Annotated in this window: 110 protein-coding genes and 3 pseudogenes (2 of these 113 only partly in view); 47 read left to right on the top strand and 66 right to left on the bottom strand. The window is 64.8% G+C overall.

Going from position 1 to position 112945, the window contains the following annotated elements; genetic code table 11:
- A protein-coding gene (locus CIT39_RS15235) for an amidohydrolase family protein (protein WP_094974518.1) crosses the window boundary here: on the bottom strand, window positions 1-203 show its 5' portion. 1078 nt of this gene lie to the left of the window's left edge; only the first 203 of its 1281 coding nucleotides appear in the window; its start codon is at window positions 201-203; its stop codon lies beyond the left edge, outside the window.
- Between the two features lie 1222 nt (window positions 204-1425).
- Between CIT39_RS15235 and CIT39_RS15230 the strand changes: the two genes are divergently transcribed.
- The 3 genes from CIT39_RS15230 to CIT39_RS15220 all read left to right on the top strand — a co-directional run bounded on the left by CIT39_RS15230 (window position 1426) and on the right by CIT39_RS15220 (window position 4633).
- The gene (locus CIT39_RS15230; protein WP_094974519.1) at window positions 1426-2766 is read left to right on the top strand and encodes a caspase family protein; all 1341 of its coding nucleotides are present in this window, start codon (window positions 1426-1428) and stop codon (window positions 2764-2766) included.
- Window positions 2767-2793: 27 nt separating this feature from the next.
- Window positions 2794-3291, top strand: a complete 498-nt coding sequence (locus tag CIT39_RS15225; protein WP_094974520.1) for a hypothetical protein — start codon at window positions 2794-2796, stop codon at window positions 3289-3291.
- Window positions 3292-3421: 130 nt separating this feature from the next.
- Complete coding sequence (locus CIT39_RS15220; RefSeq protein WP_094974521.1) at window positions 3422-4633, top strand: hypothetical protein; 1212 nt, start codon at window positions 3422-3424, stop codon at window positions 4631-4633.
- Here the strand turns inward: CIT39_RS15220 and gmk are convergent.
- From gmk to CIT39_RS15175, 9 genes are all read right to left on the bottom strand, one after another.
- Window positions 4566-5225 carry a guanylate kinase gene (gene gmk / locus CIT39_RS15215; RefSeq protein ID WP_094974522.1) on the bottom strand — a complete coding sequence of 220 codons (660 nt, stop codon included), beginning with the start codon at window positions 5223-5225 and terminating at the stop codon, window positions 4566-4568. The two genes, CIT39_RS15220 and gmk, sit on opposite strands and share 68 nt — an antisense overlap.
- Before the next feature lie 3 nt (window positions 5226-5228).
- The gene (locus CIT39_RS15210; protein WP_094974523.1) at window positions 5229-6116 is read right to left on the bottom strand and encodes a YicC/YloC family endoribonuclease; all 888 of its coding nucleotides are present in this window, start codon (window positions 6114-6116) and stop codon (window positions 5229-5231) included.
- Window positions 6117-6230: 114 nt separating this feature from the next.
- On the bottom strand, window positions 6231-7499 hold the full coding sequence (gene mltG / locus CIT39_RS15205; protein WP_094974524.1) for an endolytic transglycosylase MltG: 1269 nt from the start codon (window positions 7497-7499) through the stop codon (window positions 6231-6233).
- 125 nt (window positions 7500-7624) lie between these two features.
- Window positions 7625-8890 (bottom strand): beta-ketoacyl-ACP synthase II, encoded by a 1266-nt coding sequence (fabF, locus tag CIT39_RS15200; protein ID WP_094974525.1) that lies wholly within the window; start codon window positions 8888-8890, stop codon window positions 7625-7627.
- A gap of 108 nt (window positions 8891-8998) precedes the next feature.
- Window positions 8999-9238, bottom strand: coding sequence for an acyl carrier protein (locus CIT39_RS15195; protein ID WP_008130699.1), 240 nt, complete (start codon window positions 9236-9238; stop codon window positions 8999-9001).
- Between the two features lie 313 nt (window positions 9239-9551).
- Complete coding sequence (gene fabG / locus CIT39_RS15190; protein WP_094974526.1) at window positions 9552-10289, bottom strand: 3-oxoacyl-[acyl-carrier-protein] reductase; 738 nt, start codon at window positions 10287-10289, stop codon at window positions 9552-9554.
- 11 nt (window positions 10290-10300) lie between these two features.
- Window positions 10301-11260, bottom strand: a complete 960-nt coding sequence (gene fabD, locus CIT39_RS15185) for an ACP S-malonyltransferase (protein WP_094974527.1) — start codon at window positions 11258-11260, stop codon at window positions 10301-10303.
- 187 nt (window positions 11261-11447) lie between these two features.
- Entirely contained in the window at window positions 11448-12473 is a 1026-nt protein-coding gene (locus CIT39_RS15180; protein ID WP_094974528.1) for a fatty acid desaturase family protein, read from the bottom strand.
- A 3-nt stretch (window positions 12474-12476) separates the two neighbouring features.
- On the bottom strand, window positions 12477-13178 hold the full coding sequence (locus CIT39_RS15175; protein ID WP_094974529.1) for a TetR/AcrR family transcriptional regulator C-terminal domain-containing protein: 702 nt from the start codon (window positions 13176-13178) through the stop codon (window positions 12477-12479).
- A 335-nt stretch (window positions 13179-13513) separates the two neighbouring features.
- Between CIT39_RS15175 and rpsF the strand changes: the two genes are divergently transcribed.
- The 4 genes from rpsF (at window position 13514) to rplI (ending at window position 16044) form a co-directional block, all read left to right on the top strand.
- A complete protein-coding gene (gene rpsF, locus CIT39_RS15170) occupies window positions 13514-14023 on the top strand; it encodes a 30S ribosomal protein S6 (RefSeq protein ID WP_094974745.1) in 510 nt (169 codons plus the stop codon).
- Between the two features lie 5 nt (window positions 14024-14028).
- Window positions 14029-14268: a 30S ribosomal protein S18 gene (gene rpsR / locus CIT39_RS15165; protein ID WP_007592020.1), complete on the top strand. Its 240-nt coding sequence runs from the start codon at window positions 14029-14031 to the stop codon at window positions 14266-14268.
- 128 nt (window positions 14269-14396) lie between these two features.
- The gene (locus CIT39_RS15160; RefSeq protein WP_094974530.1) at window positions 14397-15398 is read left to right on the top strand and encodes a YybS family protein; all 1002 of its coding nucleotides are present in this window, start codon (window positions 14397-14399) and stop codon (window positions 15396-15398) included.
- A 46-nt stretch (window positions 15399-15444) separates the two neighbouring features.
- Window positions 15445-16044: a 50S ribosomal protein L9 gene (rplI, locus tag CIT39_RS15155; protein ID WP_094974531.1), complete on the top strand. Its 600-nt coding sequence runs from the start codon at window positions 15445-15447 to the stop codon at window positions 16042-16044.
- A gap of 36 nt (window positions 16045-16080) precedes the next feature.
- Here rplI and CIT39_RS15150 read toward each other — a convergent pair whose 3' ends face one another.
- The 3 genes from CIT39_RS15150 to CIT39_RS15140 all read right to left on the bottom strand — a co-directional run bounded on the left by CIT39_RS15150 (window position 16081) and on the right by CIT39_RS15140 (window position 18220).
- Window positions 16081-16545, bottom strand: coding sequence for a PaaI family thioesterase (locus CIT39_RS15150; RefSeq protein ID WP_094974532.1), 465 nt, complete (start codon window positions 16543-16545; stop codon window positions 16081-16083).
- An 11-nt stretch (window positions 16546-16556) separates the two neighbouring features.
- The gene (locus tag CIT39_RS15145) at window positions 16557-17153 is read right to left on the bottom strand and encodes a TetR/AcrR family transcriptional regulator (RefSeq protein ID WP_094974746.1); all 597 of its coding nucleotides are present in this window, start codon (window positions 17151-17153) and stop codon (window positions 16557-16559) included.
- 107 nt (window positions 17154-17260) lie between these two features.
- Window positions 17261-18220 carry a hypothetical protein gene (locus tag CIT39_RS15140; RefSeq protein WP_162308511.1) on the bottom strand — a complete coding sequence of 320 codons (960 nt, stop codon included), beginning with the start codon at window positions 18218-18220 and terminating at the stop codon, window positions 17261-17263.
- Window positions 18221-18499: 279 nt separating this feature from the next.
- On the opposite strand from CIT39_RS15140, the gene CIT39_RS15135 reads away from it, so the two are divergent.
- The 3 genes from CIT39_RS15135 to alr all read left to right on the top strand — a co-directional run bounded on the left by CIT39_RS15135 (window position 18500) and on the right by alr (window position 23371).
- A complete protein-coding gene (locus CIT39_RS15135; RefSeq protein WP_162308510.1) occupies window positions 18500-19750 on the top strand; it encodes a cyclopropane fatty acid synthase in 1251 nt (416 codons plus the stop codon).
- A gap of 788 nt (window positions 19751-20538) precedes the next feature.
- Window positions 20539-22047, top strand: coding sequence for a replicative DNA helicase (locus tag CIT39_RS15130; RefSeq protein ID WP_094974535.1), 1509 nt, complete (start codon window positions 20539-20541; stop codon window positions 22045-22047).
- Between the two features lie 46 nt (window positions 22048-22093).
- Window positions 22094-23371 (top strand): alanine racemase, encoded by a 1278-nt coding sequence (alr, locus tag CIT39_RS15125; RefSeq protein ID WP_162308895.1) that lies wholly within the window; start codon window positions 22094-22096, stop codon window positions 23369-23371.
- A gap of 11 nt (window positions 23372-23382) precedes the next feature.
- Here the strand turns inward: alr and CIT39_RS15120 are convergent, their stop codons facing one another.
- Window positions 23383-23604, bottom strand: a complete 222-nt coding sequence (locus CIT39_RS15120) for a cysteine rich repeat-containing protein (RefSeq protein ID WP_094896666.1) — start codon at window positions 23602-23604, stop codon at window positions 23383-23385.
- A gap of 39 nt (window positions 23605-23643) precedes the next feature.
- On the opposite strand from CIT39_RS15120, the gene CIT39_RS15115 reads away from it, so the two are divergent.
- On the top strand, window positions 23644-24414 hold the full coding sequence (locus tag CIT39_RS15115) for an exodeoxyribonuclease III (RefSeq protein WP_094974537.1): 771 nt from the start codon (window positions 23644-23646) through the stop codon (window positions 24412-24414).
- Window positions 24415-24624: 210 nt separating this feature from the next.
- Here the strand turns inward: CIT39_RS15115 and CIT39_RS15110 are convergent, their stop codons facing one another.
- Window positions 24625-25401 carry a potassium channel family protein gene (locus CIT39_RS15110; protein WP_094974538.1) on the bottom strand — a complete coding sequence of 259 codons (777 nt, stop codon included), beginning with the start codon at window positions 25399-25401 and terminating at the stop codon, window positions 24625-24627.
- 79 nt (window positions 25402-25480) lie between these two features.
- The gene (treZ, locus tag CIT39_RS15105; protein ID WP_094974748.1) at window positions 25481-27289 is read right to left on the bottom strand and encodes a malto-oligosyltrehalose trehalohydrolase; all 1809 of its coding nucleotides are present in this window, start codon (window positions 27287-27289) and stop codon (window positions 25481-25483) included.
- A 400-nt stretch (window positions 27290-27689) separates the two neighbouring features.
- Between treZ and glgA the strand changes: the two genes are divergently transcribed.
- From glgA to CIT39_RS15085, 4 genes are all read left to right on the top strand, one after another.
- On the top strand, window positions 27690-29099 hold the full coding sequence (gene glgA / locus CIT39_RS15100; RefSeq protein WP_094974539.1) for a glycogen synthase GlgA: 1410 nt from the start codon (window positions 27690-27692) through the stop codon (window positions 29097-29099).
- A 188-nt stretch (window positions 29100-29287) separates the two neighbouring features.
- Complete coding sequence (locus CIT39_RS15095; protein ID WP_094974540.1) at window positions 29288-29569, top strand: DUF3606 domain-containing protein; 282 nt, start codon at window positions 29288-29290, stop codon at window positions 29567-29569.
- 38 nt (window positions 29570-29607) lie between these two features.
- Window positions 29608-31845, top strand: a complete 2238-nt coding sequence (glgX, locus tag CIT39_RS15090; protein ID WP_094974541.1) for a glycogen debranching protein GlgX — start codon at window positions 29608-29610, stop codon at window positions 31843-31845.
- Window positions 31846-31940: 95 nt separating this feature from the next.
- Complete coding sequence (locus tag CIT39_RS15085; RefSeq protein ID WP_094974542.1) at window positions 31941-32666, top strand: sulfite exporter TauE/SafE family protein; 726 nt, start codon at window positions 31941-31943, stop codon at window positions 32664-32666.
- Window positions 32667-32676: 10 nt separating this feature from the next.
- On the opposite strand, the gene CIT39_RS15080 is transcribed toward CIT39_RS15085, so the two are convergent.
- Window positions 32677-34725, bottom strand: a complete 2049-nt coding sequence (locus tag CIT39_RS15080; RefSeq protein WP_162308509.1) for a putative bifunctional diguanylate cyclase/phosphodiesterase — start codon at window positions 34723-34725, stop codon at window positions 32677-32679.
- 17 nt (window positions 34726-34742) lie between these two features.
- The gene (locus CIT39_RS15075; RefSeq protein WP_244607583.1) at window positions 34743-35900 is read right to left on the bottom strand and encodes an ABC transporter substrate-binding protein; all 1158 of its coding nucleotides are present in this window, start codon (window positions 35898-35900) and stop codon (window positions 34743-34745) included.
- A 202-nt stretch (window positions 35901-36102) separates the two neighbouring features.
- On the opposite strand from CIT39_RS15075, the gene radA reads away from it, so the two are divergent.
- From radA to CIT39_RS15045, 6 genes are all read left to right on the top strand, one after another.
- A complete protein-coding gene (gene radA / locus CIT39_RS15070; protein WP_094974545.1) occupies window positions 36103-37548 on the top strand; it encodes a DNA repair protein RadA in 1446 nt (481 codons plus the stop codon).
- Between the two features lie 168 nt (window positions 37549-37716).
- Window positions 37717-38346 (top strand): CvpA family protein, encoded by a 630-nt coding sequence (locus CIT39_RS15065; RefSeq protein WP_094896648.1) that lies wholly within the window; start codon window positions 37717-37719, stop codon window positions 38344-38346.
- Window positions 38347-38375: 29 nt separating this feature from the next.
- On the top strand, window positions 38376-39899 hold the full coding sequence (gene purF, locus CIT39_RS15060; RefSeq protein ID WP_094974546.1) for an amidophosphoribosyltransferase: 1524 nt from the start codon (window positions 38376-38378) through the stop codon (window positions 39897-39899).
- 158 nt (window positions 39900-40057) lie between these two features.
- The gene (locus CIT39_RS15055; protein WP_094974547.1) at window positions 40058-40798 is read left to right on the top strand and encodes an SDR family NAD(P)-dependent oxidoreductase; all 741 of its coding nucleotides are present in this window, start codon (window positions 40058-40060) and stop codon (window positions 40796-40798) included.
- 91 nt (window positions 40799-40889) lie between these two features.
- On the top strand, window positions 40890-42032 hold the full coding sequence (locus CIT39_RS15050; protein WP_094974548.1) for an NHL repeat-containing protein: 1143 nt from the start codon (window positions 40890-40892) through the stop codon (window positions 42030-42032).
- 167 nt (window positions 42033-42199) lie between these two features.
- On the top strand, window positions 42200-43426 hold the full coding sequence (locus CIT39_RS15045) for an ABC transporter substrate-binding protein (protein ID WP_094974549.1): 1227 nt from the start codon (window positions 42200-42202) through the stop codon (window positions 43424-43426).
- A gap of 221 nt (window positions 43427-43647) precedes the next feature.
- On the opposite strand, the gene CIT39_RS15040 is transcribed toward CIT39_RS15045, so the two are convergent.
- From CIT39_RS15040 to CIT39_RS15005, 8 genes are all read right to left on the bottom strand, one after another.
- Window positions 43648-44904: a TCR/Tet family MFS transporter gene (locus CIT39_RS15040; RefSeq protein ID WP_094974550.1), complete on the bottom strand. Its 1257-nt coding sequence runs from the start codon at window positions 44902-44904 to the stop codon at window positions 43648-43650.
- Window positions 44901-46283, bottom strand: a complete 1383-nt coding sequence (der, locus tag CIT39_RS15035; RefSeq protein WP_094974551.1) for a ribosome biogenesis GTPase Der — start codon at window positions 46281-46283, stop codon at window positions 44901-44903. Before der ends, CIT39_RS15040 begins: the two co-directional genes overlap by 4 nt.
- Before the next feature lie 48 nt (window positions 46284-46331).
- Entirely contained in the window at window positions 46332-46883 is a 552-nt protein-coding gene (locus tag CIT39_RS15030) for a hypothetical protein (protein ID WP_094974552.1), read from the bottom strand.
- Between the two features lie 59 nt (window positions 46884-46942).
- Window positions 46943-47596, bottom strand: a complete 654-nt coding sequence (locus CIT39_RS15025; RefSeq protein WP_094974553.1) for a tetratricopeptide repeat protein — start codon at window positions 47594-47596, stop codon at window positions 46943-46945.
- Window positions 47597-47763: 167 nt separating this feature from the next.
- Window positions 47764-49356 carry a class I adenylate-forming enzyme family protein gene (locus tag CIT39_RS15020; RefSeq protein ID WP_094974554.1) on the bottom strand — a complete coding sequence of 531 codons (1593 nt, stop codon included), beginning with the start codon at window positions 49354-49356 and terminating at the stop codon, window positions 47764-47766.
- A gap of 72 nt (window positions 49357-49428) precedes the next feature.
- On the bottom strand, window positions 49429-50013 hold the full coding sequence (locus tag CIT39_RS15015; protein WP_094974555.1) for an NnrU family protein: 585 nt from the start codon (window positions 50011-50013) through the stop codon (window positions 49429-49431).
- Between the two features lie 154 nt (window positions 50014-50167).
- Window positions 50168-50746, bottom strand: coding sequence for a hypothetical protein (locus CIT39_RS15010; RefSeq protein WP_094974749.1), 579 nt, complete (start codon window positions 50744-50746; stop codon window positions 50168-50170).
- Between the two features lie 100 nt (window positions 50747-50846).
- Window positions 50847-52469 carry a peptide chain release factor 3 gene (locus CIT39_RS15005; protein ID WP_094974556.1) on the bottom strand — a complete coding sequence of 541 codons (1623 nt, stop codon included), beginning with the start codon at window positions 52467-52469 and terminating at the stop codon, window positions 50847-50849.
- 175 nt (window positions 52470-52644) lie between these two features.
- Between CIT39_RS15005 and sugE the strand changes: the two genes are divergently transcribed.
- Complete coding sequence (gene sugE / locus CIT39_RS15000; RefSeq protein WP_094974557.1) at window positions 52645-52959, top strand: quaternary ammonium compound efflux SMR transporter SugE; 315 nt, start codon at window positions 52645-52647, stop codon at window positions 52957-52959.
- Here sugE and CIT39_RS14995 read toward each other — a convergent pair.
- The 7 genes from CIT39_RS14995 to CIT39_RS14965 form a co-directional block, all read right to left on the bottom strand.
- Window positions 52952-53959, bottom strand: a complete 1008-nt coding sequence (locus tag CIT39_RS14995) for an inorganic phosphate transporter (protein WP_094974558.1) — start codon at window positions 53957-53959, stop codon at window positions 52952-52954. The genes sugE and CIT39_RS14995 overlap by 8 nt on opposite strands.
- A 12-nt stretch (window positions 53960-53971) precedes the next feature.
- On the bottom strand, window positions 53972-54616 hold the full coding sequence (locus CIT39_RS14990) for a DUF47 domain-containing protein (protein ID WP_028136881.1): 645 nt from the start codon (window positions 54614-54616) through the stop codon (window positions 53972-53974).
- Between the two features lie 155 nt (window positions 54617-54771).
- The gene (locus CIT39_RS14985; RefSeq protein WP_094974559.1) at window positions 54772-55740 is read right to left on the bottom strand and encodes a branched-chain amino acid ABC transporter permease; all 969 of its coding nucleotides are present in this window, start codon (window positions 55738-55740) and stop codon (window positions 54772-54774) included.
- A 1-nt stretch (window position 55741) separates the two neighbouring features.
- Complete coding sequence (locus CIT39_RS14980; RefSeq protein WP_094974560.1) at window positions 55742-56605, bottom strand: branched-chain amino acid ABC transporter permease; 864 nt, start codon at window positions 56603-56605, stop codon at window positions 55742-55744.
- A 73-nt stretch (window positions 56606-56678) separates the two neighbouring features.
- Window positions 56679-57902, bottom strand: a complete 1224-nt coding sequence (locus CIT39_RS14975) for an ABC transporter substrate-binding protein (protein WP_094974561.1) — start codon at window positions 57900-57902, stop codon at window positions 56679-56681.
- A gap of 35 nt (window positions 57903-57937) precedes the next feature.
- Entirely contained in the window at window positions 57938-58684 is a 747-nt protein-coding gene (locus CIT39_RS14970; RefSeq protein ID WP_094974562.1) for an ABC transporter ATP-binding protein, read from the bottom strand.
- Window positions 58677-59432, bottom strand: coding sequence for an ABC transporter ATP-binding protein (locus CIT39_RS14965; protein ID WP_094974563.1), 756 nt, complete (start codon window positions 59430-59432; stop codon window positions 58677-58679). Before CIT39_RS14965 ends, CIT39_RS14970 begins: the two co-directional genes overlap by 8 nt.
- Window positions 59433-59752: 320 nt before the next feature.
- Here CIT39_RS14965 and CIT39_RS14960 point away from each other — a divergent pair, with 320 nt between their 5' ends.
- Window positions 59753-60433, top strand: a complete 681-nt coding sequence (locus CIT39_RS14960; RefSeq protein ID WP_162308508.1) for a PAS domain-containing protein — start codon at window positions 59753-59755, stop codon at window positions 60431-60433.
- Window positions 60434-60435: 2 nt separating this feature from the next.
- Here the strand turns inward: CIT39_RS14960 and CIT39_RS14955 are convergent, their stop codons facing one another.
- Entirely contained in the window at window positions 60436-60795 is a 360-nt protein-coding gene (locus CIT39_RS14955; RefSeq protein WP_094974565.1) for an ArsC family reductase, read from the bottom strand.
- A 103-nt stretch (window positions 60796-60898) separates the two neighbouring features.
- On the opposite strand from CIT39_RS14955, the gene CIT39_RS14950 reads away from it, so the two are divergent.
- From CIT39_RS14950 to CIT39_RS14940, 3 genes are all read left to right on the top strand, one after another.
- Window positions 60899-61270, top strand: coding sequence for a tRNA-binding protein (locus CIT39_RS14950; protein WP_094974750.1), 372 nt, complete (start codon window positions 60899-60901; stop codon window positions 61268-61270).
- 218 nt (window positions 61271-61488) lie between these two features.
- Window positions 61489-62121 carry a TetR/AcrR family transcriptional regulator gene (locus tag CIT39_RS14945; RefSeq protein ID WP_094974566.1) on the top strand — a complete coding sequence of 211 codons (633 nt, stop codon included), beginning with the start codon at window positions 61489-61491 and terminating at the stop codon, window positions 62119-62121.
- A gap of 3 nt (window positions 62122-62124) precedes the next feature.
- The gene (locus tag CIT39_RS14940; RefSeq protein ID WP_094974567.1) at window positions 62125-62907 is read left to right on the top strand and encodes a sulfite exporter TauE/SafE family protein; all 783 of its coding nucleotides are present in this window, start codon (window positions 62125-62127) and stop codon (window positions 62905-62907) included.
- A gap of 6 nt (window positions 62908-62913) precedes the next feature.
- Here CIT39_RS14940 and CIT39_RS14935 read toward each other — a convergent pair whose 3' ends face one another.
- The 7 genes from CIT39_RS14935 to CIT39_RS14905 form a co-directional block, all read right to left on the bottom strand.
- Complete coding sequence (locus CIT39_RS14935) at window positions 62914-63618, bottom strand: glutathione S-transferase family protein (protein ID WP_094974568.1); 705 nt, start codon at window positions 63616-63618, stop codon at window positions 62914-62916.
- 92 nt (window positions 63619-63710) lie between these two features.
- A complete protein-coding gene (locus tag CIT39_RS14930) occupies window positions 63711-63854 on the bottom strand; it encodes a hypothetical protein (RefSeq protein ID WP_162848643.1) in 144 nt (47 codons plus the stop codon).
- Window positions 63855-63965: 111 nt separating this feature from the next.
- Window positions 63966-64631 (bottom strand): DUF429 domain-containing protein, encoded by a 666-nt coding sequence (locus tag CIT39_RS14925; protein ID WP_094974569.1) that lies wholly within the window; start codon window positions 64629-64631, stop codon window positions 63966-63968.
- 21 nt (window positions 64632-64652) lie between these two features.
- Window positions 64653-65837 (bottom strand): serine hydrolase domain-containing protein, encoded by a 1185-nt coding sequence (locus CIT39_RS14920; protein ID WP_094974570.1) that lies wholly within the window; start codon window positions 65835-65837, stop codon window positions 64653-64655.
- A gap of 61 nt (window positions 65838-65898) precedes the next feature.
- The gene (locus CIT39_RS14915; RefSeq protein ID WP_094974571.1) at window positions 65899-66630 is read right to left on the bottom strand and encodes a GNAT family N-acetyltransferase; all 732 of its coding nucleotides are present in this window, start codon (window positions 66628-66630) and stop codon (window positions 65899-65901) included.
- Complete coding sequence (locus tag CIT39_RS14910) at window positions 66596-66943, bottom strand: Lin0512 family protein (RefSeq protein WP_094974572.1); 348 nt, start codon at window positions 66941-66943, stop codon at window positions 66596-66598. Before CIT39_RS14910 ends, CIT39_RS14915 begins: the two co-directional genes overlap by 35 nt.
- Before the next feature lie 205 nt (window positions 66944-67148).
- Window positions 67149-68813 carry an acetolactate synthase large subunit gene (locus CIT39_RS14905; protein ID WP_094974573.1) on the bottom strand — a complete coding sequence of 555 codons (1665 nt, stop codon included), beginning with the start codon at window positions 68811-68813 and terminating at the stop codon, window positions 67149-67151.
- A gap of 1114 nt (window positions 68814-69927) precedes the next feature.
- On the opposite strand from CIT39_RS14905, the gene CIT39_RS14900 reads away from it, so the two are divergent.
- From CIT39_RS14900 to CIT39_RS14890, 3 genes are all read left to right on the top strand, one after another.
- Window positions 69928-70083, top strand: a complete 156-nt coding sequence (locus CIT39_RS14900) for a hypothetical protein (RefSeq protein ID WP_094974574.1) — start codon at window positions 69928-69930, stop codon at window positions 70081-70083.
- 63 nt (window positions 70084-70146) lie between these two features.
- Window positions 70147-71019 carry a bifunctional helix-turn-helix transcriptional regulator/GNAT family N-acetyltransferase gene (locus CIT39_RS14895; RefSeq protein WP_094974575.1) on the top strand — a complete coding sequence of 291 codons (873 nt, stop codon included), beginning with the start codon at window positions 70147-70149 and terminating at the stop codon, window positions 71017-71019.
- Between the two features lie 57 nt (window positions 71020-71076).
- Complete coding sequence (locus CIT39_RS14890) at window positions 71077-71463, top strand: ester cyclase (protein ID WP_094974576.1); 387 nt, start codon at window positions 71077-71079, stop codon at window positions 71461-71463.
- Window positions 71464-71483: 20 nt separating this feature from the next.
- Here CIT39_RS14890 and CIT39_RS14885 read toward each other — a convergent pair whose 3' ends face one another.
- The 5 genes and pseudogenes from CIT39_RS14885 to CIT39_RS14865 form a co-directional block, all read right to left on the bottom strand.
- A complete protein-coding gene (locus CIT39_RS14885) occupies window positions 71484-72704 on the bottom strand; it encodes an MFS transporter (protein ID WP_094974577.1) in 1221 nt (406 codons plus the stop codon).
- Window positions 72705-72977: 273 nt separating this feature from the next.
- Window positions 72978-73540 (bottom strand): annotated as a pseudogene (locus CIT39_RS14880) (DUF308 domain-containing protein).
- A gap of 100 nt (window positions 73541-73640) precedes the next feature.
- A complete protein-coding gene (locus CIT39_RS14875) occupies window positions 73641-74225 on the bottom strand; it encodes a TetR/AcrR family transcriptional regulator (protein WP_094974579.1) in 585 nt (194 codons plus the stop codon).
- 130 nt (window positions 74226-74355) lie between these two features.
- Complete coding sequence (locus CIT39_RS14870; RefSeq protein WP_094974580.1) at window positions 74356-75339, bottom strand: NAD(P)H-quinone oxidoreductase; 984 nt, start codon at window positions 75337-75339, stop codon at window positions 74356-74358.
- The gene (locus CIT39_RS14865; protein WP_094974581.1) at window positions 75336-75887 is read right to left on the bottom strand and encodes a hypothetical protein; all 552 of its coding nucleotides are present in this window, start codon (window positions 75885-75887) and stop codon (window positions 75336-75338) included. The genes CIT39_RS14870 and CIT39_RS14865 overlap by 4 nt, the downstream gene beginning before the upstream one ends.
- Before the next feature lie 123 nt (window positions 75888-76010).
- Here CIT39_RS14865 and CIT39_RS14860 point away from each other — a divergent pair, with 123 nt between their 5' ends.
- From CIT39_RS14860 to CIT39_RS14845, 4 genes are all read left to right on the top strand, one after another.
- The gene (locus CIT39_RS14860; RefSeq protein WP_094974582.1) at window positions 76011-76943 is read left to right on the top strand and encodes a LysR family transcriptional regulator; all 933 of its coding nucleotides are present in this window, start codon (window positions 76011-76013) and stop codon (window positions 76941-76943) included.
- Window positions 76944-76947: 4 nt separating this feature from the next.
- Window positions 76948-77448: a peptide deformylase gene (locus CIT39_RS14855; protein WP_094974583.1), complete on the top strand. Its 501-nt coding sequence runs from the start codon at window positions 76948-76950 to the stop codon at window positions 77446-77448.
- Between the two features lie 277 nt (window positions 77449-77725).
- The gene (locus tag CIT39_RS14850) at window positions 77726-78772 is read left to right on the top strand and encodes a permease (protein ID WP_094974584.1); all 1047 of its coding nucleotides are present in this window, start codon (window positions 77726-77728) and stop codon (window positions 78770-78772) included.
- Between the two features lie 12 nt (window positions 78773-78784).
- Window positions 78785-79021, top strand: coding sequence for a thioredoxin family protein (locus CIT39_RS14845; RefSeq protein WP_094974585.1), 237 nt, complete (start codon window positions 78785-78787; stop codon window positions 79019-79021).
- A gap of 60 nt (window positions 79022-79081) precedes the next feature.
- On the opposite strand, the gene CIT39_RS14840 is transcribed toward CIT39_RS14845, so the two are convergent.
- Window positions 79082-79444 (bottom strand): ArsR/SmtB family transcription factor, encoded by a 363-nt coding sequence (locus tag CIT39_RS14840; protein ID WP_094974586.1) that lies wholly within the window; start codon window positions 79442-79444, stop codon window positions 79082-79084.
- Window positions 79444-80106 (bottom strand): SRPBCC family protein, encoded by a 663-nt coding sequence (locus CIT39_RS14835; RefSeq protein WP_094974587.1) that lies wholly within the window; start codon window positions 80104-80106, stop codon window positions 79444-79446. The genes CIT39_RS14840 and CIT39_RS14835 overlap by 1 nt, the downstream gene beginning before the upstream one ends.
- Window positions 80107-80289: 183 nt before the next feature.
- Here CIT39_RS14835 and CIT39_RS14830 point away from each other — a divergent pair, with 183 nt between their 5' ends.
- Window positions 80290-80649, top strand: a complete 360-nt coding sequence (locus CIT39_RS14830; protein WP_094974588.1) for a cupin domain-containing protein — start codon at window positions 80290-80292, stop codon at window positions 80647-80649.
- Window positions 80650-80685: 36 nt separating this feature from the next.
- On the opposite strand, the gene CIT39_RS14825 is transcribed toward CIT39_RS14830, so the two are convergent.
- Window positions 80686-81930, bottom strand: coding sequence for a serine hydrolase domain-containing protein (locus CIT39_RS14825; protein ID WP_094974589.1), 1245 nt, complete (start codon window positions 81928-81930; stop codon window positions 80686-80688).
- Between the two features lie 170 nt (window positions 81931-82100).
- Between CIT39_RS14825 and CIT39_RS14820 the strand changes: the two genes are divergently transcribed.
- Window positions 82101-82400 (top strand): hypothetical protein, encoded by a 300-nt coding sequence (locus tag CIT39_RS14820; RefSeq protein ID WP_094974590.1) that lies wholly within the window; start codon window positions 82101-82103, stop codon window positions 82398-82400.
- Window positions 82397-82823: pseudogene (locus tag CIT39_RS14815) on the top strand (PIN domain-containing protein). Before CIT39_RS14820 ends, CIT39_RS14815 begins: the two are co-directional and overlap by 4 nt.
- A 117-nt stretch (window positions 82824-82940) precedes the next feature.
- Here CIT39_RS14815 and CIT39_RS14810 read toward each other — a convergent pair.
- Together CIT39_RS14810 and guaA are read right to left on the bottom strand one after the other, a co-directional pair.
- A complete protein-coding gene (locus CIT39_RS14810; protein WP_094974592.1) occupies window positions 82941-84398 on the bottom strand; it encodes a caspase family protein in 1458 nt (485 codons plus the stop codon).
- A gap of 73 nt (window positions 84399-84471) precedes the next feature.
- On the bottom strand, window positions 84472-86070 hold the full coding sequence (guaA, locus tag CIT39_RS14805; protein WP_094974751.1) for a glutamine-hydrolyzing GMP synthase: 1599 nt from the start codon (window positions 86068-86070) through the stop codon (window positions 84472-84474).
- A gap of 147 nt (window positions 86071-86217) precedes the next feature.
- On the opposite strand from guaA, the gene CIT39_RS14800 reads away from it, so the two are divergent.
- On the top strand, window positions 86218-86589 hold the full coding sequence (locus CIT39_RS14800) for a nuclear transport factor 2 family protein (protein ID WP_094974593.1): 372 nt from the start codon (window positions 86218-86220) through the stop codon (window positions 86587-86589).
- A 19-nt stretch (window positions 86590-86608) separates the two neighbouring features.
- Here the strand turns inward: CIT39_RS14800 and CIT39_RS14795 are convergent, their stop codons facing one another.
- A complete protein-coding gene (locus CIT39_RS14795; protein ID WP_094974594.1) occupies window positions 86609-87061 on the bottom strand; it encodes a winged helix-turn-helix transcriptional regulator in 453 nt (150 codons plus the stop codon).
- Window positions 87062-87158: 97 nt separating this feature from the next.
- On the opposite strand from CIT39_RS14795, the gene CIT39_RS14790 reads away from it, so the two are divergent.
- From CIT39_RS14790 to CIT39_RS14780, 3 genes are all read left to right on the top strand, one after another.
- Entirely contained in the window at window positions 87159-88427 is a 1269-nt protein-coding gene (locus CIT39_RS14790) for an MFS transporter (protein WP_094974595.1), read from the top strand.
- A 60-nt stretch (window positions 88428-88487) separates the two neighbouring features.
- Complete coding sequence (locus CIT39_RS14785) at window positions 88488-88820, top strand: DHCW motif cupin fold protein (RefSeq protein WP_094974596.1); 333 nt, start codon at window positions 88488-88490, stop codon at window positions 88818-88820.
- A 265-nt stretch (window positions 88821-89085) separates the two neighbouring features.
- On the top strand, window positions 89086-89295 hold the full coding sequence (locus CIT39_RS14780) for a cold-shock protein (protein WP_008141931.1): 210 nt from the start codon (window positions 89086-89088) through the stop codon (window positions 89293-89295).
- Window positions 89296-89494: 199 nt separating this feature from the next.
- On the opposite strand, the gene CIT39_RS14775 is transcribed toward CIT39_RS14780, so the two are convergent.
- Together CIT39_RS14775 and CIT39_RS14770 are read right to left on the bottom strand one after the other, a co-directional pair.
- Window positions 89495-90796, bottom strand: a complete 1302-nt coding sequence (locus CIT39_RS14775; protein WP_094974597.1) for an RsmB/NOP family class I SAM-dependent RNA methyltransferase — start codon at window positions 90794-90796, stop codon at window positions 89495-89497.
- 34 nt (window positions 90797-90830) lie between these two features.
- A complete protein-coding gene (locus tag CIT39_RS14770; protein WP_094974753.1) occupies window positions 90831-91253 on the bottom strand; it encodes an MAPEG family protein in 423 nt (140 codons plus the stop codon).
- A gap of 133 nt (window positions 91254-91386) precedes the next feature.
- Here CIT39_RS14770 and CIT39_RS14765 point away from each other — a divergent pair.
- Window positions 91387-91536, top strand: a pseudogene (locus CIT39_RS14765) (acriflavin resistance protein); the annotation flags it as partial.
- Window positions 91537-91605: 69 nt separating this feature from the next.
- Window positions 91606-92448, top strand: a complete 843-nt coding sequence (locus CIT39_RS14760) for a metallophosphoesterase family protein (protein ID WP_094974752.1) — start codon at window positions 91606-91608, stop codon at window positions 92446-92448.
- A 15-nt stretch (window positions 92449-92463) separates the two neighbouring features.
- Here CIT39_RS14760 and CIT39_RS14755 read toward each other — a convergent pair whose 3' ends face one another.
- The 3 genes from CIT39_RS14755 to guaB form a co-directional block, all read right to left on the bottom strand.
- Entirely contained in the window at window positions 92464-92763 is a 300-nt protein-coding gene (locus CIT39_RS14755; protein WP_094974598.1) for a hypothetical protein, read from the bottom strand.
- 170 nt (window positions 92764-92933) lie between these two features.
- Window positions 92934-93956 carry an NADP-dependent oxidoreductase gene (locus tag CIT39_RS14750; protein ID WP_094974599.1) on the bottom strand — a complete coding sequence of 341 codons (1023 nt, stop codon included), beginning with the start codon at window positions 93954-93956 and terminating at the stop codon, window positions 92934-92936.
- Window positions 93957-94256: 300 nt separating this feature from the next.
- Window positions 94257-95747, bottom strand: a complete 1491-nt coding sequence (gene guaB, locus CIT39_RS14745; RefSeq protein ID WP_094974600.1) for an IMP dehydrogenase — start codon at window positions 95745-95747, stop codon at window positions 94257-94259.
- Between the two features lie 429 nt (window positions 95748-96176).
- Between guaB and CIT39_RS14740 the strand changes: the two genes are divergently transcribed.
- Complete coding sequence (locus CIT39_RS14740; RefSeq protein WP_094974601.1) at window positions 96177-97667, top strand: MFS transporter; 1491 nt, start codon at window positions 96177-96179, stop codon at window positions 97665-97667.
- Window positions 97668-97793: 126 nt separating this feature from the next.
- Here CIT39_RS14740 and CIT39_RS14735 read toward each other — a convergent pair whose 3' ends face one another.
- Complete coding sequence (locus CIT39_RS14735; RefSeq protein WP_094974602.1) at window positions 97794-98480, bottom strand: RlmE family RNA methyltransferase; 687 nt, start codon at window positions 98478-98480, stop codon at window positions 97794-97796.
- A 1-nt stretch (window position 98481) separates the two neighbouring features.
- Window positions 98482-99555 carry a Ppx/GppA phosphatase family protein gene (locus tag CIT39_RS14730; protein ID WP_094974603.1) on the bottom strand — a complete coding sequence of 358 codons (1074 nt, stop codon included), beginning with the start codon at window positions 99553-99555 and terminating at the stop codon, window positions 98482-98484.
- 209 nt (window positions 99556-99764) lie between these two features.
- Here CIT39_RS14730 and CIT39_RS14725 point away from each other — a divergent pair, with 209 nt between their 5' ends.
- A complete protein-coding gene (locus CIT39_RS14725; protein ID WP_094974754.1) occupies window positions 99765-102137 on the top strand; it encodes a xanthine dehydrogenase family protein molybdopterin-binding subunit in 2373 nt (790 codons plus the stop codon).
- Window positions 102138-102276: 139 nt separating this feature from the next.
- Here CIT39_RS14725 and CIT39_RS14720 read toward each other — a convergent pair whose 3' ends face one another.
- The gene (locus tag CIT39_RS14720) at window positions 102277-103077 is read right to left on the bottom strand and encodes a hotdog family protein (protein WP_094974604.1); all 801 of its coding nucleotides are present in this window, start codon (window positions 103075-103077) and stop codon (window positions 102277-102279) included.
- Between the two features lie 106 nt (window positions 103078-103183).
- Between CIT39_RS14720 and CIT39_RS14715 the strand changes: the two genes are divergently transcribed.
- Genes CIT39_RS14715 through CIT39_RS14705 form a run of 3 tightly spaced genes read left to right on the top strand, consistent with a single transcriptional unit; the run spans window position 103184 to window position 106572 of the window.
- Entirely contained in the window at window positions 103184-103675 is a 492-nt protein-coding gene (locus CIT39_RS14715) for a YaiI/YqxD family protein (RefSeq protein ID WP_094974605.1), read from the top strand.
- A 2-nt stretch (window positions 103676-103677) separates the two neighbouring features.
- Window positions 103678-105489 (top strand): ABC-F family ATP-binding cassette domain-containing protein, encoded by a 1812-nt coding sequence (locus CIT39_RS14710; RefSeq protein ID WP_094974606.1) that lies wholly within the window; start codon window positions 103678-103680, stop codon window positions 105487-105489.
- A gap of 3 nt (window positions 105490-105492) precedes the next feature.
- The gene (locus CIT39_RS14705; RefSeq protein ID WP_094974607.1) at window positions 105493-106572 is read left to right on the top strand and encodes a D-TA family PLP-dependent enzyme; all 1080 of its coding nucleotides are present in this window, start codon (window positions 105493-105495) and stop codon (window positions 106570-106572) included.
- Window positions 106573-106667: 95 nt separating this feature from the next.
- On the opposite strand, the gene CIT39_RS14700 is transcribed toward CIT39_RS14705, so the two are convergent.
- The 6 genes from CIT39_RS14700 to CIT39_RS14675 form a co-directional block, all read right to left on the bottom strand.
- The gene (locus CIT39_RS14700; protein WP_244607581.1) at window positions 106668-107846 is read right to left on the bottom strand and encodes a BaiN/RdsA family NAD(P)/FAD-dependent oxidoreductase; all 1179 of its coding nucleotides are present in this window, start codon (window positions 107844-107846) and stop codon (window positions 106668-106670) included.
- A gap of 38 nt (window positions 107847-107884) precedes the next feature.
- Entirely contained in the window at window positions 107885-108802 is a 918-nt protein-coding gene (locus CIT39_RS14695; RefSeq protein WP_094974608.1) for an SDR family NAD(P)-dependent oxidoreductase, read from the bottom strand.
- A gap of 116 nt (window positions 108803-108918) precedes the next feature.
- Entirely contained in the window at window positions 108919-109395 is a 477-nt protein-coding gene (locus CIT39_RS14690) for a MaoC family dehydratase (RefSeq protein WP_094974609.1), read from the bottom strand.
- Window positions 109396-111111 (bottom strand): AMP-binding protein, encoded by a 1716-nt coding sequence (locus tag CIT39_RS14685; RefSeq protein WP_094974610.1) that lies wholly within the window; start codon window positions 111109-111111, stop codon window positions 109396-109398. It lies immediately after the preceding gene.
- Window positions 111112-111185: 74 nt separating this feature from the next.
- A complete protein-coding gene (gene mmsB, locus CIT39_RS14680; RefSeq protein ID WP_094974611.1) occupies window positions 111186-112073 on the bottom strand; it encodes a 3-hydroxyisobutyrate dehydrogenase in 888 nt (295 codons plus the stop codon).
- 27 nt (window positions 112074-112100) lie between these two features.
- Window positions 112101-112945 carry the 3' portion of an enoyl-CoA hydratase/isomerase family protein gene (locus CIT39_RS14675; protein WP_094974612.1) on the bottom strand. The gene runs 223 nt beyond the window's last position, so only the last 845 of its 1068 coding nucleotides appear in the window; its start codon lies beyond the right edge, outside the window; its stop codon occupies window positions 112101-112103.

The following is a 112945-nucleotide window of genomic DNA, read 5'->3' as shown; positions in this document are numbered from 1 at the left end:
TGCACCGTTTCGATCACGCCCCAGCGGATGCCGATATCGCGTCTGGCGCGCAGCGACTGGCTGGGGTCGAGCACCTCGCCGCCCCGGATGACCAGATCGTACTTGTCGTTCGGCCCCATTGCGGCTCGCGCGGGCGCGGCGAGTCCGACAACTGCGGCTGACGTCGAAAGTGCCAGAAAATCGCGGCGTGACAACACGGACATGATAGTCCCCCCTTGCGCTTTTGTTCTTGGCTAGGCCCGCTTCGACGAGCGGATGCGCTTCCGGCGCCAACGTCCGAGATCGGAATGAACGGGATTGGAATTGCAGCATCTTCGCGCGGATGATCCAATCCTATGACCGTACGCGGGCCCTGAGGAGCCGCGAAATTTTCTGAAATAGCGTGAACCTTGCTCGACGAGCGCCGACTAAGCGAGCACGTCCCCAGAGGTCCGTTTGGGTCATTCGCGCGATGGGGCGCGTTTCCGCTATGCAGCATCGCAAACAGAACTGACGGCGGCTTCGGAGAGGCGTCGGGCAAAACACCCGTCAAGCCCTCGCGTCAAAAATATTCCACTTTCCCGAATTTCGGATTTGTGGCACAGAGGCGCCATCCCGGCCCTACCAAAGGGGCGCTTCGCGATCGTCACGAGATGCGGGCCGGGGTGCGGTGGACGCGGCAGCGCCGGCGCGGATGCGTGATGACAGGGCGGGCAACCGTGAGTCCTCAGGCGACGCGATACGACACGGCGCAGTCATAGCGGTCTTGTCGAGACCTGAGGGCGAGCACACGCAAGCCTTCGGGGATTTCGACGGGGCCGTCCGCGGACGGAGAAGTCGTGTGGTCCTGACGCCCGGGTTCTGGCGTCAAGGCTTGCGGTGATGCGGCGGCCCGACCGGGCACGTGCATCAGCCATCCGCAAGGCGACGGGGGCAATAGTGCATCGCTCCCCGGGGAGAGCACGAAGGACACCGTTAAAACCAGCCGCGCAGGGAAGGCCGGGCGACCGGCAACACCTGTGGTCCACCCCGTGTGCATTTCTGTTGCGCACGGATTGCGGGTGCCGCCGGCGCCCGGCCTTCCCTGCGCCCTTTGGTCTTTCAAAGAGCGCGAAACGACCTGCAGAGCTCGGGCGAAACGCGCCGCGGGAATGCGAGCGCGCGTCTGCAAGTTGAATTGAAAGTTGGACAGCACCGACTGTGCACCTTGCTCCGTCATTGCGAGCGCAGCGAAGCAATCCAGACTGCCTCCGCGGAAAGTCTGGATTGCTTCGTCGCAAGAGCTCTTCGCAATGATGACTTGGAGAGCGAGCGTCACGCCCCGCTCTCGTGCCCCGGACGCAACGCAACGCATGCGTGTTGCGGCTTGTCCGGGACACGAGCCTGGCCCACTTTTCGGCGGCTCGGCGGGCTGATACACTCATGCCATTATTTTGGGGAATTTGGATGCGCGCGAGGATTTTCGATCGCGTTTTGGGGCTGGCGGCGCTGGCCTTGCTGGTCGTCACCGCACACCCGGCATCGGCCGAGAAGCGCATCGCGCTGGTGGTCGGCAACTCCGCTTACAAGAACATCACGCCGCTGGACAATCCCTCCAAGGATGCGAGCCTGATGGCGGAGACGCTGGGCCTGCTCGGCTTCACGCTGGTGGGCGGACGCGCCCAGCTCGATCTCGACAAGGGCGCGATGGACATCGCGGTGCAGAACTTCGGCCGCCAGGTCCAGGGCGCCGACGTCGCGCTGTTCTACTACGCCGGCCACGGCGTGCAGGTCGCCGGCTCCAACTATCTCGTGCCCGTCGGCGCCAATCCGACGCGCGAGGCCGACGTCGATTTCCAGATGACCGACGTCAACCTCGTGCTGCGCCAGATGCAGGGCTCGGGCACGCGGCTCAATCTCGTGATCCTGGACGCCTGCCGCAACAATCCGTTCGGCTCGCGCGGCTTGCGCGCCTCGGACGGCGGCCTTGCGCAGATGCGCGCGCCCGAGGGCACGCTGATCTCCTACGCGACGCAGCCCGGCAATGTCGCACAGGACGGCAGCGATGGTCACAGCCCCTATACGAAGGCGCTGGCGACGACGGTCCGGACCGCGGGCCTCGACGTGTTCCAGACCTTCAACCAGGTCGGCCTCGCCGTGAAGCGCGCCACCGCGGGCGCGCAGCAGCCCTGGGTGTCGTCCTCGCCGATCGACGGCACCTTCTATTTCGTCGCTCCGACCGAAACTGCCCCGCCGAAAATCGCGGCGATGCAGCCCGATCCCCTGCCGGCGGAGCGCCTGCGCGCGGATCCCGACCGCGTGCCCTTGCGCGATGCCGCCCTGCTCAGTGAGCTCAGCGAGCGGCTCTACGAGCTCAATTTCGACCCTGATACGCCCGACGGCCTGACGCGCGCCGTCACCAAGCTCCAGCAGCGGATCTCGATGACGCCGACGGGTGAAGCCACCGAAGGCCTGCTGCTGCGCATGCGCAAGATGGAGGATCTCAAGCCCTGGGGCTCGATCGTCTACGGGCCGGACAACAGCAAATGGGGCATCTCGTGGAACCACGCCTCGCGGCGCGCGGCGGTCGCCGATGCGCGCGGCAATTGTGCCGGCGCTAAATGCCCGATCGAGCTGTCCTTCTACGGGCGAAGCTGCGGCGCGTTTGCGATCTCCGACAAATCCTGGTCGCTGGTCCAGCGCGAGGGCGTACAGCGCGCCAGGGATGCCGCGCTTGACGAATGCGGCAAGGCTGGCAAAGCTTGCCGCATTATCGGATCCGTCTGCGCCGACGGCTCTGGCCGCTGATACCGTTTTGAATTTGGATATTTGCTCATGCCTGTTGTCGTCATCCGCACGATTGCCCTCGCCGTCCTCCTCACCGCCGCCATCGCCTCATCACCCGTCTTTGCGCAGTCCGGCAGCGCCGGCGGCTCGATCGGCAATGACGAAAAGTCGATGTCCGGCTCGCGCCAGGATCGCTCGGCCGAGCCGGCCGCGCCTGCGCGCCGGAGTAAGCCGGCGGCTGAGGAGCCACGCGCGTCGTCGCGGCGAAGCGGCGGAAGTGGCGGTGGCGGCGGCTTTGACGGCGCCTGGGTGGTTACCAGCGTCGGCTGCGGCGGCACCACGTCCGGCGCGGTCGTGGTCTCGTCGGGCAAGGTGATCGGCCAAGGTGTCACTGGCACCGTCAGCCCAAGCGGTTCGGTCAGCACGGTCGGTCAAGGCGACGGCGTGACCTTCACCGGCTCCGGACGCCTCGGTACCCGCAGCGGTTCCGGAACCTGGCGCCGCTCCGATGGTTGCGGTGGAACCTGGAGCTCGGCGAAGCAATAAGCCGGAAAGACGTCCGATTTGGCTGTGGAACGGGCGCCCCGCGGGCCCAATTCAGGCCACATCCTCTCCGGATTTGCGGCTCATTGCCACCCAAGTCTTTGATGACAAAGGGCTGGTTAAGAGTTGCGTCATGCGTAACCGGGAGACCAGGATGGGCAACCGCACCGCAAAATTCGTATCCGCGCTGATCGGCGGCATCATTGCCGGCGTACCACTGGCTGCGGTGTCGCAGACCGCGCCGAACGCACCCGCCACGGCTAGTGCAGACGCCGACTGCCTTGCCTCGCCGAAGGGCGCCGCGCCGCAGGGGCAACACTGGTACTATCGTCTCGAGCGCACGACGAAGCGGCAATGCTGGTATCTGCGCGCCGAAGGCGGCAAGGTCACCCAGGCCGCGCAAGCGACGACCGACGCACCAACAACGGATCCAGCGCCGTCGCAGCAGCAGACGGTGCAAGACGCGCGAGCCGAATATCTGACGCCACGGAGTGGTGTCACCTCCAGGACGTCGAATGCCGTCGCGCAGGCCACAGCCTCGACGCCGGCGCAACAGACGCCGGACCAAGCCACCGACAGCAGCCCGCAGCAACCTGCCGTCGCCACGCCCTGGCCCGATGTCTCGACCGCCGTCGCGCCGCCGACGCCGCAGCCTGCTCCCATCACAGCCGCCGCGCCGCCGAGCGCCAAGCCGGCAAAGCCTCCCGCGCCGATGGCCCTGGCCGCGGCAGACAGCACCGCCGACAGACCGGTCGGCTCGTTGCAGATGCTGCTGCTCGTGATCGGCGGCGCGCTGGCGCTCGCCGGCCTGCTCGCCAGCGTCATCTACCGTCTCGCCCGCAGGCGCGTGCGCGTCCAGGTCGCCGAGCGCCGCGGGCGTTGGGACGATTGGGGCATGCAGGACCAGGACGAAAGCCGCGCGCCCTGGCTCGGTGCGACGCCGGACGCGCGACCGCGCCCGGTCGACTTCGATGAAGCGCGGCCGCAGCAGACCGCGCAGCTCGCGGCCTTCACCAGGGAGATCAGCAGGATCGCGGCGCAATCCGCCGCCGTTCGCAGCGAGGCCGCCGAACTCGACGAGGCCGACATCTTCGACGGCGCCTTCGAGATCGAAGCCGCGCCTCGGCTAGCGGCCCGGAAGACCGGCGCCGAAAAGCCGGTCGCTCGCGACGAAGACCATCGCGATGAAAATGTGCAGATCGAGGATGCCGTCGACGTCGACGTGATCACCGCGATGCTGGAACGCTTGGCCACGCAAGGCCCGCGGCTGCCGCAGCCTAGCCCTGAAGCTGCCCTTGCAAACCTCGCACGAAACCAACGAGGCCAGTCCGCCGCTCGCGCTTGAGGCGCTCGGCCTTCAGGATCGACTGCACCTCGGCGAAGGCCTCGTCAACGTTGTGGTTGATGACGATGTAGTCGTACTCGGCCCAGTGGCTCATCTCGTGACTGGCGCGGCTCATGCGCTTGCGGATGACCTCGTCGGAATCTTGCGCGCGTGAATGCAGGCGCTTCTCCAGATCGGCCGCCGAGGGCGGCAGGATGAAGACGCTGACGACGTCGGCGCGCGCCTTTTCGCGCAGCTGCTGCGTGCCCTGCCAGTCGATGTCGAACAGCACGTCCTGCCCGGCGGACAGCGCGGCTTCGACGGGGCCACGGGGCGTGCCGTAGCTGTTGTCGAACACGGTGGCCCATTCCAGCAGTTCGTCGCCCTTCACCATCGCCTCGAAGCGCGGCTTGTCGACAAACAGATAGTCCTTGCCGTCGACCTCGCCCGGCCGCTTCGGCCGCGTGGTCGCCGAGACCGACATTTTCAGGCCGGACATCCGGTCCATCAGAAGACGCGACAGCGTCGTCTTGCCCGCGCCCGAGGGCGAGGACAGGACGAACATCAAGCCGCGCCGCTCGACACCGTCAGTTCCGTGACCGCCGCTCGTCATCGATCACTCCAGATTCTGGACCTGCTCGCGGAACTGCTCGACCACGTTCTTCATGGCGAGCCCCGTGTTGGTCAGCTCGATGTCGTTCGACTTCGAGCAGCAGGTGTTGACCTCGCGGTGGAACTCCTGGGCCAGGAAGTCGAGCTTGCGGCCGATCGGGCCGCCCTTGCCGATCAGCTCGCGCGCCTGCGCGATGTGGGACGCGATGCGGTCGAGCTCCTCGCGGATGTCGGCCCTGGTGGCGATCAGGATCGCCTCCTGCATCAGGCGGTCGGAATCGAAACGGTCTGAGGTGTCGAGCAGGCTCGCGATCTGCTCGGCAAGCCTCGCCTTGATCGCCTCCGGCTTGCGACCGGGCGAGCCTTCCGCCTTCTTCGCCAGTTGCTCGACCTCGTCGACCCGCTGGGTCAGGATCTGCCCGAGCGAGGTGCCCTCGCGCTTGCGCATCTCGACGAGTTCGGCGAGCGCCTTGTCGAAGGCCTCGGCTGCGGCGACACGCGCGGCCGTGTCCTCCTCCTCGTCGCCCTCGGGCTCGGCGACCTCGATCACGCCCTTGATGGCAAGCAGGCCGTCGACGCTCGGCGCCACCGCGTCGACCTTGCCGGCGATGACGGCGGCGGCCTTCAGGACGGCATTAAGCACGTCCTCATTGACGCGAACGGTGGCAGCGGCGTTGGCGCGCTTGACGGTGAGATTGGCGTAGACGGTGCCGCGCGACAAGAGCTCGCCAGCGCGCTTCTTGGCGTGGGCCTCGAGCTCGTCGAACCCCTGCGGCAACCGCACCCTGAGGTCAAAGCCCTTGGCGTTGACCGATTTCAATTCCCATTCGAACGTGTACGGCCCGCTTGCGCCGTGGCTTCGGGCAAAGCCGGTCATGGACGACAGCGCCATCAGGTCAAATTCTCCAGAAACACGGGATTCGCGAGGCATCAAGCCACGCGAAACTTAAGACTATTTTGCAGGAAAGTGGAATCCGCAAAGTCCGCGGGCAGGTCTGCAGCGCGCCTAGCGCTGGACCACCGGTGGGGAGGGTTGCACCGCGCCCTGCCGCGCTGGCGCCGCGGGGCGCGCCGCCGGCGGCTTCTTCTGCTGATTGGGGCGCGCCGGCGTCGTCGCCGTAGGCGTATCGGCAGTTCCGGGGGCGGCGGTGGCGGGCGGCGGCGCATCCTCGGCCGGCTCCACCGTGTCGTTCTGGATCTGCTTCTCCATCGCGCGGAGCTTGGCGACGTTCTTCTGGTGCGCGTCATAAGTCTCGGTGAAGGCGTGCCCGCCGGTACCGTCGGCGACGAAGAAGAGGTCGCGGGTGCGCGCCGGATTGGCGGCGGCCTCCAGCGAGGCGCGGCCGGGATTGGCGATCGGACCCGGCGGCAGGCCCTCGATCACATAGGTGTTGTAGGGCGACGGCTGCGTGATCTCGCTGCGCTTGATCGGCCGGCCCAGCGTGCCCTTGCCGCCGACGAGGCCGTAGATGATGGTCGGATCGGACTGCAGCTTGATCCGCTGCTTCAGCCGGTTGGTGAACACCGCGGCGACACGGCTGCGCTCGTCCGGCTTGCCGGTTTCCTTCTCGACGATCGAGGCGAGCGTCACCAGCTGCTCCGGCGTCTTGACCGGAATGTCCTGATTGCGACGTTCCCAGATCTCGCCGAGCACGCGCTTGTGCGCCTGCTGCATGCGCTGGATCACCTGCTCGCGCGGGGTGCCGCGCGGGAATTTGTAGGTCTCGGGCAACAGCGTGCCCTCGCGCGGCAGCTCGCGCACACTGCCGGTGAAGATGTCGTTGTCGGACAGGCGGGCCACGATCTGCTCGGAGGTGAGCCCTTCCGGAATCGTAACGGCATGTTGCACCACCTTGCCCTCGACGATGGTGGCGATGACGTCGCGGAGCGAGGCGTTCTTCTGGAACGAATATTCACCCGGCTTGAGGTCCGAGCTCGCCTTCAACGCGGCGACGCTGGCGATGAACACCCAGGGATTGACGTCGGTGACGCCTTCCCGGTTCAGCGTCTCGGCGATGTCGCGCTTGCCCGCGCGCTGCGGGATGTTGACGATCTTGTCGTCCTTCAACGGCCCCGGCGCTTCCAGCACCTGTCGGCCGTAATAATAGATGCCGCCGGCGCCGAGCATGGCGACCAGCAGAAGGGTGATGATGGCGTTGCCGACGACCACGAAAGGATTGCGCGCACGCTCCGACCGCTTCGGCGGCGGCGGGAGCTGCTCGGGCTCGAGCGCTGCCCGCGGACTCCGGGGCGAAATGGGCGGCCTTTCACTCATCAAAACAACCTGAATCCTGCCGGTTCAATCGCGGCCCGACAATCGCTTGCCCTGCCAAATGCACGCGCCCACTTCCATGACTATCGCCGAATACGGCAAAACGGTGGATTCGTCTCAAACTCAAACTAACTGACCAAACGCCGGAGGATCACCGACGCATTGGTACCGCCAAAACCAAACGAGTTCGACAAGGCGACGTTGACCTCTCGCTTCCTCGCCGTGTGCGGCACGAGATCGATCGCGGTCTCCACCGACGGATTGTCGAGGTTGATGGTCGGCGGCACAACATTATCGCGAATCGCGAGAATGGCGAAGATCGCTTCGATCGCACCGGCCGCGCCGAGCAGATGTCCCGTCGACGATTTGGTCGAGGACATCGCAACCTTGGAGGCGGCATTGCCGAGCAGACGCTCGACGGCACCGAGTTCGATCTCGTCGCCGAGCGGCGTCGAGGTGCCGTGCGCGTTGATGTAGTCGAGATCGGAGGCGGTCAGGCCGGCGCGCTTGAGCGCGGCCGACATGCTGCGGAAGCCGCCATCGCCATCGGGCGCCGGCGACGTGATGTGATAGGCATCACCCGACAGGCCATAGCCGATCACCTCGGCATAGATCCTGGCGCCGCGGCGCTGGGCGTGCTCGAGCTCTTCCAGCACCAGGACGCCGGCGCCCTCGCCCATCACGAAACCGTCGCGGTCCTTGTCGTAGGGTCGCGAGGCCTTCTCGGGTGTGTCGTTGAATCCGGTCGAGAGCGCACGCGCGGCGTTGAAGCCGGCAATGCCGATGCGGCTGATCGGCGATTCGGCGCCGCCTGCGACCATCACGTCGGCATCGCCCAGCGCGATCAGGCGCGCGGCATCGCCGACGGCATGTGCACCGGTCGAGCAGGCCGTGACCACCGAATGGTTCGGTCCCTTCAGCCCGTGCTTGATCGAGACGTAGCCGGAGGCGAGATTGATCAGGCGGCCCGGAATGAAGAACGGCGACACCCGGCGCGGCCCGCGTTCCTTCAGGAGGATCGCGGTCTCGGCGATACCGCTGAGGCCACCGATGCCGGACCCGATCATGGTTCCGGTCGCGCATTTGTCCTCTTCGGACTCGGGATGCCAATTGGCATCCTCGAGCGCCTGGCCCGCAGCCGCCATGCCGAAGATGATGAAGTCGTCGACCTTGCGCTGGTCCTTCGGCTCCATCCAGATATCGGGATTGAAGCTGTCGTTGGTGCCGTCGCCGCGCACGACGGTGCAGGCGTATTTGGTCTGCAGATCGGAGACGTCGAAGCTCTCGATCCTGCGCGCACCGCTTTCGCCGTTGAGGATGCGTTTCCAGGTCGGCTCGACGCCACAGCCTAGTGGCGAGACCATGCCAAGACCCGTGACGACAACCCGCCTCATATCCGAAAACTCCGCATTGAAAGATTCACGGCCAATAACAAGAAACCGGCTGACCGCTGGAAAGCGGCCCGTCCGGTTTCAATGTTGTCCCCGCGAAAAAGAAGAGCCTTAGCTCTTCGCGTTCTTTTCGAGAAATTTCGTGGCGTCGCCGACGGTGAGAATCGTTTCCGCGGCATCGTCCGGAATCTCGCAACCGAATTCTTCTTCGAACGCCATCACCAGCTCGACGGTGTCCAGACTGTCGGCGCCGAGGTCGTCGATGAAGCTCGCTGCGTCGACAACCTTCTCGGGTTCAACACCAAGGTGTTCGACCACGATCTTCTTAACCCGTTCGCCAATGTCACTCATTGCATAACCTCGTGTTGTTCCCTGTAGACCCGACCCCCCGGGACGATACGAGCCGTCGTGGTCGCGTTACTTGCCTTCGCTTACGAACTTTGATTTGGCCCCATGCTAACCGATACAGGACCCGGCGAACGTCGGCCAAGGCTCCGCATCGCCAATATACAGGGTTTCAAAAACCTGCAATGGCGTTCTTTGCCCATCCGTTGAAGGTCCGGTTAGCATACTTCAATTACCTTGACTACAAGCCTCATTTCGCTCCGGAAACGGCTGTTTGCCGCATTCGGCGCCGCCCCTGTGGGCAGTGCCGAACGAGACGTCAGATCATAGCCATACCGCCGTTGACGTGGATGGTCTGCCCGGTGACGTAGGCTGCTTCGTTTGAACTCAGGTAGACGGCGGCCGCGGCGATGTCCTCGGGCGTCCCCAGGCGGGCGGCCGGAACCCTCGTCAGAATCGTTTCGCGCTGCTTGTCGTTGAGCGCATCGGTCATCGGCGTCTTGATGAAGCCCGGCGCGATGCAGTTGGCGGTGACGCCGCGCTTGGCGTATTCGGCCCCCAACGTCTTGATCATGCCGATCAGGCCCGCCTTCGACGCAGTATAGTTGCCTTGCCCGGGATTGCCGGTAACGCCGACCACCGAGGTGATGGCGATGATGCGGCCGAAGCGCTTGCGCATCATCAGCTTGGTGGCGGCGCGCGCCAGGCGGAAAGTCGAGGTCAGATTGATGTTGATGACCTCCTCCCAATCCTCGTCACGAAGCTGCACGAAGAGATTGTCGCGGGTGATGCCGGCATTGGCGATGAGGATGTCGACCTGTCCCATTGCCGCTTCCGCAGCAGGCACCAGCGCCTCGACCTCGTCGGCCTTGGAGAGATTGCAAGGCAGTACAAAGGTACGCTCGCCGAGCTTGCCGGCAAGCTCATCCAGCACTTCCTTGCGCGTTCCTGAGATCGCGACGGTCGCGCCCTGCGCATGCAGCGCCTGCGCGATCGCGCCACCGATGCCGCCGGTCGCGCCGGTGACGAGCGCTTTTTTGCCAGTCAGATCGAACATCGAGAACTCCTCTAGCTCTGCTTCGCGGCGGCCAATGCATCCTTGGCGGCAGCAATATCGTTCGGTCCGCCCACGGCAACGCCGACGGCGCCGTCGGCAATACGCTTGACGAGTCCCGTCAGCACCTTGCCGGCGCCGATCTCGAAGAAACGGGTGACGCCCTGCCCTGCCATATAGGCAACCGACTCGCGCCAGCGCACGGTGCCGGTAACCTGTTCGACCAGCCGGCGGCGGATCTCGTCGGGATCGGTGATGGCGCTCGCCAGCACGTTCGACACCAGCGGCGCAGCCGGCGCCTTGATCGTGACCTTCGAGAGCGCTTCCGCCATGGCGTCGGCGGCGGGTTGCATCAGCTTACAGTGGAACGGGGCGGAGACCGGCAGCAACATCGCGCGCTTGGCGCCCTTGGTCTTGGCGATCTCGACGGCGCGATCGACCGCAGCCTTGTCGCCGGAGACAACCACCTGCCCGCCGCCATTGTCGTTGGCGGCCTGGCAGACCTGCCCCTGCGCCGCCTCGCCGGCGACCGCCATGGCGGCCTCGTAGTCGAGCCCGAGCAGAGCGGCCATCGCGCCGGCGCCGACCGGGACGGCCTTTTGCATTGCGAGACCGCGAGTGCGAAGCAGACGGGCGGTATCCGAAACCGTCAGGCTGCCGGCCGCTGCCAGCGCCGAATATTCACCGAGCGAGTGGCCGGCTACGAAGGCGGCATCCCGCCCCACGGAAAAATCTGCTTCAGCTTCCAACACACGCAGGGTGGCGATCGAAACCGCCATCAGCGCCGGCTGGGCATTCTGGGTGAGCTGAAGGGCTTCGGCCGGACCATCCCAGATGATCGCCGTCAGCTTCTCTCCGAGCGCGGCATCGACCTCGTCGAACACGGCACGCGCGACCGGAAAAGCGTCGGCCAGGGCCTTGCCCATGCCGACCGCCTGGGAACCCTGCCCAGGAAATGTGAATGCAGCCGTCATCGGCGCTCCCTGCTTGTCGGGCACGATCCCTTTCGAGGACCGGCAGCCGATTACACGCGGCCTTTACGCACGGCCCTGGGCCATGGTTCCGGATCATGCTCCAAAGGGGGCCGTAGACACTGTCAGGGGCCGGACTGTCAAGCCGCGATGGAAATCCTGGCTGGCATTCAACTGGGGATACGTCCCGTCAAAATCCACCGGCGGTCTGGTTGGCATCGACCTCCGCTCCAGCCTGCGCACGGCGCGCGCTGCTCGCCAATTGCCCCGGCCGATCCTCCCTGTCAGGCCTTGCCGTCGCCAGCCGCAGCACCGCTGCGTAGTTCGGCTGCACCTCCATGCGGCCGGCGTGCCGGCTCTCGCTCAGCAGGCGATGGACCTTCGGCAGATTGTAGCAGGGCACGTAGAACAGCAGATGATGCTCGAGGTGATAGTTCACATAGTATGGAGCGATGAACAGGCGCTCGAAAACATTGGCATGCGTCGTGCGGGTGTTGCGCAAGGGATCGCTGCTGTCGGGGACGACGGCATGCTCTGCAATGTTACGGATGCGGGTGATGACCATCATCCAGGTCAGAAGCGGCACCAGCCACAGCAGCGGATAGGCCCACCACACGCCGGCCGCCGCGAGTGCTGCGAACATCACAGCGTTGAGCAGGCATTGCGGGCCGAGCTTCTCCCAAAAATGCGCCGCGCGCTGGCGCCACGGCCAGTCCTTCGGACCGAGCGCGTTGAGCAGCTGTGCCTTGCGCTGCTGGTAGCCGGTCTGTCCGGTGATGTCGCGAATGAACTTGCGGCGATAGCTCAGCTTCGTAATTGGAAACGGCGCCGACAGCACGAGATCCGGATCATCTTCCTGCTGGGTGCGCGCATGGTGCTGAAGGTGGTAACGCCGGTAGCTGCGCGTCTCCGCAAACAGCGGATAGGCGCAGAACCACTGGCTCAGGGCCAGATTGGTTTTCTCATCGGCGGACAGACAGCCATGCGCGCCATCATGCATCAGGATCGCAAGGCCCAGCTGGCGCGAACCGATGATCGCGACGGCGAGGACATAAGTGACCGGATTGGGCCACCACGCGACCAGGGCGATGGCACCGATGATGAGTGCCCAGGCGTGCGCGATCAGTGCGACGCCTTTCCAGGTCACACGCTGGCGCACGTCGGCAAGCTGGTCGTCGGTCAGGAAATCGCGGGCACGCATGCGAAGCGCGGTCATGGCCTAGCCTTCCTCGTTCGAATTGCTTGCTGCGTCATCGACGAGACGCAGACGTGTCGCGTCGCCGGTGGATTTCGCCTGCTCGCCGAGCACGCGCAGCATCTCGGCGCAGAGCGCCTCGGACGAACGCCCCATCGCATAGCCTTCGAGCATGATTCCGATCGCAACGGCCCAGAACCGCCGCGAGCTTTCGTCGGGCGCGCGCAGCGAGCGCCAGCCGTGCCGCGCCACCTGGCTCGCATAGGCGCGCGCGCCTTCGCCGTGCAGGCGTTCGATCGTGCGCTCGACCAGCGGCGCGAGATCCTGGCGGCGCCGCGTCAATGTCAGCGCTTCGGCGAAGAACGCCACGGAATCGCTCGCCGTCACGGTCTGCGCCAGCGCATGCGTGTAGTCCCGCGGCGTGCGCGCCTTCAGCGCCGCCTGCTCCGTCGCACGCGCCAGATACAGCAGTTCGCGGCAGGCGCATTCGACGAACAGCGCCTCCTTGGTGTGGAAATAGTAGGTGATCTGGCTCGGGAATGCGTCCGCGGTCGCCGCGATGTCGGCGATCGCCGTACCCGACAGTCCCCGCTCCCGGAACAGCGGGCTTGCCGCATCCAGCAGCAGCGAGCGCATCTTGCGGCCGGCCGACCGTGTGGCCCGCGCGGCGTGCTTGGGATCGCCCGCCGAAGCCTCGAACGGAGCCTGGACCGATTCACCCGTCATCAGAACCTCCCGATCCTATTATTTGTATGCCATACAAACAAATAGATCAAGCCGGTATGGGGGTGGGTCTGGCCGCCTCGCCGGTATCGTCTGGCCCAAAACGAGGCGTTCAAACCTTGCCAAGCCGGCCAAAATCCGTATAAGGCGCGCATCCGCAGACCCCGGCCGGGAGCTGAACGGACGGTCTCAGCAAATCATTCGTGATTTTGGTGTGGCAGGGCCAGTCGGCCCGTCGTCCCGTGTTTCCGCCTTCTGAGCTTAATCCCAGAGTCCTTTCCGAAGGCCTCTTAAGGGTTTGACGCCGGGCGATGCGCCAACATGAGGAAAGGACCACCATGGCTCTTTATGAGCATGTCTTTCTCGCGCGTCAGGACGCGAGCACGCAGCAGGTCGAAGAACTGACTGCGCAGATGACCGGTATCGTCGAGGGTCTCGGCGGCAAGGTCACCAAGACCGAGAATTGGGGCGTACGCTCCCTCACCTACCGCATGAACAAGAACCGCAAGGCGCACTTCGTGCTGCTCAATATCGACGCGCCGTCCGCGGCGATCGCCGAGATCGAGCGCCAGGAGCGCATCAGCGAAGACGTGATCCGCTATCTCAGCGTCCGCGTCGAGGAGCTCGAGGAAGGCCCCTCCGCGATGATGCGCAAGGCCGACCGTGACCGCGAGCGTGACGACCGTGGCGGCGGCTTCCGTGGCGACCGCGAAGGCGGTGGCTTCCGTGGCGACCGCGAGGGTGGTTTCCGTGGCGGCGATCGTGAGGGTGGCGGCTTCCGCGGTGACCGCGGCCCGCGCCGTCCGCGCGAAGAAGCTGAAACCACGACAACGACGGAAGGGGAGTAAGAACAATGGCTGAAGCTGGTGCACGCCGCCCGTTTTTCCGTCGTCGCAAGAGCTGCCCGTTCACGGGCGCCAATGCTCCCAAGATCGACTACAAGGACTCCAAGCTCTTGATGCGTTACGTCTCCGAACGCGGCAAGATCGTGCCGAGCCGCATCACCGCGGTGTCAGCGAAGAAGCAGCGTGAACTCGCCCGCGCCATCAAGCGCGCGCGGTTCCTGGGCCTGCTGCCCTACGTCATTCGCTAAGACGAATTCAGCCGGCGGCGACATCACCGCCGGCTGCACTCTTTAAGTTTCATAAGGCTCCCGGGTCGTCCGGTTGCCGATGGTTGGGGCGAGACGCCTCTAACCGCTCGAAGGGAGCGGGACAGCTGATGATGGCCTTTGTGCTCATAGCCCTGATCGCCGGCGCTGCGTCGGCCCTGATGTTCGCCTCGATCATTTCGGGCGCGCTGATCTCGCTCGTCCTGTTCTATCTCGCACCGCTGCCGTTGATGGTCGCCTCGATCGGCTGGGGACCGCTTTGCGCGAGCCTCGGCGGCATCGCCGCTGCGATCGGCCTCGGTGCCCTGTTCGGCCTGCCCTATTGCATCGCCTTCGCCGTCACCGTCGCGCTGCCGGCGTGGTGGCTCGGCCATCTCGTCCTGCTCAGCCGTCCCGTGGGAAACGTCGCCATGGGAGAGGTTGCCGTGGGACAGCCCGCGCCCAAAGCCGCCGCGCCCGCCGAGCCTGAACTCGAATGGTATCCGGTCGGCCGCATCCTGCTGTGGCTCGCGGGCTTCGCCACGCTGACCACGATCGCCGCCCTGCTCACGCTCGGGACCGACGCCGAGGCCATCATCGGCACGCTGCGGCGCGGCCTGATGCGCATGCTCCGGGCTACCGACCCGCAAAGCTCCGGCGAGGCCGGTCAGTTCGTCGACGCGCTGGTGCGGATCGCACCGGCCGGGGCCACCATCATCGCGATGATGACGCTGACCCTCAACCTCTGGCTCAGCGCCAAGATCACGGCGACCTCGGGCCGGCTACGGCGCCCTTGGCCGGACATGAAGACGGCGGAGCTGCCGCCGATGACGCTGGTGGCGCTGTGCATCGCGCTCGCCTTCTGCTTCACCGGCGGGCTGCTCGGGATTGCCGCACAGATCACCGCGACCGCGCTGATGATGGGCTATGCGCTGACCGGCTTTGCCGTGCTGCATACGCTCACGCTGGCGCTGAAGAGCCGCACGTTCTGGCTCGGCTCGACCTACGCCGTCGTGGTCGTGTTCGGATGGCCGGTGATCGCGATGGTGATCCTCGGCATGGCGGACGCAATGTTCGGCTTCCGCGAGCGCTTCCTGCGCAGCCGGCAGCCGCCGCCACTGCCAACCGCTTAAGTTCAAGTTCGAAAATCCACACTCAACACTTCAAAGGAGAACGAATATGGAAGTCATTTTGCTGGAACGCGTGAGCAAGCTCGGCCAGATGGGCGAAGTCGTGAAGGTTCGCGACGGCTATGCCCGAAATTTCCTGCTCAAGCGTGGCAAGGCGCTGCGCGCCACCGCCGACAACAAGGCCAAGTACGACGGCATGAAGGCCGACCTCGAAGCTCGCAACCTGCAGAGCAAGGGCGAGGCGTCCAAGGTCGCCGAGAAGATCGCGGGCAAGAACATCATCGTGATCCGTCAGGCCTCGGAATCCGGCCAGCTGTTCGGCTCGGTCAACGTGCGTGACATCGTCGTGGCGTTCGAAGCCGACGGCATCTCGCTGGCCCGCCCGCAGGTTCAGCTCGATGCGCCGATCAAGGTCATCGGCAAGCGCTCGATCACCGTTGCCATCCACCCCGAGGTTGAGGTCGAGATCTCTGTCACGGTTGCGCGCAGCCAGGACGAGGCCGAGCGCATCAACCGCGGCGAGGACATCTCGACCCGCAACGAGGACCGCGACGCAGCCGCCGAGGCGATCGCCGCCGCCGGCGAGTTCTTCGATCCGGAAGCCGAGCAGGACGAAGCCGAGCCGGCGCCCGCTGCAGAAGAGAAGTAAGTCTCGCATTCCTATGCGAAGCGAAACCCGGTCGCCTCAGGCGGCCGGGTTTTTCGTTTTTGCGGCGACGTCCTCGCTCAACATCGCGATCGAGGCCAGCGCCGTTGCCGTGTGCTTCTCGACACCGTCGCTGACGCAGAATACGTCGGCCGCAACCACCGAGACCTGGCGGCCAGGCTTGATCACCCGGGCACGGCAGATCAGCTTCTCGCCGACCGCGGGTGACAACAGATTGAGCTTGTACTCCGCCGTCAGCGCCGGCTGGCCGCGCGAGGTGGCGGCTGCGATCGTCGTGGCGTTGTCGACCAGGAAGGCGGTGACGCCGCCATGGAAGAAGCCGTGCTGCTGCAGCAGCTCCGGCCGGCGATCCACGGCAATCGTGCAGGTGCCGCGCGACAATTCCGAAAGCTCGGCACCAACCAGGTTCATGAAGCCCTGCCGGCCGACATTGGCGTGGATGCGTTCGGCGACGGCTGCGAATTCGGGATCTGTGGCACGCATGAGGCCTCTCCTTATGTCCTGTTGATGCGTTCGGGCGGTCGGAGCGCACGGCCGGCGCAGGCGATCAGCGTGTCGGCCTCGACGCGCGGATCGGCGCGGTCGCGTCCCGACAGGAAAGCGCGGCAGAAGATCTGCGCGGGACCGATGAGCTGGCTCACGAACATCACCGGCGTCATCGGCAAGAGCTCGCCGTTTGCAACCAGCGGCGCGCGCCAGCGCTCGATACCGTCGGCGAGCCGCGCATTCTGCGCGCGCTGGGCGTCGCGAACTTCCTCGCCCCACTCGCTCCGCGAAATCTCGAACAAATAGCGCGCCTCGCGCCGGCTGGTCACCACCCAGTCGAGATGGGCCCGGATCAGCCGATCGATGCCCTGCTCCGCATCGGGCACGGGATCGAGCGCGGCCAGCACCGCGGCGTGATAGTGCCGCAGGACCTCCAGGAACAGCGCACCGGCAAGCTCCTTCTTCGAGCCGAAGGCGTGGAAGAAGCTGCCATTGGAGGCGCGCGCCCGGGTGCGGATCGCGGCCACCGTCGCAGCTTCGAAGCCGACGCGGTCAAACACGATCAGCCCGGCTGCCAACAGATCGTCCCGTACGCTCGCCGTCATCATGCCTCCTGGAGCGTTACTCTAGAGTAATGCTCCAGCGGTGGTCAAGACGATGCGGAGGCCGCGATGAACGCGGCCTCCGCATATCGATCAGAAAACCAGCTGGCTTAGCGCGAGATCGGCGGCGCCGGCGGACCGGAGGACTCGGCCGGCGCGACAGGCGGGGCTGCAGCAGTCGCGGGCGGAGCCGGCGGCTGCGGCTTGACCGCCGGTTCGGAGCTGGCCGCAGGCGCGGCCGGCTTGGGAGCAGCCTCTTCCGCCGGTTTGGGTGCCGCCGGTTCGGCAGGCTTCGCGGCGGCCGGTGCAGCCGGCGTCACCGCCGGGACCGGATCGGGCCGCAGCGCCGGAGCTTCGCTGCCGCGGGGCTCGACCTTGGCGCTCTCGGGCTTGGTCTCGACGGGCTTCTCCGACGCCTTGTTGCTATCGGGCTTGGCCTCGTCGGGCTTCGGCTCGGGCTTGGACTCCGGCTTGGGCTCGCTCTTCTTCTCTTCAGTGGCCGGCGCGGCAGCATCGACCTTTGGGGCTTCCTCAGTGGCGGGCTTGGCGCGCCGCTTGCCCTTGCGTCCCTCGGGCGCGGCCTGGCCCTCGGGCTTCGTGCCCTCCTCGGCCGGACGTGCGGCACGCTTCTGGCGCGCACCTTCCGCTGTGGGAGCAGCCTCGCCGTCCGGCTTGGCGGCGTCCTGGGCGCGCGGGCGGCGGCCCTGATGCTCGGGATTGGAGCTGGCATCCTTTTCCCTGGCGCCGTCCTTCCTGTCCTTGCTGTCCTTGCCGTCCTTGGCCTGATAGCGCGTATCGGCGGCACCGTTGGAGACGAGATAGGAGGCGAGCACGCCCGCCATGTCCGAGCTCGTGGTGTAGTGCTGGCGCAGGAAGCCCGGCAGCGAGCCCGGCGCAACGGACTTCAGAAGTCCACGCGGGCTCTTGTGACAGGCATTGCAGGTCTGCGAGAAAATCTGGGACGGGGTTTTGCCGGCCTCGAGATTGGTCGCCTGCGCGAAAACGGAATCGGCCGCGCCGAAGCCGATCAGAAGCAATACCGTCGCGAGGCTGAGCGCTCGGCTCGACATTCCCATCATCTCCATTGAATTCCGAGAGGTGCAGCCGGCATCGGGCGCGGCGGGGTCACCTTTTATCCGATTGGGCCACGAATGGAAGCAGGCACCACGCGCAAGAATGTGATTAAGCGGTTTGCGAATATCGGCTGTGAACTCAGCGCATTAGCGTAACCGATCCGCCCTCCCCAGATTTGGATGCAAACGCATAGGAACTGCCGCGTCACCCGGCGTCGGAAATGACAATGCCGGATCAGTCGCATCGTTTCGGGTTCGCCCGAGAGGAAGGTGTCGATGGACCGCTTGTTGCGTCGATTTCTCTCTCAATTCATCCGCCGCGGGTCGATGACGGTGACCGGCTCCAGTGGATCGAAATTCACCGTCGGCGACGGCTCTGGCGAGCCGATCGCGGTACGCTTCGTCACCGCGGAGGCGGAGCGGAGGATCCTCCTCAATCCTGAGCTCGGGCTCGGCGAGGCCTATATGGACGGCGAGTTCGTCGTCGAGCACGGCACCATAGCTGATGCCCTCGCGATCCTGCTCGATCAACCCGACCTGTTGCCGCAATGGGCAAAACCCTGGTGGCACCTGCGTTACCTGACGCGGCATCTGAAGCAATTCAATCCGCGATCGCGCGCCCGCCACAACGTCGCGCATCATTATGATCTCGATGCCCGGCTCTATTCGCTCTTCCTGGATGCCGACAAGCAATATAGCTGCGCCTATTTCGAGACGCAGGACGCGACGCTCGACGACGCGCAGCTCGCCAAGAAGCGGCACATCGCCGCCAAGCTGCTCGTCAAGCCCGGCCAGCGCGTGCTCGACATCGGCTCCGGCTGGGGCGGGCTCGGCCTCTATCTCGCGGAGATCGCGGGCGCCGACGTCACCGGCGTGACGCTGTCGAGCGAGCAGCTGCAGATCGCCAATGCGCGCGCGGCCGAAAAGCGCCTGGCGGCTTCCGCCAGATTCCTGCTCCAGGACTACCGCGACGTCGAAGGCCCGTTCGACCGCATCGTCTCGGTCGGCATGCTCGAGCATGTCGGCGCCCGCTTCTACGACACCTATTTCCAACGCTGCGCCGAGCTGCTCCGCGAGGACGGCGTCATGCTGCTGCATTCGATCGGCCGCTCGCAGGGCCCGGACTCGACCAACCCCTGGATCGCCAAATACATTTTCCCCGGCGGCTACATACCGGCCCTGTCGGAGGTGCTGCCGGAGATCGAGCGCGCCGGCCTGCTGGTCTGCGATATCGAGATCCTGCGCCTGCATTACGCGGAAACGCTGAAGGCCTGGCGGGAACGTTTCATGGCGCGGCGCGAGGAAGCCGTTCAGCTCTACGACAAGCGCTTCGCCCTAATGTGGGAATTCTATCTGGCGGCCTGCGAGATGACGTTCCGCAAGCAGGCCATGATGAACTTCCAGATCCAGCTCACCCGGCGCCAGGGCGTGGTGCCGATGACGCGCGACTACATGCCGCGTGAAGAAGCCCGGCTGCGGGCGCGCGAAGGCGCGGCCAGGCCGAGGCTCAAATTGGCTGGTGAATAGAGTCTAGTGACGCAGGGTCGACATCTGGCAGGAGCGGAAAAGGGCTGTTAACGCCAGTTGCGCCCGCAGCTCGACGAGGACCTCGGGGTCGACAGGCTGGCGACGGATTTCGGGCCGTTCCGCGTGCTCCATGGCCGCAATCAGCCCCGAGAGCCAAAGCCGGCTGCCGGCCTCGCTCCGCCAAATCTGGTGCCGCCGTTCTGGCCGCATCTGCTGCCTCGTTCGCTGTTGGCGGATCGCGGGAGATAATTCCCTTCTCCGCTGCCTGTTCCGGTCATACCCCCGAAAGAATCCGGGGAGATGTGATCCAATTCACATAAGTCTGGTCGGGCCTGGCTTAGACCGTCGCCATGAGCAAAGAGACCCAAACCTCATTCGACGTGCAGGACGACCTCCGCACCGATTACGCCCTGATCGCCACCGGCGTGGGGGCGGCTCTGGTTGCGCTGGTCTACCTCCTGCTGGTCTGAAGGCGAGCCCAAAGCCGGCAGCGTGCGTCATTTCGCGCGCTTCTGGATTCGTCTGCGCGCCGATCCATAAGGTTCATTAAGGCTCAGGCCATAAGGCTCATGGTTTCAGGATTTTTCCATGGCGTGGGCGCGGCCGCTTCCTGGAGGGGGGCGAGTTCCGCAAAAATCCGTCAAGCACGGTGCGTGCTGCGAGTGTTAATCATCCACCATTTTAACTGAGCGGTTGATAGCGGTCAGCTTTCGCTTCCGCTTTCGCGTGCGGTGGCGCTTTATCCCGGCCCCGCATCCGCCCAACAAAATTGCTAAGCACGTCCGACCATGGCCCTGACTGATTCGAACGTCCTTAAACTCGCGCCCGAGCCCGGCACTCCCGCCTATCGGAGCGCTCCGCATAATATCGAGGCGGAACAGAGCCTTCTGGGCGCGATCCTGGTCAACAATGATGCGTTCTACCGTGTCTCCGACTTCCTCGAGCCGAAGCATTATTTCGAGCCGCTGCACCAGACCATCTACGAGACCGCCGCCAGCCTGATCCGGATGGGCAAGATCGCCACGCCCGTGACGCTGAAGACGTTCCTGCCAGCCGATACCGACGTCGGCGGCATGACCATCGGGCAATATCTTGCGCGTCTCGCGGCCGAAGCGACCACCATCATCAACGCCCAGGACTATGGCCGCACCATCTACGACCTGGCGCTGCGCCGCGACCTGATCGGCATCGGCGAGGACATGGTCAATGTCGCCTACGACGCCCCGGTCGATTTCGCGCCGCGCGCGCAGATCGAGGATGCCGAGCGCCGCCTCTACGAACTCGCCGAATCCGGCCGCTATGACGGCGGCTTCCAGAAATTCTCCCAGGCACTGGCGGTGGCGGTCGATCTCGCCGCAAAGGCGTTCCAGCGCGACGGCAAGCTGTCGGGCATTTCGACGGGCATGCGCGACCTCGACACCAAGATGGGCGGCCTGCAGCACTCCGATCTCATCATCGTCGCGGGCCGTCCCGGCATGGGCAAAACGTCGCTGGCGACCAACATCGCCTACAATGTCGCGCGAGCCTATGTTCCGGAACTCCAGGCCGACGGCACCATGAAGGCCGCCAATGGCGGCGTGATCGGCTTCTTCTCCTGCGAAATGTCGGCCGACCAGCTCGCCACGCGCATCGTGGCCGAGCGCACCGGCGTTCCCTCCTCCCACATCCGCCGCGGCGGCATCTCGGAAGCCGATTTCGAAAAGATCCGGGAGGTCTCGATCGAGCTGCAATCGCTGCCGTTCTATGTCGACGCGACCGGCGGCCTCTCGATCGCGCAGCTGATGGCGCGCGCGCGCCGGCTGAAGCGACAGAAAGGCCTCGACCTGCTGGTGATCGACTACATCCAGCTGCTGTCGGGCTCGGGCAAGCGGAACGATAATCGCGTGCAGGAAATCACGGAGATCACGACCAGCCTGAAGGCGCTGGCGAAGGAACTCAACGTTCCCGTGATCGCGCTGTCGCAGCTGTCACGACAGGTCGAATCCCGCGACGACAAGCGGCCGCAGCTCTCCGACCTCCGTGAATCCGGCTCGATCGAGCAGGACGCCGACGTCGTGCTGTTCGTGTATCGCGAGGAATATTACCTCGCCATGAAGGAGCCGCGCCCGGGCACGCCTGAGCACGAGAAGTGGCAGCTCGACATGAGTCTTGCGCACGGTAAGGCCGAGGTCATCATCGGCAAGCAGCGTCACGGCCCGACCGGCACCGTCGACCTGGCCTTCGAAGCCTCGATCACACGGTTCGGCGACCTCGCCCCTGACAGTCAGCTCCCGGTTCGCAGCGGCAACGACTATTGAGTTCCTTGAACAGGACCTGCCTCTTGCGTAAAACGACGCCATGACAATGGCGTCCGACCCGAAAACCATCTCGCAATCCGGCCTTCTTTCCGCGGAGGCCAGTCAGGCTGCCGCCCTCGCTGCCTATGGCGGCGTGCTGACCGTCGATCTCGACGCCATCATCGCCAACTGGCGCAAGCTCGAGAAGACCGCGGTGCCGGCCGAATGCTCGGCGGTGATCAAGGCCGACGCCTATGGCTGCGGCGCCGCCGAGGTCGCGCGTGCGCTGAGCAAGGCCGGCTGCAAGACCTTTTTCGTCGCCACCATCGAGGAAGCGCGCAAGGTGCGCGCCGCCGTCCCGGAGCCCACGATCTACGTGCTCGGCGGCTATTTCCAGAACACCGGCGAGCACTACGCCAAGATCAATTGCCGTCCGGTCATCGGCGACCTCAACGAGCTCGCCGAATGGGACGTGTTCTGCCGCCGCACCGGCTGGACCGGGGGCGCGGCGATCCATATCGACACCGGCATGAACCGGCTCGGCCTGACATTATCGGAAGCGCAGGCCATCATCCCCCGCATCAATGCCGGCGATCACGGCATCACGCTGGTGATGAGCCATCTGGTCTCGGCCGAGCAGCTCAACAGCCCGGTGAACGCCAGGCAGCTCGCTGCCTTCCGCGGCATCGCCAGCGAGTTCTCCGGCGTGCCGGCGGCGCTCGCCAATTCCTCCGGCATCTTTCTCGGCGCGCCCTTCCAGTTCGACCTGGTGCGGCCGGGCGCCGCCCTCTACGGCGTCAACCCGACGCCGGAGGCCGACAATCCGATGCAGCCGGTGGTCGACCTCAAGGCGCGCATCGTGCAGATCCGCACCATCGAGCGCGGCGAGAGCGTTGGCTATGGCGGCACCTGGACCGCGCGGCGGCCGACCAAGCTCGCGATCATCGCGATCGGTTATGCCGACGGCTATTTCCGCGCCGCCAGCTCCAATGACGGCACCCGCGGTGCCGAAGTCATCGTCGCCGGCAAGCGCTGCCCGGTCGCCGGCCGCATCTCGATGGATCTGATCGCGATCGACATCACCGATCTGCCGCCGAACGCGGCGCGCCGCGGCCATATGGTGACGCTGCTCGGCGAGGGCATCACCGTCGACGAGCTCGCGCATCATTTCGGCACCATCGGCTATGAGGTGCTGACCAGCCTCGGCCACCGCTACGCCCGCCTCTACAAGGGCGGCAATGTGGAGGAGCCGCTGACGAAGCCGGTTCCGGCGAGCACGGCGGAGCAGCCGCCCTCGCCGCCGCCGATCGAGCAGCCCGCGGCGCCGCCGCCGCTGCCCACCTAGTCCTCAGCCGCTTACTTCTTCTTCCGGCCGTCGAGCGCCGTCTTGCAAGACACGCTGAGCTGGTCGCGCTTGGCGTCGAGGCAGGCGATGACCTTGCCGCCGCCCGGCGCGATGCCGGCGCAGAATTTGTCATAGTCCGCCTTGCACGCACCGCGCGGATCGGAGGATTGTGCCGAAGCCGCTCCGGAGATCGCGGCAACGACGACGAAAGCAGCAAAGTTCAACTTGGACATTGTATCTCCGGTCTCGGAAGGCAGAAGCGCTAGCTCTACATGAAGATCGCGACATTCAACATCAACAACGTCAACCGCCGCCTGCCCAATCTGTTGGCATGGCTGCGCGCGGCAAAGCCCGATGTCGTCGCGCTTCAGGAATTGAAGGCAAGTGATGGCGAATTTCCGGCGGCCGCGATCGAAAAGGCCGGCTATGGCGCAGTGTGGCGCGGACAGAAGACATGGAACGGCGTCGCCATCCTCGCCCGCAATGCGGAGCCCATTCTCACCCGCGACCGCTTGCCTGGAAGACCGGGCGATCTCGAGGCCCGCTACATCGAGGCCGCCGTGCGCGGCATCATCGTCACCAGCATCTATCTGCCGAACGGCAATCCGCAGCCGGGACCGAAATTCGACTACAAGCTGGACTGGTTCGCGCGGCTGAAGCGCCACGCCAGGAGCTTCATCAAGCAGGATCTGCCCGTGGTGCTCGCCGGCGACTACAACGTCGCGCCAACCGAGATCGACATCTATCCGACGCGCTCATGGGACAAGGACGCGCTGGTCCAGCCGAAGAGCCGCGCGGCCTATGCCTCGCTCGTCGAGCAAGGCTGGTGCGATGCGATCCGCGAGCTGCATCCGGAAAAGCGCGTCTACACGTTCTGGGACTACAAGCGGAACCGCTGGCCGCGCGACGCTGGGCTGCGGCTCGATCATCTCCTGCTGAGCCCTGCGCTGGTCTCACGGCTGACGAAGGCGGGGGTGGACAAGAAGGTGCGCGGCGAGGATGGGGCGAGCGATCACGCGCCGGCATGGGTGGTCTTGAGATGACGGGGGAGAAGCCTCACCACTGATCCGCAATACAGACGATCTGCCGTCTCTTGCAGCGGCTCGGCCTGCGACGTTCAACACCGTCACCGCAGGCTTCGGGGGCAAAAATCGCGAAAACAACCCCATGCACAGTAGCCGACGCCAGTCGTTTCAATGGCTTAGAGCCTCCTGAATCTTGCGTCCATGCACCACATCCGGCGGTCGGGCGCTTCAGGTCGCGCCTTCATCGGGAATATTGAGGAGGACACCACAGGCCTTGCAATGAACGGCGTCGGCGTCGTGCCTCTGCAGCCCGCAATCCGGACATGGAAATCGCACCTTGTTGGGGCTGAGAAGCGCGCGGGCGAGATTGAAGAACAGGGTGACGCCGAAAATCATGATCACGACGGTGATGAGACGGCCAAGCGTTCCCGGCAGCGTGATGTCGCCGAAGCCGGTCGTCGTCAGCGCCGTAACCGTGAAATACAGCGCATCGGCATAGTTGTGGATCTGTTCGTTACGAAACTTCTGGGTCTCGTACACGAGACCGGTCATGACGAAGATGAACACGGCAAGGTTCGTGACGGCGAAGATGACCTCTTCGTTCCGGCGAAAAAACGAAGAATCGATGCGGAGCCTCGCCAGCATCTGGTAGTCGCGCAGCAGCCCCAACGTCCGCAGGATCCGGAGGAAGCCGCCGGCCTCGCCGGCAAGCGGGGCCAGAAAGGATACGATCGCAACCATGTCGGCCCACGTCGCCAGTTGGCGGAATTTCCGGAACGGGTGCCGGCCGGCGAGCAGCCGTGCGGAAAAGTCGGCAAGCAGCAGCAGGCCGAATAGGACGTCGAGCGTTTCGATGACCTCGCTGGGGTGCAGAAACGACGTGGCGATGATGAAGAGCACCGTCACGATATCGAAGACGAGCAGCGCATAGCGGAAGCGCACGCCATTCGGCGTAGCACCCTCGTACAGCCGGCGGACGTTGCTTCTGAGAGACAACAGGGTCACGGACTCATGATCGCGGTTTGCCTAGACAATTGCAACCATATCCGGTCGAGACAGGCGCGATCGGTGTTGTTGTGAGAGGTCATGGCCGACCAAGCCGGACGATGATGCCGCCCGGCAGGAGCGCTTGTTCTTGCGCCGGCCTTCGCCCCCAAAGGCACTCGCCCGCCACCAACTCCGGCATGGGAAGCGGCCGGTCGGCAAAGTTAGCGACAATCTGCAGGGTGTCTCCCTTCTCCGTCTGCCAGCGCACGTCTATCCCACCCTGATGCGGATGATCGCCGAGCAGTTCGCGGTGCGCAGAAATGAAGCCTTGTTCGATGAGCGGCACGATCTTCTCGTGCCGGATCTTCAGCAACTGCGATGTCAACGCTCGAAACTGCGCGCAGCCGGGAGAACGATCGATGTCGTTCCAGTCAAGTTTCGAGGCATGGAAAGTCCTCTCGTCACACGGGTCCGGGATCTTTGCGCGCATTTCAGGTGTCGAGAATGCCTTGAAGTGCGAGAACTCCTTGCGTCGCCCTTCCCGCGTCAACTCGGCGGCTTCTCCCGTCCAGTCTGCGAAGAACAGGAACGGCGTTTCGACAGCCGCCTCCTCACCCATGAACAGCATGGGAATATGCGGATTGAGCAGAACCAGCGCCATCGCCTGGCCGAGCTTTTCAGGACTGATCAATTTCGACAGCCGCTCACCTAAAGCCCGGTTACCGATCTGGTCGTGGTTTTGAGCGAAGAAGATGGTGGCGTCCGGCGGCAGATGGGCGCTCGGCTCGCCGCGAGGCTCGTTTTGAAGGGCGAAGACCTCGCCTTGGTAGGCAAAGCCTTCGGTGAGCGATCGCGCAAGATGTTCGAGCGGCTTGTCCGCAAACGCGCGGTAATATCCTTCGTCTTCTCCCGTCAGCAGGACATGAAGCGCATTGTGGAAATCATCACCCCACTGGGCTTCGTAATGTCTCGGACGTCCTTCCGCGCGATCCAACAGATGCGCCTGATTGGCCTCGTTCTCCAGCATCAGATGCACACGCCGGCCCGGCAATTCGTGGCGGATGGTCTCGGCAAGCTCGGCGAGAAAGTGCCGCTCGGAATCGTCCTTCAGCGCGTGAACTGCATCGAGGCGCAGCCCGTCGAAGCCGTAGTCGCGCAGCCACATCAGCGCGTTCTCGATCAGGAATTCACGCACGAAGGCACCGTCTCGTCCCTCCAGGTTGACGGCGGGTCCCCAGCCCGTGGAGTGGCGCGCGTTGAAGAAATTCTCCGCGTAGCTGTGCAGATAATTCAACTGCGGCCCGAAGTGGTTATAGACCACGTCGAGATAGACCATGATGTCCAGCGCGTGAGCTGCCCGCAACAGCCGCTTCAGATCCTGCGGCCCGCCATAGCGTGCATTGGGCGCATTCAGCAGCACCCCGTCATAGCCCCAATTGTGCCGGCCGGGGACATCGTTGATCGGCATCAGCTCGATCGCGGTGATGCCGAGATCGCGCAGATAGGGCAACCGCTTCTCGACGCCCTCATAAGTCCCCTCTTCGCTGAAGGCACCGACGTGCAGCTCGTAGATCACGGCCTCCGCCCACGGGCGCCCCGGATAGAGCGTGGCATCGCGTAGCGCCGCCGTGTCGATCACCTCGCTCGGCGCACCGACATCATCAGGCTGGAAGAACGAGGCCGGATCGGGGACGATCAGGTCCTCGTTGATCCTGAACTGATAGCGCGTGCCGGCACGCGCGGTCGGGCTGAGCAGCTGATACCAGCCGTCGTCGTCGCGCGACATCCGCTGCGGCGGTCGACCGCCCTGCAGCAACTCCACCGAGCCGGCCGTCGGGGCCCAGAGGTTGAAGCTGACGCCATGATCGACGATATGGGCACCGTGGCGCCGGGCCTGCCCGGCTATTCCAAGCTTCTCTATTCCAAATCTCTCTAAACCAAGTCTCTGAATCAATCCGTCCGCCTTTCGCACCCGCATGTTCGGAGCTGGACATGCCTCAGCGTAGCGCGATCGGTGAGCCGGTACGATCGCTTGAGGGATGTCTGCGGACGAGAAAGCTGCCGTGCGGACATTCGTTCCTTACACGAGCGTGCGCGGGAGACGCACTACCATCGACGATCTCGCGCACCCCCAACGCTGTGTACACTTTTGGACCGACCTACGAAAAAAGCTTAGCCGCACGTGGAGCTTAGGAACTTTTGCTGCGCCGCAGAATTTGAGGGACAGCGCTTCGCTGAGGAAGCGCCCTTGGAATTTAGAGATGGTTGGCAAAGGCCACTATTGTCCCGATGCAGGGACGTAGCGAATGCGGATCCTGTTCGCGACGCCTGAAGTATCAGACTTCATTCAAGTTGGCGGCCTTGCCGCCGTTTCTGCGGCCCTGCCGCGCGCCTTGCGAGATCTTGCTGACGTACGCGTCATCATCCCGGGCTATCCGGCGGTCCTGCGCGGCTTGAACGATCTCAAGCCCGTGGGTCGATGCCTGCCGTTTGCTGCCCTGCCGGCGTTCGATGTCGATCTCGGACATACCGCGGACGGTCTGGCGTACTACGTTGTGCGCTGTCCGGAGCTATTCGAGCGCGACGGCACGCCCTACGCCGATGGCAGCGGGGCGGATTGGTGCGACAACAATGTGAGGTTCGCGACCTTCTCCTACGCCGCCGCTCAGCTCGCCAGGGGGCTGGTCGACAAGGATTGGTCGGCCGATCTGGTTCACGCAAACGATTGGCAATGCGCGCTGATCCCCGGCTATCTGGAATGGCACTACGCGCACATTCCGACCGTCTTCACGATCCATAATCTGGCCTATCAGGGCGTCTTCGACCGCAGCTCTCTCGCTCCGCTCGGGATTCCCGAGGCCAGCTTCAACATCGACGGCGTCGAATTCTACAATCGCCTGTCCTTCATCAAGGCCGGCCTGGTCTATGCCTCGCACCTGACGACGGTCAGCCAGACCTATGCGCGGGAGATCACGACCGCCGAATTCGGATGCGGTCTCGAAGGGCTCCTGAGGCAGAGGGCGGACCGCAACCAATTGTCCGGCATCCTGAACGGCATCGACGAGAGCTGGGACCCGCGAACCTGCTCGTCGCTGCTGCAGCCGTTCGGGGCCGGCGACTGGACCGAACGCTCCCTGAACGCCGACGATGTCAGGGACCAGTTCGGGCTGGCGGTCTCCCGTGGCCCCCTGTTCGCCCTCGTCGCGCGTCTCGTTCATCAGAAGGGCGTCGACCTCGTGATCGAAAGCGCGCAAGCCATCGTCGATGCCGGCGGCCAGATCGTCGTCACCGGCAAGGGCGAGCCGCGGTTCGAAGAGGCCCTGCTCCAGGCGCAGGCTCGCGCGCCGCGATCCATTGCCGTCAAGATCGGCTTCGACGACGCCGAGGCGCGGAAGATATTCGCCGGCAGCGACTTCACGTTGATGCCTTCGCGCTTCGAGCCGTGTGGGCTGAGCCAGATGTACGCCCAGCGCTTCGGTTCGTTGCCGATCGGCCACCGCACCGGCGGCCTCGCCGAGACCATCGTCGACGGCGAGACCGGCTTCCTGTTCGACCATGTATCGGCGCCGGGGTTCCTTGGGAGCCTCTGCCGGGCCTTCTCGACTTTCGGCATGAAGGATCGCCTCGACCACATGCGCAGGGCCGCCATGGCCCAGGCCTTCAGCTGGAGCCGGTCCGCCAAATCCTACGCCGCGCTCTACCGATCATCGATCTAGCGGGCATCCGGGGGACGAACCATGGAGATCGCGCGGATCGCTGCACCGGGTCTTGCCGGCGCTCCGCGGCTGGACGCATGCGCGATGACCGCAATTCAAGACGCGATCGGCACGCGCCGACGCTGTCTGCCACCCGCAGGAACGGAATCAGCGGGCGACGGTTACCATCCCACACAGGAGTTGCCGCCATGCGCCGCTCGATACCAAAACCAATCCGCAACAAGCTCGACCTGACCGACCGTGCTCAGACGCGTCTCGTGAGAAAACGTTTGAGCCTGTCTGATGCCGAGCTGGCAGCGATCGTCGGACGGATCGGCAATTCGATCGCTGCGATCAGCAAGGAAGTCGCCAAGCAACGCGCCAACGCGCTGCCCAAGCCGACCGATGTGCCGCCCGCGGCAGTGATCGCCTCGGTCACGGCCACCGAGCAGGCCGCAACTGAAGTACCTGTAACAGCGCCGACATCCTGACCGGATTGTCATTGGGGGCAGACATCATTGGGGCAGACATGGACCAAAAGACGCATCCGGACGACGCCCTGACGCGGGCGGCGTCGAGCCTGCGCCGATCCCGGATCACCGAGGGCAAACCGTTCCCGCTCGGCGCCACCTGGGACGGTCTCGGCGTCAATTTCGCGTTGTTCTCGGCCCATGCCACCAAGGTCGAACTCTGCCTGTTCGACGACGACGGTGAAACCGAAGTCGAGCGGATCGAGCTTCCGGAATATACCGATGAAGTCTGGCACGGCTACCTGCCCGCCGCGCGCCCCGGCACCGTCTACGGCTATCGCGTCCATGGGCCCTATGAGCCTGACGCCGGACACCGCTTCAATCCCAACAAGCTCCTGCTCGACCCCTACGCCAAGCAGCTGGTTGGACGGCTGCGCTGGGGACCCGAGCTGTTCGGCTACCAGCTCGATCACGCCGACAAGGACCTCTCCTTCGACGAGCGCGACAGCGCACGGCTCATGCAGAAGTGCCGCGTCATCGACCCCGCGTTCACCTGGGGCGCATCGCGCAAGCCCGAAGTGCCGTGGGAACGGACGATCGTCTACGAGATGCACGTCAAAGGCTTTACGCAGCTACATCCGCTGGTGCCCGAAGCCGACCGCGGCACATTCTCGGGTCTGGCGCATGCGGAGATCCCCGCCTATCTGCGCTCACTCGGGATCACCAGCGCGGAGCTGCTGCCGATCCACGCCTTCGTCGACGACAGCTATCTGGTCGACAAAGGCCTGCGCAATTACTGGGGTTACAACTCGCTGGCCTTCTTCGCGCCGGAGCCGCGTTACCTGAAGACGCCGTCCGCGAACGAATTCAAGGAAATGGTCAACCAGTTCCATGCCCATGGCATCGAGGTTATTCTCGATGTCGTCTACAATCACACCGCCGAAGGCAACGAGCTCGGCCCGACCCTGTCGTTCAAGGGCATCGACAACGCCAGCTATTATCGCTTGCTGCCGGACCAGAAGCGCTACTACATCAACGATACCGGCACCGGAAATACGGTGAACCTGTCGCATCCGCGGGTGCTCCAGCTGGTTGCGGATTCCTTGCGCTACTGGGCAACGGAGATGCGGGTCGACGGCTTCCGTTTCGACCTCGCCACCATCCTGGCGCGCGAGCCCTATGGCTTCGACGAAGGCGGCGGCTTCCTCGACGCGTGCCGCCAGGATCCCGTACTGTCCAGCGTCAAGCTGATCGCAGAACCCTGGGACATCGGCCCCGGCGGTTACCAGGTCGGCCAGTATCCGCCCGGATGGGCCGAATGGAACGACAAGTTCAGGGACACCGTGCGTGCGTTCTGGAAGGGTGACGAAGGCACGCTCGCAGACTTGGCCAAGCGGGTGTCCGGATCCGGAGACCTCTTCAACAAGCGCGGACGGCGGCCATGGGCCAGCGTCAATTTCGTCACGGCGCATGACGGCTTCAACCTCAACGATCTCGTCTCGTACAACGAGAAGCACAATGAGGCGAACGGGGAGGACAATCGCGACGGTCACAGCAACAACCACTCCTGGAATTGCGGGGCGGAAGGCCCGACGGACGATCCCGAGATCGTCGCGCTACGCGAACGCCAGAAGCGGAACCTGCTTGCAACCATGCTGCTGTCGCACGGCACGCCGATGCTGCTTGCGGGTGACGAGTTCGGGCACACCCAGAATGGCAACAACAATGCCTATGCCCAGGACAACGAGACCGCCTGGCTCGACTGGATGGGGATCACGGCAAACGGCCGTAACCTCCGTGAGTTCACGCGCAAGCTGATCGTGACGCGCAAGGCATTTCCCATCCTCTACCGAAGCCGTTTCCTAGTCGGCTCCCACAATGAAGAGCTCGACGTCAAGGACGTGACGTGGCTGTCGCCTTCCGGCGACGAGATGAGCACCGAACAATGGGAGGACGGCAACGCCAAGTGCTTCGGCATGCTGCTCGACGGACGCGCCCAGGAGACCGGCATCAAGCGCCGCGGCTCGGACGCGACGATGCTTCTGATCTACAACGCCCATTACGACGTCGTGAATTTCGCCCTGCCGCCCGTCACCGACGGAAGCCGCTGGCTTGGGCTGATCGACACCAATCAGCCCGATGTCCAGATGCCTGCCTTCGAGTTCGGGCACGCCTACGAGGTGACAGGACGATCGCTCGTCGTCTTTGGCCTTGCCACCGAGAATGTGGCGACGCGCCGCCTGCGCCAAGGTCTCGGCGCGCTGCTCGATGTCGCGGAGGCGCCGCTGCCCGACTAGACGTCCAGCCATCGCCACAAATCCGGCAGGGCGCGACCGCCTCGCCCTGCCCGGCTCCGCTCGCTACACTCCTTGCGATTCCCGGAGCCTCGCCCGTGGCCTTTCTCTTCGTCCTCATCGTCGGCCTCGTCGCCGGCACCATCTCAGGCATCGTCGGCACCGGCTCGTCGATCATGCTGATGCCGGTGCTGGTCTATGCCTACGGGCCGAAGGAAGCGGTGCCGATCATGGCGGTCGCGTCCGTGATGGCGAACTTTTCGCGCATTCTGGCCTGGTGGCGGGAGGTCGACTGGCGGGCCTGCGCGGCCTATTCGGTGACGGGCATTCCGGCCGCCGTGCTCGGCGCACGGACGCTGCTGGCGCTGCCTTCGCACGCCGTTGACCTCGCCATCGGCGTCTTCCTGATTGCGATGGTGCCGGTGCGGCACTGGCTGGCGCGGCACGACCTCAAGGCCAATCTCTGGCATCTGGCGATCGGCGGCGCGGTGATCGGCTATCTCACCGGCATCGTGGTCTCGACCGGTCCGCTCAGCGTGCCGCTGTTCCTGTTCTACGGCCTCTCCAGGGGTGCTTTCCTTGCGACCGAGGCAGCGAGCTCACTCGGCCTCTACTTCGCGAAATCCGTGACCTTCGAGCGCTTCGGCGCGCTGACCGGCGACGTCTTCATGAAGGGCCTGATCGCGGGCTCCTCGCTGATGTCGGGCGCCTTCATCGCAAAACGCTTCGTGCTGCACCTGAAGCCGGACTTGTTCCGCCTGGTGATGGACGCGATCATGATCGCGGCCGGGCTCTCGATGCTGTGGAACGCGACGCAGCCGTAATCGCCTGCGCTCAGGCGGCGAATTCGGGCGCGATCGACGGGCTGTCGGTGACGATGCGGCTCCCGGCCCTCGGCCGTTTCTCGAGCCATTCCAGCACGGCGTCGAGCGGCTGCGGCCGCTGGTAGAGATAGCCCTGCCCGAACCTCACGCCCATCTCGCGCATGGCCGCCGCCTGCCCGGGCCGCTCGATGCCTTCGGCGACCAAAGTGAGCCCCAGCGTGCCGGCGAGCGATGCGATCACGCCGACAATCGCCTTGTCTTCCGCGCTATCGGGAATCTCGCTGATGAAGGCCTTGTCGATCTTGACCTTGTCGAGCGGGAAGCGCCTGAGATGAGCGAGCGAGCTGTAGCCGGTGCCGAAATCGTCGAGCGCGATGGTAGCACCCAGGCGGCGCAAGCGATGCAGCGTCTCGGTCGCGCTGGCGATGTTGTTGATCAGCGATCCCTCGGTGATCTCGAGCTCGAGCGAACTGGCCGCAACGTCGAAGCGCGCGCAGGTCGCGCGCAGCTCGGCGGCGAGCGAGTGGTCGGCAAGCTCGGACGGCGGCAGATTGATCGCGATCCGGATTTGCGACCTGCCGGCGGCGGCCAGGCGTTGCAAGGCCCGGCAGGCATCGGTCAGCACGTAGCGGGTCAGCTGCGCATTGTTGCCGCTGCGTTCGATCAGCGGCAGGAATTCGCCGGGACCGATCACGCCATGTTCGGGATGGCGCCAGCGGATCAGCGCCTCCAGGCCGACGACGTCGTGGCTTTCGAGGTCGACCTGGCTCTGGTACCAGACCTCGAACTGTCGCTCGGCAAAGCCGGCGGGAATGGCGAGTTCGAGATCCCTGTCGCGGCGGTAATCGCGCTGGAGCGCTTCGTCCAGCACGGCGACCGTGCCGGGCGCCTTGCTCTTGGCGTGATAGAGCGCGATGTCGGCCAGCGTCGGCAGATGCGACAACTCCGGATCGTCGGCGCGGCGCACGGCGAGGCCGATGCTGGCGCGCGGCACGACCTGCTTGTCGTGAAGCCGAATCGGTTCGGAAATGGTGTCCAGCACCTGCTGGGCGAATGCGTGCGCCGCCTTTTCGTGACCGACCTCGGGACGGATGACGACGAATTCGTCGCCGCCGAGCCGGGCGACCCAGTCCTCCGCTTCGACCGCGCCGCGAAGGCGCTCGGCGATATGAACCAGGAAATTGTCGCCGGCCTCGTGGCCGAAAGTGTCGTTGATACCCTTGAAGTCGTCGAGATCGATGAAGCAGAACGCGACCAGCGCGTCCGGCCTGCCTCCATCGCGGCTCGCCACGGCCAGCCGCTCGGTCAGGGAGCGCCGGTTGGGCAGTCCCGTGAGCGGATCGTGCCCGGCCATGTGCCCGAGCCGGTCGAGCGCGCCCGATGTCGTGTGCTGCATGGCGTTGAAGGCGCGCGCGAGCTGGCCGAATTCGTTGGAGGATTTGACGTCCGCCGGATAGGCCCGGCCGTCCTGCTTGCTGCGCTGGATCGCCGACATCATGGCCGCCAGCGGCCTGCCGATGAAGATGTTGGCGGAGATCCGCATCGCGATCAGGGTCGCCAACGTCGCGAGCAGGCCGACGACCAGCAGGCGCACCATCCGGCTGCCCGCGTCCGCGTAGAGCCCCGCATGGGAATAAGCGATCACGATACGGCCGGCCTGAACCGCCATGTTGCCGTTGCTGTAATGGACCGGGCGCGAGATCTCTGCGATCGAATGGTCTTCGGAGCGCGCCACCACGCGGGCGATCGCTGCGCCCGTATCGTCATAGACGGTCGCTCCCGCGATGGTCTCGTCGTTCATGATCTCGTTGAGCACGCCCGTCACCTGGTCGTAGCGCATCTTCCAGAGCGGCTCGGCGATCAGCTCGGCCCGGCTCTCGGCGACGCGGGCCATGTGGGCGTCGAGCTGACTGATCTGCGACCAGAAGCTCGAAGCTTCCATGCCGGTTGAGGCGAGCAATTGCACCAGCAGCAGCACGGGTACCGTAGCCCAGATCATGGCGCGAACGACCGGGCGCAAGCGCGGCGCGGCCGGCTCGAGGCGTTCGGGATCAGTCATCGCCTCATCCTTGCTCATCAGTCGGCAACGCCTTCGGGAACCGGCAGGGACGAAATGAGCGCGTCGAGGGAAAAGTCATAATGGCCGCAGCGACCCGCCTTCGCCCTGAAGCGGGCGAAGTCGATCCGGTCGAACGCTCGCGTCTTGATGAGGTCGCCGACCGAACCGAGATTTTGGCGCGTGATCGCGGACGTCTTGACCTCGACCCGAGGCGACACAGCCGCGAAATCGCAGCCGTCGGCATAGTCGCGCAACAGGACGATCGACCAGCCGCCGAGCAGAAAATGCCCGCCGTCGGTCAGCAGCAGGCGGCCTGCCCTGATCTCGCGCAGCGCCTCCTCCGACCAGTTGAGGCCAACGAGCTGGATGTCGCGGCCAGGCACGAGGCCGGCGGCAATCACCGCGCGCATCGCACCGAGCGCCATGGGATCGTTGCCGGCCCAGATACCGGCCGGGCGGATCTCCTTGCGCGATGCCCAGCTTAGATAATTCGCGGTGACAGTCTCGGCCTCCGACTGCGTCCAGTTGGCGAACAGCAACCGGTCCACCACAACGTCAGGCGCGGCATCCACCGCGAGCTTGAGACCGGCGTTGCGCACGATCGAGGCGGGCGTGATCTCGTCCCCGCCGATGCCGAGAAGGTGGATCTTGCCGTCCGGGCTCTGCCATCTCTCGTCACGCGCGGCGGTGATCAGGGCGTTGGCCATCCGGGCGCCCGCCGTCTGGAGATCGGTCGTGATATCGCCGAGCCAGGTCTTGAGTTTTTGGCGCGGCGGGCCGAGACGCACCGCATCCTCGCCGATCAGCGTGTTCGAGAGCAGCAACGTCTTGACGCCGGCAGCCTCGGCCGCTTCCACGATCGGGACGGCGGCGGATTCCTCGTTCGACAGGATGAGGAAATCGGGCTTGTCGCGACGCGCCAGCACGCCGAAGCCGAGCTCCTGCATGGTGCGATAATTGCGCTCGCTGGTCAGCACCTCGACATGCGCGTCGAGCTTGCGGCCAGCGGCCTGCATGGTCTGCGCGACCATGTCCCAATAGACCTCGCCGGTCTTGCCGGGATTGACGAAGACGATGTCGAGACGCTTCGCAGCAGCCGCAACGGCGCCTCCTGGCGGCATGAGAACGCCCCAGGCCATGCCCGCAGCGAGCAATATCCGCAAAAATCCCGTCATTCGTGTCGCCATCCCCGCTTGGTTCCAATGCTGGACCCGCGTCCGCTAACATTTGGCAAAGTTCCGCAGGGCGCGGCCGGTAGAGCTAACAAAGGGTGTATCGGGCACATGGAATTGCGGTATCCGAGGTGCCGCCCAGTTCGCTCCTCGACCTGTCATTCCGTGCTATCAGCAAACCCGAAACCCGCGACTCGCTGTCCCCATGGCCAAGAACACGCTTTCCTTCGTCTGCCAGAACTGCGGCGCGGCCTATAACCGCTGGCAGGGCAAGTGCGAATCCTGCGGCGAGTGGAATACGCTCGCCGAGGAGGATGCCACCGGCAGCGTCCCCGTCTCGATCCGCTCCAAGCGCAAGGGACGGACGTTTGCGCTGGAGAGCCTGTCGGGGAAAACCCAGGATGCGCCTCGCCTGTCCTCAGGCATGACCGAACTCGACCGCGTCACCGGCGGCGGCTTCGTCCGTGGCTCGGTGCTGCTGGTCGGCGGCGATCCCGGCATCGGCAAATCGACGCTGCTGACGCAGGCCACCAGCATGATGGCGCGTGCCGGCCACCGCATCGTCTACATATCGGGCGAAGAGGCGGTCGCGCAGGTGCGGCTGCGCGCAGAACGGCTTGGGCTGTCGGATGCACCGGTGCAGCTCGCCGCCGAAACCTCGGTCGAGGACATTGTCTCGACGCTGTCCGAGGGCGCGGTGCCCCGGCTGATCGTGATCGATTCGATCCAGACGATGTGGACCGACACGGTGGAATCGGCGCCCGGCACCGTGACGCAGGTCCGCGCCTCGGCGCAGGCGCTGATCCGTTTCGCCAAGAAGACGGGCGCTGCCATCATCCTGGTCGGCCATGTCACCAAGGACGGCCAGATCGCCGGCCCCCGCGTGGTCGAGCACATGGTCGACGCCGTGCTTTCGTTCGAGGGCGAAGGCTCGCAGCAATTCCGCATCCTGCGCGCCGTGAAGAACCGTTTCGGTCCGACCGACGAGATCGGCGTGTTCGAGATGACGGGCCTGGGCTTGCGCGAAGTCACCAACCCCTCCGAGCTGTTCCTGTCGGAGCGCGACCTCGGCACGCCGGGCACCGCAGTGTTCGCGGGCATCGAGGGCACGAGGCCCGTTCTGGTCGAATTGCAGGCGCTGGTGGCGCCGACCTCTCTCGGGACACCGCGGCGCGCCGTGGTTGGCTGGGACCCGAGTCGTCTGTCGATGGTGCTGGCGGTGCTGGAAGCCCATTGCGGCGTCAAGCTGTCCGGCCACGACGTCTATCTGAACGTCGCCGGCGGACTGCGCATCCACGAGCCGGCGGCCGACCTCGCCGCCGCCGCGGCATTGGTGTCATCCTTGGTTAATGCGCAGTTGCCGACGGATGCGGTCTATTTCGGCGAGATCTCGCTGTCCGGCGTGGTGCGCCCGGTGGCGCAGACCCCAGCCCGGCTGAAGGAAGCCGCGAAACTCGGCTTCCAGCGCGCCGTGCTGCCCGAATCGGCCCGGGGCGAGAGCGGCGGCGATGCCGGATTGACGCTGAACGCGGTCAACAGCCTGACGACATTGGTGGCCGAGATCGCCGCCCGCGGCTCCCGCCGGGGCGAATCGAACGCGCCGGCGGAGAAAAATGCCACACCGGCAAGATTCCGCCGTGGAGAGGGTTAGGTGGAGGTGACGCCGGAGGCCCCCGCCGCTATACAGCCGTCACAAAAGCAGCATGGGATTGCGTGGTTGCGGCCTTGCCGGGAACGCCGTCTGCCCCTCTTTTAGGGCAGCGGCCAAACACCGATTCGGCTAGAGCACCTTCGACGTACGAGCGGACCAGACCAGCCGATGCCAGTAACACTCCTCGACCTGATCCTGCTCGGTGTGATGCTGATTTCGGGCCTGCTCGCCATGGTCCGCGGCTTCATGCGCGAAATCCTGTCGATCGCGGCCTGGGGCGCGGCGGCGATCGTGACGCTGTACTCGTTCTCGAAGCTGCTGCCGACCGCCAAGAGCTATTTCAACAACGACACTGTGGCGAGCGTCGTCGTCGTCGCCGGTGTGTTCGTGGGCACCCTGGTCGTGGTCTCCGTGATCACGGTCCGGATCTCCGACATGATCCTGGATTCCAGGATCGGCGCCCTGGATCGGACCCTCGGCTTCCTGTTTGGGCTGGCTCGCGGGCTTTTGATCGTCGTGGTCGCCTTCCTGTTCTTCACCTGGCTGGTTCCGGACAAGCAGCGTCCGGACTGGGTCACGGGGGCCAAATCCCGCGTGGTGCTGCAGGGAACCGGGGATTGGCTGATGGCGCTCTTGCCTGACGACCCCGAGAACACCATCTTGAAGAGATTCAAGAAAAACAAACCAGATGATGATCAAGCTGAATCCGAGCAGCAGCCTTCGGGCAGTGGCGACGGATACAGTAAACCTGCTCGTGACGGCCTGAAAAAGCTGATCGAGAAACCTGCGGCGCGTTGATTTAGCCCCAAAAGAGAGGCGCGGACGAGATGCGATACCCTGACCAGGACGCCCAATCTGATCTCGATCCCAACGCCGGCCCGGGCCCGGCCGCGCTGGAGGTTCAGGACGACCTGGAAGGAGATACGCTGCGCGAGGAATGCGGCGTCTTCGGCATCTACGGCCACCCTGACGCCGCCGCCATCACCGCGCTCGGCCTGCACGCCCTTCAGCACCGCGGTCAGGAAGCGGCCGGCATCGTCTCCTACGACGGCAGTCGCTTCCACAGTGAACGCCGGCTCGGCCTCGTCGGCGACACCTTCTCCCGCCGCGAGGTGATCGACCGCCTGCCCGGCAATATGGCCGTCGGCCATGTCCGCTACTCCACCACCGGCGCCACCATCCTGCGCAACGTGCAGCCGCTGTTCGCTGAGCTCAATGCCGGCGGCCTCGCGGTCGCGCACAACGGCAACCTCACCAACGGCCTGACGCTGCGCCGCGAGCTCGTGAAGAGCGGCGCGATGATGCAGTCGACCACCGACACCGAGGTGATCCTGCACCTGGTCGCGCGCTCCAGGCGCAGCCGCTTCATCGAGCGCTACATCGACGCGCTGCGCGAGATCGAGGGCGCCTATGCGCTGGTCTCGCTGACCAACAAGAAGCTGGTCGGCGCGCGCGATCCGCGCGGTATCCGTCCCCTGGTGCTCGGCGAGCTCGACGGCTGCCCGATCCTGACGTCGGAGACCTGCGCGCTCGACATCATCGGCGCCCGCTTCGTCCGCGACATCGAGCCCGGCGAAGTCATCGTGTTCGACGAGAGCGGCCAGGACATTCACAAGCCGTTCCCGCCGATGGCGCCGCGCCCCTGCATCTTCGAATACATCTACTTCTCCCGTCCGGATTCCATCGTCCACGGCCGCTCCGTCTACGAAGTGCGCAAGGCCTTCGGCGCACAGCTCGCGCGCGAGAGCCACGTGCCGATCGACGTCGTGGTGCCGGTGCCGGATTCCGGCGTGCCCGCCGCGGTTGGCTACAGCCAGCATTCGGGCGTGCCGTTCGAGCTCGGCATCATCCGCAACCACTATGTCGGCCGCACCTTCATCCAGCCGACGCAGGCGATCCGCGAATCCGGCGTGCGCATGAAGCATTCCGCCAACCGCGCCGCGATCGAAGGCAAGCGCATCATCCTGATCGACGATTCGCTGGTGCGCGGCACCACTTCGAAGAAGATCGTTCGCATGATGCGCGATGCCGGCGCCAAGGAAGTGCACTTCCGCCTCGCTTCGCCCCCGATCCTCTATCCCGACTATTACGGCATCGACCTACCGGATCGCGGCGGGCTTCTGGCGGCGACGCATTCGCTGGAGGAGATGCGCGAGATCATCGGCGCCGACTCGCTCGCCTTCCTGTCGATCGACGGCATGTACCGCGCGATGGGCGAGCCCGGCCGCGACCCGGCCAATCCGAAATTCTCGGATCACTGCTTCACCGGCGCTTATCCGACCCACCTCACCGACCAGACCCAGACCGAGCAGCAGCCGCGGCAGCTGTCGCTGCTGGCGGAAGCGAGCTGAGGACGGGGCCGTCATCTCGGGGCGCGCGATAGCGCGTACCTGAGGATCTCGATGTCGTCTTGTAAGCTCTGGATTCCGGGTTCGATGCTTCGCATCGCCCCGGAATGACGAGCACGCGGGGGCTTGTCCCGGCTGTCCACGCCTGTAAAACCCCTCGCATGACCAATCCCCTCGCCGACCGCATCGCTCTCGTCACCGGCGCCTCGCGCGGCATCGGCTATGCCACGGCCATCGCGCTCGCCAAGGCCGGCGCGCATATCGTTGCCACCGCGCGCACGCAAGGCGGGCTTGAGGAGCTCGACGACGAGATCCGGAAACTGGGCGGCAGCGCCACGCTGGTACCGCTGAACCTCACCGATTCCGACGGCATCGCGCGGCTCGGCGCCGGCCTGCACGAACGTTACGGCAAGCTCGACATCCTCGTCGGCAATGCCGGCGTGCTCGGCCCGTCCTCGCCGATCGGCCATATTGAGCTGAAGACCTTCACCGACGTGATGGCCGTCAACGTCTCCGCCAACTTCCAGCTGATCCGCTGCATGGAGCCGCTGTTGAAGCAGTCCGACGCCGGCCGCGCCGTGTTCGTCACTTCGGGTGCCGCCAACAAGGCGACGGCCTATGTCAGCCCCTACGCGGCGTCCAAGGCCGCGCTGGAGACGCTGGCCCGCGCCTGGGCGCAGGAGACCGCGAACACCAAGCTACGCGTCAATCTGTTCAACCCCGGCCCGGTCCGCACCCGCATGCGCGCCACGCTGATGCCGGGCGAAGACCCGGCGACGCTCGACACGGCCGAGCAGGTCGCCGAATTCATCGTGCCGATGTGCGCGCCCGACTGGACCGAGACCGGCAAATTCTACGACTACAAGACCCGCAGCCTGATGAGCTTCCGTTCGCCCGCGTAAGTCCCTAGCCTGATTGACTCGACTGCCTCCCCGCGATTGACTGCCCGCGCTCAAGCGGCAGCAAGCCGCACGCCAGAAAAGGGAGGTTGCCATGGCGCCATGGCATGATCGCGCAGGCTCTGCGTCTGCGCTCGTACGTCACGCTCTCTCCATTCTGATCGCAGCCGTCGTCTTCGCGCTTCCATGTGCGGCGATCGCCGGCGACGTTCCGACCTTCGCGGTCGATGCCTCCTGGCCGAAGCAGCTGCCGAACAACTGGATCCTCGGCCAGGTCGGCGGCATCACCGTCGATGGGCAGGGCCATATCTGGGTGATCCATCGCCCGCGCTCGCTCACCGATGACGAGAAGGGCGCGAGCCTCAACCCGCCGCGCTCGAAATGCTGCATCTCAGCACCGCCCGTGCTCGAGTTCGATGCCGAGGGCAATCTGCTGCGCTCATGGGGTGGTCCCGGCCAGGGCTACGAATGGGTCGGCCGCGAGCATGGCATCGAGGTCGACGAGCGCGGCTTCGTCTGGATCGGCGGCAACGCCGACAACGACAACGCGATTCTGAAGTTCACGCTCGACGGCAAGTTCGTCGCCCAGATCGGCAAGATCGCGCCGAGCCTCGGCAGCAACGACACGACGCAGCTCGGCAAGCCCGCCGAGACCGCGATCGACAAGGAGGCCAACGAGATCTACGTCGCCGACGGCTACGGCAACCGCCGCGTCATCGTGTTCGATGCGACGACGCTCGCCTACAAGCGGCATTGGGGCGCCTATGGCAACAAGCCCGACGACGCCAAGCAAGGGCCGTACGATCCCAAGGCGCAGGCCGCGCAGCAATTCGGCAATCCCGTGCACTGCGTGAAGCTCGCCAATGACGGCCTCGTCTATGTTTGCGACCGCATCAATAACCGCATCCAGGTGTTCAAGAAGGACGGCAGCTTCGTGAAGGAGTTCTTCTTCGAGAAGAACACGCTCGGCAACGGCGCGGTGTGGGACATCGCGATCTGGCCCGATCCGAAGCAGACCTGGCTGCTCAGCGCCGACGGCGAGAACAACGAGATCAGGGTGATCAAGCGCGACGACGGCAGCGTAGTCGGCAGCTTCGGGCACAACGGCCGCAACGCCGGTCAATTCCACTGGGTGCATGCCATGGCGATCGACGCCAAGGGTAATGTCTATACCGCCGAGGTCGACACCGGAAAGCGCATCCAGAAATTCAAGCTGACATCGGACGCGCTCAAATAGCGTCTCAACGCATTTTGCCCAAAAGTTAACCGATAGATGACGCTACGACGCAGCGTCATCCGGCTTTAGGCGCATTGCCGCCGGCCCTGGGACAGGCTAGAGCCATCAGCCGGAACAAGGCTCCGCAAGAGAGCCGTCCGCATATTTGACAATGGAGGAAACCTTTTATGACGACGACGCTCGTGCGCCGCTCCGCGGCCCTTCTGGCCTGTGCCGCCTTCGGCTTTGCAACATCCGCCTACGCGCAGGACAAGACCGTCAAGATCGGCGTGCTCAACGACATGTCGAGCCTCTATGCCGACATCGGCGGCCCCAATTCCGTGGTTGCGATCAAGATGGCGGTCGAGGATTCCGGCCTGCTCAAGAAAGGCTGGAAGATCGACGTTATCAGCGGCGATCACCAGAACAAGCCCGACGTCGGCGTCAACATCGCCCGGCAGTGGATCGACAACGAGAAGGTCGATGCGATTGCCGATACGCCGAACTCCGGTGTCGCGCTGGCGGTCAGCAATCTCGTCAAGGAAAAGAATGCGGTCCTGCTTAATTCCGGCGCCGCCTCCGCCGACCTGACCGGCAAGGCCTGCACGCCGAACACGGTCTCCTACACCTATGACACCTACATGCTGGCCAACGGCACCGGCAAGGCGTTGACCAAGGCCGGCGGTGACAGTTGGTTCTTCCTGACCGCGGATTATGCCTTCGGCCACGCGCTCGAACGCGACACTACGGCGGTCGTGACCGCAAACGGCGGCAAGGTGCTTGGCAGCGTCAAGCATCCGATCAACACCGCGGACTTCTCGTCCTTCCTGCTCCAGGCACAATCGTCCAAGGCCAAGGTCGTGGGCCTCGCCAATGCCGGCGGCGACACCACGAACTCGATCAAGCAGGCGGCCGAATTCGGCATCGTCTCCGCCGGTCAGAAGCTCGCGGCATTGCTGCTGTTCATCAACGACGTGCATTCGCTGGGCCTGAAGACCGCACAGGGGCTGACCTTCACGGAATCGTTCTACTGGGACCTGAACGACAAGACCCGCGAATGGTCCAAGCGTTTCTCGGCGCTCGCGAGCAAGAACGCGATGCCGTCGATGACCCAAGCCGGCAACTACGCGATGGTGCTGCACTATCTGAAGGCGATGGACGCGCTCGGCGGCAATCCGCATGACGGCGCCAAGGTCGTCGCCAAGATGAAGGAGCTGCCGACCGACGATCCGCTGTTCGGCAACGGACCGCTGCGTCAGGACGGCCGCCGCCTCATCCCGGCCTACCTGTTCGAGGTGAAGAAGCCCGAGGAGTCGAAGGGGCCGTGGGACTATTACAAGCAGATCGCCACGATCTCGGCGGAAGACGCCGCCAAGCCGCTCAAGGACAGCGAGTGTCCGCTGGTGAAGAAGTAACCGCCAGAGCGTAGCACACATCGTAGGGCGGGTTAGCCGCAAGGCGTAACCCGCCTCTTTTCTTACGCAGAGGGAGATGGCGGATTACGCTTCGCTAATCCGCCATACGGCTCGATTTGGCGATTACAGGCTGCCGGAGGGTGGGCAAAGCAAAGCGTGCCCACGACTTCTTGCTTCCATGAACGGATGGTGGGCACGGCGCTTGTGCGCCTTTGCCCACCCTACGAGACCGTCTTCGCCGCCCCCAGCGTCCGCACCGCGATCGCCACGCAGACCACCATCAGCATCGCCGCGAGCAGGAACGGCGCGCCGGGCAGATGCAGCGGCGCGCTGGCGCCGATGAAATATGAAAATGTGAGCGTGAACAGGAAGGGGCCGACGAGCTGCGACACGCTCTGCACGCTCGCGGTCGCGCCCTGGAGCTGGCCCTGCTGATCGGGCGCGACCAGCCGCGTCATCAGCGCTTGCGAGGCTGCACCCGAGATGCCCCACAGCGCCAGAATGGGAATCCCGATCCAGGACAGCGGCCCGGTCGGCGCACTGCCGAGGACCAAAAAGCCGAGCGCCCCACAACACAGGCCGAGCAGGAGCGCATTCCGCTCGCCGAGCACCCGCACGATGGCGCCGATTGCGAGCCCCTGCACCACCATGGCGCAGATGCCGACCATAGCCAGCGTCAATCCTACCGTCTTGGAATCCCAGCCGTAGCGATAGGTCGCATAGAGCACGAAGGTCGAAGGCAGCACGACATGCGCGACCTGCGCGATGAAATTGACGACGGACAACGCGGCAAGCATCGCATTGGAGCGCAGCAGGCGGAGCGCACCGACCGGACTGGCGCTCCTCCAGCGGAACGGCTGGCGCTTGTCGGGCGCGAGCGATTCCGGCAGGACGAACAGCCCGTAGAGCGCATTGGCGAAGCTGAGCGCGGCCGACGCCCAGAACGGCAGCCGCGGATCGATATCGCCGAGCAGGCCGCCAAGCGCTGGCCCCAGGATGAAGCCGGCGCCGAAGGCCGCGCCAATCCGGCCGAACACCGCCGCACGCCGCTCCGGCGGCGTGATATCGGCGATGTAGGCAAACGCCGTCGAAATGCTGGCCGAGGTGATGCCGGAGATCACGCGGCCGACGAACAACCACAGCAGGGATGGCGCCAGCGCCATCAGCACGTAATCGGCGGCGAGGCCGAAATTCGACAGCAGCACCACCGGCCGCCGCCCGAAGCGATCCGACAGCGCCCCCAACAGCGGCGAGAACACGAATTGCATCAGCGCCCAAGCGGTGCCGAACAGGCCGAAGATGCGCGCCGCGTGCGCGGTGTCGTTGTCGACGAAGCTCTCGATCAGCTTCGGCAGGATCGGCATGATCACGCCGAGCGCGAGCATGTCCAGGAGGATGGTAACGAAGATGAAGGCGACGGCACCGCGCCGGACCGGCGCAGCGCCCTGCGCCATCGCCTCGCCGGCGCCGTCACTCATGACGGCCGCTTGCGCTTGTGGGCGAAGGGGTTGGCCTTCTCACGCAAGGTGATGCGCACCGGCGTGCCCGGCAGCTCGAAAGTCTCGCGCATGGAATTGATGAGGTAGCGCAGATAGGACTGCGGCACCGCGTCGGCGCGCGAGCAGAACAGCACGAAGCTCGGCGGGCGGGCCTTGGTCTGGGTGATGTAATTGAGCTTGAGCCGTCGGCCGGACACGGCCGGCGGCGGATTGGCCTGGACTGCCTGCTCGAACCAGCGGTTCAATGCCGAAGTCGACACGCGCTTGTTCCAGAGCGCGTAGGCGTCCTGGATCGCCTGCATCAGCCGATCGATGCCCTCGCCCATCAGGCCCGAGACGGCGACAATCGGCACGCCCTTGATCTGCGGCAGCAAATGGTCGGCATCGCGACGCAGGCCCGAGATCGCGCCGCCCCCCTTGCTCTCCATTAGATCCCATTTATTGACGGCGAGCACGACAGCGCGGCCCTCGCGCTCGATCAGATCGGCAATGCGCAAATCCTGCTCTTCGAAGCGGTTCTGCGAATCCATCATCATCACGACCACTTCGGCAAAACGGACGGCGCGCAGGGCGTCGGCGACCGAAAGCTTTTCCAGCTTCTCCTCGATGCGGGAGCGCCGGCGGAGACCTGCGGTATCGAACACGCGAAACTCGCGGCCCTTCCAGTTGATCTCGACCGCGATGGAATCGCGCGTGGTGCCGGCCTCCGGGCTCGTCAGCAGGCGTTCTTCGCCGAGCAGATGGTTGATCAGCGTCGACTTGCCGGCGTTGGGCCGGCCGACGATGGCGACCCGGATCGGGCGCGTCGCGGCCTCTTCCTCGGTGAGGGGCGCGTCGTCCTCGGCCTCATCCTCTTCGACGGGCTCCGGCATCAGCTTGGCGAGCGCGTCGTAAAGCTCGCCCATGCCCTCGCCGTGCTCGGCCGAGATCTGGATGGGATCGCCAAGGCCGAGCGCGAAGGCTTCCATCGCGCCGGCATCGCCGTGCTTGCCCTCGCTCTTGTTGGCGACCAGCAGCACCGGCTTGTTGGCCTTGCGGGCGAAATCGGCGAAGGCGCGGTCGGTGGGCGTGAGACCGACGCGGGCATCGACGACGAAGAACAGCGCATCGGCTTGCGCGATCGCGGTCTCGGTCTGCTCCTGCATCCGCGCGGTCAGCGAGCCCTTGGCGCCCTCGTCGAGGCCGGCGGTATCGATGATGGTGAATTCGAGATCGCCGAGCCTGGCCTCACCCTCGCGGCGGTCGCGGGTGACGCCCGGCAGGTCGTCGACGAGCGCGAGCTTCTGTCCGACCAGACGGTTGAACAGCGTCGATTTGCCGACATTGGGGCGGCCGATGATGGCAATTGTGAAGGGCATCAGTCATTCGTGCGCTGCCGGAGCCGCGTCTGTCAATGCAATGAAAAATTAGCGCGAGAAGCTGCCGCTCGGCAGCGGCGCCGGGAAGCTGCCCTGCGTCTGCTGCTGCGTGGTCTGGGTCGGTTGCGCCTGCTGGACCGGCTGGTCCGGCGGCGGCGCAGTGGTGCGCTTGCGGACGATCTTGTGCTTGGGCGGCGGAGCGGCCGTGGCCGGCGCCGCCTCCGGCTGGGCCTCGCCGTCGACTTCGCCAGCGGGCGCCTCCGCGGGCGCGACGGCTGCGGCGGCGGGCTGCCTGGTGTGCTTCGCCTTGGCTCCCTTCGCCGGCTTGGCCGGCTCGGGCGGCGGCTCCGCGGGCAAAGCCGCGACGGCAGGCGCGTTCGGATCCGGCTGCTGCTGCGCGCCCTTGTACAATTCTCTCGGCACGCCCTGCTCCAGACCCGGCACGCCATCCGGGAAGACCGGCTTGCGGTCGCCCGGCAGCTTCTTCTTGGTGTCGAGGAAGTCGAGCATGTCGCTTGGATCGAAGCTGGAGCAGCCGCCCAGGACGCCCGTGAAGGCGATCAGGACGGCGGCTGCGATCAAGCGTGGCGTGCGGCGCATCTTGTGTCTCGTTTACGTCTTAAGGACCGTCGTCGGCTGTTCTTGCTCAGCTCTTTTGCTCAGCTCTTGGCGACGGGCGGAAGCAGGGCCTGGAGCGCCTCGGCGCGGGAGCGCAGGCCGGGCGGCGTTTCGCCGTCTTCACCGATCGCGTCGAGCCATTTGCGGGCCGCGGTCATGTCGTTGTTGCGCCAGGCCGACAGCGCCAGCATCTCGCGGGCGCTATGGCGGAAGGTTGATTTGGGCGCCGCGGAAGACTCCAGCCGCTGCTGCATGTCGGCATAGGACGCACTGTCGAGCAGCAGACCGGCGGCGCGGATCCTGGCCAGATCCTGCCACTCACCACCGACGCTGCGGTCTGCAGCGATGTCGTCATACATCTTGGCAGCAGCCTTGGCGTCGCGGGGCGCCGCCTCGGCCGCGGCACGCAGGCGCGCCAGGGTGCGATAGCCCGACGGCGCCTTGCCGGCGAGCTCGGTGAAGGCCGCCTCGGCCTCGGCGTGCTTGTCCTGCTCGGACAGCTCGGCAGCCTTCTCGAAGGCGGCGCCGGCTGCGGCGGCCTTCTGGGCCTGAAAGTACTTGTAGCCCTGCCAGCCAGCGGCGGCAGCCACGACCAGCACCATCAGGGCGATGAAGACAATCGAATACTTGTCCCACAGCTTCTTGAACTGTTCGCGACGTACTTCCTCGTCGACTTCGTTAAATAATTCAGACACTTATGCTAATCCCATACCCGTCCGGGTGCGCGCGCCAAGGCGTTCGCGTCAGGAATCCCGTCCCCCACGTGGCGGCGAGGTACCCTAACGATATGGCGCTGGCAAGGCAAAGCGAGCCCGATCAAGGCGTTAACCACCCGGGACAGCCCAGGGTTCGTCTGCCCGGCTCAAGTGCCCAGAAGCTCCCGGAGCTGCCGCTTCAGCACCTTGCCGTTGGCGTTGCGCGGCAGCGGCTCCGGTGTGATCGCCATGGTCTCGGGAACCTTGTAGTCGGACAGGCGCTCGGCGCACCAGGCCCGCAAGGCCTCGCCGGCGACCGGCTCCCGCGTCACCACCACGGCGTGGACGCGCTCGCCCAGCACCGGGCAGGCCTTGGCGATGATCGCGCTCTCGATCACGGCGGGATGGCCGGCCAGCACGGATTCCACCTCGGCCGAATAGATCTTCAGACCACCGCGATTGATCATGTCCTTCTGCCGGTCGAACACGCGCACGAAGCCATCCGCATCGACCGAGCCGAGATCGCCCGAATGCCAGAATCCGCTGGTGAAGCTCTCGGCGGTGGCCTTCGGGTTGTTCCAGTAGCCCTTGATGACGGAAGCACTCTGAATCCAGAGCTCGCCGATCTCGCCATCGGGCAGCTCGCGCCCGTCCGGATCCATCGCGACGATGCGCGCGCCGGGACACGGCAGGCCGACGCTGTCGATATGGCTTTCGGTCAGTTCGCCCGGCATGATCGTCGAGGGCGATGTCGTCTCGGTCGCGCCGTAGCAATTCATCAGCTTCAGGCCGGGAATGGTCGCCTTGAGCTTCTCGATGGTGGCGACCGGCATCGGCGCGCCGCCGAAGCCGCCGATGCGCCAGCTCGACAGGTCGTAGCTGTCGAAATCCGGCTGCAGCAGACAAAGATTATACATCGCCGGCACCATCACCGTGTAGGTGACGCGCTCGCGCGCGGCGAGCTTGAGATAATCGGCGGCCTTGAACTCCGGCATGATGATCAGCGCACCGGCGCAGCAGATCATCGTCGTGATGTTGGCGACGATTCCGGTGACATGGCCGAGCGGCACCGCCGCAATCGATCGATCCGCGTCCGTCAATTGCAGGCAGGACACGAACACCATCGAGGAATGGACGATGTTGCAATGGGCGAGCATCGCGCCCTTCGGCTTGCCTGTGGTGCCCGAGGTGTAGAGGATCATCGCGGTGTCCTCCTCGCTCACCTCGACCGGCGCAGGCGCCGGCGGGTTGTCAGCGAGCGCCGCAAAGCGCGAGCGAGCCGGATCGTCGTCGACCGCGATGCGGTGTACGAGATCAGGCACCTGCTGCGCATCGGGCAGCCGCTCGGCGAGGCCTGCTTCGTGGATCAGGATCTTGGCGCCGCAATCGGCGAGGACATAGGCGATCTCCGGCTTCTGCTGGCGCGTGCTGAGCAGCACCGTCACCAGCCCCTCATGCGCGGCGGCGAACAGCAGCAGCGGAAATTCGATGCGGTTGCCGAGCAGGATCGCGACGCGGTCGCCGCGCTGCAGGCCGAGCTTGCGGAGGCCCGCGGCGATCCGCGCAGCCTGCTCCACAACCTGCCGCCAGCTCAGCCGGACATTGCCTGCGATCAGCGCCTCGCCGTCGGCATTGCGATCGCGCGCCTCCGCGATCATCGCCCATACGCTCGACGGCCGGTCGCAAAAGGCCGGTACCACGCGGTCGCCGAAGCGCCCCTCGAACCGCATCGGCGGGATCTGAGATTGCGACCAGTCCATCGAAGGGCCCCCGCTTGTTGCTCTTATTGGCTTCCACGCATGGACATCACGGTTTCGTCTTGTGCCGACCGGCTAGACCCCGATCACGGGAACGCCGATCACGACCGGGTGGAACGCAAAGGCCAGCGCAAGATAGGCCACGACGCCGACGGCGACCGCAATCAGATCGTTGCTGACGCCGCCCACCGGGATCGGCGGGCCGCCGCCGTCGGTGCGATGTTTCAGCGAAATGCGGTCATAGACCGCCCAGCCCAGGAACGAGCCGAACAGGATGATGGAGCCAAGGTCGCCGTTGGCCAGAAGATGCGCCGCCGCCCACAGCTTGACGCCGGCCAGCATCGGGTGCTTCAGCGTCGCGTAGATGCGGCCGCGCAAATAAGAGGCGACCACCAGGATCACCGCGGGCAGCATCAGGGCGAGCGTGATGTGCTTCATCGCCTTCGGCGGATACCAGACGTCGATCCATCCCGTCGCACGGTAATGCGCAAAGCCCCAGATGATCAGCGCGAGACCCGCGAGCGAGACCACGGCATAGAGGATCTTGTAGGTCCCCTCACCCAGCCTTGCGATCGCCTGCGCGCGCGCCTCACGTTTGGTGGTGAACACATGGGCCGCAAAAAACAGCGCAAGCCCCAGGATCATGACCAGCAGACCCACGACATCCTCCCCTCAAGCAGCCCCCGCCAATGGCGTATCATCGATTGGCCCGCGGTCGCAACTCTCACCATGCAGGCCGGCTGTTGCGACACCTGAGCCTTTCATCCTTCGAGACGCGCGTGAAGAACGCGCTCCTCAGGATGAGGGGATAGAGCTATTTTCCCAACTCGCGATTGTCGACATAGCGGATCGCGATCGGCCGCCCGGCCAGGGCGCCGGCGAGTCCGTCGGTGAATTTCAGCGGCAGGCAGGCGTTCAGCGATGCGTTGATCGCATTCAGATAGGTCGTGCGGGTTTCGGCCGGAACGCCTGGGGTCGCGAATGTGAGGCGCGGCGGGCCGATCAGGCCACCGGCCCTGTTGAAGCTGAAACGCACCGACATCTGCATGCCCGCGCGCATATTGTCCGATGGCGGCGACCAACAGCTGCGCAGCTCGGCGAAGAGGTCGCCGATCGTGTCGAGATCGTGATCGGGCTTTTGATACTTTGCGCGATCGGCCTCGGACGGCACGCTTTGGATCGTCAGCTGAAGGTTCTGGCCGTAGGGATAATCGATCTCCGGGATGCAGGGACCGGGTTCGAGCGGGCTGCAATAGGACGGCGTGCAGGGCCGGCCGTCGAGCACACTGCACGGCTCGTGCGCGAACGGGATCGGATTAATCTGGCGGCGCCGCGCGTCGGCCGCAGCGATCGATATCGCCAGCAGGAGAAGAATGAAGATGCTGCGCCACATGATGCGAACTCGCGATGCCACTTGGACAAACGTGGCACCGTCCTTGAACGCGTCAAGCCAGCGCGCGTTCACATGCTCGCGCGCAATTGGCTGGGGCGCTCTACCCCTTCTTCTTGACGTCCTTGACGTTGGTGAACTCGATGCCCTCGGCGCGCTCCTTGGTGTAGCCGAGATAGAACTCGTTCCGCGCGAGATAGACGGGATCGCCGTCGACGTCGTCGGCGATGCTGGAGGTGTTGGCGGCGATGAAGGTGTCGAGCTTCTTGCGGTCCTCCGAGGAAACCCAGCGCGCCAGCTGGAATTCGCTGACCTCGAACTCGACCGGCAACGAATACTCCGCCTCCAGCCGCGCCTTGAGCACGTCGAGTTGGAGTGCGCCGACGACACCGACCAGCGCCGGCGCGCCGTCGCGCGGACGGAACACCTGCACCACACCCTCCTCCGACATCTGCTGCAGCGCTTCCTTCAGCTTCTTGGCCTTCATTGCGTCGGTGAGGCGGACGCGGCGGACGATTTCCGGCGCGAAGCTGGGCACGCCCACGAAGTTGAAATCCTCACCCTCGGTCAGCGTGTCGCCGATGCGCAGCGTGCCGTGATTGGGAATGCCGACCACGTCGCCGGCGAAAGCTTCGTCCGCGACCGAACGGTCCTGTGCGAAGAAGAATTGCGGGCTAGACAGCGGCATGCTCTTGCCGGTGCGCACCAGCTTGGCCTTCATGCCGCGGCTGAGCTTGCCCGAGCAGAGGCGCGCGAACGCGATGCGGTCGCGGTGGTTCGGATCCATGTTGGCCTGGATCTTGAACACGAAGGCGCTCATGCGCGGATCGGTGGCCTCGACCCTGCGCTGGTCGCTGTCCTGCGCGCGCGGCTCCGGCGCGAACTTGCCGAGGCCTTCCAAGAGGTCGCCGACGCCGAAATTGCGCAACGCGCTGCCGAAATAGACCGGCGTCAGATGGCCCTCGCGGAACGCATCGAGCTCGAACGGTTTTGACGCTTCGGTGACGAGCTCGAGCTCGTCCTTGACCGCGGAGACGTCGAGATTGGCGTTGAGCTTGGCGAGTTCGGCGATCTCGATCTGCTGCGCCGCGCCGGTCTTGGCGCCGCCGCCTTCGAGCAGGCGCACGCCGCCATTGACGACGTCGTAGGTGCCGAGGAAGTCGCGGCCGCGGCCGACCGGCCATGTCATCGGTGTGGTGTCGAGCGCCAGCGTCTTCTCGATCTCGTCGAGCAGTTCGAACACGTCGCGGCTCTCGCGGTCCATCTTGTTGATGAAGGTGATGATCGGAATATCCCGAAGACGACACACCTCGAACAGCTTTCGGGTGCGCGCCTCGATGCCCTTGGCGGCGTCGATCACCATAACCGCGGAATCGACCGCCGTGAGCGTACGATAGGTGTCTTCCGAGAAGTCCTCGTGGCCCGGCGTGTCCAGCAGGTTGAACACGAGGCCTTCGAACTCGAAGGTCATCACCGAGGTCACGACCGAGATGCCGCGCTCGCGCTCGATCTTCATCCAGTCCGACCGCGTGTTGCGCCGCTCGCCCTTGGCCTTGACCTGGCCGGCGAGGTTGATGGCGCCGCCGAACAGCAGCAGCTTTTCGGTCAGCGTGGTCTTGCCGGCGTCGGGATGGGAGATGATCGCAAACGTGCGCCGCCGCGCCACTTCCGCGGCAAGCGGGGAACGGGCCGGCGATTCGGCTGTGGTGGTGGCGATGTCGGACATGGCGGCAGCGTGTGGCAGGGAAAACGGGCCTGATCAAGCCTCATTTGGTGATTGCGGAGCCTTCCAGCCAGCCCCATATCGGCCTTGGCCATACTTGGCCTTGGGGGGAGGACGGCCTCCCCGCCCATCAGCATGTCAGCCGCGGGGACGACCCTGCCTTGAATGGAGGGTCGTCATGGCCTGGAGCATCCTGTTCGTCGCGGGCCTTCTCGAGATCACCTGGGCGATCGGCCTGAAATACACCGAGGGCTTTACCAGGCTAGTTCCGTCCGTCGTCACGCTCGCGGCCATGGCCGGCAGCGTCATCCTGCTCGGATTTGCACTCAAATCCCTACCCGTTGGAACCGCCTATGCGGTGTGGACCGGCATCGGCGCGGTCGGCACCGCGACGCTGGGCATCGTCCTGTTCGGCGAGCCGGCCACGGCCCTTCGCCTTGCCAGCATCGGCCTCATCGTCGGCGGGATCGTGGGGCTGAAGCTGGTTACTTGACGAAGAGCTTGACCGCCCACCAGGTCAGCGCCGCCACGATGGCCGAGGCGGGCATCGTGATGACCCAGGCATAGACGATCGAGCTGGCGACATTCCAGCGCACCGCCGAGAGGCGCCGGGCGGCCCCCACGCCGACGATGGCACCGGTGATGGTGTGGGTGGTTGAGACGGGAACCCCAAGATAGGTCGCCATGAACAGGGTCGCGGCACCGCCGGTCTCGGCGCAAAAACCCTGCATCGGCGTCAATTTCGTGATGCGCAGGCCCATGGTGCGGACGATGCGCCAGCCGCCCATCAGCGTACCCATTGCCATCGCGGCTTGGCACGACAGCACCACCCAGAAGGGAACGAAGAATTCGCCACCCAGATGGCCCTGCGAGTAAAGCAGCACGGCGATGATACCCATGGTCTTCTGCGCGTCGTTGCCGCCGTGACCGAGCGAATAGAGCGAGGCAGAGGCGAATTGCAGGATGCGGAAGGCGCGATCGACCGCGAAGGGCGTGGAGCGCACCGAAGCCCAGGAGACGATCGCAACCAGCACCATCGCGAGCAGGAAGCCGACGAGCGGAGACAGCACGATTGCGATCACCGTCTTGGACAATCCGCTCCAGACCGCCGCCGAAAGACCGGCTTTGGCCACGCCGGCACCAAACAAGCCGCCGATCAAGGCGTGAGATGAGGACGACGGGATGCCGAGCGCCCAGGTCACGAGGTTCCAGACGATGGCGCCGACCAGGGCTGCGAAGATCACCTGGGCATCGACGATCGCGGGATCGATGATGCCGGTGCCGATGGTCTGGGCGACGTGCAGCCCGAACACCATGAAGGCGACGAAATTGAAGAACGCGGCCCAGAATACCGCGAATTGCGGCCGCAGCACGCGGGTCGAGACGATGGTCGCGATCGAATTGGCGGCGTCGTGCAGGCCGTTCAGGAAGTCGAACAGCAGCGCGACGGCGATCAGTCCGACCAGGACGGGAAGACCCAACGCGGCATCCACAGCGGCCCTGCCCTATACTTGCTCGATGACGATGCTGTTGATCTCGTTCGCGACGTCGTCGAAGCGATCGGCCACCTTTTCGAGGTGGTCGTAGATCTCGACGCCGACGATGAAGTCCATCGCATTGCCGTCGCGATGCTTGAGAAACAGCTCCTTCAGGCCGATGTCGTGGAGATCGTCGACGCGGCCCTCGAGCTTGCCGAGCTCCTCCGTGATCGCGGTCAGCATGGCGACGTTCGGGCCGATCGATTGCATCAGCGGCAGCGCGCGGCCGACCAGATTGGCGCATTCGATCAGAAGCCCGCCGATCTCGCGCATCGGCGGCTCGAAGGTGCGGACCTCGAACAGCATCACCGCCTTGGCCGTCTGCTGCATCTGGTCGATGGCGTCGTCCAACGACGTGATCAGGTTCTTGATGTCGCCGCGGTCGAACGGGGTGATGAAGGTGCGGCGCACCGCCGTCAGCACCTCTCGAGTGATGTTATCGGCGTCGTTCTCGAACTGGTTGACGCGCTGGCAATAGACCGGCGTCTCCTCGCCCCCGTTCAGCATGCCCTGGAGCGCGATGGAGCCCTGGATCACCGTTTGGGCATGCCGGTCGAACAGGTCGAAGAACCGTTCTTCCTTGGGCAGGAAAGCACGAAACCATCGCATCATGGGGGTAGGCTACCGGTTGGAAATGGCCCGGCCTTAGTGGCCGTCACAAAACTGTCATAGACCATTTTCGCTCCGCGCGCGTGTCATCTCACGCCCGCGGAGCCGGGTCATCCACCGCTTTCAAACGGCCGGTAAACTGCTTTTGAGTCAGATAGTTAGAGCGACCGCCGGAAGTAATGCGCGATTTCGCCGATGACGCCGCGGCGGAAGGTGAGCACGCAGACCACGAAGATCGAGCCCTGGATCACCGTCACCCACTGGCCGAAGCCGGCGAGATATTGCTGCATGGCGATGATCGCGAAGGCACCGACCACGGGGCCGAAGATGGTCCCGAGGCCGCCGACCAGCGTCATCAGCACGACCTCGCCCGACATCGACCAGTGGACGTCGGTGAGCGAGGCGTTCTGCGCCACGAACACCTTCAGCGCACCGGCAAAACCGGCCAGCGTTCCCGACAGCACGAAGGCCAGGAACTTGTACTGGTCGGTGCGGTAGCCGAGCGAAATCGCGCGCGGCTCGTTCTCGCGGATCGCCTTCAGCACCTCACCGAACGGCGAATTGATGATGCGGAAGATCAGCAGGAAGCCGGCGAGAAACCCGACCAGCACGACGTAGTAGAGCACCGTCGGCTTGGACAGATCGAAGACGCCGAACATGTGTCCCTGCGGGATGCCCTGGATGCCGTCCTCACCGTGGGTGAACGGAGCCTGCAGGTAGATGAAGTACAGCAGCTGCGACAGCGCCAGCGTGATCATCGAGAAATAGATGCCCTGACGGCGGATCGAGATGTAGCCGGTGATCAGCGAGAGCACGAAAGCCGCGGCGATGCCGACGAGGATGCCGAGTTCGGGCGGCAACGCCCACACTTTCAGCGCATGCGCGCAGCAATAGCCCGCGGTCCCCAGAAACATGGCGTGTCCGAATGACAACAGGCCGCCATAGCCGATCAGCAGATTGAAGGCGCAGGCGAGCAGCGCAAAGCACAGCGCCTGCATCACGAAGAACGGGTAGACGCCCGTGAATGGCACCGACGCCAGCAACAGCGCCATCACCACGAACACGATCATCTCGTCGCGCATCGCGCGAGGGGTCACCGGCAGCGTGTTGTCCGTCAGGGTTGTCATATCAGGCCGCCCTTCCCGTCAATCCCGTTGGCTTCACCAAGAGCACCAGCACCATCAGCACGAACACGACGGTGTTGGAGGCCTCGGGGTAGAAATATTTGGTCAGGCCCTCGATCACCCCGAGCGCGAAGCCGGTGATGATGGAGCCCATGATCGATCCCATGCCGCCGATCACGACCACCGCGAACACCACGATGATGAGATCGGCGCCCATCAGCGGCCGCACCTGGTTGATCGGCGCCGAGAGCACGCCCGCGAGCGCGGCAAGGCCGACGCCGAGGCCGTAAGTGAGCGTGATCATGCGCGGCACGTTGACGCCGAAAGCGCGCACCAGCGTCGGATTTTCGGTGGCGGCGCGCAAGTAGGCGCCGAGCCGCGTTTTCTCGATCAGGAACCAGGTCGCGATGCACACCACCAGCGAGAAGACGACCACCCAGCCGCGGTAGATCGGCAGGAACATGAAGCCGAGATTCATGCCGCCCTTGAGCTGATCCGGAATGGCGTAAGGCAGGCCGGAGGAGCCGAAATAGTTCTGGAACACGCCCTGCACGATCAGCGCGATGCCGAAGGTCAGGAGCAGGCCGTAGAGATGGTCGAGCCCGGTCAGCCATTGCAGCATGGTCCGCTCCAGGATCATGCCGAAGATGCCGACGATCACCGGTGCGATCAGCAGCGCCCACCAGTAGTTGATGCCGCCGAGGCTCAACAGGAAATAGGCAACGAAGGCGCCCATCATGTAGAGCGCGCCATGGGCGAAATTGATGATGTTGAGCATGCCGAAAATCACGGCAAGCCCGAGACTGAGCAGCGCGTAGAACGAGCCGTTGATCAGTCCCACAAGTAGCTGAGCGTATAGAGCCTGCATCGATCCCGCACCCGGTCCCTTCGGCGTTCCCTGAAAGTCGCCCGCGGGCCTTAAGGCCCCGCGGGTTATTATCTTACTTCTTCAAGAGCGCGCACTTGCTCTCGGACAGCGGCGTGAAAGCCTGGTCGCCCGGCACCGTGCCGACCAGCTTGTAGAAGTCCCACGGCCCCTTGGATTCGGAGGGCTTCTTCACCTCAAACAGATAGGCGTTGTGGATGGTGCGGCCGTTGGGCTGGATCTCGCCCTTGCCGAACAGCTCGTCCTCCGTCGGCATCGACTTCATCTTCTCGACGACCTTGACGCCGTCATGGGGATTGCCGCCGAGCGCATCGAGCGCCTTGAGATAGTGACGCACGCCCGCATAGACGCCGGCCTGCACCATGGTCGGCATCGCGCCGTTCTTCATCTTCTCGCCGAAACGCTTCGAGAACGCCCGGGTCTGGTCGTTCATGTCCCAGTAGAACGTCTCGGTGAAGTTGAGGCCTTGCGCCGTCTCCAGACCGATCGCCTTGACGTCAGTCAGGAAGAGCAGCAGCGCCGCGAGCTTCTGGCCGCCCTTGCCGATGCCGAATTCGGCTGCCTGCTTGATCGTGTTGGTGGTGTCGCCGCCGGCATTGGCAAGACCGATGATCTTTGCCTTGGATGACTGCGCCTGGAGCAGGAACGACGAGAAGTCCGGCGTGTTCAGCGGATGCTTGACGCCGCCGACCACCTTGCCGCCGTTGGCGGTCACGACCGCGCTGGTATCGCGCTCGAGCGCGGCACCGAAGGCGTAGTCGGCGGTCAGGAAGAACCAACTGTCGCCGCCCGCCTTCACCAGCGCCTGGCCGGTGGTGTGGGCCAGCATGTAGGTGTCGTAGGTCCAGTGCACGGTGTTGGGCGAGCACTGCGCGTTGGTGAGGTCGGAGGTCGCCGCGCCCGAATTGATGTAGACGCCGTTCTTTTCCTTGACGACGTTGTTGACGGCAAGTGCCACGCCGGAATTCGGCACGTCGACGATGATGTCGACCTTGTCGACGTCGAACCACTGCCGCGCGATCGCGGTGCCGATGTCGGGCTTGTTCTGGTGATCGCCGGAGATGATGTCGATCTTCCAGCCCTTCGCAGCCAGGCCGGAATCCTCAACGGCCATCTGTGCGGCAAGCGTCGAGCCGGGACCGCCGAGGTCGGCGTAGAGGCCGGACTGATCGGACAGCGCGCCGATCTTGACGGTCTTGTCCTGCGCGGACGCGACGTTTGTCACGGCGAAGGTGAGCGCGGTGGTCAGCAGCAATGATGCAATCGAGGTCGTCTTCATGCAACTATCCTTTTTGAATTTTCTCGTTGGCAATATCAGACACCAAGATAGGTGTGGAGCTTGTCCATGTTGGCGGCAAGATCCGCATTTGAAAATCCGTCAATGATCTTGCCGTGCTCGACGACGTAGTAGCGGTCGGCGACGGTGGATGCGAAGCGGAAATTCTGCTCGACCAGGAGGATCGTGAAACCCTCCTTCTTGAGCCGCGCGATGGTGTGGCCGATCTGCTGGATGATGACGGGCGCCAGGCCCTCGGTCGGCTCGTCCAGCATCAGGAAGCTCGCGCCGGTGCGCAGGATGCGCGCGATCGCGAGCATCTGCTGCTCGCCGCCGGACAGCTTGGTGCCCTGGCTGTTGAGCCGCTCCTTCAGGTTCGGGAACAGATCGAAGATCTGATCGAGCGGCAGCCCGCCTTCGCGGACCACCGGCGGCAGCATCAAATTCTCCCGCACGTCGAGACTGGCGAATATGCCCCGCTCTTCCGGGCAGAATGCGATGCCCATGCGCGCGATCTTGTCGGAGGTCGCGCGGATGATCTCCTGGTTGTTGAACTTCACCGAGCCGGTACGCTTGCCGATGATGCCCATGATCGACTTCAGCGTCGTCGTCTTGCCGGCGCCGTTACGCCCGAGCAGGGTGACGACCTCGCCCGCGTTCACGTCGAAATTGATCCCGTGCAGGATGTGGGACTCGCCGTACCAGGCTTCGAGGTTGCGGACCTGGAGGATGTTTCCGCCGGTCGCAGCCTTGGCCGGAGCCTCGGCAATCGCAGTATCAGGCATGACCGGCTCCCAGATAGGCTTCCTTGACGCGCTCGTCCTTGGTGAGCTCGCTGTAATGGCCCTGCGCCAGCACCTGCCCGCGCGTCAGCACGGTGATGATGTCGGAGAGGTTGGCCACGACGCTTAGATTATGCTCGACCATCAGGATGGTGTATTTCGCCGAGATGCGCTTGATCAGCGCCGCGATCTTGTCGATGTCTTCATGGCCCATGCCGGCCATCGGCTCGTCCAGCAGCATCATCTCAGGGTCGAGCGCAAGCGTGGTTGCGATCTCCAGTGCACGCTTGCGCCCATAAGGCATCTCGACCGCGGGCGTGTTGGCAAACTCGCTGAGGCCGACGTCGTTCAACAGATCGCGCGCGCGATCATTGAATTGGTTGAGCACGGACTTGGAGCGCCAGAAATCGAACGAGGAGCCGTGCTGGCGCTGAAGCGCGACGCGGACGTTTTCCAGCGCGGTGAGATGCGGAAACACCGCCGAAATCTGGAACGAACGAACAAGCCCCAGGCGTGCCACGTCGGCCGGGGCCATCGCGGTGATGTCCTGCCCCTTGTAGAGGATTTTTCCGGCAGACGGTTTCAGGAACTTGGTCAGAAGATTGAAGCACGTCGTCTTGCCGGCCCCGTTCGGGCCGATCAACGCATGAATGCTGCCACGGCGAACCTTGAGCGCAACGTCGCGGACGGCGAAGAAGCCCGCGAATTCCTTGCTCAAGCCTTCCGTTTCGAGAATAAACTCATCGGCCAAACAGATTTCCCCCTGCCCGCGAAAAGCGTGGCTATCCCTAGTTGCTTCGGCTTTCCGGGGGCCTTGGAGCTTATCCTTGCAGCCTGTCCCGAAACGTCGCCTCCGGGCGCGGAATATGCCGGAGGTGACGGGGGTTAGGCAAGGCGGAAAGCTGAGCAGATCAGGTCTCCGCCCGGGAGACTTATGCTCCCTTAGTCGGACCCGTTTCGATATCGCCTGCCCGGCTCGCCGGCTCGCAAGACACCGGTCGTCAAGCCGTCGTTAACGGTCTTTCGGCCCGCGCGCCAGCCTTCATAGAAAATTTTCCCGCGGGGAGGATCATGCGCGGGTTTCGAACTGCCGGGAATATTATTTTGAATTTCGCAAGCGCCGCTCCCTCCGTCGTCAAGTCGATCAGGCAGCGTGATCTCCTGAACACGTGGCTGCGACTTTATGCGCGCCAGCAGATCGCGCCGGCGGTCTGGGAATATCAGCCCGCGCGGCTCGAGGAAGAGCTGTCCGACCTCATCTATTACACGGTTGACGCTTCGACGCCGGCGCCGCGCCTGACCATCCAGAGCGAAGGCACGCGCATCTCCCGCGCTTATGGACATACCGGCAAGGGCGTTCTGCTCGACGATTATCTCGGGCCGCGACTCGTTCCCTTCGTGATGCCGGTTTATCAGGAATGCGTGGCACGCGGACTGCCCGTCTACAGCGTTGCCGACGTCGACGACATCTACGGGCGCATCGTCGCGTATGAACGGCTGCTGCTGCCTTTCCAGACCGGCGGCCAAGTCTGCCACGTCATCGCCTCGGTCAAGACCTTCTGCGAGGACGGTGGCTTCGAGATCAAGAATCTGATGCGCGGAAATGACGCGCTGCCGCGCCCGAAACTGCGTGCCGTGATCGATCGCGATCTGTTCCATCGCGCGCCTGGCCGCATCGCGACGGCCGATATCGTCGAATTCGCGGACCAGGCGGCTCCCGGAATCACCACCGAGATCGTCGAGCTGAACTAGTCTCAACGCGTCTTGGCGCCGACTTCCTTGGCATAGATGTCCGGCTTGAAGCCGACCAGCAGCTTGCCGCCGATCTCCAGCACCGGCCGCTTGATCATCGATGGTTGCGCTAGCATCAGCGCCAGCGCCTTCTTCTCGGTGACGCCTTCCTTGTCGGAATCGGGCAGCTTCTTGAACGTCGTGCCGGCGCGGTTGAGCAGCGTCTCCCAGCCGACCTTGTCGCTCCACTGCTTGAGCTTGTCCTTGTCCACGCCTGCCGCCTTGTAGTCGTGGAATTCATACGCGATGCCATGGGTGTCGAGCCAGGCGCGCGCCTTCTTCATGGTATCGCAGTTCTTGATGCCGTAGATGGTGGTGGGCAAGATGTTCCTCGCGCATGGCGTACGTGATGTTCGCAGCGTTGTACGAAACTCCGCCTCGCGCGACAATATTGCGAACGACGCCAACTCGCCGAACGGACATCCCATGCACGTCACCCACGATCCCGCAGCCGCCGCCACGCCGACCATCGACTTCAGCAGCTTCCTCGCGGTCGATATCCGCGTCGGCACCATCGTCGATGCAAAGCCGTTTCCGGAGGCACGCAAGCCGGCCTTTCGGCTGTGGATCGACTTCGGCCCGGTGATTGGGGTGCGCAAGAGTTCGGCCCAGATCACCGAGAACCATCCGCTCGATACGCTGGTGGGACAGCAGGTCGCCGCCGTGGTCAACTTCCCGCCGCGCCAGATCGGACCTGTCATCTCGGAGGTGCTGACGCTCGGCTTCCCCGATGCCGACGGCAAGGTCGTGCTCGTGCAGCCGAGCAAGCCAGTGCCGAACGGCGGACGGCTGTTCTAGCCGCGCACGATCAAGGGCTACGCCGCAGCCTCCGTCGGCCGCCTGCCAACCGTCAAATCCTCCCGGTTCCCAGACCCAGGCCATTGGGCCTTGACCAAACTCATGTTTGCAATTAAAAATGACTGACCGATCGTTTTTATTTTATCGACGGCTATACGGCTCTGCTTAGAGCTCGACATAAAAAACGATTGAACAGTCAGTTATTTACGGACACGCGGATGCCGAAGATCAGCGACAAGCAGCGTGAAGGCCGGCGGCAGCAGATTCTCGAAGCTGCCCTCGCATGCTTCGCCGAGGACGGTTTTCACCAGACCGGCATCGCCGACATCGTCAAGCGGTCCGGACTGAGCCACGGCGCAGTCTATCTCTACTTCCAGAGCAAGGACGACCTGATCGAGGCGCTCGCCGACGACCGGCATCGCCGCGAAGCCGTGCTCAACTCGGTCGCGCAAGGATCGGGTGATCCGATCGAGGGACTTCAAGCCCTGGTCCGCGTCTACGCGCAATGGCTCACCGATCCCGCCGGCGAAGCGCGGCGTCGCGTCGGCATCCATGGCTGGGCCGAAGCGCTGCGCAACCGCCGCGTCCGCGCCAGCGTCGTCGAAGGCATCGACATGCCGCGCGCGCTCATCGTCGCGCTGGTCGAGCGCGGCCAGCACAATGGCCTCATCAGGCGCGAACTCGGCGCGGACGCGATCGCGCGGGTGCTGGTTGCGATCTTCCAGGGCTTCGTGCTGCAAAAGTGCTGGGGCGAGGATTTTGACGTCGAGGCCTGCATAGCGGCTGTCGCCGGCGTGATCGACGGCTTCCGCACCACGAAACCCGACATCAAGCGACGAACCCGGGTGTGAGCGATGTCCTGGATTCACGAACTGCTCGCGGGTATCGGCGTCGGTCTCGTCGGAGGACTGACGTCCGGCTTCATGGGGACGAGCCCGGGTGGAGGCCTGGTGATCTTCTGTGTGCTGCTGCTCGGCGCGGAGCAGCATGTGGCCCAAGGTACGTCGCTGATCGCGCAGGTGCCGCCGACCGGCCTCGCCGGCGTGCGCCGCTACTGGCAGAACGGCAATCGCAGCCCGCTGCAATGGGTCATCTGGATCGGCGTCGGATTTCTGCTCGGTGGTGTCAGCGGCGGCTATGCCGCAACCGCCGTTTCCGACGCGGTCCTGCAATGGACCTATGTCGTCTACCTCGTCGCACTGATCGCTGCGCTGGTCCTGCGGCGTGACCGCAAGGACGGCAGCAGCGGGGCTGGCAATCCCGACAAATTGCCCTGGCTGCCCCTGCTTCTCATCGGCATGCTTGCCGGCTTTTCCTCCGGCTTCATGGGCATCGGCGGCGGCCTCGCGATCACCGTCTGCCTCGCCGCCGGCCTGCGCGTGCCGCAGCACCAGGCGCAACTCGTCAGCCTCGTCTTTTCGGTCATCCCGACCAACATTCCGGCGGCGTGGATCTACTGGAGCAAGGGACTCGTTGCCGGCTGGCCGGCCATCATCGGTATCGTCGCCGGCCTGTGGATCGGCACTGATCTCGGCGCACGCATGGCCAATGGCGTCGGCAAATCGGTGCTGCGCCGGACCATGATCGTCCTGGTCTCGCTGATGGCGCTGTACATGACCTACAAGGCGTTGAGCTAGCTAGTTTCACGGCCGCTTCGGAATGTTCAGCCCGCGCTGCACCGCCGGGCGCGCCAACCCGCGTTCGAGCCAGGCTCCGACCGATTTGAATTGAGCGAATTCGACCAGATCGGCCGCCCCGTAGAAGCCGATGAGGTTGCGCACCCAGCCCAGCATGGAGACGTCGGCGATGGTGTAGTCGTCATCCATGAACCATTGCCGTCCCGAAAGATGCGCTTCCATCACACCGAGCAGGCGCCTGGCTTCGGCGACGTAGCGGTCGCGCGGACGCTTGTCCTCGAAATCCTTGCCGGCGAATTTGTGGAAGAAGCCGACCTGGCCGAACATCGGCCCGATGCCGCCCATCTGAAAGTGCACCCACTGGATGGTCTGGTAGCGGCGCGCAGCATCCTCGGGCAGAAGCTTGCCGGTCTTTTCCGCGAGGTATTGCAGGATCGCCCCGGACTCGAACAGCGGCAGCGGCCTTCCGCCGGGCCCGTTGGGATCGAGGATCGCCGGGATCTTGCCGTTCGGATTGAGCGAGACGAATTCAGCCGTCTTCTGATCGTCCTTGCCGAAATCGACGAGATGGACCTCGTAGGGAAGCCCGATCTCTTCCAGCATGATCGAGACCTTGACGCCGTTCGGCGTCGGCAGCGAATAGAGCTGTAGCAGCTCGGGATGTTTGGCCGGCCAGCGCTTGGTGACGGGGAAGGCGGCGAGATCTGACATCGGCACTCCGGCTGCGTTCGTGAGACGCCGCCTAATCTAGGCCGGCCGACCGACGGCGCAAGGCCGAGCAGTTGTCAGTTCAACGCCTGAGATCACAACGGCCGCAACACGTGGCTGGTGGCGTAGGCGGCGTCGCGCTGCGCGCGTTGCTCGATGAAGAGTTGGCCGGTGACGAGCAGTGCTCCGGTGAAAACGAGCGCGAGCATCGCGGTGGCGAACTGACTGGCATCATTCATCGCAAGAGCTTCTCCGGCATCTGCTCGGACGGGAACGCGGATCGACAGGCGCCAGTTCCTGCATGCTTCAAATAAATTGCCGCTTTTTCCCGAACGACCGGCGGCTCGCTCTCAATAATTGATCTCCATCCGCAACCCGCGCGGATCGATCTCCTCGCCGCCGACACGCTGTGTGCTGTCGCGCGCCGCCAGCGCGCAGGCACAGGCGTCGATGAGATCGTCGCGACCGATGCCGGTGCCGTGGCGAAGCATCAGCCATCTCTCGACCTTGGTGAAACCCCGATCTCTCAGCAACGCGACGCGCTGCTCGCGGCCTTGCACCGATGTCTTGTTCGCGAGCCGTACTCGTCCTGCGAGATTCCAGAAAATCAATTCCGGATGGGCTTCGCCGATCGTCGCTTGCCGCGCCGGCGTCATGACATCATCGACCTCCTTGATCTTGTCCCTGATATTCCACAGCTGCGCCGACACACCCCTGCCCTTGCCTTCATGCATCCAGTAGTAACGGTTGGCCTCAGCCATGTAGGTGAACGTCCAGAGATCCCGGCGTGCACCGAGAAACACGGCGGGGCCAACCAGCTCGCGCGCACGCCGGTCGCAGGCGCGATAGCCGGCCGGATTCAATCCGATCGGCATGTCGATCATCGCACGCGCATGCGGCATCGCGAGCAGGCGCGCCAGGCCCGGTGAATAGTCGAAGCCGTGATCGCCGCGCCCATCGATCCAGACAGCGACCCAGCCGAAGCGAAATCCGTCGAGGCCGAGATAGGCTGACACGTCCCGCCTCACCCCACGCGGTCAGCCCCCGACGGCCTGATAGGCCAGACGCTTGAACTCGAAAAAGAACGGATTCCAGAAGCCCATGTAACGCTGGGCCATCAGGACGCCCGCGGTATTGGCCTGCGGGCAGATCCACCAATGGGTGCCGGCAAGGCCGCCCCACTGGAATTCACCGGTGGAGTTCGGCGGATCAAACGGCGTCGGCGCGAAGGTGACGGCGCCGCCGAGGCCAAAACCCTTGCCGGGAATCGGGCCGAGATTGGCGAAGCGGATGGTCTGCCCCGCCGGGAGCTGGTTCGTCATCATCTGCCGGAGCGTCTCCGGCTTCAGCAGCGCATCCGAACCCGGCAGCAGCGCGCGGACCAGCGCGAGCATGTCGGGCAAGGTCGAGACCAGACCGCCGCCGCCCGAGAGCCGCGGGAACGGCTGTCGATAGGCTTGCGGAAACGGCAGATTGTCGGCCCGCGTGAGGCCCGGCTTCATGGGATCGAGCACGTCGGCGCCGGTGTAGAGCGCAACCAGCCTGCCCTGCTGCGCCTCGGGAACGTGGAAGCCGGTGTCGGTCATGCCCAGGACATCGAAGATGCGCGCCTTGAGGAAGGCATCGAGCGGCTGGCCGGAGACGACCTCCACGACACGGCCGAGCACGTCGGTAGCCACCGAATATTCCCAGGCCGTGCCGGGATGATAGGACAGCGGCAGATCGGCCAGCTTGTCGATCATGTCGGAGAGCGGCGTCAGCGGATTGAGCACGCGCGCTTCGTTATAGCCTTTGAACAGCACCGAGCCGGGATCGAAGATGCCGTAGCTGAGGCCCGCGGTGTGGGTCAGGAGTTGCCGGATCGTGATCGGGCTCTTCGCCAGCTCGACATCGGCAAGGCTGGAAGCGCCCGGCTTCAGCACCTTGCGACCAGCGAGCTGCGGCAGGAATGTCTCGACCGAATCATCGAGCCCGATGCGGGTCTCCTCGACCAGCAGCATGATCGCACAGGTGACGAATATCTTGGTGTTGGAGAAGGCGCGGAAGATATGGTCGGGCCGCAGAGCAGTGTTCGCCTCGCGATCGGCAAAGCCGACGCATTGCTGGTCGACCAATTCGCGCCCGCGCAGCACGGCCCAGGATGCACCCGGAATGATCTCCTGATCGACGTAACGTTGCATCGCCGTCCGCACGGCGGAAAAATCGGTCGTTCTGGCGTCCATGTGTTCCCCCGAAGTCTGGTTGGGACGGATATAGCGAATTTTTACTGGAAATGAAGGGCGCCTATCCTTCCCTCATCAACGCCGTCACGTACAGCCGACGCCGAATCCGCATGCCCTGCCGCTGGTACAGCGCAATCGCCGAATTGTTGTTCGAAAACACGTGCAGGAACGGTATTTCGCCGCGCGCCTCGATCCGTCGCGCCACCGCCGCGAGCAGCGCTTGCGCATAGCCGCGCCCGCGATAGTCGGGATGCACGCACACCGCCGTCATCTCGACGAACTGTCCCGGCTTCATCCGCTCGCCCGTCATCGCGACCAATTCGCCGCCTGCGCGAATGCCAAGGAACGTGCCGAGCTCGTGGGTGCGCAGCGCGAATGGACCCGGCTTCGTCAGCTCCGTCAGCGCCATCATCGCGGGCACGTCGGCAGCTCCCAACCTGACGATCTCGGCGTCGCGCAACGGACTGTCGGCGGGCGAGCCGATCATCTGCTCGCCGGTCTCGGCCAGCACGACCTTGAATCCGGAGGGAATTTCGACCGGCTCCGGCGTGAACAGTGCGGCGACCTGCGAGCCCGACATGAGATCGCCGAGCGCTGCAAAACTTGCCGCGGACATGTCGACCATGTCGGCGAACGGCGTCATGTCGACGGGATAGCGCCGGGCTAGCGGACCGCCCTCGGCCAGATGCTTGTGGCTTGTCGTCAGCGCGCTCCAGATCGGATGATCCAGCAGCGCCTCATCGCTTCCAGACACCGGACTAATCCTTGTCGAAGCTGACGATGACGGCAGCATTCGCGATCAGGATGGGATCGTTGGCCACTTCCGTGGCCGAGGGAATTTCCAATCCGCCCTTGACCGCGGTGACGGTGACGGTGCCGTAAGGCAGCTCCTTGGCCACCGCCTCCTTGTCGACGGCTTCCGGATTGGGCACCGCGATCGTGACGTCGACGAACATGTCGTTCGCAGTCTTGCCGATCATCCGGAAGAAGCCGAGGCTCGAATGCCGGATGGCATCCGACACCGCGCGCTTGGCCGCCTTGGTGGCGTCCCTGCCGTGGACGTCGACGCCCATGCCCATCTCGGTAACGCAGCGAATGCGGGTCATTTGATATTCCTTTTGGCTTGGTGATTGCGAATGTCGGCGATCGGGGATTGCGACACAAGTGTTCCTCTCGTGTCCCGGACGCGCTGCAACGCTCTCGGCGTTGCTGCGCAGAGCCGGGACCTGGAAAGGCACGAGCGTGGGCCCCGGCTCTGCAGCGCACCGCCGAAGTGGCGCTGCGCAGCGTCGGGGCACGAGGCTGCAATTTTCAAGCCTTCGCCTTCTCATGCGCCCGCAGTTCGTCGACCAGCACCCGCACGTTCTCCGAATAGTCGATCGGGATCACGACCAGATGCACGCCGCCCTGCTTGAAGGCGGCATCGAGCGTCGGACCAAAACTGTCGATGTTCTCGATCCGATGCCCCTTCGCCCCGTATGCCTTCGCATACAGAACGAAGTCGGGATTACCGAAGGTCATGCCGTAATCGGCGAAATGATCGACGGCCTGCTTCCAGCGGATCATGCCGTAGGCGTTGTCCTCCAGCACCAGCACGACGAGGTTGAGCTTGAGACGGATGGCGGTCTCCATCTCCTGGCTGTTCATCATGAAGCCGCCGTCGCCGGCGACCGCGAGCACGCGGCGGTCGGGATAGAGCATCGCGGCCATCATCGCCGACGGCAGGCCGGCGCCCATGGTCGCCAGCGCATTGTCGAGCAGCAGCGTGTTGGCGACGCGGGTGCGGTAGTTGCGCGCGAACCAGATCTTGTACATGCCGTTGTCGAGCGCGACGATGCCGTTCTCGGGGATCACCTGGCGGATGTCGTGCACGATGCGCTGCGGCGTCGGCGGCCAGCGCGCCTCGGTGGCGCGGTCGGCGATGTGCCCCAGGATTTCCTCGCGCAGCGGCAGCAGCGCCGCAGCCTGCGGCAGCTTGCCTTCGAGCCGGTCGGCGAGCAGTTCGAGGCTCGGGCCGACATCGCCGACAACCTCGGCGTCCGGAAAATAGACCTGCTCGACACTGGCCGACGTGTAGCTGACGTGAATGACCTTCGGCCCCGATGGCCCCATGATGAAGGGCGGCTTCTCGATCGGGTCGTGACCGATCGCGACGATCAGGTCGGCGGCATCGATGGCGTCGTGGACATAGTCGCGCTCGGACAGTGCGGCGGTGCCCATGTAGAGATTTGTGCCGCCGGGCACGGTGCCCTTGCCCATCTGCGTGGTGAAGAACGGAATGCCGGTCCGCCGCACGAAGCTCGCGATGCCGTGCGTCGAACGCGGCCGGCTGGTCGCAGCCCCCATCATCACCAGCGGGTGTTTCGCAGCCAGGATCATCTCTGCGGCGCGGTCGAGCGCGGTGCGATGGGCGACCGGGATCTCGATCGGATGGACCGGGATCACGGGGACATCAGGCACCTCGTCCCCAGCGATGTCCTCGGGCAATTCGAGATGCACCGGTCCGGGCCGCTCCTCCATCGCCACGCGAAAGGCGTCGCGCACCACGGTCGGAATGCTGGAGGCACTGATGACCTGCCGCGACAGCTTCGTCAGCGGCTTCATGGTCGCGACCACGTCCACGATCTGGAAGCGCGCCTGCCGGCTGCTCATGATCGGCTTCTGCCCGGTAATCAGGATCATCGGCATCGCGCCGAGATGCGCATAGGCTGCGCCGGTGGACAGGTTGAGCGCGCCGGGGCCGAGCGTGGACAGGCAAACGCCGGGCTTGCCGGTCAGCCGGCCATGCGTGGCCGCCATGAAGGCAGCAGCCTGCTCGTGACGGGTCAGGACCAGCTCGATCTTGGAGGTGCGCAGCGATTCCACGAGATCGAGATTCTCCTCGCCGGGGACGCCGAAGATGCGATCGACACCTTCATTCTCCAGCGCCGCGACAAACAGGTCCGATCCCTTCGCCTTGCGTTCCTGCCCGCTCATGTCGCCTCCGCTTTGCACTCTCCCGAGTTCCATGGGAGTACGCGTATGGTAGCGGTCTGTCGTGCGGGCACAACTCACAATGCGGCGTGGTCTGTGATGCGCAATGCTCGTTCCGTCATCCTGAGGCGCGAGCTCGGCAGCGCAAGCGCGCTACCCGTGCGAGCCTCGAAGGATGAACGGCCGAGATGCAGCCGGGCCGTGGCCCTTCGAGGCTTGATCAGCCGCGCAGTTGCGCCGCTGATCGCGCACCTCAGGGTGACGGTGACAGATTGGCGCTATGACAATTTTCGATTTCAAAACCGCAGACACGCAATCGCGTCCTCGCGGCGTGTCTCGCCCGAGTTTTGCTTCATCTCGACACCCTCATGTCAGAGGGCGCAGGGAAGGCCGGGTGCCGGCTGGCACCCACGGTCCACTGTGCGAAGGTTGCGCTACAAGAGGCTGCACAGCGGCATACAGGTGAAGCCAAAACATCCGGCCTTCCCTGCGCAGTGGTTTGACGGCTTATGCCGAGCTCTCCCCGGGGAGCGATGCACTATTGCCCCCGTCGCCTTGCGGCTGACGATGCGCGCGCCCGGTTGGGCGTCACACATCACCGCAACGCTTGACGCCAGCCTGCGGGCGCCAGGACCACACGGTTTTGCCGTACGCAATCGCACCGGTCGTGCGCGCGCCGGCTGTCGCTCACGGTTGCCCGCCCTGCGATGCCCCTCGCGCCGATGCTGCCTGCGTCCACCGCAGCTCACCCACGTTTCGTGACGATCGCGATACGCCCCTCTGACCGGGGGTGAGGTGGCGCATGAATACGCCAAAGCCGAATTTCGGTAAAGTGGAAATTTTTTGTTCCCGCGGATTGACCCGTTGATTGTGTGCTTTGCTCGTCGCAACGCAAGGGGTTGTAGCCTGCAACGACGCGACGAACTGCCCCCCTCCCTCGCAGCCTCGCCAAGGCAAAAAGCCCGCGATCCAAACGGCAGCTTCGGGCTAACCAGACGACACCAGGGCCGCACCGAGCGCTCTCCGGAACGTGATGGGATGATCACTATCCTCCCATTGGACTTTTGCTGCACCGCACCTAATTCAGCCGCAAAGCCCATTCGAGATGGAGTGTTTCATGAGCAAGTCCAACACCACCGCTTCAGCCAAAGCACATCGCTACGAACTCGTCCATAGCGATGGCGCCGACTTCGTCGCGTACCAGCGCCGTCGCGAGGACGGACTGTGGCAGACTTTTGCGACCTGGATGATTCCGCGAGCGATCTGCAACTAGATCGGCGATCACTCAGCCCGCTGCCGTTGACCAGGGCATGTTGCCTGACTAAAGTCAGGCATCATGCTGGATCCCGTCTCTCGCGTCCGCCGCTTCAACCGTGCCGTGACCTCCGCCGTCGGCGCGCTCGACACCTCGTTCCTGGGACGCGGCCGGCCGCTGGGCGCCGCACGCGTGCTGAATGCGATCGGCCACGGGCGCCCGGACGTGGCGGAGATCCGCGACTATCTCGGCCTCGATTCCGGGCTGATGAGCCGGCTGTTGCGCGGCCTCGAGGACGAAGGGTTGGTCGAGACTGTCGCGCACGACGGCGATGCAAGGCGCCGGGTGGCGAAGCTGACGCGCACGGGCAGGCGCGAGTTCGCGGCCTATGAAGCGCTGTCAAACAAACAGGCCGAGAGCTTCATTGCAGGGCATTCGCAGCGCGAGGCGCTGCTGGCGGCGATGGACTTGATTGCCTCGGCGCTGACGCGCGAGCGCGTCACGTTGGACGAAGCGGACCCGCAGAGCGAGGAAGCCCGCTACTGCCTCGGCGAGTACTATGCCGAGCTCGGCCGCCGCTTCAAGCAGGGCTTCGACGTCTCGCTGTCGCGCGACCCTGACGCCAAGGATATGCGCCGGCCGCGCGGCACGTTCATCGTCGCGATCTCGGACACGCTGCCAATCGGCTGTGTCGGCCTGAAGGGCACCGATCACGGCTACGCCGAAATCAAGCGTCTGTGGGTTGCGCCCGCCGCGCGCGGATTGCGGCTCGGCCGGCGCCTGATGGATGCTGCCGAAAGCGCCGCGCGCGAGCTCGGCATCACGCTGCTGCGGCTCGACACCAACAGCGCGTTGCCCGAGGCCGGTCAGCTCTACCGCAGCACGGGCTGGCGCGAGATCCCGCGCTTCAATGACGATCCGTATCCGGATCTGTTCTTCGAAAAACGCCTCTGAGCGGGAACCGGCTCGCGATGTCAGCGCGTTAAAATCGAAGCCGCAAGGAGCTTCGATATGTCCAGGGACGATCTCGCCGACCTCTACCGCGCCTACATCGCCTGCCTGAACCGGCAGGACTGGCCGTCGCTCGGCCGGTTCGTGCATGATGATGTCATTCACAACGGCCGGCCGCTGGGTCTCTCCGGCTATCGCGCGATGCTGGAACGGGACTTTCGCGAGATTCCGGACCTGCGCTTTGTCATCGCGCTGCCGCTCTCGGATCCGCCCCATATCGCGGCGCGGCTGCAGTTCGATTGTGCGCCGGTTGGGACGTTCCTTGGACTTCCCGTCAATGGCCGGCGCGTCTCGTTCTGCGAGAATGTATTCTACGCGTTACAAGACGGAAAGATCCGGCAGGTCTGGTCGGTGATCGACAAAACCGCGATTGAGGCGCAGCTCTGACGCCGCGCCTCGATGCAACATCACGCGGCCGCCGGTGCCACCTGCCCTTGCTGCTTCGCGAACGGCCTGAAATTCATCGCCATCAGGAAGGCACCGAGGCCCATCGCCCAGGAAGCGATGTAGAGCCAAGCGTAGCTGGAGAAGGCGTCATAGATCAGGCCGCCGGCGAGCGGGCCCGTCGCCATGCCGAGGCTGCCGGCCATCGCGGTGCCGCCGATCACTGTGCCCATCATCTTGAGCGGAAAGTTTTCGCGGATCAGCACGGCGTAGAGCGGCATGGTGCCGGCATAGATGAAGCCGAACACGGCGCCGACGGCGTAGAAGGTCGCAAGCTGATGGGCGAAGACGTAGGCGAGCGCGCCGAACGCCTGGAGCAGCAGCCCCGAGACCAGCACGCGCTTGGCCCCGAAACGGTCGCCCATCAGGCCGAAGGCGATGCGCCCGCCGAGACCGGCAAACCCCTCGATGCTGTAGATCGTCACCGCCGCGACCAGCGGAATGCCGCAGCTCACGGCATAGCTGACGGTGTGGATGATCGGGCCGGAATGGGTGGCGCAGCAGAAGAAGTTGGTCGCGAGCAGGATGAGGAATTGCGGCGAGCGCAGCGCCTCGCTTCTCGACATCTCATCCTGCCCGGCCCCCTCTCCCATCGGTGCGGCCACGGCCTGCGCGAGCGCCGGCGGACGGCGCACCAGGAACGAGACCGGGATCATGATGGCGCCGACCACCAGAGCCACGATCTGCATCGAGGTGCGCCAGTCATGGTTCGAGACGAGCCAGGCCGCGAGCGGCGCCATCGTCATCGGCGCCACGCCCATGCCGGCGGACACCAGCGACACGGCAAGGCTGCGATGGGTATCGAACCAGCCGGTCACGGTCGCCATCATCGGCGCGAAGATCGCAGCGCATGAGGCGCCGGTCAGAAGGCCGAACACGAACTGGAACACGATCAGGGAGGTCGCATGGCTCGCCGCGAACAGGCTGAGCGTCAGCACCGTCGATCCCGTCAGCACCACCGGCAGCGGCCCGAACCGGTCGGACAGCGTGCCCCAGACCATGCTGGTGCAGGCCATTGCCAGAAAGCCGATCGTCATCGCGCTGGAGATGCCGGTCACCGACCAGCCGGTGTCCCTGGCGATCGGCTGCAGGAACACCGGCAGCGAAAACATGCCGCCGATCGCGACGCAGCCGAGCAGCCCGCCGGCGGCGACGATCACCCAGCGATAGGTGGATGAGGTCATCTTTGTCTCCCGTGATGATCTTGTCTGATGGGAAGACGAATGGGAACTGCACCGGCCGACAGCGTCGCCCACGTTTTTGCAGGTGTCGCCAAACAAAAAACGCGAAAACAACCCCATGCACAGTAGACGGCCCCTGCGGGATCAAGGACTTAGCGGGCGGCGAAATGAGCCGCCCGCAGCTCGCAATCGCTCGCTGTGGTTTGACGCGTCGGGCAAAACATCAGGGCCCTATCCGCCAATCGCCTTCGCTTGCGCGACGTCCGCGATCAAAGATCACATGGCCGCGCCACGGCGCCACGTGCTGACGGTGAGCCAGACTGCAGACACCAGGAAGTACAGCGCGCCGACCGCAGCATAGCCCGCGACGTTCGCGATCGACGGATTGCAGGCATCGTGGCTTGAAAGATGAAGAAGCCGCCTGCCAAAGCCGACTGGCCACCGCTGAGCACCATGGCCCATTGCGCGCCGTAGCTGCGCCAGCGGCGGACCGCCGTGCCGAGTTGAAGCAATCCGGCAAGGATCGCCCACATACCGAAGATTCCGAGCACCCAGTTCATGCTTACCTGCAAGGCCAGGATGACCGCGATGGTGGTCACCAGGCTGACCACCACGTTCAGGGCCTGGGTACGGTTCTGGTTCAAGCCGCCGCTACAGAACGCGTCGAGATAATTGGCCGCGGCGTCCCAGGCCGGATAGGCGACGAGCAACGTTGCCGCGATCGTTGCAGACGACGGTGCGACCGTAAAGGCGGCAATGACCCAGGCAACGGAAAACGCAGCGCGAAGGAAATAGTATTGCTTCAGCCATTGCGCGCGGTCGGACACATCCGAAGCCATCTCGATATCTCTCATTTCGCTTCTCCTTACCTACTAGTTGGTAGATTGGCGAAGCGATATTGCCTCGCCATTCGGATCGATTGCAGCGGTGCCGGTGGCGTCAGTGCCTGGCGGAAAGCCGATCCAGCAGCGGCCGGGTGATGATCCCGAACATCTTTGGATCGCCGTAGGCCCGCGCCGACAGCATCGCGCCGTGGACGGTCGCCATGAATCCTTCAGCCTCGACCCTAGCCGAGCCGGAGAGATGGAGCTGCCCCTGCCGCTTGCCGCGCTCCATCACGGATGTCAGCCACGACGCCAGCGAGCGGAAGTGGGCCCGGACCTCGAGCGCGACCTCCTCGGGCAGGATCGGGAGCTCGCTGGCCAACAGCGCGCAAACGCAGAACGGAGCCGTCGCGTCTTTGATGCAGGTTTCCCAATACGCGACATAGCTCTTGAGCTGCTCGCCGGGGTCCGGGACGTTGCGTTCCATGGCCGCCAGCCCCGCTCGGGCTTCCTCGCGATATCGCGACACGAGCGTGCGGACCAGGTCGACCTTGCTGGCGAAATGGTGATGAATGCTCGGCTTGCGGATGCCGACGACGTCAGCGATGTCGGCATAGCTGAAGCCGTTATAGCCGCCCGCGATGATCAACGTGCGCGCGCAGGCCAGGATGTCGTCGGCGGTCGAGGAAACGTTGGACATGCAGGATTAGCTACCTTCCAGTTGGTAGGCAGTCAAGCGCCGGTGCTTCAACCATCCGTGAGCGGCAGGAGCGGCCGCGCGCATATCGGGGTGATTTTGCGCGCGCCTGCTGGTCTCCACGCCGTCGCCATCAATCCACCGCCAGGACAACTTTTCCGAAACCTCCACCGCGCTCTACGCTGCGATGGGCATCGACTGCATGTTCCAGCGGAAATACCTGATCGACCAGCGGCTTCAGCGTGCCCGACACCAGCAGCGGCAGGAAATCTTCGGAGAAGCGACGAACCATCGCTCGCTTTTCATCCAGGCTGCGAGATTTCATGACGGTGCCGACCAACCGCAAATGGTTGTGCAGCAGCAGGTTGAGCGGAATCGAGGCGACTTGTTGGCCGCTCAAGATGCCGACCTGGACCAGCGTGCCGCCGGGCCGAAGGCTGCGAAGGTTGCGCGGCAGGTAGTCGCCGCCGACGAAATCGATGACGGCGTCAACGCCACGATGATCCGTGAGCCGCGCGACGGCGCTCTCGAAATCATCAGCCCGGTAGTCGATCACAGCGGCGGCGCCAATCTTGCCGACGTCCGCCAACCGCGACGCGTTCGCCGTTGCGTAGACCGTAGCGCCCAGCGCACGGGCGACCTGCACGCAGGCGGAGCCCACGCCGCCCGCGGCGCCGTGAACGAGCACGGTTTGACCATGCGCGACGCGTGCGAGATGCGAGACCGCTTCGACCGCCGTGACGAACGATTCCATGATCGCCGCGCCCTCGACGAAAGAGACATTGCCAGGAAGCCTGACTGCCATGCGACGGTCGACCCGGGCGAACTCCGCATAAGCTCCTCCCCCCACGATCGCCATCATGCGTTCCCCGATCGAGACGTCGTCGACTTCGCTGCCGACGCCAACGACTTCACCAGCGAGCTCGAGGCCGAGCAGATTGCTCTCGCCGAAGCTCTGGCTGCCGTAAGCGCCGTTTCGTTGCAGAATATCCGCACGGTTGACCCCTGCCGCCATCACACGCAACAGCAGGTCCTGGGGGCGAACCTCCGGCCTCGGCACCTCGGCCAGGCGAAGAACCTCCGCCGGACCGAAGCTGTCAAAGACGACGCCTTTCATTTCGCCTGCTCCTTCGTATGGGCCTTGGCCCGCCGCGCGATGCTGGCGGCGAACAACGGCGTCTCGCGGCGATTGTGGTCGCTTCCGGCCGCCTGGCGCGAATTGGCGGCGTCTTCGAAGGAAATGCCGTGCTTGTCCAGGAATGCCATGAAGACATCGGTCGGGTGCGCCGTGACGCTGTTCGTATAGCGTGTGTGCCCTTCGTCGATGGTCTCGGCCTTCAGCTCCCAGATCACGTTGACCTGGGTCCGGCCATTCGTCGTAAACACGTCCGAGATCGAATTCATGCGGCAATAGGTCTTGCCGGCCTCTTCCGCGACGTAGTGCTGGATGACCAGCCCGGTGCCGATCTGCTCGACGTTGATCATCATGCGACGTCCGTCGTCTGTGGTGCTGACGCCGGCCGCAATGTGATCAGGCGGGCAGCAACGCAGATATTCGGCTTCGGAGAGCGTGAACAGCCATTCGGCGATGTCCACTCGGTCGAGCGGCACGTCGATGACCGCGGTATAGGCCGATTGCGACAGGATGCGATCGAGCGCCTTCATGATAATCTCCTTTGATTCAATGGCTTGGGCCGGTAAGGCTCGCCTTCGAGGGAGGAGATACGGCTTTTGAGGGGTGGTGATAATGAAGGTTGAGCTCGAAACCCTTTTGCGGAAGGCGCAAAGATGAAAGACCCGCGTTTTGCGGAACATCTGGCCATCTACGTCGACGTGGTTCGCGGCGGCAGTTTCTCCAGCGCCGCGCGTCATCGCGGTGTGACGCCATCGGCCATCGTCAGGCAGATCGACGCGCTCGAGCACAGTGTCGGGGTGCCCCTGCTGGTGCGCTCGACCCGCGCGCTCGCGATGACCGATGCCGGAGAACGGCTATTCGAACGCGCGCAGCGGCTGCTCGAAGACCTCGCCGACACGCACGCCGAGATCGCCGCTTTCGATGGTGCGATCGCCGGCGTTCTTCGCCTCGCCTGCTTTCCGACTTTTGGCAAGCGCTACGTGATCCCCACCCTGGAAGCGGTCATGCGGGATCATCCCGGCCTCACGGTCGAGCTCGATCTCACCGAGCGGCTCGCAGATCCCGTGCTGGAACGGCTTGATGCCGTGATCCGGATCGGCGAACTCGCCGACAGCACCCTCATCGCGACCAAGCTGGCATCGCAGAACAGACTCCTGGTCGCCACGCCCGCCTATCTCGATCAGCACGGCATGCCGACCGAAGCGAAAGACCTCACCGGCCATCGGCTGATCGACAAATTGCACGGCGCCGACCTGCTGGGCTGGACGGACGTGCTGGGTCACCCCGCGGGCGCAGCGTCCGGGCCGCAAGCCGTGTTTCGATGCGACGACTTCGAAGCGATGCGGCTCGCGGCACTTGCCGGCGTCGGCATCGCATTGCTGGCAGACTGGGTCGTCGGGACGGATGTCCGCGCCGGTTCATTGACACGAATCCCGCTCGACGGCGAAAGATGGAATGAGGCGAAGGCCGGCGTCTATCTGTTGCGGGCCCTGGCCCAGCCATCTGCCAAACTGACGGTTCTGACTGCCGCGTTGCGAGATGCAATCGGGTCGCCGCCGGTGTGGGCATCATTCCGGCGCCAATGACATCATGACCATCCGCCCCATCATCCGTTACCCCGACCGCAGGCTCGCGATGCCGGCCCGTCCGGTCACCGCATTCGACGACAGCTTGCGCGAGCTCGCGGCGGACCTGCTCGACACCATGCGCGCAGCGCCCGGCATCGGCATCACCGCGCCGCATATCGGTGTGCCCTTGCGGCTCGTCGTGCTCGAGCTCGACGCCAAGGATGGCCCCCTCACCTACGTCAATCCGGTCATCGAATGGACATCACCCGAGATGATCCTCCAGCGCGAGGGCAGCGTCTCGATGCCGGGCGTCAACGACGAAGTCCAGCGCCATGCGCGCGTGAGGATCAGCTATCAGGATCTCGACGGCAACATGCGAAGCGAGGAATCGGAGGCCTTGCGCGCCGTATGCCACCAGCACGAGATCGACCAGCTCGACGGCATGTTCTGGATCCAGCGGTTATCGCGGCTGAAGCGCGAGCGGCTGGTGAAGAAGTTCGAGAAGATGGCGCGGAACGCGTAAGCTTTGCCTGCGACGGGGACCGGACGTTGCGACCGCCAGGGCGCCGGCCCACTTCCCCGGTCGAAGCAGCGCCGCCGGCCTCGCGAGCGCCGCGGCCGGATCGGGGCCTGCTGAATTGACAAAGGTCAATGCACGCGTGCCGGTCGGCGCCTAAGCACTTCCATGGTTTGCCCGCGCAAGCAACAAGCGAGTCTCGTCGCCAGAGCTGCAAGACGCGGCGCGACGCGCTTGGCTTCATCCGGACTGCCACGTTCGATCATCCGCAAAGTCGCATGACATGACCACCCAGGCACTCGGGTTCAGGCGTTCTCCGGTTGCATGGATCGGCGGCATCGCCGTCGCGATCGTCGCATGGTTCGCGATTTACCGACAACTCGAGGATTTTTCGCGAGCGGCGGTTGCGCGAATGCCGATCCCCCAGGGCAGCGCGCTCGCCTCCTCGATCGAGTTCTTCCTCTACGACACGCCCAAGGTGCTGATGCTGCTGGCCCTCGTGGTCTTTACCATGGGGGTGGTGCGAACCTTCTTTTCACCGGAGCACACGCGCGCGATGTTGGCGGGCAAACGCGAAGGGCTGGGTAACATCGCCGCAGCCGGCCTCGGCGTGTTCACGCCGTTCTGTTCCTGCTCGGCGGTGCCGCTGTTCGTCGGTTTCGTCTCGGCAGGTGTTCCGCTGGGCGTGACCTTCTCCTTCCTCATTGCCGCTCCCATGATCAACGAGGTCGCACTCGGACTGTTGTTCGCACTCGTCGGGTGGCGCGTTGCCCTCACCTATCTGGCCTTCGGACTTGCCGTTGCCATCGTCTCAGGCTGGGTCATAGGCCGCCTGCATCTCGAAGGCTGGCTGGAGGAATGGGTCCGCGACGTGCGCGCGGGAGATATCGATCTCCAGCCCGACCAGACGAGCTGGGTCGATCGGTTCGAGGCCGGCTGGAATGCCGTCAAGGAGATCGTCGGCAAAGTCTGGTACTGGATCATCGCCGGGATCGCAGCCGGCGCCTTCATCCACGGCTACGTGCCCGCCGAGTTACTATCGTGGATCATGGGTGCCGACGCGTGGTGGTCCGTGCCGGCCGCGGTCGCCCTCGGCATCCCCATGTATTCCAATGCAGCAGGCATCATCCCGGTGGTCGAGGCCTTGCTGGGCAAAGGCATGGCGCTCGGTACCGTCCTTGCCTTCATGATGTCGGTGATCGCGCTGTCGCTTCCCGAAATGATCATCCTGCGCAAGGTGCTGAGCCTGAAGCTGATCGCGGTGTTTGTCGCCGTCGTCGCCTGCGGAATCCTTGCGGTCGGATTTCTCTTCAACGCCCTGTTTTCCTGAAAGGATCGCGTCATGAAAGACATCAAGGTGCTCGGCCCGGGCTGCGCCCGCTGCAAGACGACCGAAGAGATGGTCAAGGCCGAGGCGGCGAAGCTCGGCATCGAGGTGGCCGTCGAGAAGATCACCGACTACGAGGCGATCGCCAAATTCGGCGTCATCTCGACCCCTGGCATCGTCATCGACGGCAAGGTCGTCCATGCCGGTGGCCTGCCCAAGACGGATGACCTTCAGCGCTGGCTCCAGGCGTGACATAGGCGACCGCGCGGCGCGCAGCCGTCGGCTAGTCCACCGACGCATCTCGCCGCGCCCTCACGCCCTCTTCCCGCCCCGCTTGGTGATCGGCGCGTTGCGACGCTCGCGCTTGCCGCGCGCGATCTCGGTTGCCAGCGCATCCAACTTCGGCTCCCAGAAATTCCGGAACTGACCGATCCACGCATCCACCGCGCGAAGCCCGGCGACGTCGACCGAATAGAGCCGCCGTTGCGCCTCCGCGCGGACGTTGGCAAAGCCGCTCTCGCGCAGCACCTTGAGGTGCTGCGAAACCGCCGCCTGGGTGATCCCGAACTCGGCCCCGATCATTTCGACGACCTCACCGGACGCCATTTCGCTTTGGCCCAGCAACTCGAGGATGCGGCGGCGCACGGGATCGGCGAGGACCTCGAAAATTTGCATCAGCTTCCTGTGCCGGGATGTGCGATATCGGGCGGCATCTCGCCGCGATAGAACGCGATGGTCCGGTCGGAGCGCTGCTTCGCCTCGTCGGGATCGACCCCGCTGGCGACGTGCGCAGCGCACCAGGACTCGCCGCTGGTCGTCATGAAGTCCTTGCCCTCCGGCGAGCCCATCCACGCCTCGGCCGTCTCATGGTCGACCGATGCCCCCGTCGCAACATAGCGATCCAGTCCCGCGAGCGCGAGGTCCCAACCGACGCCCACGGCTCCCGGGCCGAACTGATTCCAATGATCCTCGATGATCGCGGTGTGCTCGAGCGTCAAGCGCGCCTGCTGTCGTTCGGCCGCCAGCGTGACGTCGATCCAGCTGATCGCGCCGCCGAATTCCCAGGTCGCTGCAAAATGGGTCGGCGGCGTGCAGGCCGTGATCGTGCCGCCGGCATTGCCCTTGACCTGGTAACGTCCGCCGAGCAGGAGGTCGCCCTCGACTGCCGCAAACCAGCGCGGAATGCGTTCCCTGCTGGTCACGGCGTCCCAGAGATCGTCGACGCTGGTGTCGTAGAGCCGCGTCAATGTCACTGCGCTCGCGGGTTTTCCGTTCTTCTCGAAATTGCGCACCGAGCGCGCAACGAGGCCCAGGACTCTGGCGACGTCGATCTGCATGGCGTTTCTCCCGATCGTTTCGTTCGCGCAGGAATATCGGTTTCTACTAATATAAGTCAATCCTTATATTGAGAAGGCTGCGATGCGGCAAATCGCATAATGCGGCGATGCGAACCAAACACGCGCTCAGGCGTCTATCGGTGTCCCCGACACCGCCAGACCTGGCCAAAACGGAAGGAACTCATGAAAGTTCGCAAATTTGCCGTCTCCGACGCATCGTTCGAACGCTCGCCTGGACAGGACGGCGACATCTTCGCCGCCAATGTGATCGACCAGCGTCACGGCGGGCCGATCACCATCGGCTTCGGCCGCTATGCGCCGAACCAGAAGCTGGACGAAAAGCTCGGCGTCGACGACGTCATGCTCGTGCTGGAAGGAAAGCTCTCTGTCACCAGCGCCGGCAGCACCGTCACGGCAGGTGCCGGCGAGATCGTCTACATGCCGAAGGGCGAGACGGTCACCATCCGCTCGCACGAGCAGGGTGCCGTCACCGCCTATGTCACCTATCCGCATTGGCAGGAGGCGGGCGACGGCTCCAGCTAGTCGCTGGCCTCATCCGAGCTACGACGGGCCCGCGCCCTACCCGCCCGCCATCAGCGCCTTCGCCAGCGCCATGTAGGCCGGCAGCGTCACGGGATCGTTGGCGGCGTTGCCGGCCATGGGATGCGAGGCGTAGCGCGCGATCACCATCTCGGCGTTGGGATCGATGTAGATGCCCTGGCCGTAGACGCCGCGCGCCATATAGGCGCCGTGCGCGTTGTGGCTGACCCACCATTGATTGCGATAGGAGGCGCCGGGCAGCGTGGTGTAGCCGGCGGGCTTGAACTTTTCGGGGTCACCTCCGCACGCGATGTCTTCGACCACTTGCGACGGCACGATCTGGCGGCCGTTGAAGCGGCCGTGATTGCGCATGGTCTCGCCGAAGCGGGCGAGATCGCGCAGTGTTGTGGAGAGCCCGCCGCCGCCGCTTTCGGTGCCGATGCGATCGACGTGATAATGCGCGTCCTCCTCGGCCCCCATCGGTTGCCAGATCCGCTCCGACAAGAGCTCCGCCAGCGTCAGGCCGCTGACGCGCCGGCAGATCCACGCGAGCACGTCGGTGTTGACGGTCTTGTAGGCAAAGGCCTTGCCGTGATCGCCCTGCTTCTTCTGCGCGATCAGGAAATCGAAGATGTTGGTCGGGCCGTCATAATCCGGCGGGATCGGCGCCATGCCGTTGGCGCGCCGCAGGCCCCACACATCCGAATTCTTGTCGGTATAGACCTCGGTGTAGGCGAGCCCCGTGGTCATATCCATGACCTCGTGCACGCGCGCGTCGCCGAACGCGCTCGCCTTCAACTCCGGCACATAATCCGTGACCAACGCCTGCGGATCGATCTTGCCCTCGCTGACCAGAATGCCGGCGAGCACGCCGGTGAACGACTTCGTCACGGACATGCCGATATGCGGCTTGTGCGGCTTCAAGGCGCCGAAATAGCGCTCGTAGATCAGCCTGCCCCGATGCAGCACGGCGATGCCGTCGGTGTAGGTCTCCTCCAGCATGCCTGCGAAGGTCATGGGACGCCCATCCATCGTGGTCGACGCGACCGCGCCGATGTCCTGCTCCGCGCGCGGCAGCGGCGAGGCCGGCCCTGCTCCGCGCCAGACATTCACCGTCGGCACGAGCTGGCGGATATTGCTCCAGGCCCAGCGGAGTTCGGGGAAGTTGCGGAACGAGCCGTTCTGGAAGGTGATGAGGCGATCGGGCGATGGCGGGAAGCCGCGCATCCAGCCGAGGGTTTCGGGGTCGGTTGAGGCGGCGGGCTCATTGGGCGCGGCGGACATGAATGATGGCTCCGGGACAATGTTCGATCCCCTATCATGCGACAACGTACAGAACACCTCGCGTTTGTGCGGAGGTGCTGCGCGCTGACCACGACGTGTGCGCCCCCTCCCCTCGGCGGTTGCAGAATTCGCTATTTCCAGGTATATTACTGGAAATATTCGAGGACATCATGGGAAATTCGCAGAAGCGCGCCATCCAGAATTATCGATCGCGCCTCGGCAAGCGCGGCTTGGCTCGTTTTGAAGTGCTCGGCCGGGATGCCGATCGCGATCTTATTCGTTCGTTCGCCAAGCGCCTGTCGGAGGATTCGCCAGAGGCCTCCGAGCTTCGCGCCGCCGTGCGCAAGTCGATCGCGGGCGAGCCACCTCGGCCGGGCGGCATCCTCGCCGCATTGCGTCGCTCGCCGCTCGTGAGCGCCGATCTCGATCTGTCTCGCTCTCGTGAAAAGGGCCGCAAGGTCGACCTATGACGCGCTATCTCCTGGACACCAACATCATCAGCAACGTCGTCAAGCCGCGGCCATCCGAATCCCTGATGTCGTGGATGTCGATGCAGCGCGATGAGGATTTGTTCATCGCCTCCTTGACCATCGCAGAAATCCGCCGCGGCATTCTGGAAAAGCCGCGCGGCAAGAAACGCGACATTCTCGACGTCTGGTTCTCCGGGCCTGAAGGACCGCAGGCGCTTTTTGCCGGCCGCATCCTGCCCTTTGACGACCAGGCGGGACTCGTCTGGGCCCGCCTGATGGCCGAAGGCAAAGCGGCGGGCAAGCCGCGAAGCGCGCTCGACACGATCATTGCCGCCGTCGCCGACACAAAACGACTGTGTCGTGGTGACGGATAACGAAAAGGACTTCGTTGGAATCAAGGTCTTCAATCCGGTGCGCGGATGAGCCGGATCGAGTTGTAGGATGGGTGGAGCGCAGCGAAATCCATAATCGTGCAGCACTCGCGGAAGCACGATGGGTTTCGCTCCGCTCTATCCATCCTACGCGCTGTCACCGTAATCCCTAATCTGGGCGAAAGACCCGCGCGCCATACGGCAACTTGACCGTGCCTAGTGATTTTAGCGGCTTGTCATATACGATTTTAAGCAATCGCCTAGGCACCACCATCTGCTTGACTAGATCATCCTCAAATCGCTCGATATCACGGCTACGGTAAATCACCTTGCCCTGCAGGCCCTCAAGTTCGAGCGGGTCGTCCTCTTCCTTGAGATAATTTTTACCTCCGACGAAGACACCTTTGACGATGTTGCCGTGCCCAATTTTCACGTCGGCAGTCACAACCTGCCCCTTTCCGGGCAACGAAAACATCTTATTTGCCTGGTCGGCTAGCGCGCCCGCAATAAAATCGAAGCTATCCTTTAGCTCGCTGTATTGTTCCAGCTCGAACACTTCGTTGAAGCAGTTTGCTTTAGGCTCCTTCCTCAGTTCGCCGTTGGAATCGAAGAATATCTCAAAAAGAATGCCGTCCAAGAGAGCTTTCCGCTTAGCCGGTTTCATATCGACTGTGCGATCCCTAAAATTCGCTATCCAGTTGATTGCCGCGTTGGCTGAGCCACTTGCCGCTTGCAGAATGTTTCGGCCCAACACGAAGAGACTATCGGCAGATGCGCCATTGAGCTCTTGGCCCGTCACGCTTTCCAGGGCCGGGTTTTGAGTATACCAATTCTGGCTCTTTAGCGCACGGATGACCCTATGTGATCGTTTGCCGTCGTCCAAGGTGAAGAGCTTATCCTTGATTGCGGTGGCACTGTAATTTTCGATGCTCGCAGCAGTACTGAGATGAAAATAAAACTCACCAGCTAGAGATGTATGCTCCCACGAGATTTGCTTCTGATTGGTCGCAGCACCCAGCGTGTTACGCACCCGCTTAAACATCGCCTCTACTGGCAGATCCGGTTCTTCAATATGTTTCAGCAAAGCTTCCGTATACTGGCCATTGCGGCCGGCACCGTCCCCCGATAGCTGGCCCGGAGAGGTTGCGTAAGCTACAAGCGTCCCGCGCGGCGCGTAAACCGGCGCCAAACCACGTGGCTTTCCTCTCCACTTGCGTTCGAAGGGATTGTCCCGGCATGCATCGAGAATAATTATGCTTGTGCGCGTAGAGCCATCCTTAGGCTCCATTCGACCTATCACCTCATTCAGTGAAAGGGCACCTGCTTCCACATCTGTCTTGTCGTCAGCCTCAGTATCCCGAGCAATCAGGTAGTTGATACCATCGACCTCAACGCCATGGCCGGCGAAAAAGAAAATCGATACTGCCCCGCCATCGTCACAGGACCTGCCGAACTCCTTCAACCCTTTCTTCATCTCCTTAAAAGTGGCGTTTATTAACTTAGCGACGCTAAAGCCCCCGTCAGCAAGCGCTTTGGCAATATCATCAGCGTCGTTGGTGGGATTTTTGAGATTGGAGCCGTGATCATACTTTGCATTGCCGATGACGAGCGCGTTGAGACGGGGCATCTAGGTTTCCAGTTGAGAGTTGTCGCATCCGGGGGAAGCGTCCTTCTCCGGCGTTCATCGCCTATATCGCCCCCTACTCCCACTCAATCGTCCCCGGCGGCTTGCTCGTCACATCATACACCACCCGGTTCACGCCCTTCACCTCGTTGATGATGCGCGTCGCCGTCTCGCCCAGGAACTTCATGTCGAACTGATAGAAGTCCGCGGTCATGCCGTCGGTTGACGTCACCGCGCGCAGGCCGACCACGAAGTCATACGTGCGGCCGTCGCCCATGACGCCGACCGTCTTCACCGGGAGCAGCACGGCGAAAGCCTGCCAGATGTCGTCGTAGAGGCCGTGCTTGCGGATCTGGTCGATGTAGACGGCGTCGGCCTTGCGCAGGATGTCGAGCTTGTCCTTGGTGATCTCGCCGGGGCAGCGGATGGCGAGGCCGGGGCCCGGGAACGGGTGGCGGCCGACGAAGATTTCGGGCAGGCCGAGCTCGCGGCCTAACTTGCGCACCTCGTCCTTGAACAGCTCGCGCAAGGGCTCGACGAGCTTCATGTTCATGCGCTCGGGCAGACCGCCGACATTGTGGTGCGACTTGATGGTGACGGAGGGGCCACCGGTGAAGGAGACGCTCTCGATCACATCGGGATAGAGCGTGCCCTGCGCCAGGAAGTCGGCGCCGCCGATCTTCTTGGCCTCGGCCTCGAACACCTCGATGAAGAGGCGGCCGATGGTCTTGCGCTTCACTTCCGGGTCGGTGACGCCTTCGAGCTCGCCGAGAAACTGCTTGGAAGCATCCACGTGCACGAGCGGGATGTTGTAGTGGTGGCGGAACAGGTCGACCACCGTCTTGGCTTCGTCGAGACGGAGCATGCCGTGATCGACGAACACGCAGGTGAGCTGGTCGCCGATCGCTTCGTGGATCAAGACGGCCGCGACGGCTGAATCGACGCCGCCGGAGAGGCCGCAGAGCACCTTGCCCTTGCCGACCTGGGCGCGGATCTTGGCGATCTCCTCCTCGCGGAAGGCACGCATGGTCCAGTCACCGGAGAGACCTGCGATCTTGCGGACGAAATTGCGGATCAGCTTGGCGCCGTCGGGCGTGTGCACCACTTCGGGGTGGAACATCAGGCCGTAATATTTGCGCGTCTCGTCCTGGATGATCGCGAACGGCGCGTTCGGCGAGGTGCCGGCCACCGAGAAGCCCGGCGGCATCTTGGTGATGCGGTCGCCATGGCTCATCCAGACGTGGTTCTTGCCGCCCGGCGACCAGACGTCCTCGAACAGCTTGCTCGGCGCCTTGACCTCGACATCGGCGCGGCCGAATTCGCGGTGATGGCCGCCTTCGACGGTGCCGCCGAGCTGCTCCGCCATGGTCATCTGGCCGTAGCAGATGCCGAGCACGGGCACGCCGGAGGCGAAGATCAGCTGCGGCGCGCGCGGGGAGCCTTCCTCATGCACCGACTCCGGCCCGCCGGAGAGGATCACCGCTTTCGGCTTCATCTCGTTGAAGGCGGCTTCGGCCTTGTTGAACGGGACGATCTCGCAATAGACGCCGTCCTCGCGCACGCGGCGCGCGATCAGCTGCGTCACCTGGCTGCCGAAGTCGACGATGAGAATCTTGTCATGCGCCGAGGCCACGGAGGGCGTCGACGCGGAGCGGTCGTGCTGTGCTGCTGTCATGGCAAGCAGATACGCGACGTGCGACCGGCCCGCAACCGCGCGGGGCACGCACCCACATTCTTCTTTGGGCATGGACAAATGAAAATAGGTCAGTATTGTTGACCCAATTTGCTCCGGATCACACAGGAGCCATCAGGGAGAACGCTCGTGTCACAGCACCATCAGCCATCAACGCTTGCCGCGCTGGGCCGGACCTGGGTCGAGGCCTGGAATGCGCGCGATCTCGAGCGCGTGCTGACGCTTTACGACGAGGACGCCGTGATGACGTCCGACCGCATCCCCATGATGGGGTTCGATGCCAGCGGCACCGTGCGCGGCAAGGCGGCGTTGCGGTCCTATTGGGGCAAGGCGCTCGGGCTGATCCCGAACCTGCATTTCACGGTGATCGAATTGTTCGTCAGCCCGGACAGCGTGGTCGTGTTCTACGAGAACGAGCGGGGCAAGCGGATCTGCGAATATCTGCGGGTGAACGAGGCCGGGCTGATCGTGCAGGGCTCGGCGAACCATCTGCCGCACTGACGTCGCCGCCGGCGCGCCTTCAGCGCTTGCGCGCGCCGGCCTTTCTCACCCTGGTGTCCGACCATGTCAGTGGCCGGCCGGCCCGAGACGGAAGCACGAGCTTGCCGACCGGCTGGCCCGCCTCGTCCACCAGATCGGAATGCACTTCGCCTCGAGCGTACAGATTGGCCTCGCCCCACTGGCGCAGGCTGACGACGACCGGGAACAGGTCGCGCCCCTTCTTCGTCAGCGCATATTCCTGATAGGCGCTGCCGTCGGAGGCCGGAACCGCTTCGAGCACGCCGAGCTCCACCAGCCTGTGCAGGCGCGCACTCAGCATGCCCTTGGCAATGCCCAGATTCTTCTGGAAATCGCCGAACCGGCGCAAGCCATCGAAGGCATCGCGCACGATCAGCAGCGACCAGACGTCCCCGATGGCATCGAGCGCGCGCGCCACCGGGCAGCTCGCCTCGGCAAAACCGGTCCGCTTCATTCGCAGCTCCCTTCAGACTGGTCCTAAAATAAGACTGGACAGCACCTGATGCAACTGGTCTTATTTTAAGACCAGTTGGAATACGCCGGAGACGACGATGACGGGGAACGACACCGCGACAGCGGGACTGAAAGCCGGTGACATCGCCGGCAACTTGACCGGGCGCGGGCTCTCTCCAGCGATGGCGCTGCTGTTCGCGCTGACCTGCGGCCTGAGCGTCGCCAACATCTACTTCGCGCAGCCCCTGCTCGACGCGATGGCGCACGACCTCGACATCGCGCCCGCCGCGATCGGCATGGTGGTGACATTCACCCAGATCGGCTACGCGCTCGGCCTGATCCTGATCGTGCCGCTCGGCGATATCAGGGATCGCCGCCGCCTGATCGTCGGCCAGACCGTGCTGTCGGCCGTCGGCCTCGTCGTGGTCGGCACTGCGACGCACGCCGCGGTGTTGCTGGCCGGAATGGCGCTGGTCGGCGTGCTGGCCGTCGTCGTCCAGGTCCTCGTTGCCTTTGCGGCGACGCTCGCGACGCCGGACGGGCGCGGCCGCGCCATCGGCACCGTCACCAGCGGCGTGGTCGCGGGCATCCTGCTGGCGCGGTTCGCCTCCGGCGCCCTTGCCGATATCGGCGGCTGGCGCATGGTCTACCTGGTCTCGGCCGGCCTCATGCTTAGCCTGGCCGCCCTGCTTCTGCGCGTGCTGCCGCCCGGCCGGCCGAGCGCGATGGCCGGAGCGTCCTACAAATCGTTGCTGCGCTCGACGGCCGCGCTGTTTGCCGAGGAGCCGCTGCTGCGCGAGCGCGCGCTGTTTGCGTTCCTGATCTTCGCCGATCTCAACGTGTTCTGGACGTCGATCGTGCTGCCGCTCTCGGCGCCTCCCTTCGCGCTGTCGCACACCACGATCGGGTTGTTCGGCATCGCCGGATTCGCCGGAGCACTCGCGGCGCGCAATGCCGGGCGCCTCGCCGATCTCGGATGGGGCCAGCGCACCACCGGGCTCTCGCTGATGCTGATGCTGGCGGCATGGGCCCCAATCGCCTGCCTGGAAACCTCGCTCTGGTTCGTGGTCGCAGGTGTCATCATGCTGGATTTCGGGCTACAGGCCGTGCATGTGACCAGCCAGAGCCTGCTCGTCGCCGCGCGCCCGGATGCGGCCAGCCGACTGATCGGCGGCTACATGGTGTTCTACTCGGTCGGAAGCGCTGTTGGCGCGATCGCGTCGACGATGGTGTATGCGATGGCCGGCTGGAACGGCGTGTGCATGCTCGGCGCCGGGATCAGCGCCGCCGCGCTGCTGGTCTGGGTCATGATTGCGAGCAGGATGCAGGTGCCGGGCGAGTGCGCACTGACGCACCAGCAAAGATGAGGACTGCGGCAATCGCATCCGATAACAAAGGCTCCGCCGGCACCAAGACAGGACCTCCTCATGAAGCTCCCCACCTCCCCCTTTACCGTCACCGACTGGAGCACGGTCAGCCCGACCACACATGCCGGCGAGCGCGGTGAGGCCATTTGGCGCACGCTCAACATCGGCGATCTCCGGGTCCGGATGGTGGAATATTCGCCGGGCTATCTGGCCGACCATTGGTGCGATCGCGGCCACGTGCTCTACGTGCTGAAGGGCGAGCTGGACAGCGAGCTGCGCGACGGGCGCAAATTCAAGCTGACGGCGGGGATGAGCTACCAGGTTTCGGACTTCGGCGACGCCGCGCACCGGTCCTCGACCGCGACGGGGGCGACGCTCTTCATCGTGGACTGAGATCCGCCCGACGGTTTATTTGCACCGCAAAATAGCAAAGTCGCGCGACGTGCCGGGTCGCGGGTGATGCCTTGAACTGGCCCCAAATTCTCGCTATATTGTGATCATCGATACTTGGCCGAACGACTGGGCCGCTTCGCTTCGTTGCTGACGGGCGCGCACGCTTCAGATGACTTCTCCAAACATCGACTGAACAGGACTATGGGCGCAATTCTGCGTACCGGTCCACGTGCGTAGGCTCTTTAACTAACTAAAGGAAATTCCCATGGCTATGGGCACCGTGAAGTGGTTCAACACCCAAAAGGGTTATGGTTTCATCCAGCCGGACGACGGCCAGAAGGACGTGTTCGTGCACATCAGCGCCGTCGAGCGCGCTGGCCTCTCCTCCCTCAACGAGGGTCAGAAGGTCTCGTTCGACATCGTCGCCGATCGTCGCAGCGGCAAGTCCTCGGCTGACAATCTCCGCGTCGGCTAACGCCAACGCACCGTTCTGACCACGGACGTACCGGCAGAACGCTAAGCTTGAAAACCCCGCGACCGGGATCCGGTCTGCGGGGTTTTTGTTTGGGCAACTGTCATTCCGGGGCTCGCGGAATCCATCGAACCGCACATACTGCCGCGCGATGGATTCCGGGCTCGCCCTGCGGGCGCCCCGGAATGACGGCGGAGTTTGGTCAGCCGACCTTCTTCAACACCGACACGAAAAACCCGTCGGTCCCGGTCCGCCGCGGCGTCATCAGCCAACCCTCCGGCGACTGCAGCGCGGCCTCGCCGAACGCCTCCGCCTTGTCCCAGAGCACGCTCGCGTTCTGCTCGGGCGGGACGGGCGCGAACTCGGGATGGCGCGCGACGAATGCCCTCACCTGCTCGCCGTTCTCTTCCGACAGCACCGAGCAGGTGATGTAGGCGATGCGGCCACCGGCCTTCACCAGCGGCACCGCGCGCTCCAGCACCTCGGTCTGGTCGCGCAGGCGAATCTCCAGCGCGCCGGGGCGCATGCGCCATTTGGCGTCGGGGTTGCGGCGCCAGGTCCCGGTTCCCGTGCAGGGCGCATCGATCACGACGAGATCGGCGGTGCTGCTTATGTCGGCCAGGGGATCGGCGTCGCCCTTGGGCGTGCGGACATCGGCATTGTGGACGCCGGCGCGTGACAGCCGTTCGTGGATCGGCGCGAGCTGGCGCTTGTCGCTGTCGGTCGCGATCAGCCGGCCCTTGCCCTGCATCAGGGCAGCGAGCGCCAGCGTCTTGCCGCCCGCACCGGCGCAGAGGTCGATCACCTGCTCGCCGGGCTTTGCCGCGGTGAACTGGGCGGCCAGCTGCGAGCCCTCGTCCTGCACTTCAATCGCGCCCTTGATGAAATCCTCCTCGGCCTGGATGCCGGGGTTGCGCGCATCGGCCGAAAGCGCGATCCGCAAGCCCGTTGCCGACCAGGGCGTCGGTTTCGCATGAAGATGAGCAAGCGACTGCAGCGCCTTGTCGCGATTGGATTTTAGCGTGTTGACGCGCAGGTCGAGCGGCGCCCGGCTGGCCATCGCGGCCGCCTCCGCCGCGCGGTCCTCGCCGAACACTTTTGCAAGGTGCGAATCGAGCCATTCCGGATAGTCGCCGGCAATCGCGGCCGGCGCGTCCTTGAGGGAACGATGGCTGAGCGCCGCCTCCTCGGCCTCGGTCAGCGGCGCCGGCGCGAAGCGGCTGCCGTCGAACAACGCGCCCATCGTGGCCGTGTCCATGTCGCGCTCGAGCCGGAGCATGCCGATCAGCCGGGCACGCGCGGTATCCGACTCCATCAGGAACGCGCTCGAGGCATAGCGGCGCAGCACGTCCCAGACCAGGCCGGCGATGGCGGCGCGGTCGCCCGAGCCGGCAAAGCGGTGCGCGGTGCCCCACTCCTTCAGCGCCTTGGCCGCGGGCACGCGGTCCTTCTCGATGGTGTCGATCAGTTCGATGGCTGCGGACAGCCGGGCAGCGGGAGTCATTTGAATCTTTCAGGTCAGGATCGGCGCGCAAGCGTCAGATCAACAACAGCATCTTCAGCGCGAAGTAGATCCACATCGCGAGCAGCACCAGCACGCCGGCGAGCCAGGCCATGGAGCGGCGGCCGAGATCGTTCGAGGACACGAACACCCCGGCATGGGCGAACCGCGTCACCACGAACACCCAGGACATCAGCACGATGAAGAGATCGGCATGGCGCAAAGGCAGCGCCACCGCGATCAGGACATAGAACAGCACCGGCAGTTCGAACTGGTTGCGGTAGCAATTGGCGAACTGCGTGGCGCCCTTCGGCCAGTTCGGCTCGCCGAGTGCAATGTCGCGAATTTTGGTTTCGCCCGCGACCAGGGTGCGGCGGCGCGCCAGCACCATGCCGATCAGCAGCGCGAAGGTGAGCCCCACCTGCACGAACACAGGCAGCAGAACCATCTGGATGGACATCGGAACTTTCCCGTAAGGCGGCAAGCCGCGGACCGTCATTAGCCGCGTCTGCTGGTCCTGACAATCAACGAGTTGAACCGGCGTTCCCGTGTCCGCGACCAACTGCCGATCATTAAAGCGATTTTGCCCCTTCGGGCCGCACCGCATCCGCCTCCGCCTGCCCGCCGAGCCGCATCGCGCCGTCGCGTTCGGCCCCTGGCACCTCGCCGACCGCATCGCCTCGCCGCTCGCCGACACCGTCGCGCCGCAAGACGCCTACACGATCCGCTACCGCGTGCTTTAAACTTTGTTCGCTGCGATCCATGCCCGCGCCGTCATCGTTCCGACGCGCCAGCACGGGTACGATGATCGCATGTCCGAATTTCGCCTGACGCAGATTTCCGACACTCATCTCGGCCGGCGCTTTCCCGGCCTGATCGCCAACTTCCAGGCGATCAGCGAGCATATCGACGGCAACCGGCCCGATCTCGTCGTCAACACCGGCGACGTCGCCTTCGACGGGCCGACCAGCCGCGACGATGTCGTCTTCGCAAAAGACCTGCACGACGCCCTGCCCGTCGCCTGCCGTTACCTCCCCGGCAATCACGACATCGGCGACAATCCGACTGCGGTCGGCCCGGCGCCGAAGCCGCCGGTCACGGAAGCGCAGCGCCGGCAGTTCTGCGACCTGATCGGCGAAGACCATTGGTCGTTCGAGGCCGCCGGCTGGTGCTTCATCGGCCTCAACTCGCTAGTGATGAATTCAGGGCTCGCCTTCGAGGCCGAGCAGTTCGACTGGCTGGCTTCCGAGATCGCGCGCACGGACGGCAGGCCGGTCGCGTTGTTCCTGCACAAGCCGCTGTTTCTCAACCTGCCCGACGATGCTGAAACTCCGGAGACCGCGATCCGCTACGTGCCGCAGCCGGCGCGGGCACGGCTGATCGAGATGTTCGGGACGATCGATTTGCGCCTCATCGCCAGCGGCCACGTCCATCAGCGACGCGATTTCAGCTATCGCCACACCCGCCATGTCTGGGCGCCCTCGGCGGGCTTCGTTATCAACGACGCACGGCAGGACCGGATCGCGATCAAGCAGGTCGGCCTGGTCGAATACCGCTTCCGGCCCGACAGTTTCGAGGTCCGCCACGTCAGGGCCGCGGGTCAGGTCGATGTCGACATCGAGGAGCTGCTCGCCCAGATGGGCGGCGAGCATTGAGGCGCGCCGATCGGCTCAGGCGACGCTCTTGAGGTCCTGCTGGATCGCGACGAGCAGGGATTGCAGCGCCTCGCTGCTCACCGGCTTGGCCGCGAGATCGTTGGCGGGCGGCTGCCCGACAGACTGCGCGGCCTTGACCGGGCGCTTCGGGAATGGCGGGGGCGGTGCCGGCATCGCGGGGCGGGCAATATCGCCCTCCTGGTCGACACGGACGAACTTGCCATGGATGACGTCATCGTGACGGCCCATGATGAACATGGCCGTCCAATAGCCGGCGGCCAACAGGATTACGCAGAAAACACTGATCTCTAACATCGCAGCACCTAAATATGCCCAATGATTCAATGCCTTCGCGGTCCCGTCAATGAACAGCCGGTCACACCTGCGGCTTTTACGGGCAGGTGTGACCATTTGGTGACTGTTTCTTAACTATGCCCTGGGCGGCGTTCGGCAGCTAAGCCGCGGAAGTCCCACTTCCTGTCGCCCTAGGCCTTGTCCGGCCCGACCCGGACCAGCTGCTTGCCGAAATTGGCGCCCTTCAGCAGGCCGATGAAGGCACCGGGCGCGCTCTCCAGGCCCTCGGTGACGAACTCCTTGTATTTGACCTTGCCGTCGCGGACCCAAGAGGACATGTCGCGCAGGAAGTCACCATGGCGGGAGGCGAAGTCGGAGACGATGAAGCCGCGGAAGGTCAGCCGCTTGGTCAGCGTCGCGCGCATCATGCTCGCGGCCCATTTCGGAGGCTTGGCCTCGGTGTCGTTGTAATGCGCGATCAGGCCGCAGACCGGCACGCGTGCGAACGGGTTGAGCAGCGGGAACACCGCCTCGAACACGGCGCCGCCGACATTCTCGAAATAGACGTCGATACCGCCAGGGCAAGCCTCTTTCAGCTTGGCGGCGAGATCGGGATCGCGGTGATCGATGCAGGCATCGAAGCCGAGCTCTTTCACGACGTAGTCGCACTTGTCCTTGCCGCCGGCGATACCGACCGCGCGTGCGCCCTTGATCTTCGCGATCTGGCCGACGGCCGAGCCGACCGCACCGGAGGCGCCCGCAACCACGACGGTCTCGCCTGCTTGCGGCTTGCCGATGTCGAGCAGGCCCGTGTAGGCCGTCATGCCGGGCATGCCGAGCACGCCGATCGAGGTCGAGATCGGCCCGAGCCTGGGATCGACCTTGATCAGGCCCTTGCCGTTCGAGATCGCGTGAGACTGCCAACCGGTCCGTGCACGGACGATGTCGCCCTTGGCGAAATCCGGATTGCTGGAGGCGGCAACCTCGCTGACCGCCTCGCCTTCCATCACGCCGCCGACCGGCACCGGCGCGGCATAGGACGGACCATCACTCATGCGCCCGCGCATATAGGGATCGAGCGACAGCCAGATCGTGCGCAGCAGGACTTCGCCCGCCGCGGGTACCGGAACCGCGAATTCCTCGATGCGGAAATCAGATGGTTTGGGTTCGCCGACGGGACGCGCGGCGAGAACGATGCGCTTGGCTTGGGACATGTTGGCTTCCTCCGAATTGTGTTTCGGCGCGAACGGAAGCGGAGGGAGCGAGGCGCGTCAATACAAAAGCGGAGGAGTTGCACGACGCAAAGCACGCTCGCGTGTCCCGGACGCGCTGCAACGCGCAGCGTTGCTGCGCAGAGCCGGGATCCAGAAGCAACTCAGCAAATGCGTCGACATCAAATGGGTGGACATGGGCCCCGGCTCTGCAGCGCATCACACCGGACGATGCTTCGCATCGCCGGGGGTGCTGCGCCGCGTCCGGGGCACGAGAGCGGAGCGGAAGGCTCCAGCGAACGACTAACCCCCGCCCGGATAGTTCGGGCTCTCGCGCGTGATGGTGACGTCGTGGACGTGGCTCTCGCGCAGGCCCGCGCCGGTGATGCGGACGAACTGGGCCTTCTCGTGCAGCTCCTTCATGTCCTTTGCGCCGACATAGCCCATCGCGGCGCGCAGGCCGCCGGCGAGCTGGTGCATGACATGGCCGACCGCGCCCTTGTAGGGCACCTGGCCCTCGATGCCTTCAGGGACGAGCTTGAGCGTGTCCTTGATGTCCTGCTGGAAATAGCGGTCGGCCGAGCCGCGCGCCATCGCGCCGACCGAGCCCATGCCGCGATAGGCCTTGTAGGAACGGCCCTGCCACAGGAACACTTCGCCGGGCGTCTCGTCGGTGCCGGCCAGCAGCGAGCCGACCATGGCGATATCGGCGCCGGCGGCGAGCGCCTTGGCGAGATCGCCGGAGAACTTGATGCCGCCGTCGGCGATGACGGGAATGTCGGCCTTCTTCGCCGCCTCGACCGCATCCATGATCGCGGTGAGCTGGGGCACGCCGACACCGGCGACGATGCGCGTGGTGCAGATCGAGCCCGGACCGATGCCGACCTTGATGCAGTCAGCGCCCGCGTCGATCAGTGCCTGCGTGCCTTCGGTGGTGGCGACGTTGCCGGCAACGACCTGAACCGAGTTGGACAGGCGCTTGATCCGGTTCACGGCATGCAGCACGTGCCGGGAATGGCCGTGCGCGGTGTCGACGACGATGAGATCGACGCCGGCATCGATCAGCCGCTCGGTGCGTTCGAAGCCGGTATCGCCGACAGTGGTGGCGGCGGCAACGCGCAGGCGGCCCTGCGCGTCCTTGCAGGCGAGCGGATGGGCGACCGCCTTCTCCATGTCCTTCACGGTGACGAGGCCGACGCAGCGATATTGCTCGTCGACCACCAGCAGCTTCTCGATGCGATGCTGGTGCAGCATGCGCCGCGCTTCTTCCTGGCTGACATTCTCGCGCACCGTGACGAGACCTTCATGCGTCATCAGCTCGGAGACTTTTTGCCGGCGGTCGGTGGCAAAGCGCACGTCGCGGTTGGTGAGGATACCGACCAGCTTGCCGGGCGTGTTCTTCCCGGCGCCGGTGACGACGGGAATGCCGGAGATGCCGTGATCGCTCATCAGCTTCAGCGCGTCGTCGAGCGTGGCATCGGGGCTGATGGTGAGCGGGTTCACCACCATGCCCGACTCGTAGCGCTTGACCTGCCGCACCTGGGCAGCCTGCCCTTCGGGATCGAAATTGCGGTGGATGACGCCGAGACCGCCGGCCTGCGCCATGGCGATCGCCATGCGCGCCTCGGTGACGGTGTCCATGGCCGAGGCCATGATCGGAATGTTGAGCGGAATGGCGCGGGTGACGCGGGAGCGGATGTCGACCTCGCCCGGCATGACATCCGACAGGCCTGGCTTCAACAGCACGTCGTCGAACGTAAGGGCTTCGCGAATGCCTTGTTGCACCGTGGCCATGTGCCAACTCCTTCCGCGGCCCTGCCGCAAATGCTTATGGATGAGCGCCACCCTCGGCGTACCTTGCGGCATCGCCTGAGAATCGGAGCCCATCGGTGGGGTTGACGCGGGTCGATAGCACGGCCGTGTGACGAATCAAAGCAATTCGGATGGCTGGCCAGCCATGCACAGGCTTTTTACGTAAATTCAGCGGGGATAGCCGGGCTCTGGCCCATCCGCCGTCATTCCGGGCGCGACGAAGTCGCGAACCCGGAATCCACCGCGCAGCGTGTGACCCAATGGATTCCGGGCGGCGCCCGGAATGACGGAGGGAGGCACGCCGTCGTCACGCAGGATTTAGGTGCTATGCGTCGATCCGCAATGGTCGCGGCTGGACGGCGGTGGTAAGCCGCAACTCCACCCTCTTCCGATTTTCATTAACAATCCGTCATGGTCGACAAGCAACGCGTCATTCCGCTGATCGTGGCCACTGCTCTCTTCATGGAGAACATGGACTCGACAGTGATCGCCACTTCGCTGCCGGCGATCGCGGCCGACATCGGCACCAGCCCGCTGACGCTCAAGCTCGCGATCACGTCCTATCTGCTGTCGCTCGCGGTGTTCATCCCGGCGAGCGGCTGGACCGCGGACCGGTTCGGCGCACGGATGGTGTTCGCGATCGCGGTCGGCGTGTTCATGGTGGGGTCGATCGGCTGCGCGCTCTCGGGTTCGGTCACCGATTTCGTGTTCGCGCGCATCCTGCAAGGCATGGGCGGGGCCATGATGACGCCGGTCGGGCGTCTCGTGCTGCTGCGCTCGGTCGACAAGAGCGCGCTGGTCAACGCCATGGCCTGGGTGACGGTCCCTGCCCTGATCGGTCCCGTGATCGGCCCGCCGCTCGGCGGCTTCATCACCACCTATGCGTCCTGGCACTGGATCTTCCTGATCAACATTCCGATCGGGCTGCTCGGCATCTTCATGGCGCTGCGCTTCATCGACCCGATCAAGAGCGAGGAACGCGAGCCGTTCGACCTCTATGGCATGGTGCTGGCGGGCATCGGCCTCGCCGGCATCGCCTTCGGCCTGTCGGTTGCCGGTCTCAACCTGCTGCCATGGAGCACCGTCGCCGCACTGATCGCGGGCGGCGCGATCTCGATGACGCTTTATGTCATCCACGCCCGGCGCACCGGGTCTCCGGTGCTCGATTTCTCGCTCCTGAAGCTGCCAACGCTGCGCGCGGCCGTGTTCGGCGGCTTCCTGTTCCGGCTCGGCATCGGCGCGCTGCCGTTCCTGCTGCCGCTCCTGATGCAGATCGGCTTCGGGCTGTCGCCGTTCCATTCGGGCCTCGTCACCTTCGCCTCCTCGCTCGGCGCGATGGGCATGAAGACGCTGGCGGCGCGCATCATCCGCACCTTCGGCTTCCGCAATCTGATGACCGTGAACGCGATCGTCAGCGCGTTCTTCCTCGCAGTCTGCGCGCTGTTCACGGTGACGACGCCGCTGCTCATCATCATGGTCATCCTGGTGGTCGGCGGCTTCTTCCGCTCGCTCGAGTTCACCGCGATCAACACGGTCGCCTATGCCGACGTCGAGACCGCGCAGATGAGCCGCGCCACCACGCTGGTCAGCGTCAACCAGCAGCTCGCGGTGTCCGCCGGCGTCGCCGTCGGCGCGGCATGCGTGGAAACGACGATGTGGTTCAACCATGTCAGCGAAATCGACGCCACCGTGTTCGCCCCCGCCTTCCTCGTGGTCGCGCTGACCTCGGCGGCATCGAGCTGGTTCTTCTGGCAGATGCCGGTCGACGCCGGCGACGAGATCTCCGGCCGCAGGGCCGTGGAGATCGCCAGCCGCAAAGGCGCCGGCAAGGGCGCGGAGAAGGCGGCGGTCAAGGCAGCGTCCGAGGATACGCAGGACGTCCGCGATCAAAGGTTGGGGTGAAGACCTCCTCGGTCATTCCGGGGCGATGCGCAGCATCGAACCCGGAATCCATCGCACCGCAAGATCCGTAGAGATATGGATTCCGGGCCGCCTCTTCGAGGCGCCCCGGAATGACCGAGCACGAGGCTATGCCGATCCGACACCTCGAAATCCCGTCGCCAGCACGTATCGCTCCGAGGAATCCTGCCGGCTCGCCGCCGGCTTCACATGGCGCACCGTCGCAAAGTCGCGCTTGAGCTGGGCGAGCAGATCGGCGTCGGCGCCGCTCTGGAATGCCTTGGCCAGGAACGTCCCGCCGGGCTTGAGCACGTCGCAGGCAAAGGCGGCCGCGGTCTCGATCAGGCCGACGATGCGGAGCTGGTCGGTCTTGCGGTGACCGGTGGTGTTGGCGGCCATGTCGGACATCACGAAGTCGGCGCCGCCGCCGAGCATGGCCTTGAGCTTTTCCGGGGCATCGTTGTCCATGAAGTCGAGCTGGGCGAAATCGACGCCCGCAATCTCAGGCATCTCCAGCAGATCGATCGCGACGACCTTGCCCTTGCCGTCGACCGAGCCGACGCGCTTGGCGGCGATCTGGCTCCAGCCGCCCGGCGCGGCGCCGAGATCGACCACCGACATGCCGTGCTTGAGCAAGCGATATTTGTCGTCGATCTCGAGCAGCTTGAAGGCGGCGCGCGAGCGATAGCCCAGCGCCTTCGCCTTCACCACATAGGGGTCGTTGAGCTGCCGCTCAAGCCACAGCTTCGACGACAATTTGCGCTTGCCGCCGGTCTTGACCTGGACGTGCAAGCGGCCGGTGGTGTCCTTGGCCATCTCACCAGCTCCTGAGGGCGCCGTCCTCGCGCATCATCTCGACCAGCATGCCCTCGCGCAGGCCGCGGTCGGCGACGCGCAGGCGCGGCAACGGGAAGGAGCGCCTGATGGCATCGAGAATGGCGCAGCCGGCGAGCACGAGATCGGCACGCTCGACGCTGATGCAGCTGTTGTTGGCGCGTTCCTCGTAGCTCATGCCGAGCAGCTTGTTGATGGTCGCGGTAATGTCGGTATCGTTCATCCAGATGCTGTCGATGCGGCGCCGATCGTAGCGCGCGAGATTGAGGTGGATGCCGGCGAGCGTCGTTACCGTGCCCGAGGTGCCGAGCAGGTGCATGTCGGCGAGATCGCCGCCGTGCACGTCGGCGAACGGCGCGACGTGGTTGGCGACCTCCTGCTCCATCGCGGCGTAGATCTCCGGCGTCACGTCGCGGCCGCCGAACTGCTCGGCGAGCGTGACCACGCCATAGGGGATCGACATCCAGGCTTTTATGCGCGGCTGCGGATTGTCTGCGTCGCGCTCGATTCTCACCAATTCGGTCGAACCGCCGCCGATGTCGAACAGGATCGCGCCGCGTCCCCTGGGGTCGACCAGCGGCGAACAGCCGACCACCGCGAGCGCGGCCTCGGTCTCGCGGTCGATCACCTCCAGCTCGATGCCGGTCTCGGCCGCGACGCGGCTGCGGAACCCCTCCGCGTTCGAGGCCGCGCGGCAGGCCTCGGTTGCGATCAGCCGCAGCCGGCGAGCCTTGCGCAAATTGATCTTGTCACGACAAATGCTGAGTGCGGCGATGGCACGCTCGATCGCGGCCTCGCTGATGCAGCCGGTCGACGAGACCCCCTCCCCGAGCCGGATGATGCGCGAGAAGGAATCGACGACGCGAAAGCCCTCCTGGGTCGGACAGGCGATCAGCAGCCTGCAATTGTTGGTGCCGAGGTCCAGCGCCGCATAGACGCCGGTTCCCGACGCCTGCGCGCCGACGGCCGGTTCGGTGGCCAACGCCACCGCCGCCATCGACCCCTCCAGCTCACCGTGCGGCGCATGGCCGTCGCGGAGCCGCGTGTGGTCATTCATACAAACTGTCTTTCCGCGGCCGGTCGGGCCGGTCTGGAATTGATTTTTCGCCTGAAACCTTAGCAGCGCGGCGGGTATGCGCAACAACGCATCACATGGGACCATGCCCATTCGTGCGTTGTCGTGAACGGGGCGGTGGGTTATTTGAGGAGAGCCCGGTGCCCCGCTGCCGCGAAATTGCGCAAATGCCGGCTTTTCAGGTCAATTCCATGCAAGATCACACCTCATCGTCCACGCTCGAAAACGCTATTGCACTGCAAAAATACGGCGTCGGGCAGCCTGTCCGCCGCAAGGAGGACGACACCCTGGTGCGCGGCAAGGGCCGCTATACCGACGATTTCAACCTGCCCGGCCAGGCCTATGCCGTGGTCGTTCGTTCCACCCACGCCCATGGCCTCATCCGCGGCATCGGCATCGACGCCGCCAAGGCCATGCCGGGCGTGCTGGGCGTGTGGACCGGCAGGGATCTCGATGCCGCCGGCTACGGTCCCTTCACCTGCGGCCTGCCGCTCAAGAGCCGCGACGGCTCGCCCCTCCTCCAGACCAACCGCCAGCCGCTCGCGACCGACAAGGTCCGCTTCGTCGGCGATCCCGTCGCCTTCGTGGTCGCCGAGACGCTGGCGCAAGCGCGCGATGCCGCAGAGGCGGTCGAGCTCGACATCGAGCCGCTGCCGGCGGTCACCGATCCCGAGGAAGCCGCAAAACCCGGCGCGCCGCAGCTCTACGACCACATCCCTGGTAACGTCGTGCTCGACTACCATTATGGCGACACGGACAAGGTCAACGCGGCCTTCGCCAGCGCCGCCCATGTCACCAAGGTCGACATCGAGAACACCCGTGTCGCCGTCGTCTCGATGGAACCGCGCGTCGGGCTGGCCTCCTACGACAAGAAGACCGAGCGCTACACGCTTCAGGTACCGACGCAGGGCGTCGCCGGCAACCGCGCCAACCTCGCCAAGAACCTGAAAGTGCCGAACGAGAAGGTGCGCATCCTCACCGCCAATGTCGGCGGCTCCTTCGGCATGAAGAACATCAACTATCCCGAATACATGTGCATCCTGTACGCGGCGAAGGAATTGGGCAAGCCGGTGAAGTGGCTCGACGAGCGCTCGACCGCCTTCCTTTCCGACAGCCACGGCCGTGCGCAGAAGATCCATGCCGAGCTCGCGCTCGACGCCGAGGGGCTTTTCCTCGCGGCCAGGCTTGAAGGCTTCGGCAATCTCGGCGCCTACATCACCGGCGTCGCGCCGGGGCCGCTTTCGCTCAACACCGGCAAGAACTTTTCCAGCGTCTACCGCACGCCGCTCATGGCCGTCGACATCAAGGTGGTCTTGACCAACACCACGCTGATGGGCGCCTATCGCGGTGCCGGCCGGCCCGAGGCGAACTATTACATGGAGCGGCTGATCGACCGCGCCGCCGACGAGATGGGCATCAACCGGCTGACCTTGCGCAAGCGCAATTTCATCAAGCCGAGCCAGATCCCGTTCGCGGCGTCCTCCGGCGTCACCTATGACAGCGGCGACTTCCAGGCCGTGTTCAACAAGGCGCTCGAAATCTCGGACCACGAGAATTTCGCCAAGCGCAAGAAAGAGAGCAAGAAGGCCGGCAAGCTGCGCGGCATCGCCGTCGGCTCCTATCTCGAGGTCACCGCACCGCCGAGCCCGGAGCTCGGCAAGATCGTGTTCGATGCTGACGGCACCGTGCAGCTCATCACCGGCACGCTCGATTACGGCCAGGGCCATGCCACGCCGTTCGCGCAAGTGCTGAGTGCGCAGCTCGGCGTCCCCTTCGAGAGCGTCAAGCTCGTGCAGGGCGACAGCGACATCGTCCACTCCGGCAACGGCACCGGCGGCTCGCGCTCGATCATGGCGACCGGCCAGGCCATCGTGGGGGCTGCCAAGCTCGTCATCGAGAAGGGCAAGCGGGCAGCTGCGCATATGCTCGAAGCATCCGAAGCCGACATCGAATTCGAAGGCGGCAGCTTCACCATTGCCGGCACCGACCGCAGCATCGACATCATGGAGCTCGCCAAGCGCTTGCATGACGGCAAGACGCCGGAGGGCGTGCCCGACAGCCTCGACGTCGATCACACCAGCGAACCGGTCGCCTCGGCGTTCCCGAACGGCTGCCACGTCGCCGAGGTCGAGATCGATCCTGATACCGGCGTGGTGCAGATCGTGCGCTACAGCGCGGTCAACGATTTCGGCACGGTGGTCAACCCGATGCTGGTCGCAGGCCAGCTCCATGGCGGCGTCGTGCAAGGTATCGGCCAAGCGCTGATGGAGCACATCCGCTACGATGAGAGCGGCCAGCCGATCACGGGCTCGCTGATGGACTACGCCCTGCCCCGCGCCGAGGACGTTCCCAACATGACGGTCGGCGATCACCCGGTGCCTGCAACGACCAATCCACTCGGCAGCAAGGGCTGCGGCGAAGCCGGCTGCGCCGGCAGCCTGTCGACGGTGGTGAACGCCGTGCTTGACGCCTTGTCCGAGTACGGCATCAAGCACATCGACATGCCGCTGACCTCGGAGCGGGTGTGGCGGGCGATCCAGGACGCGAAGAAAAAGGCGGCATAGCGGAAGCGTAAGAGCCTACGCTCTCTCCGCCGTCATGGCCGGGCTTGACCCGGCCATCCAAGCCTCTATGCGCGAAGGACGTGGATGCTCGGGACGAGCCCGGGCACGACGATGTGGCAACAGCGCGCTTTATCCTCGCCTACGCCACGGCCTGCTCGCGCGGCTGGGTGATCGCAATGTGCTGGCAGTGTGCAATCGGCGTCGTGCCGTTGGCGACGACGAGTGCGTCGAGCTCGACGAAGCGGTGGCCCTTCTTCTCGTAGTTGGCGGTGACTTTGGCGCGCGCGGTGATCTCGTCGCCGGCGCGTGCGGCGGACAAGAGCTGCATGCGGCTGCCGACGTGGATCCACGGGCCCAGAATGGTGTTGTCCACCAGCACGCGGTTCATGACGCGCTGGATCAGGCCGGGATGGCCGAGTCCCTCGCGTGCGAAGATCGGATCGGTCTCCCTGATGTCGGCGAGATAGTCCGACGCATCCTGCCCGGCCCAGCGGCGCGCCGCCGTACCTAGCCATTTGCCCATCTCGAACGTTGTCGCGCTGACCGGCTTGCGCTCGGCTACAGCCGCGACCTCGACAAAGTCGTTCAGCGACACCGCCGGCGCGGCGGCGGGCAGCGAGGCCGTACCGGTCGCGCAGAGCTCGGTGCGGCTGAACACCTCGATGGTGAGCAGGCCATTATGCTCGGTCGCATCAACATCGGCGGTTTCGCCGTCATAGACCGGTTTGATGAAGCGCGCCTCGATCAGCCCGCGCTCAAGGAAATCCCGGCCCCACCGCGCAATCGGCACATGCATCATATAAGCGAAGACGTCGACACCCGGGACCAGCCCGCCGGAAAAGCCGAAGCGGCGTGCCACCGTATCGTCATGCATCTTGTTTTCGGACTGCTTGGCGGTGTTGTAGGCCTCGACGCGCCAGGTTTCGAGCCGGTTCGGCATGGGGTCATCTTCCCTGTTCTTGTTGTTTCGGAGCCGATCGTAGGCCCCGGGGAACAGCGGTCAATCCCCTCGCCTTTGCGGCCCGGATGGGGTACCACGCGGCGGAATGACCGAGACCCCCACCCGCATCTATGTCGACGCCGACGCCTGTCCCGTGAAGGACGAGATTTACCGCGTCGCGCTCCGGCACGGCGTGCCCGTGAGCGTGGTCGCCGGCAATTTCATCCGCGTGCCACAGGATCCGCTGATCGAGCGCATCGCGGCCGGCGCCGGCATGGACGCCGCCGACGACTGGATCGCCGAGCGCGCCAAGGCCGGCGATGTGGTCATCACCTCTGACATCCCGCTGGCGAGCCGCTGCGTCAAGGCCGGCGCCGACGTGATGGCGCCGAACGGCAAGCCGTTTACCGAGGAGTCGATCGGCATGACGCTGGCGGTGCGCAATCTGATGACGGACCTGCGCTCGGCGGGCGAGGTCACCGGCGGCCCGCGCTCGTTCTCTCCGCGCGACCGTTCCGCTTTCCTCTCGGCGCTCGACCAGACGCTGCGCCGGATCCAGCGCCGCCGCGCCGATCAGGCCGCAACACATCAAGGCTGATCATGGCGCCCCCGCTGATCCAACTGAAAGACATCAGGCTGACCTTTGGCGGCACGCCGCTGCTGTCAGGCGTCGAGCTCAACGTCGCGCCGTCCGAACGCGTCTGTTTGATCGGCCGCAACGGCTCCGGCAAATCGACACTGCTGAAGATCGCGGCCGGCCTCGTCGAACCCGACGGCGGCACACGCTTCGTGCAACCGGGCGCAACCGTGCGCTATCTTCCGCAGGAGCCTGACTTCGGCGAGCACAAAACCACGCTGGCCTATGTCGAGTCCGGGCTCGCGCCCGGCGACGACCAGCACCAGGCGCGCTATCTGCTGGAGCAGCTCGGGCTGACCGGCGAGGAGAACCCGCATAATCTCTCCGGTGGCGAGGCGCGCCGCGCGGCACTGGCCTTTGTGCTGGCGCCCTCGCCCGACATTTTGCTGCTGGACGAGCCGACCAACCACCTCGATCTCGCGACGATCGAGTGGCTGGAGCAGGAGCTGGACAGCCGCCGCAGCGCGCTGGTGATCATCAGCCATGACCGCCGCTTCCTCACCAACCTCTCGCGCTCCACCGCCTGGCTCGATCGCGGCAGAATCAAGCAGATCGACCGCGGCTTCGCCTCGTTCGAGAGCTGGCGCGACGAGGTGCTGGCGGAAGAAGAGCGCGACCAGCACAAGCTCGACCGCAAGATCGTCGACGAGGAGCACTGGCTGCGCCACGGCGTCTCCGGCCGGCGCAAGCGCAACGTCAAGCGTCTCGGCAATCTGCATGCGCTGCGCGACCAGCGGCGCAACTATCGCGGCACGGCCGGCAGCGCCAGTCTCGCGGCGGCCGAAGCGGAGCAATCCGGCAAGCTGGTGATCGAGGCAAAGGGCGTCAGCAAGGCCTATGGCGACCGCATCATCGTCGACAATTTCTCCACCCGCATCCAGCGCGGCGACCGGCTCGGCATCATCGGCCCGAACGGCGCCGGCAAGACCACGCTGGTCAATTTGCTCACCGGCGCCATGCAACCGGATTCCGGCACGATCCGCCTCGGCGCCAATCTGGAGGTCGCGACGCTGGATCAGCACCGCGAAAGCCTCGATCCCAAATCGACGCTGGCGGAAGCGCTGACCGGTGGCCGTGGTGACCAGATCATGGTCGGCGGCAAGCCCAAGCATGTCGTCGGTTACATGAAGGACTTCTTGTTTGCGCAGGAGCAGCGCGGCACGCCGGTGGAGGTGCTCTCGGGCGGCGAGCGCGGCCGGCTGATGCTGGCGCGCGCGCTGGCCAAGCCGTCGAATCTGCTGGTGCTGGACGAGCCGACCAACGACCTCGATCTCGAAACGCTCGACGTGCTCGAGGACATGCTCGGCGATTACGAAGGCACGGTCATCCTGATCAGCCATGACCGCGACTTTCTCGACCGCGTCGTCACCTCCGTGATCGCGCCCGAAGGCAACGGCAAATGGGTCGAATATGCCGGCGGCTACAGCGACATGCTGATCCAGCGCGGCGCCGACCTCAAGCGCGAGGCGCCGAAGGCGCAAGCGGCCGCGGACAAGAAGGACCAGCGCGCCGCAGCCCCCGCACCCGCCTCGAAGCGCAAGCTGAGCTTCAACGAGAAGCATGCGCTGGAGACACTGCCGAAGAGGATGGAAACGCTGCAAGCCGATATTGCCAAGCTGCAGCGGGTGCTCGACGATCCCAAACTTTATACCAAGGATCGCAAGAAATTCGACGATACCTCCGCCGCTATCGCCAAGGCGCATGAGGAATTGTCCGCCGCCGAAGAGCGCTGGCTCGAACTTGAAATGCTTCGCGAAGAAATCGAACAGGCCTGACCCATGACAACCACCCTCGCCGCCAAGATCGCCCGCGAATACGGCACGCCCTGCGCCGTCATCGACATGGACAAGGTCGAGCGCAACATCGCGCGAATCCAGAAAGCCTGCGACGACGCCGGCATCGCCAACCGTCCCCACATCAAGACACACAAGAACCCGACGCTCGCGAAGATGCAGCTCGCGGCCGGCGCCAAGGGCATCACCTGCCAGAAGATCGGCGAGGCCGAGATCATGGCCAATGCCGGCATCGACGACATCCTGATCAGCTACAACCTCCTTGGCGAAGAGAAGATGGCGCGGCTCGGCGCGTTGAATGCCAAAGCCAACATGACGGTGGCCGCCGACAATTCCACCGTCGTCGCCGGCCTGCCCCGGGCCGCCGCGGCGTCGGGCCGTCCGCTCTCGGTCGTGGTCGAATGCGACACCGGCCGCAAACGCGCCGGCGTCGAGACGCCGGCAGAAGCCATCGCACTGGCGCGCGAGATCACCGCATCGAAGGGGCTGCAATTCGCCGGCTTCATGATGTACCCGACCGAGACCGGCTGGGGCGACGCCCAAAAATTCTACGACGAGGCGCTGGCCGGCCTGCGCGCGCACGGGCTGGACGCACAAATCGTCTCGACCGGCGGCACGCCGAACCTCAAGAATATCGGCAAGCTCAAGGGCGGTACCGAGCACCGCTTCGGCACCTACATCTACAACGACCGCATGCAGGTCGCGGCCGGCTCGGCCTCCTGGGACGACTGCGCGCTGCACATCTATTCGACCGTCGTGAGCCGCGCCGCACCCGAGCGCGGAATTCTCGATGCCGGCTCGAAGACGCTGACGACGGATACCGGTGGCCTCGACGGTCACGGCCTGATCCTCGAGCACCCCGAAGCCAAGATCGCGAAATTCGCCGAGGAGCACGGCTTCCTCGATCTCTCCCGCAGCAACACGCGGCCCAATGTCGGCGACGTCGTGCGCATCGTGCCCAATCACGTCTGCGTCGTCGTCAACATGATGGACGAGGTGGTGATGGTGCGAGGCGAAGAGATCATCGGCACGCTGCCGGTGGCGGCACGGGGGAAGTTGCGGTAAGCGTCGATCTGGTAGGGTGGGTTAGCCGCAGGCGTAACCCACCACTTCTCTCGATGCAGATACAGACGTGGTGGGTTACGCTTCACTAACCCACTCTACGACTTGGCGAGCCACACCAGCGAGCCCCTGCCCGCGGCAGCCCCCGTCGCGAACGACGCCTGCAACAGATACCCACCTGTCGGTGCCTCCCAGTCCAGCATCTCGCCGGCGGCGAAAACGCCGGGCAGCTTGCGCAGCATGAAGTGCTCGTCGAGTTCGTCGAAGGCAATTCCGCCCGCAGTCGAGATCGCACGCTCGATCGGCGCGACGCCGGCGAGCTGGACCGGGATTGCATTCACCAGATGCGCAAGCTCCGCCGGCGAGAACGCGGCCAGCGGCCGGCCGGACGCAAGCGCGGCCTCCTGCATCAGGCCGATGCCAACCGGTGACAATTGCGCCGCCTTGCGCAGGAAGTTCGCGAGCGATTGCTTGCCGCGCGTGCCCGATAGCCGCGCGGTCAGAGCGGCGGCGTCGAGGTCGGGCCGGAGTGCGATCGCAAGCCGCGCCTGCCCAAGACCCAGCACTGCCTCGCGCAGCTCCGCCGACAGCGCGTAGATCGCGCCGCCTTCGATGCCGCTGCGGGTGATCATGGCTTCGCCCCGCACCGTGTGCGCGCCGATCGTCAGCGCAACGCCCTTGAGCGGCTGGCCTTCGAAGCGGTCGCGGAACACGTCGGACCACGCGACCGTAAAGCCGGAATTGGCCGGCCGAAGCTTTGAGATGGTCGCCCCCTTCGCGGCAAGGATGTCGGCCCAGCCGCCATCCGATCCGAGCCGCGGCCAGCTTGCACCGCCAAGCGCCAGCACGGTCGCATTGGCAACAACGGGCGCCACGCCTTCAGGCGTTCGAAACAGCAGCCGTCCCTCACCGTCCCACCCGGTCCAGCGATGGCGAAATGCAAACCGCACGCCGCTCGCATCGAGCCGCCGCAGCCAGGCGCGCAGCAGGGGCGAAGCCTTGAACGCTTTTGGAAACACCCGCCCGCTGGTGCCGACGAAGGTCGGCTCACCCAACGCTTCGCTCCACGCGCGCAGCGCGTCGGGCGAAAACGCCTCGATCGCCGCCTGCAGCTTGGGCGCCGCCTCGCGATAGCGCGCCATGAATTGGGCGAGCTGCTCGCTGTGGGTGAGATTGAGCCCGCCCCGGCCCGCCATCAGGAATTTGCGGCCGGCCGACGGCATCGCGTCATAGACGGTAACGCGGGCACCGCCCTGCGCCAGCACCTCCGCCGCCATCAGCCCGGCGGGACCGGCACCGATGACGGCAACGTCAGTCAGAGCTTGATCCCCGCCCTCGCCGCGGCCTGGGCCACGTATTTCTGCGTCTGCTCGAACGCGCCCTGCAATGCCTTGGCGTTGGACATGTCGCTGATCTCGGCGAAATGCGCGGCGACCGCATCCGGCGTCCATTCGGATTCCGGCAGGTTGATGCCTTCGCTCTCCAGGATCTTGATCACGGCGAAGGACCCGGCGCCGGCGCCCATGATGGTGCGGGTCGGCGCATCCTCGCTCAGCATGTACTCGACCGCGGGCGTGATCGCGTTCGGCTTCATCAGTTGCAGCGCCTGCGGCGGCAGCAGCTCTTCCGTCATGCGGGTCGCCGCCGTCGGCGAGATGATGTTGACGCGGATATCGTTCTTGCGGCCCTCTTCCGCGAGCACGTTCATCAGGCCGACCATGCCGGACTTCGCCGCGCCGTAATTGGCCTGGCCAAAATTGCCGTAGAGGCCGGAGGACGACGTCGTCAGCACGATGCGGCCGTAATTGCGGTCGCGCATGCCGGCCCAGGCCGCCTTGCAGCAATAGAAGGTGCCGACGAGATGCACGTCGAGCACCTTCTGGAAATCGGCCGCTTCCATCTTGCCGAACGACTTGTCGCGCAGGATGCCGGCATTGGCGCACATCAAATCGACGCTGCCCCATTCCTTGGTGGCGCGCTCGACCATGGCGGTGACCTGCTCGAAATTCGAGACGTCGGCGCCGTCGGCCATCGCGGTGCCGCCGGCTTTGCGGATTTCCTCGACCACGGTCTCCGCCGGCGACAGCGAACCGCCGGTGCCGTCACGCGCGCCGCCGAAATCGTTGACGACGACCTTGGCGCCGCGGCTGGCCAGCCCCAGCGCATGCGCCTTGCCGAGACCATTGCCCGCGCCGGTGACGATGGCGACGCGTCCGTCGAACCTGATTGCCATGAGTGTGCTTCCTGGATGCTATTTCGTCGTGGCCGGGCTTGACCCGGCCATCCATCAATCGACTGCTTTTGAGCAGCGATGGGTTGCCGGGTCAAGCCCGGCAACGACAGGCGGTATCAGGCGAAATAGATCAACCCGAGCCAATCCGCAACAAGCGCCGGCTTGTCCTCGCCTTCGATCTCCACCGTGACGTTGGTGCGGGACTGCAACTCGTTCGGCTTGCGCAGCTTGGCTTCGGCCAGCACGAAACGGCCGCGGACGCGCTTGCCCGAGCGGACCGGCGAGACGAAGCGCAGCTTGTCGAAGCCGTAATTGACGCCCATCGTGGTACCCGCAATCGCCGGCATCACTTCGTAGGACATCACCGACAGCATCGACATCGTCAGGAAACCGTGCGCGATGGTGGTGCCGAACGCCGTCTCCTTCGCCCTCTCGGGATCGACGTGGATGAACTGGTGATCCTCGGTCACGTCGGCATAGGTGTCGATGCGGGGCTGATCCATCAGGTGCCACGACGACACGCCGATCTCCTTGCCGACCATGGCCTGATAGGCCTGAAGCGTGATCGGCGGCTTCTTCCAGATTTCGTTCACTTAGGTCTCACTCCGTGTTTTCGGCAGTTCGGGAAAATCCTCTTCCCGGAATTCGCGGCCGCGCAGGGGATCCTCGCGGTCGCCGTCGCGCTCGAGCCGCCGCAACTGAACGCGCCGGATCTTTCCTGAGATCGTCTTCGGCAGCTCGGTGACGATCTCAAGGCGGCGGATGCGCTTGAACGGCGCAAGCCGCGCATGCAGATGCTGGAAAATCGACAGCGCGGTCTCCGGCGTCCGCTCCGCGCCCGAGGTCAGCAGCACGAACGCCTTGGGGATCGCGAGCCGGATCGGATCCGGGCTCGGCACCACCGCGGCTTCCGCAACCAGTTCGTGCTCCAGCAGCACACTCTCCAGCTCGAACGGGCTGATGCGATAATCCGACGACTTGAACACGTCGTCGGAACGGCCGACGAAGGTAAGATAGCCCTCGTCATCTTCGAACACGACATCGCCGCTGCGATAGAGCTCGCCTTCGGCGCCGGAGAGCTTGCCGTCGTCGCTTTGATAGCCCTGCATCAGGCCGGCGGGCCGCTCGGTGCCGAGCACCAGCGTGACCTCGCCTTCCCTCGCCTTGTTGCCGTCGGCGTCGCTGATCTGCACGCGATAGCCCGGCAGCGGCCGGCCCATCGAGCCGATCTTGATCTTCTGGCCCGGCGAGTTGCCGGCCAGTGCCGTGGTTTCGGTCTGGCCGTAGCCGTCGCGGATGGTGAGCCCCCAGGCCGCCCGTACCTGGTCGATCACTTCAGGGTTCAACGGCTCGCCGGCGCCGCAGACCTCGCGCAAGGCCACCTTGAAGGACGCCAGGTTCTCCTGGATGAACAGCCGCCACACGGTCGGCGGCGCGCACAGCGTGGTGACGCTACAGCGGCCGATGGTGGCGAGCAGGCCCTTCGCATCGAAGCGCGGCTGGTTGACCACGAACACGGTGGCGCCCGCATTCCACGGTGCGAAAAAACAGCTCCAGGCATGCTTGGCCCAGCCGGGCGACGAGATGTTGAGATGGACGTCGCCGGGTTTCAACCCGATCCAGTACATGGTCGAGAGATGCCCGACGGGATAACTGCGCTGGCTGTGCCGGACGAGTTTTGGTTTTGCCGTCGTCCCCGAGGTGAAATAGAGCAGCATCGGATCGTCGGCATTGGTCGGGCCATCGGCGGTAAAACTCTCGGAGGCCTTTGCGGCCTCATCGTAGGAGAGCCATCCGTCATGGGCCGCGCCGACCACGATGCGGACGATATTCTCCGCACCGAGGCTTGCAAATTTCGCGACCTGGTCCTCGGCCGCCACCACGGCCTTCGCCTTGCCGCGATCAAGCCGGTCGCGCAGCTCATCGGCAGTGAGCAGCGTGGTCGCGGGAATCACGACGACGCCGAGCTTCATCGCCGCCAGCATCGTCTCCCATAGCGGAACCACATTGCCGAGCAGCAGCAGGAGATGATCGCCGCGCTTAAGGCCCTGCGTGCGAAGGAAATTCGCCACCTGGTTCGAGCGCTTCGAGAGCGCCGCAAAGGACAGTTTGGTCTGGCGATCCTGCGCGGCGTCGACAATCCAGAGTGCCGGCCGGTCCTTGGCTTCGGCGTCCTTCGCCAGCTCGTCGAACCAGTCGAGCGCCCAGTTGAAGGGAACCGGATCCGGCCAGCGGAATCCTTTGACCGCGGCCTCGTAATCCGTGCGGTGCTTGAGCAGAAACGCGCGCGCGTCCTGAAATGTCGTCATGTTCCGGGCCCGTCGAATTGATGTTCGAGCGTAGCCCGGATGGAGCGAAGCGCAATCCGGGCTACGAAGCCTCGCTATTGCCCAGCGAGGTTGCGAACGTGCTTGATAATTCCGGAAAAATCCACCCCGCCTTGGCCGGCTGCGTCGAAAGACTGATAGATCTCCTGCGCATGCTTGCCGAGCGGGGTCGCCGCGCCCGCGGCCTTGGCGGCGTCCTGCGCCAGCGTCAGATCCTTCACCATCAGCGCGGAAGCAAAACCCGGCTTGTAGTCGTTGTTGGCGGGCGAAGTCGGCACCGGGCCCGGCACCGGGCAATAGGTCGTCAGCGACCAGCACTGGCCCGACGAGGTCGAGGCGACGTCGAACAGTGCCTGATGCGAGAGCCCGAGCTTCTCAGCCAGTGCAAACGCCTCGCTCACCGCGATCATGGAGATGCCGAGGATCATGTTGTTGCAGATCTTGGCCGCCTGCCCCGCGCCGGCGCCGCCGCAATGCACGATCTTCTTGCCCATGTTCTCCAGCACCGGCTTGGCCGCCGCGAATGCCTTCTCCTCGCCGCCGCACATGAAGGTGAGCGTCGCGCCCTTGGCGCCGCCGGTGCCGCCGGAGACCGGCGCGTCGACCGAGAGCACGCCGTGCTTGGCGGCGAGCGCATGCGCGGCCCTCGCGCTCTCCACGTCGATGGTGGAACTGTCGATGATCAGCGCGCCCTTGGTCATCGCGGGAAGGATGTCGCTCCAGACGCCGAGCACATGCTTGCCTGCGGGAAGCATGGTGACGACGACATCGGCGCCCTTCACCGCGCCCGCGGCGCTGTCGGCGATGCCGGCACCATCGGCCTTGGCCTGATTGCGCGAGGCTTCGACGAGATCGAACGCCACCACCTTGTGGCCCGCCTTGACCAGATTGGCGGCCATCGGGCCGCCCATGTTGCCGAGACCGATGAATGCGATCGTGGCCATTGTCGTTTCCTCCGCTTCAATCGTTGCTTAGTTGAACTTCAGCTCGTCGGCACCGATCCCGGCGAGATACGGCGCAAGCATCTCTGGCGTCACGTCCTCGATCCGCGGCGGCGACCAGACCGGATTGCGATCCTTGTCGATCACGGCCGCACGCACGCCCTCGCGGAAATCGTCGCTGCGGAACACTTCGAGCGCGGCGCGATATTCGCGCGCCAGGCACTCCTCCAGGTTCGACGCGGTGCGCGCCAGCCGCAGCAGTTTCAGCGTCACCACCATGCCGCGCGGCGATTTTTCGTTGAGCGTCTTCAGGGTCGCCAAAGCGAACTCCGAGCCGTCACGTTTCAGCGCGGCAAAAATGTCTTCCATGCGGTCGAAGCCGAACAATGCGTCGATCATCGCCTGCCGTGCCGCAACCGGACCGGCGGCATCGCCCGTCGCGAAACTGTTGATGAGCTTGCTGACATCGGCCGCGGTCGCTGCCGGACCAACCTTCGTCAGCGCCTCGCGCAACTCCGGCCATTTGGCTACGGGAACCACGGCATCGGCGAACTTCGCATGGATTGCATCGGGCCCATTCATGGTCTGGCCGGTGAGGCCGAAATAGGTGCCGATCTCGCCGGGCGAGCGCGACAGCAGCCAGGTGCCGCCGACATCAGGGAAGAAGCCGAGGCCGACCTCGGGCATCGCGAGCTTGGTGCGATCGGTGACGATGCGGTGGCTGGCATGAGCTGAGAGCCCGACGCCGCCGCCCATGACGATACCGTCCATGAACGCGATATACGGCTTTGGGAATTTCTTGATCCGGGCATTGAGGATGTATTCCTCGCGCCACAGGATCTTGCCGAGATCGCCATTGGCTTTCGAGCTCTCCC

This window comes from Bradyrhizobium symbiodeficiens (genome assembly GCF_002266465.3).
In the GTDB taxonomy this organism is placed as follows: Bacteria; Pseudomonadota; Alphaproteobacteria; order Rhizobiales; family Xanthobacteraceae; genus Bradyrhizobium; species Bradyrhizobium symbiodeficiens.
This window is presented reverse-complemented; position numbering and strand designations above follow the sequence as displayed.

Coding starts and splice junctions, on each gene's coding strand:
- CIT39_RS15230 (WP_094974519.1), top strand. CDS start 1,426: ATGCGCGCGAGGATTTTCGATCGCGTTTTGGGGCTGGCGGCGCTGGCC.
- CIT39_RS15225 (WP_094974520.1), top strand. CDS start 2,794: ATGCCTGTTGTCGTCATCCGCACGATTGCCCTCGCCGTCCTCCTCACC.
- CIT39_RS15220 (WP_094974521.1), top strand. CDS start 3,422: ATGCGTAACCGGGAGACCAGGATGGGCAACCGCACCGCAAAATTCGTA.
- gmk (WP_094974522.1), bottom strand. CDS start 5,225: ATGACGAGCGGCGGTCACGGAACTGACGGTGTCGAGCGGCGCGGCTTG.
- CIT39_RS15210 (WP_094974523.1), bottom strand. CDS start 6,116: ATGGCGCTGTCGTCCATGACCGGCTTTGCCCGAAGCCACGGCGCAAGC.
- mltG (WP_094974524.1), bottom strand. CDS start 7,499: ATGAGTGAAAGGCCGCCCATTTCGCCCCGGAGTCCGCGGGCAGCGCTC.
- fabF (WP_094974525.1), bottom strand. CDS start 8,890: ATGAGGCGGGTTGTCGTCACGGGTCTTGGCATGGTCTCGCCACTAGGC.
- CIT39_RS15195 (WP_008130699.1), bottom strand. CDS start 9,238: ATGAGTGACATTGGCGAACGGGTTAAGAAGATCGTGGTCGAACACCTT.
- fabG (WP_094974526.1), bottom strand. CDS start 10,289: ATGTTCGATCTGACTGGCAAAAAAGCGCTCGTCACCGGCGCGACCGGC.
- fabD (WP_094974527.1), bottom strand. CDS start 11,260: ATGACGGCTGCATTCACATTTCCTGGGCAGGGTTCCCAGGCGGTCGGC.
- CIT39_RS15180 (WP_094974528.1), bottom strand. CDS start 12,473: ATGACCGCGCTTCGCATGCGTGCCCGCGATTTCCTGACCGACGACCAG.
- CIT39_RS15175 (WP_094974529.1), bottom strand. CDS start 13,178: ATGACGGGTGAATCGGTCCAGGCTCCGTTCGAGGCTTCGGCGGGCGAT.
- rpsF (WP_094974745.1), top strand. CDS start 13,514: ATGGCTCTTTATGAGCATGTCTTTCTCGCGCGTCAGGACGCGAGCACG.
- rpsR (WP_007592020.1), top strand. CDS start 14,029: ATGGCTGAAGCTGGTGCACGCCGCCCGTTTTTCCGTCGTCGCAAGAGC.
- CIT39_RS15160 (WP_094974530.1), top strand. CDS start 14,397: ATGATGGCCTTTGTGCTCATAGCCCTGATCGCCGGCGCTGCGTCGGCC.
- rplI (WP_094974531.1), top strand. CDS start 15,445: ATGGAAGTCATTTTGCTGGAACGCGTGAGCAAGCTCGGCCAGATGGGC.
- CIT39_RS15150 (WP_094974532.1), bottom strand. CDS start 16,545: ATGCGTGCCACAGATCCCGAATTCGCAGCCGTCGCCGAACGCATCCAC.
- CIT39_RS15145 (WP_094974746.1), bottom strand. CDS start 17,153: ATGACGGCGAGCGTACGGGACGATCTGTTGGCAGCCGGGCTGATCGTG.
- CIT39_RS15140 (WP_162308511.1), bottom strand. CDS start 18,220: ATGTCGAGCCGAGCGCTCAGCCTCGCGACGGTATTGCTTCTGATCGGC.
- CIT39_RS15135 (WP_162308510.1), top strand. CDS start 18,500: ATGGACCGCTTGTTGCGTCGATTTCTCTCTCAATTCATCCGCCGCGGG.
- CIT39_RS15130 (WP_094974535.1), top strand. CDS start 20,539: ATGGCCCTGACTGATTCGAACGTCCTTAAACTCGCGCCCGAGCCCGGC.
- alr (WP_162308895.1), top strand. CDS start 22,094: ATGGCGTCCGACCCGAAAACCATCTCGCAATCCGGCCTTCTTTCCGCG.
- CIT39_RS15120 (WP_094896666.1), bottom strand. CDS start 23,604: ATGTCCAAGTTGAACTTTGCTGCTTTCGTCGTCGTTGCCGCGATCTCC.
- CIT39_RS15115 (WP_094974537.1), top strand. CDS start 23,644: ATGAAGATCGCGACATTCAACATCAACAACGTCAACCGCCGCCTGCCC.
- glgA (WP_094974539.1), top strand. CDS start 27,690: ATGCGGATCCTGTTCGCGACGCCTGAAGTATCAGACTTCATTCAAGTT.
- CIT39_RS15095 (WP_094974540.1), top strand. CDS start 29,288: ATGCGCCGCTCGATACCAAAACCAATCCGCAACAAGCTCGACCTGACC.
- glgX (WP_094974541.1), top strand. CDS start 29,608: ATGGACCAAAAGACGCATCCGGACGACGCCCTGACGCGGGCGGCGTCG.
- CIT39_RS15080 (WP_162308509.1), bottom strand. CDS start 34,725: ATGACTGATCCCGAACGCCTCGAGCCGGCCGCGCCGCGCTTGCGCCCG.
- CIT39_RS15075 (WP_244607583.1), bottom strand. CDS start 35,900: ATGACGGGATTTTTGCGGATATTGCTCGCTGCGGGCATGGCCTGGGGC.
- radA (WP_094974545.1), top strand. CDS start 36,103: ATGGCCAAGAACACGCTTTCCTTCGTCTGCCAGAACTGCGGCGCGGCC.
- CIT39_RS15065 (WP_094896648.1), top strand. CDS start 37,717: ATGCCAGTAACACTCCTCGACCTGATCCTGCTCGGTGTGATGCTGATT.
- purF (WP_094974546.1), top strand. CDS start 38,376: ATGCGATACCCTGACCAGGACGCCCAATCTGATCTCGATCCCAACGCC.
- CIT39_RS15055 (WP_094974547.1), top strand. CDS start 40,058: ATGACCAATCCCCTCGCCGACCGCATCGCTCTCGTCACCGGCGCCTCG.
- CIT39_RS15050 (WP_094974548.1), top strand. CDS start 40,890: ATGGCGCCATGGCATGATCGCGCAGGCTCTGCGTCTGCGCTCGTACGT.
- CIT39_RS15045 (WP_094974549.1), top strand. CDS start 42,200: ATGACGACGACGCTCGTGCGCCGCTCCGCGGCCCTTCTGGCCTGTGCC.
- CIT39_RS15040 (WP_094974550.1), bottom strand. CDS start 44,904: ATGAGTGACGGCGCCGGCGAGGCGATGGCGCAGGGCGCTGCGCCGGTC.
- der (WP_094974551.1), bottom strand. CDS start 46,283: ATGCCCTTCACAATTGCCATCATCGGCCGCCCCAATGTCGGCAAATCG.
- CIT39_RS15030 (WP_094974552.1), bottom strand. CDS start 46,883: ATGCGCCGCACGCCACGCTTGATCGCAGCCGCCGTCCTGATCGCCTTC.
- CIT39_RS15020 (WP_094974554.1), bottom strand. CDS start 49,356: ATGGACTGGTCGCAATCTCAGATCCCGCCGATGCGGTTCGAGGGGCGC.
- CIT39_RS15010 (WP_094974749.1), bottom strand. CDS start 50,746: ATGTGGCGCAGCATCTTCATTCTTCTCCTGCTGGCGATATCGATCGCT.
- CIT39_RS15005 (WP_094974556.1), bottom strand. CDS start 52,469: ATGTCCGACATCGCCACCACCACAGCCGAATCGCCGGCCCGTTCCCCG.
- sugE (WP_094974557.1), top strand. CDS start 52,645: ATGGCCTGGAGCATCCTGTTCGTCGCGGGCCTTCTCGAGATCACCTGG.
- CIT39_RS14990 (WP_028136881.1), bottom strand. CDS start 54,616: ATGATGCGATGGTTTCGTGCTTTCCTGCCCAAGGAAGAACGGTTCTTC.
- CIT39_RS14985 (WP_094974559.1), bottom strand. CDS start 55,740: ATGACAACCCTGACGGACAACACGCTGCCGGTGACCCCTCGCGCGATG.
- CIT39_RS14980 (WP_094974560.1), bottom strand. CDS start 56,605: ATGCAGGCTCTATACGCTCAGCTACTTGTGGGACTGATCAACGGCTCG.
- CIT39_RS14975 (WP_094974561.1), bottom strand. CDS start 57,902: ATGAAGACGACCTCGATTGCATCATTGCTGCTGACCACCGCGCTCACC.
- CIT39_RS14970 (WP_094974562.1), bottom strand. CDS start 58,684: ATGCCTGATACTGCGATTGCCGAGGCTCCGGCCAAGGCTGCGACCGGC.
- CIT39_RS14960 (WP_162308508.1), top strand. CDS start 59,753: ATGCGCGGGTTTCGAACTGCCGGGAATATTATTTTGAATTTCGCAAGC.
- CIT39_RS14950 (WP_094974750.1), top strand. CDS start 60,899: ATGCACGTCACCCACGATCCCGCAGCCGCCGCCACGCCGACCATCGAC.
- CIT39_RS14945 (WP_094974566.1), top strand. CDS start 61,489: ATGCCGAAGATCAGCGACAAGCAGCGTGAAGGCCGGCGGCAGCAGATT.
- CIT39_RS14940 (WP_094974567.1), top strand. CDS start 62,125: ATGTCCTGGATTCACGAACTGCTCGCGGGTATCGGCGTCGGTCTCGTC.
- CIT39_RS14935 (WP_094974568.1), bottom strand. CDS start 63,618: ATGTCAGATCTCGCCGCCTTCCCCGTCACCAAGCGCTGGCCGGCCAAA.
- CIT39_RS14930 (WP_162848643.1), bottom strand. CDS start 63,854: ATGAATGATGCCAGTCAGTTCGCCACCGCGATGCTCGCGCTCGTTTTC.
- CIT39_RS14920 (WP_094974570.1), bottom strand. CDS start 65,837: ATGGACGCCAGAACGACCGATTTTTCCGCCGTGCGGACGGCGATGCAA.
- CIT39_RS14915 (WP_094974571.1), bottom strand. CDS start 66,630: ATGCTGCCGTCATCGTCAGCTTCGACAAGGATTAGTCCGGTGTCTGGA.
- CIT39_RS14910 (WP_094974572.1), bottom strand. CDS start 66,943: ATGACCCGCATTCGCTGCGTTACCGAGATGGGCATGGGCGTCGACGTC.
- CIT39_RS14905 (WP_094974573.1), bottom strand. CDS start 68,813: ATGAGCGGGCAGGAACGCAAGGCGAAGGGATCGGACCTGTTTGTCGCG.
- CIT39_RS14900 (WP_094974574.1), top strand. CDS start 69,928: ATGAGCAAGTCCAACACCACCGCTTCAGCCAAAGCACATCGCTACGAA.
- CIT39_RS14895 (WP_094974575.1), top strand. CDS start 70,147: ATGCTGGATCCCGTCTCTCGCGTCCGCCGCTTCAACCGTGCCGTGACC.
- CIT39_RS14890 (WP_094974576.1), top strand. CDS start 71,077: ATGTCCAGGGACGATCTCGCCGACCTCTACCGCGCCTACATCGCCTGC.
- CIT39_RS14885 (WP_094974577.1), bottom strand. CDS start 72,704: ATGACCTCATCCACCTATCGCTGGGTGATCGTCGCCGCCGGCGGGCTG.
- CIT39_RS14875 (WP_094974579.1), bottom strand. CDS start 74,225: ATGTCCAACGTTTCCTCGACCGCCGACGACATCCTGGCCTGCGCGCGC.
- CIT39_RS14870 (WP_094974580.1), bottom strand. CDS start 75,339: ATGAAAGGCGTCGTCTTTGACAGCTTCGGTCCGGCGGAGGTTCTTCGC.
- CIT39_RS14865 (WP_094974581.1), bottom strand. CDS start 75,887: ATGAAGGCGCTCGATCGCATCCTGTCGCAATCGGCCTATACCGCGGTC.
- CIT39_RS14860 (WP_094974582.1), top strand. CDS start 76,011: ATGAAAGACCCGCGTTTTGCGGAACATCTGGCCATCTACGTCGACGTG.
- CIT39_RS14855 (WP_094974583.1), top strand. CDS start 76,948: ATGACCATCCGCCCCATCATCCGTTACCCCGACCGCAGGCTCGCGATG.
- CIT39_RS14850 (WP_094974584.1), top strand. CDS start 77,726: ATGACCACCCAGGCACTCGGGTTCAGGCGTTCTCCGGTTGCATGGATC.
- CIT39_RS14845 (WP_094974585.1), top strand. CDS start 78,785: ATGAAAGACATCAAGGTGCTCGGCCCGGGCTGCGCCCGCTGCAAGACG.
- CIT39_RS14840 (WP_094974586.1), bottom strand. CDS start 79,444: ATGCAAATTTTCGAGGTCCTCGCCGATCCCGTGCGCCGCCGCATCCTC.
- CIT39_RS14835 (WP_094974587.1), bottom strand. CDS start 80,106: ATGCAGATCGACGTCGCCAGAGTCCTGGGCCTCGTTGCGCGCTCGGTG.
- CIT39_RS14830 (WP_094974588.1), top strand. CDS start 80,290: ATGAAAGTTCGCAAATTTGCCGTCTCCGACGCATCGTTCGAACGCTCG.
- CIT39_RS14825 (WP_094974589.1), bottom strand. CDS start 81,930: ATGTCCGCCGCGCCCAATGAGCCCGCCGCCTCAACCGACCCCGAAACC.
- CIT39_RS14820 (WP_094974590.1), top strand. CDS start 82,101: ATGGGAAATTCGCAGAAGCGCGCCATCCAGAATTATCGATCGCGCCTC.
- CIT39_RS14810 (WP_094974592.1), bottom strand. CDS start 84,398: ATGCCCCGTCTCAACGCGCTCGTCATCGGCAATGCAAAGTATGATCAC.
- guaA (WP_094974751.1), bottom strand. CDS start 86,070: ATGACAGCAGCACAGCACGACCGCTCCGCGTCGACGCCCTCCGTGGCC.
- CIT39_RS14795 (WP_094974594.1), bottom strand. CDS start 87,061: ATGAAGCGGACCGGTTTTGCCGAGGCGAGCTGCCCGGTGGCGCGCGCG.
- CIT39_RS14790 (WP_094974595.1), top strand. CDS start 87,159: ATGACGGGGAACGACACCGCGACAGCGGGACTGAAAGCCGGTGACATC.
- CIT39_RS14785 (WP_094974596.1), top strand. CDS start 88,488: ATGAAGCTCCCCACCTCCCCCTTTACCGTCACCGACTGGAGCACGGTC.
- CIT39_RS14780 (WP_008141931.1), top strand. CDS start 89,086: ATGGCTATGGGCACCGTGAAGTGGTTCAACACCCAAAAGGGTTATGGT.
- CIT39_RS14775 (WP_094974597.1), bottom strand. CDS start 90,796: ATGACTCCCGCTGCCCGGCTGTCCGCAGCCATCGAACTGATCGACACC.
- CIT39_RS14770 (WP_094974753.1), bottom strand. CDS start 91,253: ATGTCCATCCAGATGGTTCTGCTGCCTGTGTTCGTGCAGGTGGGGCTC.
- CIT39_RS14760 (WP_094974752.1), top strand. CDS start 91,606: ATGTCCGAATTTCGCCTGACGCAGATTTCCGACACTCATCTCGGCCGG.
- CIT39_RS14755 (WP_094974598.1), bottom strand. CDS start 92,763: ATGTTAGAGATCAGTGTTTTCTGCGTAATCCTGTTGGCCGCCGGCTAT.
- CIT39_RS14750 (WP_094974599.1), bottom strand. CDS start 93,956: ATGTCCCAAGCCAAGCGCATCGTTCTCGCCGCGCGTCCCGTCGGCGAA.
- guaB (WP_094974600.1), bottom strand. CDS start 95,747: ATGGCCACGGTGCAACAAGGCATTCGCGAAGCCCTTACGTTCGACGAC.
- CIT39_RS14740 (WP_094974601.1), top strand. CDS start 96,177: ATGGTCGACAAGCAACGCGTCATTCCGCTGATCGTGGCCACTGCTCTC.
- CIT39_RS14735 (WP_094974602.1), bottom strand. CDS start 98,480: ATGGCCAAGGACACCACCGGCCGCTTGCACGTCCAGGTCAAGACCGGC.
- CIT39_RS14730 (WP_094974603.1), bottom strand. CDS start 99,555: ATGAATGACCACACGCGGCTCCGCGACGGCCATGCGCCGCACGGTGAG.
- CIT39_RS14725 (WP_094974754.1), top strand. CDS start 99,765: ATGCAAGATCACACCTCATCGTCCACGCTCGAAAACGCTATTGCACTG.
- CIT39_RS14720 (WP_094974604.1), bottom strand. CDS start 103,077: ATGCCGAACCGGCTCGAAACCTGGCGCGTCGAGGCCTACAACACCGCC.
- CIT39_RS14715 (WP_094974605.1), top strand. CDS start 103,184: ATGACCGAGACCCCCACCCGCATCTATGTCGACGCCGACGCCTGTCCC.
- CIT39_RS14710 (WP_094974606.1), top strand. CDS start 103,678: ATGGCGCCCCCGCTGATCCAACTGAAAGACATCAGGCTGACCTTTGGC.
- CIT39_RS14705 (WP_094974607.1), top strand. CDS start 105,493: ATGACAACCACCCTCGCCGCCAAGATCGCCCGCGAATACGGCACGCCC.
- CIT39_RS14700 (WP_244607581.1), bottom strand. CDS start 107,846: ATGGCGGCGGAGGTGCTGGCGCAGGGCGGTGCCCGCGTTACCGTCTAT.
- CIT39_RS14695 (WP_094974608.1), bottom strand. CDS start 108,802: ATGGCAATCAGGTTCGACGGACGCGTCGCCATCGTCACCGGCGCGGGC.
- CIT39_RS14685 (WP_094974610.1), bottom strand. CDS start 111,111: ATGACGACATTTCAGGACGCGCGCGCGTTTCTGCTCAAGCACCGCACG.
- mmsB (WP_094974611.1), bottom strand. CDS start 112,073: ATGGCCACGATCGCATTCATCGGTCTCGGCAACATGGGCGGCCCGATG.